The sequence below is a fragment of the Priestia aryabhattai B8W22 genome (genome assembly GCF_000956595.1).
Lineage (GTDB): Bacteria > Bacillota > Bacilli > Bacillales > Bacillaceae_H > Priestia > Priestia aryabhattai.
In genome coordinates, this window is sequence record NZ_JYOO01000015.1 from 1 (window position 1) to 115,343 (window position 115,343).

The following is a 115,343-nucleotide window of genomic DNA, read 5'->3' on the forward strand; positions in this document are numbered from 1 at the left end:
TACAATCTTACGCCGTGCAAAATAAAATTAGTTGATAACACGTCAAGCAGACAGCTGAAGTTGTACCCGTCATCATAAGCGCCAGTCTTTTAGATTTGATGTTCATTTCTGCTATGCCGTAAGCTAAATAAGCAAATACTAAAAACAAAATAATTTTAGATGTCAATTGATCACGTTTTGATAGCAATTCAACCAGTGAATAACCCATCCAAATAACAATGTGTAAGCTCCAAACGAAATATGTCTTCATAGCTCCTTCGCCGCCTTTTCATTCGTTATCCAAAGAAGCAATTTTTTATCTACCTATAAGGAAAGCACGTCCCACTTCATATGTATGCATCTAGAGCTCATTTAAGACTGCCTCAGCGCTTTTTACACGTTTCTTCTAAAGGAGATACTCATCAGCAATAAAAACTGTCTGACAAGCATCTGATACTTGATGAAAACCGTTTTCTTCAAAAAAAAAGCTGATGCATACGCATCAGCTTTTTAAAAACATTATTTTACAATGTGAATTGGGCTTCCAATAGCTACTTCAGCAGCTTCCATTGTGATTTCACCTAATGTTGGGTGAGCGTGAATTGTTAATGCGATATCTTCAGCTGTTACGCCAGCTTCGATAGCAAGACCAAGCTCAGCGATCATGTCAGATGCGCTAGGTCCAGCGATTTGAGCACCAACAACTACTCCGTCTTCTTTACGAGTGATAAGCTTCAAGAAGCCTTCTGCAGCGTTAAGTGCAAGCGCACGTCCGTTAGCAGCAAATGGGAATTTAGAAGCTTTAACAGCTAATCCTTCTTCTTTCGCTTGTGCTTCAGTATAACCTACAGATGCAAGCTCAGGCTCAGAGAATACAACTGCTGGAATTCCTAAGTAGTCAATTTCAGCAGGTTCGCCAGCGATTACTTCAGCTGCGATTTTACCTTCGTAAGAAGCTTTGTGTGCAAGTGGTGGTCCAGTTACGATATCACCAATTGCAAAGATGTTGCTTACAGATGTACGAGTTTGGTTATCGATTTCGATAAGACCACGGTCAGTCATTTTAACGCCAACTTGCTCAAGACCAAGCTCATCAGTGTTAGGACGACGACCTACAGTAACTAATACGTAGTCAGCATCGATTACTTTTGACTCTCCGCCTACTTCAAACGTAACTTGTACGCCGTCAGCAGTTTCTTCAACACCTTTAGCCATTGCTTTTGTATAGATTTCAACGTTTCCTTTTTTCTTAAGGTTACGTTTAACAAGTGAACTCATTTGTTTTTCAAAACCAGCTAAAATTTCATCAGCAGCTTCTACAAATGTAACTTCTGTACCGAAGTTAGCAAAAGCAGTACCAAGCTCAGTACCGATGTAACCTCCGCCGATTACAACTAATTTTTTAGGAACTTCTTTAAGTGCTAATGCACCTGTAGAGTTGATTACGCGCTCAGAGAATTTGAATCCAGGGATCTCGATTGGACGAGAACCAGTTGCAAGGATTGCATTTTTGAATTTGTACGTTTGTGCTGAATTTTCATCCATTACACGTACAGTTTCGCTGTCAACGAAGTAAGCTTCACCTTTTACGATGTCAACTTTGTTACCTTTAAGAAGGCCTTCAACACCGCCAGTAAGTTTGTTTACAACGCCGTTTTTGAATTCTTGAACTTTAGAGAAATCAACTGTTACGTTCTCAGCGATAATCCCCATGTCTTCAGAATGTTTAGCATGTTCAAAACGGTGACCTGCAGCGATTAATGCTTTTGAAGGAATACAACCAACGTTTAAGCATACGCCCCCAAGATTACCTTTTTCTACAATTGTAACTTTTTGACCTAATTGAGCTGCACGAATTGCTGCAACGTAGCCACCAGGGCCAGCACCAATGACAAGAGTATCAGTTTCGATTGGGAAATCTCCTACTACCATTTATTACGCCTCCATTAATAATAATTCTGGATCATTTAATAAACGCTTGATTTGGTTAAGAGCGTTTTGAGCTGTTGCGCCATCGATAATACGGTGGTCAAAGCTTAGTGATAATGCTAATACTGGAGCAATTACAATTTCACCGTCGCGTACAACTGGTTTTTCAGCGATACGTCCGATACCTAGAATTGCAACTTCCGGGTGGTTGATAACTGGAGTAAACCATTGTCCACCAGCAGAACCAATATTTGTGATTGTACAAGAAGCGCCTTTCATTTCAGCAGGAGCTAATTTACCATCACGTGCTTTTCCAGCAAGGTCGTTAATTTGATCAGAAATTTCGAATACAGATTTACGATCAGCATTTTTCACAACTGGTACTAAAAGACCTTTTTCAGTGTCAGCAGCGATACCGATGTTGTAGTAATGTTTTTGAATTACTTCATCTGTAGAATCATCGATTGAAGTGTTAAGAGCTGGGAACTTCTTAAGTGCTGAAGTTAACGCTTTTACCACGTAAGGTAAGAATGTTAATTTAATACCTTGATCTGCTGCAACTGTTTTGAATTTTTTACGATGAGCAACAAGAGCTGTTACATCGATTTCATCCATTAATGTTACGTGTGGAGCAGTGTGTTTAGAGTTAACCATAGCTTTTGCGATTGCACGACGGATACCGCTCATTTTCTCGCGAGTTTCTGGTAGATCGCCTTCAGGAATAGCTTGTGCTGCTGCTGCTTTTGGTTCAGCTGAAGCAGTTTCCTCTTTAGCTGGAGCTTCAGCAGTTGCTGTAGCTGTAGAGCCACCAGATAAGAAGCTATCGATGTCATCTTTAACAATACGTCCGTTTTTACCTGAACCAGGAACAGCTTTAATGTCTATACCTTTTTCACGAGCATATTTGCGCACTGAAGGCATAGCAATTACTTTACGGTTAGGATCAACATCAGCTTGTGCTGCAGGAGCTGTTGCTTCTTCAGTCACTTCTTCAGTTGAAGCTTCTTCTTTAGCTTCTTCTGCTGGTGCATCATCATGATCGTCACCTTTGAATTTTAAGTCTTCGTATCCAGGAGCATCAAAAGTAACGATAACTTGTCCTACAGTAGCTACTGTACCTTCGTCAACTTTTACTTCTAATACTTTACCTTTTACAGGAGATGGGATTTCAACAACAGCTTTGTCATTTTGTACTTCTGCTAGTACATCATCCTCATCAATTTCATCTCCAGCTTTTACGAACCATTTTACAATTTCACCTTCGTGGATACCTTCACCGATATCCGGCAGTTTAAATTCAAATGCCACGTGTCTTCACCCTCCTAGTTAGTTGCGTTCAATTTGTTAGTGTTTATTTTATCTAAGACAGAAATCAGCACAAAGCTGATTTCTGTCACAGTAAAATGCTAATTAAAATTCAAGTACTTTCTTAGCTGTTTCAACGATATCTTTGTGGTCTGGTAACCATACGCCCTCAGCTTGAGAGAATGGGAACACAGTATCCGGTGCTGTTACACGTAATACTGGTGCTTCTAAGCTTAAGATTGCACGATCGTTAATTTCAGCTACAACGTTAGCTGCAATACCAGCTTGTTTTTGAGCTTCTTGAACTACTACTACGCGACCAGTTTTTTCAACTGATGCAAGAATTGTATCGATATCTAAAGGTTGAACTGTACGTAAGTCTACTACTTCAGCAGAGATACCTTCTTTTTCTAGTTCTTCAGCTGCTTTTAATGATGAGTGTACCATTGCACCGTAAGCGATAAGCGTTACGTCTGTACCTTCACGTTTCACATCAGCTGTACCTAAGTCAATAGTGTATGATTCTTCAGGTACTTCTTGACGGAATGAACGGTAAAGCTTCATGTGCTCTAAGTATACAACCGGATCGTTATCACGGATTGATGAAATTAAAAGACCTTTTGCATCGTATGGAGTTGAAGGAATTACAACTTTTAGACCAGGTTGAGATGCTACGATACCTTCTAAGCTATCAGCGTGAAGTTCTGGTGTATGAACGCCTCCACCAAATGGTGAACGGAATGTGATTGGTGCATTCCAGCGACCGCCAGAACGGTAGCGCATACGTGCAGCTTGACCTGATACAGAATCAAGTACTTCGTATACGAAACCAAAGAATTGAATTTCAGGAACCGGACGGAAACCTTGAGTCGATAGACCCACAGCAAGACCACCGATACCAGATTCAGCTAATGGCGTATCGAATACGCGATCTTCGCCGAATTCTTGTTGAAGACCTTCAGTCGCACGGAATACTCCACCGTTTACGCCAACGTCTTCACCAAAAACTAATACGTTTTCGTCGTTTTTCATTTCTGTGCGTAACGCATCAGTAATCGCTTGAATCATTGTCATTTGCGCCATGGCTTACTTCGACTCCTTCTCTTTGTAGATTTCATATTGCTCTTGTAAGTTTGAAGGCATAGTTTCGTACATGATTTCCATTAGATCTGTAACTTTTTGTTTTGGATAATCGTCAGCCTTCTTAATAGCTTGTTTGATATCTTCTTTAGCTTGCTCGATTACTTTGTTTTCTTCTTCTTCATTCCAGATGCCTTTAGCTTCTAAGAATTTACGGAAGCGAACAAGTGGATCTTTCTTTTCCCACTCAGTGTCAAGCTCAGCTGTACGATAACGAGTTGGATCGTCACCAGCCATTGTATGTGGACCATAACGGTAAGTTAATGTTTCAATTAAAGTTGGACCTTCACCGTTTACTGCACGCTCACGAGCTTCGCTTACTGCAACGTATACTGCTAGTGCATCCATACCGTCTACTTGAACGCCTGGGATACCAACAGCCGCTGCTTTTTGAGCGATTGTACGTGCTGCAGATTGCTTTTCAACTGGTGTTGAAATTGCAAAGCGGTTGTTTTGTACAACAAAGATTGCTGGAGCTTTGAATGCACCTGCGAAGTTCATACCTTCGTAGAAGTCACCTTGTGAAGCTCCGCCGTCACCTGTATAAGTGATCGCTACTGCTTTTTTACCGCGCTTTTTAAGACCTAGTGCCACACCAGCAGTTTGCACGATTTGTGCACCGATGATGATTTGTGGAGAAAGTACATCTACACCTTCTGGCGCTTGGTTACCGTGGAAATGACCACGAGAGAATAAGAACGCTTGATATAATGGAAGACCATGCCAAATTAACTGAGGCACATCACGGTACCCAGGTAAAATGAAGTCTTCTTTTTCTAATGCGAAATGAGAAGCGATTTGAGAAGCTTCTTGCCCAGCAGTTGGTGCATAGAAACCTAAACGACCTTGACGGTTCAATGAAATTGAACGTTGATCAAGAATACGAGTGTATACCATGCGAGTCATTAACTCTTTTAATTTTTCGTCAGATAAATCTGGCAACGCTGATTTATTTACTACTTCGCCCTCTTCATTAAGAATTTGGAACGTTTGGTACTGCTCAGCGATTTTATCAAGTTGCTTTGATACATCAATAATAGCCTTTTTAGTTTTAGCAGCCATCTAAGTCACCTCTTCCTTTCATTTAAGCCGTATAAATTCATTTTACTAATCAAACAAACATACACGCTTTTAGAATGTCCCAAATGGACAAGTAAAAGTCATATTTTGTCGAGTAGCTTTTTGAACTCGCTAATCCTTAACATTTCTATGTATTCCCCAGCGAATTCTGTGCAAACATTTACGTAAAAGGAAAGTTTAAGCGAAACGAGCGTTTCGTTAAACTGTATTAATTATTTTGCAAAAATGATTAATACAACACTTACTACGCTACCTAGTTTACAATACACTAAAACAGTTCGTCAATGCATTTACATCAAGAAATTACGCTTTTTTAGTTTGTGAAATAAAACACATAAAAAAGACATGCTGTACTATTACACAGACACAAACTGTATTATATGTTTTATAATAACCTTCTCTTTTTTTACGTCTGCACATCTCCTATCTTGCCACAAATAAACGATTTTTTAAAACAATATCCTTTTGTAATTTTTACTTGAATCATGTCGAAACTCTTTCTTTATTTCAGAAAACCTTCCTTTTCAGCCAAAAAAAAAGACCTGTAAACTTCACAGGCCTTCTTATTTATCGTCGCTATTTTTCACCTTTAACTTTGTTTTGTTATAAAAATCCTCTTTGGCTTTATTATAGTCAGTTGTTAATGTGTTAAACGTTTCTTTTTTCTTTTCAACTTCTTTATAAGTAGTATTGATCGAAGCGATTTGCGTTTCAAGATTCTCTAATTTCACATTGTCTTTTTCAAAGAGCGTATATAGCTGACGATCTAATTCAATGGAATGAAGATAGGCATCGTGTAAGGACTGGTAGGCCTTATAACGCTTCTTCATTAACGAAGATAGTTCAAGCGCCTCTTCTTTGGCTTTGCCGTCCTCTAGTTTTTGGATCTTTGGCTCTGTCGCTTCAAATTGTTTTTGCGAAGCGCTGATGCTTTTTTCTTCTTTTTGTAATTTACTTTCACGCTCATCTAATAACTGCTGCGCTTTTTGTGCTTTATTTTTTATTTTCTTTTTATCTTTAATTCCTAGCTCAATAATTTGGTCGTATACCGCATTTTCTTGCTGTTCTAAATCAGCTAACGGTTTTTGCTGATCGGCAAATTGCTTTTCTTGTGCTACCACTTTTTCTAATCCATTATATACCTCAAGTTCAGGCGATGAGCCTTCTGCACAGCCCGCTAGTGACATAGCCGCAATGCCGATAATTATATATCTTCCGACGCATTTCATATCTGGTAAATCCTCCCTTATTCATGGGTCATTATACAATTTTTGTAGGGAATTAGCAATTTATCTACACCCTTTTTCCACCTTTTAATATATTATACTAACCCAATCGTGAAAAAAAGGGAGCTTATTACTTTTTACCTTGGGATTGATAACTACGGGAGGTTATATTATGTTGGGTTATGGTGGATATGGCTGCGGCGGTTCTAATAAAGGTTTTGTGTTATTAATTGTACTGTTCATTTTATTAGTTATTATCGGCTGCAGCTGTGGCGGCTGGTAATTATACAATAAAAGCGGCTAACGGTCGCTTTTATTTTTTCTTATGCATGTTTTTCCATATGTTTGATACATATAATTAGTAGAAACATTTATGTGGTCAAGGTCGAGGTAATGACTTTTTTATACGGATTTGGTACACTTTATACCTATAAAATAGCCTAGGGAGATGTGAAAGTTGATTACAATGAACGATATTATTCAAGACGGACACCCAACGCTGCGAGAAGTAGCAAAAGAAGTACCGTTACCTGCTTCTGAAGAAGACAAAAAGATTTTACATAGCTTATTAGAATATGTAAAAAACAGTCAAGATCCTGAAATTGCTGCTAAATATGGACTGCGATCTGGTATCGGGCTTGCCGCTCCTCAAGTTAATGTATCAAAACGAATGATTGGGGTACACGTTACGGATGAAAAAGGCAAGCTATACAGCTATGCATTATTTAACCCTAAGATCATTAGCCACTCAGTTGAAAAGACATATCTTACAGGCGGTGAAGGCTGCTTGTCTGTCGATCAAGATATCCCAGGATTTGTTCCTCGATATGCACGCATCACAGTAAAAGGCACAACACTTGAAGGCGAAGAAGTAAAAATTCGTTTAAAAGGCCTTCCTGCTGTCGTATTTCAGCACGAAATTGATCATTTAGACGGAATTATGTTTTATGATTACATTAATAAAGAAAATCCATTTCAAGAACCTGAGAATGCTTTTCCATATGAACGCTAAAAAACGCGAGCTAGAGCTCGCGTTTTTTCTTATTTTAATAATCCTACTAGCTCTAATCCGTGGAGAATACCATCTTCTGCTACATCTTTTGTAACAAGATTAGCCACTTCTTTCACGACTTCTTCCGCATTTCCCATCGCTACGCCATTTCCGACAAATTCAAGCATTTCGATATCGTTCAAGCCGTCTCCGAATGCATATACATCTTTTCTGTCAAAGCCAAGCTTTTCAATCATGGTCTCAATTCCTCGCGCTTTTGATCCACCTTTTGGCAGAACATCAGTTGAAAATTCATGCCAGCGAATAAAGTCAAATTTCTTAAAATTTTCTTCATAAGGAGCTTCTTCTCCCGCTGTACAGAATAAGAGGGATTGATAAATTTCACGCCCTTTGAAATAAGCAGGATCGTGGTGAGGGTGGGTAAATCCAATTTTCAGCGTGCTGATGCTGGATTCGATATAGTCATGAAATTCAATGTTTGATTTCATATCTTCATGATCCATGTATACGACAGGGTGATCATGCTCAACAGCAAAAGCTGTTAAACCTTGAAGCTCTTCTTTATTTAACGGGTTTTTGTAAAGAACTTCTCCATTTAAGACAATGTACTGACCATTAAAGCTAATATATGTTTGAATATCCAACTCTTCACGCAGATCTTTAAACATAAAAGGAGCCCTTCCAGTTGCAATTGCCACTTCATGCCCCTGCTCTTTTAACAGCTGGACAGCTTTTTTTGTAGAAGCAGGCAGTTTTTTATCATGATCCAATAACGTTCCATCAATATCAAAAAAAATAATCTTTCGTTCCACGTTTATCACCTTATTTTTTATAATTTTTTATCTCTTTGTTAAGCCTTTCCAATTATATCAAACAAGCGCTGGTTTCTCTATAAATGGACGGTCCCACTTACAATTTTTCCATATTTAACCACGAGAAACCTCTTCCTTTTCATCATATAATAAGAGTACAGAGAGAGACAGGCAGGTATCGCAAAAAAACAAAGGAGCTGAAAAATCATGTTAAAAGATTTTCGAAAAAGGCTGCTAAAACGCTGGAATGAATTATTGCGTAAAAAAACGATGGCATAATCGATTTTTTTAGGGCTTTCTGTTGTAAAATTTGCAGAGTGTGTGTCTGCATCGTACAATGGAATAGCCCTTATTTTTTATACGCACGGAAAATATAGTCTTGTATCCGTTTCCTATTAATATTATTCTATAATTAATTGACTTGTTATATTTAGATGACTAAAATGTAGTGAAAGCAAGTTTCTTTAGAAAATACATGAAATACATACACATTTTATAATATAATAAAATAAGTTATTTGAATTTCGGAATTAAGGAGAGATTTTTGTTATGATTTTTAAAGTTTATTTTCAAGAAAAAATGAGTGAAGTAGCTGTACGTGAAAATACAAAAACAGTGTATGTGAACGCAGATTCTGAGCGTGACGTTCGTAAAAAGTTAAAAGCGCGTTCAATTAATATTGAGTTTGTTCAAGCAGTGACTGGAGACTATCTAGAATATGAACAACAGCATGAAGATTTTAAAGTATTGGAGATATGATGAAAATGAAATTTGTAAAAAATAATCAAACGGCAGTTTTCGCCCTGGGTGGACTAGGCGAAATCGGTAAAAATACGTATGCCGTACAGTTTCAAGATGAAATTATTCTTATTGATGCAGGAATTAAATTCCCTGAAGATGAGCTTTTAGGAATTGACTACGTTATTCCTGACTACAGTTATTTGGTAAAAAATGCAGATAAAATCCGTGGCCTTTTCGTTACACATGGTCATGAAGATCACATCGGCGGAATTCCTTACTTATTAAGAGAATTAAACATTCCTATTTATGCAGGGAAATTAGCCCTTGGGCTTCTTCGCAACAAATTAGACGAGCATGGATTGCTTCGTACAGCTCAGCTTCATGAAATTACTGAAGATGACGTAATTAAATTCCGTAAAACATCGGTGACGTTCTTCCGCACAACTCACAGTATTCCTGATTCTTACGGAATTGTGGTAAAAACACCAAACGGACAAATCGTACATACAGGAGATTTCAAGTTTGATTTTACACCAGTGGGCGAACCGGCTAACTTAACAAAAATGGCTGAAATCGGTAAAGAAGGCGTTCTATGCTTGCTTTCAGACAGTACAAACAGTGAAATTCCTAACTTTACGATGTCTGAGCGCCGCGTAGGTGACAGCATTCATGACATTTTCCGTAAAGTAGACGGCCGTATTATTTTTGCAACGTTTGCTTCAAATATTCACCGCTTACAGCAAGTAGTAGAAGCAGCCGTATTGCATAATCGTAAAGTTGCTGTATTCGGACGCAGTATGGAAGCAGCTATTGAGATTGGCCAACAGCTTGGATATATTTCATGTCCAAAAGATACGTTCATTGAGCCTTCTCAAATTAACCGAATTCCAGCTAACCGCGTGACTATTTTATGTACAGGCAGCCAAGGTGAACCGATGGCAGCGCTATCTAGAATTGCAAACGGTACTCACCGCCAAATTCAAATTATCCCTGGAGATACGGTTGTATTCTCATCTTCACCTATTCCGGGAAATACAGTAAGTGTTAGCAAAACAATTGATATGCTATTCCGTGCAGGAGCAGAGGTTATTCACGGTGCTCTAAACGATATCCACACTTCTGGACACGGTGGACAAGAAGAGCAAAAATTAATGCTTCGTTTGATGAAACCAAAATATTTTATGCCAATTCACGGTGAGTATCGCATGCAGAAAATGCACATCAAACTTGCAACAGACTGTGGAGTTCCTGAAGAAAACTGCTTCATTATGGATAATGGAGAAGTGCTAGCTTTAAGCGACAGCGAAGCTTCAGTAGCCGGCAAAATCCCTTCAGGCTCTGTATATATTGACGGAAGCGGAATTGGTGACATTGGAAATATCGTACTTCGTGACCGCCGCATTTTATCTGAAGAAGGCCTTGTGATTGTGGTTGTAAGCATCAATATGAAAGACTTCAAGATCGCTGCTGGTCCAGACATTATCTCTCGTGGTTTTGTTTATATGCGCGAATCTGGCGACTTAATTAATGATGCACAGTCCCTTATTACAAAACACTTGAACAAAGTAATGGAACGTCGTACGTCACAATGGTCTGAGATTAAAAATGAAATCACAGACACATTGGCTCCATTCCTTTATGAAAAAACAAAGCGCCGTCCAATGATTTTACCAATCATTATGGAGGTTTAATAAAAGAAAAAGAGCGGATGCAATTGCATCCGCTCTTTTTTTATTAGGCACTGGCAAATTTATTTTCGAAGCGGTTGATATCTGCGTCTGCTCCAATAACAATCAACACGTCCCCTTCTTGAATCGTTTCGGATGCCTGAGGAGAAACAATGATGTCTCGATCACGCTTAATGGCTACAATGTTAATGCCATATTTCGCACGAATGTCTAACTCAATCAGCGTATTGCCAGCCATTCTTTTGCTCGCTACTAATTCGACAATGCTGTGTTCTTCAGATAGCTCTAAATAATCCAGCACGCTGTTTGAAATCATGTTATTGGCAATTCTTCTTCCCATATCTCGTTCGGGATGCACGATAAAATTGGCGCCAATTTTTGATAATACTTTGGCATGATAATCATTTTGCGCTTTTACCGTTATTTTTTCAACGCCCAGCTCTTTTAGTATAAGGGTCGTCAAAATACTCGCCTGAATATTGTCACCAATAGCTACGATAACATGATCAAAATTACGAATTCCTAAACTTTTTAAAACCCCTTCATCCATTGAATCGCCTACTACTGCGTGGGAAGCAACGTTAGCATACTCATTTACCTTTTCTTCATCAATATCAATCGCCAGAACTTCCATTCCTTGATCGCTTAATGTTTTACAAATACTTCCACCAAATCTACCTAATCCGATGACTGCAAATTCTTTTTTCATTTGAATTCCTCCATTATGTACAGGAAAAAATCTGAACTACCGTTATTTTACCACAATTCTTTTGTATCAACCTCATTTTCCCGTTAACAACGCTTATATGTCTTTACTATTTCTCATAGAAAAACAGAAGGATCAGCTCCCTCTGTTTTTTAAGCTGTAGCATGGGTTTGAACAAGGTAATAATATACGCCTTTTTGCTGCATAAGTTCCCCGTGATTCCCTGTTTCAATAATGCTTCCGTGATCTAATACAATGATGTTATCTGCTTCTCGTATAGTAGATAGCCGATGAGCAATCATGATGGCCGTTCTGTTTTTTAACAGCGTTTTAAGCGCTTGTTGAATCTTTACTTCTGTTTCTGTATCGATGCTTGCTGTCGCTTCATCTAAAATGATAATACGAGGATCAGCTAACAGCGTTCGAGCAAATGAGATCAATTGACGCTCTCCCACCGATAAGACGTTTCCCCGCTCTTCTACTTCCGTATCATAGCCTTTTTTCAGACGCTTTATAAAATCTGCAGCCCCTACCGCTTCTGCAGCCTTAATCACTTCCTCATCGGTAGCATCCGGTTTTCCAAACCGAATATTCTCCGTAATGGTTCCTGAAAAAATAAAGGTTTCTTGCAGCACAATACTAATTTGCGCTCGTAAACTCGCTAACGTAATATCTTGAATAGGCATATTATCAATTAAGATTTGCCCTTCGTTCACATCATAAAAACGCGTGATTAAATTAGCAATGGACGTTTTTCCAGATCCAGTATGCCCCACTAAAGCAACCGTCTGTCCTTCTTTTATTTCAATTGATACGTTGTTTAGAGCTTTCCGCTTCCCATCATAAGAAAATGAGACGTGCTTGAACTCAACTTTCCCCTTCATATCCTCTAAAGACGTAGCGGTTTCCAAATCTGCGACGAGAGGTTTTTCATCTAGAAATTCAAAAATACGCTCGGATGAAGCCATTCCCATTAATAATTGATTGTACACTTGCCCTAAACGGGAAATCGGTTCCCAAAACATCCCAAGATAAAAAGCAAATGATACAAAAATACCAATTGTTAGCCGTTCATCTTGAATAAGTACGGCACCGAACCAAATTAAAATAGCCGTTCCGACAGCATTTGTGAGTTCTACAAACGGTCGAAACATGGCATTTTTTCGAGTAGCTTGCCTCCAGCTCTCGTAATTTTCACTGTTTATGCGATCAAAAAACAGCATATTTTCTTGTTCTTGAGCAAATGATTGAGTGACGCGAATGCCTTGAATACTCTCATTTAAATGTGAATTTAATACTGACTGCTTCATACGAACAACTTGCCATGACCGGCGAATTCTTCTTCTCAGCTTTGTGGAAATCAAGAACATAATCGGTAAAATGACTAAAACAGCACATGTCAAAGTAGGACTGAGAGAAAATAATATAACTACAATCCCAACTAACAATAAGAGGTCCATAAACAGATTAACTACCCCGTTGGTAAATAAATCTTGAAGAGAGTTAATATCATTCATAATCCTTACAAGAATAGAGCCTCCTGAACGCGTATCAAAAAACCGGTGCGACAGCCCTTGAACATGGGTAAATAAATGTTTCCTTAAATCATATATAACGTGTTGCCCGAGTTGGTTCATCCATTTAATTCGAAAGACGTTCGCAATATAAGATAGAATATACAAGCTAAAGATTATGAAAACTAACTGCATGAGCAGCGTGCTATTCTTGTCTTTTACAGCATGATCAAGTGTATATACACCTATCAAAATAGGAATAGCGAGTCTAATGACCGTCGTGATAATGACCATAAGAAACGAGAAAGGAAGCAAGTTTTTTCGATATGGATGAAGATAACGAAACAAGCGGGCCATTTGCTTCCAGTTAAACATCTTATCAATGATTTGATCTGTTTGATAATAAAAGCGCTCTCGCACAACTTTATTTTTTTCGACTTCCATTCTATTCCTCCCTTGTTATACGTTCATCACCGACGTACTGCTTTCATATTGAATCTCGTAAATGTTTTTATAAATCCCTTGCTTTTGAATGAGCGTTTCATGGCTTCCTCTCTCTTTTATGTGACCTTCATGTAAGACCAAGATTTCATCGGCATGTCGCAAAGAAGAAAGGCGGTGTGCGATAATAAACGTCGTACGATTTTTCATCACTTCTTTTAAAGCCAATTGAATTTCTCTTTCTGTTTTCATATCAACGGCACTGGTGGCATCATCTAATACTAGAATACTAGGATTTAAGATAAGCGCTCGTGCAATCGCAATACGCTGCTTTTGCCCGCCTGATAACCCTAGTCCTCTCTCTCCTAGCATCGTGTCATATCCATCTGGAAGCTCCATAATAAAATCATGCGCCTGCGCTCGTTTTGCAGCATCAATAATGTCTTCTCTAGAAATACCCGGCACACCATAGGAGATGTTGGTTCCTATGCTGCTTGAGAACAAAAACGTTTCTTGAAGTACAAAGCCAATTTCTTTCCGAAGAACAGAGAGCGGATACTCTTTAATCGGACGATGGTTAACTAAGATCTGTCCTGAAGTCGGTTCGTAAAACCTCGTTAGCAGCTGTGTTAAGCTTGTTTTGCCGGCTCCAGTTGCTCCGATTAAACCTACGACTTTTCCTTTAGAAGCAGAAAACGATATGTTCTCAAGCGATTTTTTATCCTCGTTTGGATAGGATAAGCTAACATGCTGAAACTCGACCGTTCCATTAATAGAGAAGCTTCCCGCATGCTCATGGACTTTTTCTTCTTCTTCTAAAATTTCTAGCAGCCTTTCACCTGAAGCTTTAGACTGTGAAAACATATTGATAACAAACCCTAGATTCATAATAGGCCACATCAAATAAGAGGTTAAGCTAAAGAAAGCAACAAGCTCTCCAGGACGTACGCTTCCGTTCATAACAAGCGCTCCTCCGTACGCAAGGAGACCAACAATAGATAAATTTCCTATAAACTCCATTAAGGGAAAATATGTTGCCCACACATTCGCTGTTTCAATGTTTCGATTTTTATAAACTCCGTTGGAATCGTTAAATTTAGAGGTTTGAAATTTTTCTCTTGATAATGATTTGACCGTCTGTATGCCGCTTATATTTTCTTGAACATTTGTATTAAGTTCCCCAAACGATTGGCGAATTAAGCGAAACGCTGGATGAACGCGTTTATCAAAACGATAAACAGCTACCCCCAAAAAAGGCAGCAGGCAGATTGTGACCAGAGTGAGTGAAATAGAGTAATAGAACATAACGGAAAAGCTGGCAGTAAGTAAAATAACGAAGCGAATTAATTCTGAGAAGCCAAAAGATAGAAAAAAACGAAATCCTTCTACATCAGCTGTCAACCTGGACATCAAGTCCCCTGTTTTAGCATTGTCATAGTAAGAAAACGGTAAATACTGAAGTTTGCGGTAAAGTTTATTGCGAAGAGTATACACGGACTTAATTCCAAATAAGTCGCTGTAATATTGCTGAATATATGTAAAGATTCCTTTGACAATCATCAGTCCAATAAAAATAAATGCTACATTATCGACTAGCTGATATTGTTTTCCCAACACGATATGATCTATCGTATATTGCAACACAATAGGGTAAATCACAGTGATGGAGGTTACAAATAACAAACAAATAGCAGAATAAAAAAAGTACATTCGGTACGGCAAATAAAAATCTTTTAGTTTTTTAAACGTTCCCATATACCCCGTCCTTTCCTTTAGCTAAAATGTGCCACACATATTTAAATATATCGGTTCCCGAAATAAATTACCATAATTTTTAGATATTTTATCAAAAAAAGGTAAATAGTCATAAAAAAGAAATTGGAATATAGCTAAATGAATCCAACCTAAAGAAGAACAAATGGAATACATTAGTTGAACTGCTTGTGATACCTCAGTTGATTTCCGTGCAAGACTTCGCTTTCCGCGGGCGGGCGCTGAGCCTCCTCGTCGCTTGCGCTCCTGCGGGGTCTCATCTGTTCCGCTTTTCCCGCAGGAGTCTTCGTCTTGCCCTCCCATCAACTTCTAGAAAGATCTAAATAGACGAAACCTATTCACCATAACAAAAAAACGAACCACCAATCAAATATGTTGATTAGTGGTTCGTTTTTCACTTGGACTAAAATACTTTTGTCCAAGCCTCTTTTTTTATTGTTTTTCTACTGCATGTCCACCGAACTCATTGCGAAGAGCGGCTACTACTTTACCTGTAAACGTATCATCTTCAAGTGAGCGATAGCGCATCATTAAGGATAGAGCAATAACTGGCGTTGGCACTTGTAAATCTAGAGCGGATTCAACCGTCCACTTTCCTTCTCCAGAAGAGTTCATTACTCCTCGAATCCCCTCAAGTTTTGCATCTTTTGAAAATGCACGTTCCATTAATTCGATTAACCATGAGCGAATAACAGATCCGTTATTCCATACGCGGGCTACAGCTTCGTAGTCATAGTCAAATTCACTTTTCTCTAGCACATCAAAGCCTTCAGCAATTGCTTGCATCATGCCGTACTCAATTCCGTTATGAACCATTTTCAAGAAGTGACCGCTTCCTGCTGCACCGGAATAGAGATAGCCGTTTTCTACGTTGATGTCGCGGAAAATAGGTTCGATTGTAGCAAATGCATCTTTATCTCCCCCAATCATCATACAAGCGCCGTTTCGGGCACCTTCCATTCCGCCGCTTGTTCCAACATCAAAGTAGTGAATTCCTTTTTCAGCAGAAGCTGCAGCACGTCGTACAGAATCTTTATACTTAGAATTACCGCCTTCAATAATCATATCTCCTTCTTCAAGTAGTTCTTGAAGCTCAGAAATTACTTTTTCCGTGAGCTCCCCAGCCGGAACCATTACCCAAGCAATGCGTGGTTTTTCTAATTTGCTCACTAATTCTTGAATCGAAGAAGCTCCTTCTGCTCCCTTTTCTGATACTTTCTGTACTGCTTCGTTGTTCACATCGAATGCTACCACAGAATGGTTATGATCTAGTAAATTCAATACTAAGTTTGCTCCCATTTTTCCTAAGCCAATCATACCTAATTTCATATGTAAATTACCTCCAATAGTAAGTTTCGTATCATGTTGTTAGTGTTAGTATGGTGTAAACTCACAAGAAAAAATCCACATTTTTATATTTCCTTTATCAGTTACTTCCTACACACAAAAAAAGAAAAACATTCGATGCAAGTTCTACTAAGCATCGAATGCTTTTTACCTGTTACAACTGCCTGTATTTATTCGTTCTCGCCTAATACACGATTCACGCGCTTTTCAAGCATTTTCATACCGCTTCCGCCAGCTTGGAAGTGGCGTAGCTGACCTGTTTTGTCAAATACATAATATGCAGGTACATATTGATTTTCAAATGCATCCGTTAATTTATGTTCACTGTCTACAAAAATTGGCTGCGTAATATCATGTTCTGCTGCTACTTCTTTAATTTTTGTTAAGTCTAAATCATCTTCAGAGCGCGGCATATGAACGGCTACTACGTTTAATTGATCTTTGTATTGGTCGCGAAATTCATTTACTTGAGGCATTGCTTCTTTACATAAATGACAGCTTACTGACCAAAAATGAATAAGCGTTGGCTTTTCGCCAATTAGCTGCTCTTTTGTAACCTCTCCGTTTAACCATTCTGTAGCGCCCGTTAACTCAGGCATTGGCTGACGTAATTTCATGAATAAAAGCCTCCCTTATTTTCACTATTATTAACTAAATGTTCTTTATTATCCGATGAAAAAAAGGCCTAACGTGGACGTTAGACCTTTTAAACGTTGTGCTTACGCGTTTAAAGTAGCTTGACCTGGTTTCCAGTTAGCTGGGCAAAGTCCGCCAGTTTGTAACGCTTGAAGAACACGTAAAGTTTCATCAACGTCACGGCCAATATTGTTGTGGTTTACAACTGAATATTGTAATTCGCCTTCTGGGCTGATGATGAATAAACCGCGAAGTGCTACACCTTCTTCTTCAATTAAAACGCCGTACTCACGAGAAACAACGTGATTTGTATCAGCTGCTAATGGATATTTAAGATCACCTAAACCATTATCTTTACGATCAGTGTTGATCCAAGCTAAGTGTGTATGGATTGTGTCTGTAGAAACACCGATTACTTCTGCGTCAAGATCTTCAAACTCATCATAACGGTCAGAAAGTGCAGTGATTTCTGTTGGACATACAAATGTAAAGTCCATTGGATAGAAGAATAATACTGTCCATTTGTCATTTTTAATATTTTCTTCTAAGCTAACTTTACCGAATTCTTTGTTTGATAATACAGCTTCCATTTCAAAGCGTGGAGCTTGTTTACCTACCATACGTTCTGGCATACATGATCCCTCCAAATAATTATTAAATGAGAAAATGTATAAAACATTCTCACTTATGTACTGTTATAACGGTTTTCATTATAATGGATATTGTTTTTTTAGTCAATATTAATTAAGAATGAATTTAAACAACACCTTATAATGGTAACATAGTTGTTATGCCCGCCTTGAGGGCAAATTAAACCCTGACTTTAGCAAAAAAATGCTATAAAAGGGTTGCATTTATTTACCTTCTCAGTTTAGCATGTCTAATATCGGGAATAAACAAATGTGCTCATACTCTTACAAAATCTTTTCCACAGAATAAATTCCCACTTAGTAATATTGAAACAGAACATAGGAAGGATGAACAACGAATGTTTAAGATGCAAGACATCAACTGGGAACAGCTTCTTACCAATACTGGAGTTATTGTGTTAAAACTAGTTGCCATTACCATTGTATTTTTACTTGTACGAGCAATTGGTAAAAAAGTTATTGAACGTTCCTTTGAAAGAATGAGTGAGCGCGAAAACGCTACGCGTGGACGTATGCTCACACTCAAAAGTTTAACCGTTAATGTGTTTTCATATGTACTTATTTTTATTTTTGTCGTCATGCTGCTTGAAGCGGTAAATATTCATGCGACAGCTTTATTAGCTGGTGCCGGAGTTGTGGGTCTAGCAATCGGGTTCGGTGCTCAAGGACTGGTTAGCGACGTTGTAACAGGTTTCTTTTTACTTCTTGAAAAACAGCTTGATGTTGACGACTATGTAACAACCGGAAGTTTTTCAGGAATTGTCGAATCAGTAGGTCTTCGTACTACTCAAATTCGCGGGTTTGATGGAACTTTACACTATGTGCCTAACCGTGAAATTACAAGCTTAAGCAATCATTCCCGAGGCAATATGCGCGCGTTGATTGATATTGGCATTTCGTATGATGATGATATTGACAAAGCAATTTCCGTACTAGAAAAAGTATGCGAGCGCGTTGCTGCAACAAATGAAAACATTGTAGAAGGACCAAGCGTGATAGGAGTTCAAGGTCTAGGCGCGTCGGACGTTGTGCTTCGTGTAGTTGGCAAAGCTAAAAACGGTGAGCAGTGGGGGGTTGAACGTCAGCTTCGCAAAGAGTTTAAAGAAGCATTTGACGCAAACGGTATTGATATTCCGTTCCCTCATCAAGTAAATATTGATAAAAAGCAGCCTGAAGATGCCAAGCAGCCTCAGCATGCATAAAAAATAGCCGAAGGATTTGTTCCTTCGGCTTTCTTTTATCCTTGTACCTTGTTGCCTACTTGCTGACAAATTTCTTCTGCCGTTAATCCGCTAGCTGTAATAACTGAGCCTTGCGTTACTGCATCAGAAATCCCCATTACGTTTGAATCCTGTCCTGTTACAACACAGCAATCGCACCCTTGTGCATCACTTTCGTTGCGTAATTGTACCACTTCATGTCCGAGCTGCTGAAGTGCAGCCTGTACATCTGTTAAACCGTATTCTACACCAATTCGTGCCATCGTTGCCCACCTCCTCATGGTATTAATTTAGCCATAAGGAAAAATGATTATACGATTTATTGATTGCCTTTATGTTCAAAATATTTTGTAATAAGAGAAATCGCAGTATCTATTGCGCCTTCATGAGGCTGCAGCTTTGCATGATGAAGCCCATATTCAGACTGAACGCCAAGCCAAAACATAAATCCAGGAATATCTTTTAGCATATAGCCAAAATCTTCTCCTGTCATTGCTTCTTTGCACTCAATAACATCCACGTCCGTTTGCGCTTTGGCAAACTCCATAAACTCTCGCGTGACTTCATGGTGATTATATACTTGATGATACATACAACCATAATCAATGGCTGTTTCACACTGATACCCTACTTCTACTCCTTTAACAATCGCTTCAATTCGTTCTTTAACACGCATCATTGATTCAGGAGATAGCGTGCGAATGGTTCCTTCTATGCGAGCTCGCTCCGCAATAATATTTTGAACCGTCCCGCCTTGAATTTTTCCTACTGTAATTACAGCGCTGTCTAGCGGATCAACGTTGCGAGCAACAATAGTTTGAAGCTGTGAAACGAGCTGACAAGCAGCAACTACCATATCATTTGTTGTATGTGGATAAGCAGCATGCCCGCCTTTTCCTTTTAAATCAATAAATAGCTCAGACGTGTTAGCAAATAGTAACCCTTCCTTCAGTGCAATCGACCCAACCGGATATTCAGGCGCTACGTGAAGGGCGAAGATGAAATCTGGAAGCCATTCTTTCATGATATCGCTTTGGAGCATTGGCTGTGCTCCTCCTGGACCTTCTTCTGCAGGTTGAAAGATGAACAGTACATTATCTTTGATTTCATGCTGAGCAAAGTAAGTCAGTACGCCTAGCCCGATGGCCATATGCATATCATGTCCGCAGGCATGCATTAGTCCTTCATGCTGTGATTGAAAAGAATAATTCGTTTCTTCCGTGATAGGAAGACCGTCAATATCTGCTCGGTAGCCTATTGTTTTAGTTGGGTTTGTACCATGTACTTTAACAAAGAGTCCTGTTTTCCACGTCTTTACTTCTAAGCGTTCTTGCGGAAGAGTGTTAATATAATCAAGCAAAAAACGCTGTGTTTTCACCTCTTGAAACCCTAATTCAGGAATTTTATGTAGCTCTCTTCTTATTTTCACAAATTCATTTTCAGCCATGTGTATGTCCTCCTCACGAAATAAAGAAGAAAGCGTGGTTGCCCACGCTTCCAACTTGTCCATATGATACGTTTAAGGATTCAGTATCCCAATCGCTAAAACCGACTAATTCAGCAAAGAAAAAGCGCAAACTGATCGTTTTTCTTATTCTTCGTTTAATTGACGCAATTCTTGCTTGATTTCTGTTTTAGACTTTGTTTTTTCGTCAATTTCTTTAATAACGCGAGCCGGCGTACCTGCTACTACTGTGTAAGGAGCTACATCTTCTACCACGATTGCACCTGCAGCAACTACGGCACCTTTACCTACTGTTACACCTTCAAGAACAACAGCATTAGCACCGATTACTACGTCATCTTCTACTACAACTGGTTTTGCAGAAGGTGGCTCAATAACACCAGCTAATACAGAACCTGCGCCGATATGACAGTTTTTACCTACTGTTGCACGACCACCAAGTACTACGTTCATGTCGATCATTGTTCCTTCACCGATTACAGAACCGATGTTAATAGATGCACCCATCATAATAACAGCGTTGTCGCCGATTTCAACTTGATCACGAATAATAGCGCCTGGCTCAATGCGAGCTTTAATTCCTTTCATATCTAATAAAGGAATCGCAGAGTTGCGGCGATCGTTTTCAATTACGTAGTCTTCAATTTTTCCTTCGTTTGCTTCAATAGCAGCTTTAATTTCTTTCCATTCACCGAACACTACACCTGTGTTGCCCGTTACGAATGTTTTAGAAGATGAACCAAAGTCAATTCCTTCTACTTCACCTTTTACGTAAACTTTTACCGGTGTTGATTTTGTGCTGTTTTGAATAAATGAGATAATCTCATTAGCATCCATCATTTTCATTATGTATTCCTCCTAAGTAAGCAATGTCTCATTTAATGTAACAAAATGCTTTCACAATGACAAGCATCATTATCGTTTTAATAAAAAGATAACGATTGCAAATAAAAAAAGCGAGCATGTAGGCTCGCTTTAGACCGTTTCTCTTACATATTCACGTACAATATCAACAAATGCTCGAACTTGCTTCAGTTTAAAAGCTGATTCATATCCAACTAAAGAAGTGTCTCGGGTAATTGGCTCTCCATTTGCTTTCAGAAGCGGCGTCCGGTGAATATGGCTTCCAGCTTCTTTAATAGCAATCGATGGTAAAATAGCGAAGCCAAGACCATTTAAAGCCATTTGCTTACACGTCTCAATCTGATCCACTACAATCGTACGTTTCGGTGTAGTATGAAACTCTCGATGCCACCATTCTAAAATTTCTTGATAATACGTTGAGTCACTTTTAAATTGAATAAATGGTCGATGAGTATTTACTACTTCCGCTGCCCTTTCAATTTCTGAATCAACTAGATAAAGAGGATCTGTAAACAAATGTTCTTTGACGCCTTTCCAATCCGGGTTTCCGCGTATGATTCCAATATGTACCTCATCTTCGTACAGGTAGCGAAGCATTTCACTGCTCCAACCGGTTACAAGAGAGATTTTAGCATGTGGGTAACGATCCATATAGCGTTTTAACACCGCCGGCAGCCAGTGCTGTCCAATAATCGACGCCACCGCTAATTTGAGTGTACCATATACTTCATTATCTAAATGATGCAAGTCCTCGCGAACCCGATCTTCTTTTTCTACCACTTCTTTTGCAAATTGAACAATCTTTTCTCCAGCAGGCGTTAATGACAGTCCTTTTTGCGAACGAATGAAGATTTGTGTATCCCATGCTTTTTCAATGGTTTGCAGCCTCTGTGATAAAGCTGGTTGCGATACAAATAATCTCTCTGCAGCTTTTCTCATATTTAATTCTTGAGCTAATACAACGAGCATTCGACATTCTATTAATTGCATTCAGTTATTCCTTTCAAGCCTCTTTTTACTTTCATTTTACCTTTATCATATAAGAAAAAAACGGAGAAAGATAGGCTGAAACACGATTTCCTAAAAAAATTATTGAAATGACTCCTTCGGGAGAATGATGGACTGCCTTCTTAATGACTTTAACAAATTTCTTCGTGTTAAAATCCCTTCAAAAATACCATCTTCATTCTCTACGCACAAAAAAGGATGGTTAATCATGGCATTTATGACTTTTAATACAGATTTTTTCATGGAGACACGAGGAACATTTTGATTCATAACTTCTTCTACTTTCATGGTTTCTAATCGTTCAAATTCAATGCGCTTTAATCCTAAAATCGAATCTAAAATAAGCGTCATGCTCACGAACCCCTGCAGCTGAAACCTTGGATTTAATACGGGAATGGACGTATAGCCAGTCTTTGTTAACACAAGCAAAGCATGTTCTAAATTATTTCCCACTTGAACATGAGCAACTTTATCAGAAGTGACAAGCAAATCTCGAAGTTCAATTTGATTTAACTGGTTGTGATCAATATCAATCATTTATACATTCTCCTTCCATTTCTCATAACTTCCACGTGTGTAAAGAGAAAAAGAACAAGCTACAAAATGAAAATAGCTTGCTTACGTAAATGCGAACCTTTAAGAGGGAATAGAAGCAGACACACCCGATGTTCTCCCTTATATGTTAAGTCTAGATTTTTTTAAAACAAGTGTCAACGAAAGTTCATAATTATCTGAATTTTTTATTTTGGTTTTTTTACAGCATTCGACCCGTTCCTTCCATTTATCAGAAAATCTGCTATCACTTTGTCGATATTTCTCGGGAAAATAGGGCAGAAGCCACCGCAAAAACTCCATAGGCAGTAACAAAAAAATACCGCAAAGTATAAAATCCTTTGCGGCATTCGTTTTGCTTTATCCCTTAATGAATAAGTTCAAAAATTTCAATTGCAATCATATCAACGTTATCAAATTGATAAACGGCTGGCTTTTCACCATCTTGATATACTTCAAGTTCGTATGTTTCAGTTTTTGCATGATATTTCACGCTGCAAATTCTTTTTCCCTCTACTTCGAAGAAGCGTTGTGGCGCTTCACTTCCACTTGCTTGTTCACGGAGATTCACAAGACGAGTTAAAATACCTTGTAATTGTGACATATAATCTCTCCTTTCACCTATTACATCATTACGCATTCGACTTTTCTACAATATCAATTCAAATAAATCCTTTATCTAAACTAATACTTAAAAGACACCATTTCACTATATGCCACATACTAAAAAAACACAAGTACTTTACGTGATTTTTCATAAGAAAATGCCTTATTATAGCGATATATGTCGTTTTTTATTATAATAACATAGCGATATACTATGTATCATACAAAACTTTATTCTACTTTAACATCATTCATTTTGATATAGGGAGGTGCTTTCATTGAGATCTATAGAGTTGTACACACAACCAGCTTGCCCACCTTGCGAAATTGTTAAACAGTTTTTACAGCATCATCACGTTTCCTATAAAGAATTTGACGTATCTAAAGATGCTTCTGCTCGAAAACGAATGACTACTGAGTTAGAGTCTTATTCCACTCCGACCATTCGTGTTGACCAGGAAATTATCAGAGGATTTGACCTTCAAGCGCTTGAGAAGCTTCTTAACATCGGGTAACAGTAACACTCAAAATAAGCTTTCCTCAGCTATTTTGAGTGTTACTTACTATATATAAGCTTTTGCACTTTCCATTTCCCCTGTTTTTTTACTAAAGTGATCATTTCATAATGATCTTGGTATTTTACCCGTTCATTATGCACAGCCGGAAAAAATTGATAGACATAAGCTTTGTTTTGGTCGGAATGAAGAGCTACCTTGGTCTGTTCATCGAAAGAAAAGAAAGGGATATAGTGTGTTAAATATTCAGGTCCCTCTCCGACATACCCTTGAGCTTTTTGCAAGAGAGCCTCATTAAAAAATACAGATGCATACTCATCATCTAAAAACAATTTCAGCTCACGAGCAGCATCTTGATTAGTATGGGCAGACGCAGCTCTTAGCTGAGCCTGATAAGCGTCCTGCAAATTTATAAAGATTTCATGCCTAATCTCTCCTGATACTTCTGCATGAACAGATTTTCCGGAGTACAAGACAATCAGCAAAAAGACAAATAAGCATATTTTCTTCAAATTAAATCAGCTCCTTAGCTTCTTTTTTATTAGAATTCCGAAAATTCCCCTGCCTATGCATATCTCTATAGCCGACTGTCGTTCTCCTCTAAAAAACATAAAAAACCGGCAACCACTTTTGCTAGCTGCCGGTTTAACTTCCACTTATTCATTCTCTATAAAACGTCTCTTTCGTATAAAAAAGAATATGAAATATCAAGGAATACATAGTGCATATTATCAATTGGATACGAAAAAGTTCGGATATTCTCGCCTGTTTCAATATCATTATACAAATCTGATAATATGCCTTTTTTTTCATAGCTCATTCGAATAATATTCTCAAGAAAATACGGGCGCCAGCTCCAATTTTTCTTTACATATTCAGGCTCAAGAATCCAATCCTCGTTTTTCTTTACATAGTTAGAAGACTTTTGAAATCCATTTTCATCGCAGATGTAAAGGCGAAAACACACGTTGGATAGTTCTTCTGCAATAACAGGCAGCATATCGTCATACGTTTCTAGCTTTCTGCACTTTGTCATTACCTGCTGCATTTTATCTTGAAAGCGTTCTGTCAGCTGGTAAACAGCAAGCAGCTTTTTCTTTTCGTGAGCGATATACATTTCAAAACGTTCCTTTAGTTTATCCTTTAAGATGTTCGGATCGACAAGTTCAGCAGCCGGCTTATGTAAATAATAACCTTGAAAATACCTGCCTCCGTTTCTCCATGCATATTGCAGCTGATAGGAGGCTTCTATATCTTCGTATAGAAGCGTAGCACCCATTTTCCTTGCTAACAGAGATAAAGAATACAATACGTCTTGATACGACTGCGCCATGTCTGTTTGTCTTAGAATATGTAAATCTACTTTTAAGATATCTGGTGAAAGCAACCCAATCCTGTCTAGATTACTACTTTCTTTTCCTATATTATCAATTGCAATCTTAATACCATATGTTTGATAATACTTTAGTAAGTGTTGAAGTGATTCCAAATCTCCACTAAAATTGTGTTCTGTAATTTCAAGAACAATTCGATCAAGCGACAATCCTTTATTTTCGAAAAGTTTCAATAATTCTAGCAAGGATTCTCCATGATCGTTCATTAATAAATTAGGGTTTTGATTAATAAAAATTAAAAATTGTTCTTCCTGGGTCAACATATGCTCGAGCGCTTGTGTTAAAACAGCATAATCAACTTCTATGCGATATTCATCCGGAATCGCATCATCATGAAAGAATGGGCCGAGACTTTCAATTTCCCCTTCATTTTGAAACCTCGCCAACACTTCATAGCCAATTACTCTATGTCCATCTGCACTAAAAATTGCTTGATAATACGGAAGAGTTTTCTCTATGTTTGTTAATACATCTAACGGGTCCACTCAACTCTCCCCTCTCCTTGTTCACTTTACGTTAGTATAATACGAATAGCATAATTTTGCTAGCCCTTCTCCGTTTGCTTTGTACTTTTTAGTGCGTATCCAAACTTAAAAAGGATGCTGATTTAGCCACTGTCCCCCGTCCATCGTGATGCATTCCCCATTGATATAAGACGCTTCATCGGAGAATAAGAAACTAGCTAATCCTGCTATTTCCTCAGGAGTTCCAAGGCGTCCTAATGGTACAGAATTTAATGTACGCGCTTTCATTTTTTCTGATTCAAATAATTTATCTGCTCCTCCTGTTCGCTCGATCGGCCCCGGCGCAATCGCATTCACCCGTATACCATATTTCTTTCCCCACTCTACTGCGAGCGTGCGCGTCATGGTTAAAACTCCTGACTTGGCACAAGCTGAATGAATAACACCTGCTCCTGCATTCCAGGCATATGTAGCCACAATATTTGTAATAGCTCCTTTTGTACCTTTATCGATCCAATACTTCCCTACTGCGGAACTGCAGTAAAATGTACCATTTAATACGATATTAATTACGCTGTTCCATCCGTTAATAGATAAGTCTTCAGCTGCACATATAAAATTGCCTGCAGCATTATTAACTAAAAAATCAATTTGTCCAAATGACTTGTCTGTTTCTTGAACCATTCGTTCCACATCTTCTGGATTGCGTACATCCATCACCAATGAAAGTACCTGTCCATCAAATGTTTTAATTTCATTTTCTGTTTCTTGTAATCGCTCGGCTGACCTGCCCGTGATTACCACATGAGCACCTTGTTCTGCAAATCGCTTCGCCATATGTTTTCCCATTCCACTTGAACCGCCAGTAACAATTACGACCTTGTTCTTCAATTTCTCATCCTCCCCAAAATATAAGTGTTTTACAACTTTCATTTTACTATTTTTTCTGAATAAAGTGAAACTTTTATCTATTTAACTTAAAAGCAGACTTCTCGTTGTGATGATAAAAAAAACAATGCTATAATGAAAACTTGAAAACTATAAGGAATAGGTTGATTTTGCATGAAAAAGACGTATACAAGACGATCTTTTTTGAAAGGACTAGCGTCCATTTCGTTAGGGTCTTTGCTCACCACGTCTTTTGGGTATACATATGCCAAATATATTGAGCCTAGACGTCTGCAAATTGTTCGTCATACAATTACTTCTAAAAACATTCCGAAAAGCTTTAACGGAATAAAAATTTTACAATTTAGTGATATTCACCTTGGACTCTCTTATGATTTATTACAACTAGAACAGCTTATGGTAACCATAAATAATTTGAAGCCTAATATTATATTATTTACCGGAGATTTAATGGATGTACCTAATGAATACCCGCATCCAGAAAGAATCCCCCCGATTTTACAAAGGCTTCAGGCTCCTCTTGGAAAATACGCAATATATGGAAACCATGATCATGGAGGGTATGGAACAAATATCTACAAACAAGCCATTGAAAACGCAGGATTTAGACTTCTAGTAAATGAAGTTGACACGGTGTCCATGCCTGATAAAAGCTACATTCATATTTGCGGACTTGATGATATTATGCTGGGGAATCCACAATATGAAGGAACGCTAGGTCAATTACAGCCGGATATCTTTTCTATTGCTATGATTCATGAACCTGACGTTGCTGTCAAAGCAGCTCCTTTTCCAGTGGATCTTCAGCTCTCCGGCCATAGTCACGGAGGCCAAATTCAAATTCCTTTTTACGGTCCTTTGATTACACCGCCCTTTGGGACAGTTTACCCTGAAGGAATGTACGAAGTTGGAGATTCTAAAATGAAGCTTTATGTGAATAGAGGCTTAGGAACCACGCGCATTCCTTTTCGTTTTTTAGCTACGCCTGAAATTACGCTTTTCACCTTGCAATCAATATAAAAATGCCCTTACAGGGCGTTTTTATGTTTTTTTGTCTTTTTTTAGCTGATCATGACCGCCTAATTCTAGTCTTAAAGAAATAAACCAGGCTCAAAAGCTTCCGTTCAGCCATACACTACAAAGACAACTGACAAGGAGGTTAAATTATGTACTATCAATATCCCTATACAGGATATCGTAATATTCCAAATGGTGACGAGCGCTTTTTTGGATTTCCCTTTGTTGCTGGCTTAGCTGGTGGGCTGCTTGGCGGACTAGCTGTTGGCGGTTTTGGAGGCAGACCTGGGTGCTGTCCACCACCTTATCCTTATCCTTATCCGGTTCCGTTTTACGGCGGTGGATTTCCTGGAGGAGGCTACCCTGGTGCCGGCTATGGAGGCGGTGCTCCTGTTTATAACACATACTACGGACCTGGATACGGTCCTGTTGGTCCCATTCCTAGATAATAACATGACTAAAAAGCCGAGCACTCGGCTTTTTTTATGTTATTCTTGCTCGTCGCAAAGAGCATATTGACAAAAGATCTCTTGACTATTAATAGAGAGCTCATGTTCTTTTTTTATGACGTAATGATAATTTCCTTCTTGATCTTGTTCTCGTGCTTTTACATTATCAGCAAGCATAACTTCAAGCCATTTCCACACTTTTTTTTTCAAATGTGTATCCAAGATAGGAAATAAAATTTCTACTCGTTTCACCATATTTCTTGTCATCATATCTGCAGATGAAAAGAAAAACCTTTCCTGTTTATTATGATGAAAATAATAAATTCGGCTATGTTCTAAAAATCGTCCGACAATGCTTCTTACTCTTATATTCTCGCTAACGCCTTGAACTTGAGGGCGCAAGCAGCACGCTCCTCTAACAATGAGTTCGATTGCCACACCAGCTATAGAAGCTTCATATAGCTTCATAATTAAAATTTTATCCGTCAATGAGTTCATTTTCCCAATGATTCTTCCATTGCCATACCGTTTATGATAATGGATTTCCTGATCAATGAGATGCAAAAAATCATTTCTTATATCAAATGGTGCAACGGATAAATGATGATATACTGGTTTTTGCGTATAGCCACTTAAGTAATTAAAAAAATTGGCCGCATCTATCCCGATGTTTCGGTTGACAGTAAAAAGACTTATATCCGTATAGATCTTTGCCGTCGCATCGTTGTAATTCCCAGTACCAAGATGAACAAATCGCTTAATATGCTCTCCTTCTCTTCTCACCACGAGCGTAATTTTACCATGCGTTTTTAAATGCGTCATTCCATATATCACGTGGCATCCTGCCCGCTCTAGCTCTTTAGCCCATTGCACATTATTCTCTTCATCAAACCTGGCTTTTAGTTCAACTAGTACCGTCACTTGTTTACCTTTTGCAGCCGCTCGTTTTAATGCTTTAATAACAGGAGAATCTCCGCTTACCCTGTATAACGTCTGCTTAATAGCTAGCACATTTTCATCGTCTGCTGCAAAGTTAACAAAATCAAGGACCGGCTTAAACGATTCATAAGGATGATGAAGCAAAATGTCTCTTTGAATCACTTGGTCGAAAACATTTTGATCCGGATGTAACCCTGTTGTAAGCTTAGGAATAAAGGCTTTTTCAGCCAACTCTTCATGCGTAGATTTAAGTAATCTATAAAACGAAAATAAACTGGTTAAATCCAGCTGTCCTTCGATCCCATACACATCTTCATCATCAATTTCAAGGACTGACTTTACATACGCTAGTACATCCAGATCATATGGACGCTTAATCTCAAGACGAACAGCCGCTCCCCATTTTCGCTTCTGCAACTCTTCTTCAATCTCTTTTAGTAAATCTTGAGCGTCTTCTTCGTGAATAGTCATATCTGCGTTGCGGGTAATTCGAAATTGAGAAACAGAAGAAACGCGGTATCCCTTAAACAATTTTTTAATAAAATAGGCAATCACATCTTCTAGCAATACAAATAGACGGGTAGAATCTGACGTAGCTATTTCAATATAGCGCGTTAGCATCGAAGGTACTTGGACAATAGCTAGTCTTCCTTTTATCTCAGCAATTTGCTGCTCATCATTTAACTGTTCTGAAAGGACGACTGCTAAGTTCAAGCTTTTATTCATCAACATAGGAAACGGCCGGTAGGTATCGATAGCCATAGGAGTTAATACGGGAAAGATTTGCTCATCAAAATACTGTTCAAGCTTATCTAGATTTGATTTCTCCAGCTGTTCAATCGTAATGATTTCCACACCGTATTTCTGTAATTCGGGAAGAAGTGTGTGAATATACGTATCATACTGCAGCTTGACAAGATTGTGGTTTTGTTTGGAGATAGAGAATAGCTGCTGTTTAGGAGTTAAGCCTGCTTTGTTTTCGGGTTTGGTAAATCCAGCCTTCACCTGATCTTTTAACCCCGCTACCCGAATCATAAAAAACTCATCCAGGTTCGAACTGAAAATCCCTAGAAATTTAAATCGCTCAAGCAAAGGGTTTTTCGTATCTACAGCTTCTTCCAGCACCCGCTTGTTAAAGGCCAGCCAGCTCAATTCACGATTATTGTAATAAGCTGAATCAGCCACTTGTATGGCTTGCTTATAAGTCCGATTACTTTCTAACATTAGCCTCACCTTCCAGGATAATGGATTTAATCTAGTTAGCTATACTGAATATTCTAACCGATCCAGCGTTATTCTAAAGCTTAGTAAATTCAAGAACAATATTTTTTTTGACTACTTTTTCTAGATGCTTTTTCTGTTTTTCAGCCTGATATTGTTCAGGAAGAAAGGCTTTTGTACATAATAGTTTAATCGTAACTGTGTTTTCATCGCTTTTCATATCAATATGTTGAACAACATTTCGCTTTGTTGCATGTAAGCCATCAGCTATTTTTAAAACCGCACCGAGCAGCTGGACTTTTTTTTGTTCTTCTTTTGTTAACCACTTTTTAAAAGGAGCAACATATTGCCTAAAAGAAAACTTCCCTTTATATGAAGAAACAAGTGCCAGCTTTAAACGTTCTCTATGTGAAATTCCATCTATTGTACGATTAGCAAGCACGTAAAACGTATGCTGGCTGCTTGATTCCGCATCAATATACTCTCCTATATCATACACTTGCGCAGCTTTTATAAGAAGCGCTAAGTCATCCTCTTTTAAATCAACCGGCCCCTGCTCTCTAAGATGCTGAAATATCATAATAGCTGTGCTCGTAAGCTGTTTGACGTACTCTTTACTTATTTCAAACTCTTCCATTATTTCTTGAAAACTTTGCTGTATGACATCGGGGTACATTGGCTGGATATTAGCATCAGATGCTTCTTTAAATAACACTCCTTCTCTCAAGCCTTTGCGGCTTAAGATGAAGCGAGTCGCGTTCACGGTTTCATATACTGATTGAAATACTTCAATCGCTGGCAAAATTGTATCGGCACGATCTTTTGACAAGCGGTCTAGCTTTTGAAGATTGTGATAAGACAATGAGCCTATAGCCGATTTCACATGCAATATATCAGCTAAATTCATTTCATATTGATGCAGCCCCGCGAGAGGATAGTGGATACAACCTTGATGCAGTTGCACCATACTTCTTGCACTTCCTCCCATTGCTACAATCGGAACATGGCGATTTAAAAGCCACGGAACGGTATGGAAATGCCGGAGCACAAAATCCCGGATTTTCACTTTTTCTTCTGCAGTGGGAATATTGCCTTTGACGAACTGCAGACGTAGAGATAAGGTACCGAATGGAAAGCTGTGGTACTGCACTAACTCTCGATTGCGAAAATACGTAACTTCCGTACTTCCCCCGCCAATGTCAATTGTAATGGCTTCTTCGATCGAAGTGGAATGAATAACTGCAACAAAGCCGTAATACGCTTCTTCATATTCAGACAATAGTTGAATAGAAAAGCCCGTTTCTTTTTTTACAACCGCTAGAACTTCTTTTGCATTAGTCGCTTGACGGATGGTAGCTGTGGCCACACAGGTAACGTGCGACAGCTGATGATGCTTGGTAATAACTCCAAACGTTTTAAGCGTATCAAGCAAGGTATATATTCCTTTAGCCGTTAACACTCCTTCTTTACTTAAATAATTTCGAAGCCGTGCAGCTACTTTCACGTTTTCAATTTGCTTAAACCCTCTGCCTTTGTTGTATTTATAAATAACAAGGCGTATCGTATTTGAACCTATATCAATCAGTCCATGGTTATACGTCAATGTAATTTCAACACCTTTTTCAAAATAACTTTATGCTCACAAAAGTCACTTTTACTTTTTTCAATCGTATACTGTTATAACATAGTCATATATCAAAGGAGCGAAGTTAATGAGATATACAGTAAAGCGGGGTGAAACCTGGCAAAGTGTTTCAGGTGACTACCGGATTCCGGTTGAAGACCTGTGGATGGCTAACCCTTTTGTAAGCCATCGTACGCTGAAGCCAGGGCAAGTAATCATCATTCCAAACCTTCCCGATAAAGAGCTCATTCCTTACACGATCCACGTGTTTATTGCTGAAAAACAGCTTGAATTACGAAGAAATAATGTCATACAAAAAGTCTATCCCATTGCAGCAGGAAAAATGCTGAGCGCAACCCCTACTGGAGACTTTGTTATCGTTAACCGGGAGCCAAAACCCGGGGGGCCTTTTGGTACAATGTGGCTAAGCTTGTCTAAAAAGTCCTATGGCATTCACGGAACAAATGATCCAAGTTCTATTGGAAAAGCCGTATCCAAAGGATGCATTCGCATGTATAATGCCCAAGTAAATGAGCTAGCTCAAATTGTGCCAAATGGTACTGGTGTTTATATTCGACCTTCTCGGCGAATGGCTCAATAGTTCAGGATTTACTAATTAATGATTGTGTAACTGTGTGAGCAGCATTTTAAAAAAAGAGAAAGTATGGCGTGCTGTTCCACTTTACTTGTATAAGGAAGCGCAACAAAACAAACCCTATACATAAGAAATTTCAGTAATTACCAAAATACTTCTTCGTGTAATTATTTTCAAATGGGACAAGACACGCTATAATGAACGTATCAGCTTTCACCTTATAGGTTGAACAGCTGATATGATAGAAAGGGAGTGAACGTATGTCTCAAGCAAATGGACAAGGCTCTTTGACCCCGTCTGTATCTGAGATTGCACAAGCTATTTTCACTGTAAATCGTCACGCAAAAGCTGCTCCTGATCCTAAGCAGTTATATACGTTAAAGAAAATTGCATTAGATCAACTAATTTTAGAAGGAAAAGCAAAAAAAGAAGGACTTCACTTTTCGCCAAACCCTGGTAAAAGTCAACAAAAATCAGATGTACTTGTATCAGTTGGAGACTACTTTTTCCATATGCCTCCAAAGAAAGAAGACTTCAAAGAGTTATCACACCTCGGCCATTTAAACCATCAGTATCGAAATCCCAAAACGACTATGTCATTATCTTATGCGAAGCGCTTATTATCTAAATATACGGGTCATCTCGTACAGCCGGCCAAAAGCCCTGTTTCGACTCCAAGAAAACGGCAAGCACCTGTGTTTAAACCGCTGGGTAAAAGTTATTTTTAAAGAAAGTGCCTGAAGTGGAGCAATCTGCTTTCAGGCACTATTTTGTCATCCTACAAAATATAGAGATCAATCAACTCAACAAGCTCTCCGATTTCCGGCTTACTTACTTGTCCTTCTGCTCCTACCATCTTTCCCTTGTGACGTAAATCTTCCGTGATAAGAGAAGAGAAAATAATGACTGGAAGGATAGAAAGCTGAGGATTTTCTTTCACTTTTTTAGTTAAATGATGTCCATCCATTTGCGGCATTTCTATATCTGTAATAAGCAGCTGAACTTGATCACTGATTTCCACTCCTTCATCGATCACCGAGCTTAGATAGTTCCATGCTTCCTCACCGTTCTCAAAAAATTCCGTGTTCTCATAACCTGCTTGTGCAAGAGTATCTTCAATCATTCGGCGCAGCAGCGGCGAGTCTTCAGCCACGACAATCTTTTTATTGGAGCGTTCCCTGGCCCCTAGCTTTTTTATTTTCGACTGATTAATACCCGCATCAGGGTTCACGTCAGAAATCAGCTTTTCAAAGTCTAAAAGCAGAATCATTTGTCCGTTTAATTTTACCACTCCAGTAATCTGCGTTTCCAAACCTTGATACAAATCTGAAGGCTTCTCAATTTCTTTCCAAGAAATACGGTGAATTTGCGTCACTGCATGGGTATGAAAGACAATTTTTTGCCGATTGAACTCTGTAACAATTAACTTATCTTTTTCCGGCGTATTTGAAGGTTCCATTTTTAACGCTTTGGCTATCTCAACAACAGGAAGAACTTCCCCTCTTAGCTCTATAATACCTTCTATGTAAGAATGCGCATTTGGAACAGGTGTAATAGATACGGGATTAATAATCTCTCTAACTTTTACTACATTGATGCCAAATAAAACATTTCCTATCTCGAATTCGACAATTTCCAGTTCGTTTGTACCACTTTCTAACAGTATTCCTTTATCTTGATTCATATCACTTGCCCCTCTCATCTCACCTGCTTATCTAATAGTCCATATTTCCTATTATAGTGACCGCCTCTTATATCCGTAAAGAAAAACTTTCTTATTTTGTTATCTTTTTCCCTGAAACATATACACAAAATATTGTTTTACGAATTAACAGAATATTATATACTATATAAAAACATGAGCGTCGATCCCTTTCGTCTCATCCTCTGCTCAGTTTTTTAATTGCTCTACTTTACTTCTCTATACTAGCTAATGAACTTGAGTCAAGCGACTACTCCTATTCAAACGAGGTGTAATTTATGAACAGAGGATTACAAAAAGAAGAAACAAAAAAACGCATACAAAAAGCAGCTATTTCTTTATTCCAACAGCAGGGATATCAAAAAACGACTGTGTCTCAAATTACGCATGAAGCGGGTGTAGCAAAGGGAACATTCTTTAATTACTTCAAAGCAAAAGAAGAAGTTCTTCACTACCTTGGAATTAATTTCACAAACCGTATCTCCTATAAATTAGAACAGCTCCTTCAAACAGAAGAATCAACTGCTGCCATTGTTAAACAACTGTTTTTATTACTAGCACAATCAAACGAAGAAGCGAACCCTCACCTAATCCGTTCTTGGTTTCATATTGCTATCACCAACAGTTCCTTTCAACAATCTGAAATTCTTCAAATTGAAAAAATGCGTGCTCATTTTACAAAAGTTTTTCAAACAGGACAAGACCGAGGTGAACTTATAGTCGATATCGCTGCCGAAGAAATGGCTTCTATTGCTATACTTAATTTTTTTGGCACACTTCTCTACTGGTGTACCAACCAACCCGGCTCTATTGCTCTTCAAGAAAGAATAGACAAGTCGGTTACTCTTCTATTTAGAGGCTTTCTTATTCATTCCTAAAAGCCCGTTCACAAATTTTTAACAAGAAATCGAAGATAGCTGTGGACTCTACAGCCAAAACGGTTTATACTACACAAAGTGAATGAATAATCTTAAAAGAAGGTGTTCGTAATATGAAAGGCTCCGTCATTCTTTTTAATGACGATAATGAAATGACCATTATTGAAAACGTAGAAGAAGCTGTATATCAAGATATTAAAGAACAAGAAGGCTCTGATCACTGCGTTGTAACATTGGACGATCATGAAGTTGATTTTGGCTACGTTTCCCCCGTTTATTGGCGTGAAGGCCAAATACACACTGACTAATATACAAGACCTGCATATATATGCAGGTCTTTTTATACGCTTATTTCTTTGAATCTAGAATCGAACGTGAAGCAAGGAACCTCTGATTTCCTAACACATACCTTAGCACATTCGCAGCTAAAAACAGGGTTAACAACTATATAGAAAGGGTACATTTCAAGTAATAGAAGCTGCGTTTTATTTTAAAAAAGGAGGTTTATGTTATGAGTTCTTATCGAAAAAATATGAATCACTACCCTCACTCATCTCAGTACACACCTTACCAACACTATTACGCGAAAGAAGCCAATCGTATTTTGACGACTATGAGTACAAACTTTAATAAACAGCATTTGAAATCTCTTATCGACGATGCGTTAGATAACAGAGACGAAGAACAATTTTATGAACTAACAACTGCTTTTAATAAGCTATATAACACCTAACTTAAAACCACTATTTGCAAAATGCGCAAATAGTGGTTTTTTACCTAATTTCATTGTGATAAAATGAGTTGAAAATACGCGGAAGGATTTGAACCCATGGAGCACTTAATCAATAAACGTGTCAAAGAAATTGAATTATCAGGAATACGTACATTTTATAATATGGTCTCACACTATCAAGATGTTTTATCTCTCACAATTGGACAACCTGACTTCTTAACACCACAACATGTAAAAGAAGCGGCAAAATCTGCAATTGATGATAATCAAACTTCTTATACCCACAATGCTGGAACAATAGAACTACGCGAGGCAGCAGCTCAATTTGTCAAAGAAAAATATGACTTGCACTATAACCCAGCTGATGAAGTTATTGTAACCATTGGAGCTAGTCAAGCAATTGATATTGCTCTTCGCACCATTTTAGAAGAAGATTCCGAAGTTATTTTACCTGGACCTGTTTACCCAGGATACGAACCGCTTATCCGGTTAAACGGCGCTAAACCTGTACATATTGATACAACCGAAACAGGATTTCGACTAACAGCGGATTTAATCCAGCAGCATTTGACATCAAAAACACGATGCGTCATCTTACCTTATCCCTCTAATCCTACAGGCGTGACGTTGTCACAGCAAGAATTAGAAGAAATTGCTGCTCTTTTAAGCGATAAAAATATTTTTGTGCTATCTGATGAAATATACAGCGAGCTCGTTTTTGATAAAAAACACCAGTCCATTGCCTCCATTTCATCTATGAGAGAGAAAACAATTGTTATTAATGGAGTATCAAAGTCTCATTCCATGACTGGCTGGCGAATTGGCCTTTTATTTGCTCCTTCTTATTTAGCCAAACATATTTTAAAAGTTCATCAATACAACGTGAGCTGTGCTTCTTCTGTCTCTCAAGCAGCTGCACTCGAGGCACTGACAGCAGGTAAAAACGATGCGGTAGATATGAAAAAAGAATACGAACAAAGACTGAATTATGTTTATGACCGACTAGTAAACATGGGATTTGACGTAGAAAAGCCGACTGGTGCTTTTTATATCTTCCCTTCTATTCAGAACTTCCACAGTAATTCATTTGATTTTGCCCTGGAGCTAGTCAAAGAAGCGGGTGTTGCACTAGTACCCGGCAGCGCTTTTTCTTCCCATGGTGAAGGATATGTACGCCTATCGTATGCGTATTCCATGAACACGCTGCGTGAAGCCTGTGATCGAATTGAAGCTTATCTTACATCTCGTCAATCACGTTAAACCGATGGTAAGAAGTGTATGCATTTCTTTGGCGAGTGACCGCACATAAGAGTGGGTATACTAAAAGCATATAAATTGACTTCAATAGTGTATCATTATAAAATGTGCATCGATTGACTAAAGAAATACATACTTTTAACGGAGGTTTTTATTATGACAAAAGATTTTTTTGATGTGGTAAATGAACGTACATCGATTCGAGAATATGACTCTTCAGCTAAATTAAGCAAAGAAGAATTAACGGAACTTTTAGAAGCAACAGTGAAGTCACCATCAGCTTGGAACTTACAGCACTGGCATTTCGTTGTTATTACAGACCAAGATGCGAAAGAACGTCTACTTCCAATTGCTTACAACCAAAAACAAATTACAGAAGCAGGCGCTGTAGTAGCTGTCTTAGGTGATTTAGAAGCCAATAAAAATGTAGATGACGTGTACAATCCGCTAGTTGAAGCAGGTCACATGACAGAAGACGTAAAAAATATTTTGTCGGGACAAATTAACGGCGCTTATAAAAACGGTGCTTTTGCCCGCGATGCAGCGTTTACGAATGCTTCACTTGCATCTATGACATTCATGCTTGCAGCAAAAGCAAAAGGATTAGACACTTGCTCAATGGGCGGATTTAACGCTCAAAAATTTGTAGAAGAATTTAAAATTGAGGATCGATACATTCCGGTTATGCTTATTTCAGTTGGAAAAGCGGCTAAAGAAGCACATGCTAGCGATCGTTTACCATTGGACCAAGTTACAACTTGGATTTAACAAAAAACCCTGCAGCTGCAGGGTTTTTCTATGTAACTAAATGGACTTTACCATGCCTCCGTCGATTAGAAATGACTGGCCTGTCATATATGAATTCGCTCCTGAGACCAAGAAAGCAACGGCTTTAGCAAACTCTTCAGGCTGACCGTAGCGCTTAAGAGGAATTTGGTTTCTCATCTCTTCTTCAATTTCTGAAACGTCTACTCCCAATTTTTCAGCACGAATGGTATCTAGCTCTTTCACTCGGTCTGTTGCAATTCTTCCTGGTGCAACCGTGTTAATTAAGATACCGTCTTCCGCTAGTTCTGAAGCAAGTGTTTTGGTAAGTCCCACGATTCCTGTACGGAAGGTATTTGACAGAATAAGTCCAGCAATTGGCTCTTTAATGGAAGAAGAAGCAATATTGACAATACGCCCTCCGCTCTTTTTCATAACGGGCACTACCTCACGAATAATACGAATATAGCTGAGGAGATTTAATTCAAATGCATGCTTCCAATCATCATCTGTTAACGAAAGGAAGTTCCCAGCTTTAGGACCTCCTGTATTATTAATTAAAATATCAATAGTTCCAAACGTATCTACTGTATATTGAATAACATCTTGAATGTCTTCAGTTTTTGTGACATCTGCCGTTTTATGTAACACTTGTCCGCTTCCAAGATATGAAATCTCTTCCGCTACTTGGGCTAGTTTCTCTTCTGAGCGACTTGCAATCATAACGTTTGCGCCTTCTTCTGCGAGCCTGGCAGCAATCGCTTTGCCAAGCCCTTGGCTGGCTGCAAATACAAGGGCTGTTTTTCCTTTTAATTCAACATCCATTTCTTTCACCTCGTCTAATAGTTCGAATCTTTTTAACTTTATCACGTTCTCGTCAAATTCTTCAATAAATATGAAATAATTTCTTTTCTCCATATGGTATACTTAATTATCTGAAAATTATTTCTTAAAGGAGGCAAAAAAGCAGTGTATAAAAAGCAATGCTTTGTCTTTCATCAAAATAAGCCTGTAATATGTACGGTACGATCATATACATCGAATGACTTCGATGAGTTGATTCGGATTCAAGAAGAAAGTTTTCCCCCTCCTTTCCCTTCGGAATTATTATGGAGCAAAGATCAGTTAAATAACCATGTTTCCCTTTTTCAGGATGGAGCGCTATGCGTGGAGATAGACGGGACAATATGCGGATCTATCACAAGCGCGATTGTTTCAGTGGAAGGAAATGCGGCTCACACCTGGGATGAAGTAACAGGAAGCGGATATATTCATACGCACGACCCTTCTGGTAATACGCTTTATGTAGTAGACGTGTGCGTCACTCCTTCGCATCGATCGATGGGGCTCGGGAAACTGCTTTTGCAGTCTTTATATGAAGTTGTGATTCATTACAAGTTAGAAAGGCTGCTCGGCGGGTGCCGCATCCCTGGATACGCACCAGTGTCTTCCTTGTACACGCCCGTTGAATACATGAACCTTGTATCAGCTGGAACTCTCTACGATCCCGTTATGACCTTTTTGATGCGCTGTGGCAGAACGCCTATTGGCCTTGCAGCAAATTATATTGAAGATGAAGATTCACACAACTACGCCGTACTAATGGAATGGAAAAATCCATTTTATAAGGCTATTCAAAAAGAGGCTGAGACAAAAGTATTTTAGCCCAGCCTCTTTTTAGATTATTGAACTTCTTCAATGCTCCACTCTAATTCTTTATGAGTCAGAACAAGATGCGCCTGCAATTTACTCATCTCTTTGTGCTCAAACCGATCATTATACATTTCATTCATATCGTCAAAATCACCGATTGTATACAAAGGAATTTTAATATCTTTACGGGATTGCACCATATGTTCGAAATCAATAAACAAACCGTCATTTGTTAAAGTAAGAAGAGTATTGGCCAAAACAAGCGGCAAAATCGGATATTCTAACTTCTTCCTTCTAAATACAAATCTTTTTTGCTTAATTTCTGACATTTTTAACGGAATGATTCGGCTTAAAATATGCTTCATATCATACACGTCTCGAAAATAGATTTTGTTATAAAATCCATCATCATGAGCTAAATAAACAAATTGATTACCCAGTTTATTATTAAATGGCGAATTGAGCGGTTTTTTTAAATGACCTAAATACAGCAGAGCTGCAATATCTTGAGGTTCTAACAAATCCAACGAAGATATATCCTCAAAATCAATCCAACAAAAATCGCCATAATTATAAACATCATCCTCTGCTAAAAGATGAATTTGTTCTTCTTCTACGTAGTCCATATGGGTTTGGTAATGGTAATCACTGTCTTCAAAACCGTGCTTTAACAATAATATATTTGCAAGCGGCGTAGGAAGGGAATGATAAAACTCTTTAAATTCAATTCCATATGTAATAAAGCATTTTTTATTTACATGGCCATTAATATAAACGATATCTCTTATTTCATCTGCTTTACTCAACCGTTCTAACCACCTTATTGATTGATTCTGTGATCGATATGTAACCGTTCTACTGATTTATATATTATACTTCTAAAATAAACAATGTGTAAATATATATTGTTGGCAATTTCTTTCGTATTCACTACCTCTTCTACTGATCATTTCAGTTGATATGAAAGAAAGGTATAGAGCTGTTTATGAATGTGGTAGAATGTGTGTATCTTATTAATTAGCATGTATGAACACGGAGGTATACAAAATGGATGTTCGCCATTTGCATTACTTAACAGAAGTGGCTAAACATAAAAATTTCACAAGAGCTTCTGAAGCGCTGCATATTTCTCAACCTTCCCTCAGTAAAATGGTTAAATCATTAGAAGAAGAGCTCGGCACACCTTTGTTTGATCGCGCTGGCAAACAAGTGCAGCTTACCGATGCAGGAATGATTGTGTACGAGCAAGCTGAAAGCATTTTATCTTCTCTCCGAGATTTATCGGATTCCCTCTATGATTTAATGCATTTAAAAAGAGGAACCATCAAAATAGGCATTCCCCCTATTATTGGTACATTGTTTTTTCCTACTATTATTAAAGCATTTCGAGAGCAATACCCTGAGATTGATATTCAATTAGTGGAATATGGCGCTAAACGAATGCAAAAATTTGTGGAACAAGGAGAAGTGGATGTGGGGGTAGTTTTACTTCCAGTTGATGAAAATATGTTTTTTACGACTCCTTTAGCCCGAGAAACGCTGCAGCTTGTTGTGCATAAATCTCATCCGTTGGCTCAGCATTCTACGATTTCATTAAAAGAGTTAAAAGACGAAACGCTTATTTCCTTTCATGAAGACTTCACCATGCATGAAATGGTCTATAACGAATGTTTAAAAAATGGATTTACGCCTAATATTGCTTTTAAAAGCTCTCAGTGGGACTTCATTGGAGAGCTGGTCGCTGCTAATCTCGGCATTGCTCTTTTCCCTTATTCATTATGTGAAAAGCTTGATTTGGAGCATATGAAAGTAATTAATCTCGAGAATGCTATTCCATGGGAAATTGCTTTAATCGTTAAAAAAGATCGCTATATCTCTTATGCTACACAGGCTTTTATTGATTATATTAAAAGTACAGTTTAACAAAGCTGAGACAAAAGTAGTTTTATTAAAAATCCGAACGAGTTTGATGGAGAATCAAACTCATTCGGATTTTTTCATGGCGGTGAACGTAGGTTTCATATATGTAGCAATGTAACAAGTCATTCACACTAAATCATTTATCCAATCGGTTCGTCTTTAGATTGAATGAATGCAGGCATGTCTCCATCTCTTTTTTTGATTGCCTTTTATTAAATAATTAGACCTTATATTTCACAAACTCTTTTTTGAAAAGGTTACCAACGCATTTGTAAAGAGATTTCTTACAACTATAACTAAAAAGAATAGTTATCATAGTTATTATATATTTCATATTATAGTCGTTTTTTTGTAAGATAAGTGTGTAGCATTCATTTACTTAAGTTGTATCCCCATTTGCAAAATCCAAATAGTTTCTCTTTTCCCATGATGGAGTCGTCTTTTCAGCATAGACGACTCCATTATTGTCTCAACAAACTAGGAATGAATGAATAAAAACATAAATAAAGGAGGCTAATCATGAAATTGATTATGGTGATTTTACAGATTTTATTACTAACGGCTCTGTTTTTAATAGGAGAAAGTATTTCACAGTGGTTTGACCTCCCAGTGCCAGGTAGTATCATCGGATTTTTCTTACTGTTTTTCTTACTGTATTTTAAAGTAATTAAATTAAGCTGGGTTGAACAAGGTGGAACACTGTTAGTGGGAGAACTATTATTATTTTTCATACCAGCCGTCGTTGGACTCATCAATTATGGAGATGTATTGATGCATTTTGGAATCCAGATTGTGATTATTATCACAATCAGTACGATTATTGTGATGTCTATAACAGGAATCATTGCAGAACATATTTCAAGAAGAAAGGAAGGTTCGCTAAAATGACATTACTCACATGGATTGCTCTTCCGCTTACACTGCTCGTTTATATCGGCACAAAAGTGCTCTATAAAAAATATAAGTCTATGCTAGTTTCCCCTATTTTACTAGCCCCCATTCTTTTAATTGGCATCTTATTAGTAACGAATGGCTCTTATGATCATTATAAGCAAGGTGCCAGTGCGATTAGCTTTATGCTTGGACCAGCAACCGTTGCTTTTGCTGTTCCTATGTTTAAATATTTTGATTTACTCAAAAAACATCGTGTTGAAATCAGCTTAAGCGTAGGGCTTGGAACGTTTGCTGCCATGATTTCTTCCATGCTATTAGCATTAGTGTTTCATTTACAATCAACGCTGGTTCATAGCTTGATCCCAAGATCGGTTACGATTCCTATTGCCGTTAATGTATCTCAGACGCTAGGAGGCGATCCGAATATTACCATCATGTTTGTGATTATAACCGGTGTAGTAGGATGTATGGTTGCGCCAAAACTAATTAAGCTCCTCGCACTGCACTCTTCTTTAGCAAGAGGTCTTCTTTTAGGAGTAGCTTCTCATGGGACAGGTACAGCAAGAGCTTTTGAATTTGGAAAAATTGAAGGTACTTTTTCTAGCCTTGGCATGATCGTAGCAGCACTTCTTACAATGCTGTTCGCAAATATGCTTCTGCCTACTATTTTCGCTTAAAAGATAAAAAAAGGTGTGATCATATATGATCACACCTTTTTATTATCCAATATGAAAAGTTGATTTTACGAACTCAATAACTTCTTCTGTAGAAGACATTGATAGAATTGTATCTAAATGAGGTTCGATATCAGCTTTTGATAATTGACGGATTTGAGAACGAGCTTTCAGGATAGATGTTGCACTCATTGAGAATTCATCTAAGCCTAAGCCTAAAAGAATTGGAATTGCAATCTCATCTCCTGCCATCTCTCCGCACATGCCTACCCACTTACCTTCTTTGTGAGCCGCTTTGATTACCATATTCACTAAGCGAAGAATCGCTGGGTTATACGGTTGATATAAATAAGACACGCGCTCATTCATGCGGTCAGCAGCAAGCGTGTATTGAATTAAATCGTTTGTTCCGATAGAGAAGAAATCTACTTCTTTAGCAAATAAATCTGCGATTACCGCTGAAGAAGGAATCTCTACCATCATCCCTACTTCGATGTCTTCCGAAACTTGTACGCCTTCTTGTTGAAGTTTTGCTTTTTCTTCTAAAAGAATAGCTTTTGCTTGACGGAACTCATCAACAGTAGCAATCATAGGAAACATAATTTTCAGATTACCGTATACGCTTGCACGCAGAAGCGCACGAAGCTGTGTACGGAACATGTCTTGCATCTCTAGACATAAGCGAATGGCACGGAATCCTAAGAATGGGTTCATTTCTTTTGGTAGATTTAAATAAGGAAGCTCTTTATCTCCACCAATGTCAAGAGTACGAACAACCACTGGTTTGCCTTCCATACGTTCAAGAACTGTTTTATAAGAAGTAAACTGCTCTTCTTCCGTCGGAAGCTCTTCGCGGCCCATATATAAGAATTCTGTACGATAAAGACCAACGCCTTCGCCGCCGTTTTCTAATACGCCTTTTACATCTTCCGGTGTACCAATGTTAGCTGCAAGTTCAACGTGATGATCATCAGCTGAAACCGTTTTTTCATTTACAAGCTTAGCCCATTCAGCTTTTTGTTCTGCATACTCAGCGGCTTTTTTCTCGTAAGCTTTTACTGTTTCTTCGCTTGGATCAACGATAACTTCGCCATCTAAACCATCAACAATTACTAATACGCCGTTTTGAATATCTTCCATAACTGTTTTTGTACCTACAACAGCTGGGATCTCCATTGAACGCGCCATAATTGCTGAGTGAGAAGTACGTCCGCCAATATCTGTTGTAAATCCTTTTACGAACTTACGATTTAACTGTGCTGTATCAGACGGCGTTAAATCTTCTGCGATAATGACAACTTCTTCTGAGATTAAGCTTGGATTTGAAACGTTTACACCTAAAAGATGAGCTAATACACGCTTTGTTACGTCGCGGATATCAGCAGCACGTTCTTTCATATATTCATTGTCCATTGACTCAAACATATTAATAAACATTGCCGCTACTTCATCAAGTGCATGTTCAGCGTTTACATTTTCATTTGTAATTTTATCTTTAATTGGATTAATAAGTTCAGGATCGCTTAGAACTAATAAGTGAGCTTCAAAGATTTCTGCTTTGTCATCTCCAAGTTCTTTACGAGCGTGCTCTCTAATAATTTCAAGTTCTGATTTTGATTTTTCTAGTGCAGCTTCTAGACGTGCTACTTCTGCTTCAACTTCGGTTACTGATTTTTTTTCAACGGTTAATTCTGGATTTTCTAGACGAAATGCTTTAGCAATAGCAATGCCGCTAGAAGCGGCAATGCCTTGAATTTCCTTTGTCATTATTCGCCTAATCCTTCTTTGCTCATTGTATCTTCAAGAGCAGCAAGTGCATCTGCTTCATCAGAACCTTCTGCAGAGATAGTGATTGTAGCGCCTTTTTGAATACCTAAAGACATAACGCCCATGATTGATTTTAAGTTTACAGTTTTACCGTTGAATTCTAAGTTGATATCAGAATCAAATTTGCTTGCTGCTTGTACTAAAGTTGTTGCTGGACGTGCGTGAATTCCTGAGTCTGCTGTTACTGTAAATGTTTTTTGTGCCATGTTAAATCAATCTCCTTTTTACTTTGAAATGTTAATAATATTTGCTTCTTGTTGAGAAACTTGGCCCTGCTTTAAGATATCAATTTTTTCATCAGCTTGTAAATTCGTGAAAATGATCGGCGTAATCGTCGATGGCGCATTTTCTTTTACAAAGTCTAAATCAATTTTCAATAGAGGCTGTCCTTTTTTCACTTCATCGCCTTGGGCAACTAAAGCTTCAAAACCTTCGCCTTTTAAATTAACTGTATCAATACCAACGTGAATTAAAATTTCACGTCCAGTCGTTGATTCAATACCTAAAGCATGTTTCGTCGGGAATAAGTTTACTATTTTTCCGTCCACTGGTGCAACTACTGTGCCTGTTTTCGGAATAATTGCAAAACCGTCACCCATTAATTTTTGTGAAAATACCTGATCTGGTACTTCCGATAAAGGTACCAATTCTCCCTCAATCGGTGAAACAATATCATTACCATTATCGCTTCCTACTTCAGATGTTGCAACAGGTTTTTCAATTGTTTTTGTCTCTTCTTTTGTGACAACCGGTGTTTTGCCATTCATAATGTCTTGAATTTGACCTTTTAACGTGTCAGATTTTGGACCGAAAATAGCTTGAATATTGTTACCAACTTCAAGAACACCAGCTGCTCCAAGTTTTTTCAAACGGTTTTTATCAACGTTACCTACATCATCTACTGATACACGCAAACGCGTAATACAAGCATCTAAATGTGTAATGTTTTCTCTACCGCCAAGTGCAGCTAAAATATTTGTCGGAAGCTCTGCTGCTTCTACTTTTACATCTTCTTCTCCTTCTTCTTTATCTTCACGACCCGGTGTTTTTAAGTTAAATTTACGGATTGCAAAGCGGAAACCGAAGTAGTAGATAACTGCTAGAACTAAACCTACTGGAATAACTAGCCACCATGCTGTACGATTTTGCATAACTCCAAATAGAACGTAATCGATAACCCCACCCGAGAATGTCATACCGATTTTAACATGTAATAACTGCATAACCATAAATGATAAACCAGCAAATACTGCGTGAATTGCAAATAATACTGGCGCTACGAATAAGAATGAGAACTCAAGCGGCTCTGTAATACCCGTTAAGAAAGATGTTAAAGCAGCTGAACCCATGATACCAGCCACATTATTTTTTGTTTTCAGGACGAGCTTCATGATAAATCGCAAGAGCGGCTGCTGGCAATCCGAACATCATGAACGGGAATTTACCAACTTGGAATGTTCCTGCTGTTAAAGGCACGCCATCTGCTAATTGAGCAAAGAAAATCTTTTGGTCACCGTGAATATGCTGACCTGCTTTATTAACGTAATCACCAAACTCAAACCAGAACGGAGAGTAGAAGATGTGATGAAGTCCAAATGGAATTAATGAACGTTCAATCAATCCAAATACAAACGCTGATAAAGTTGGGTTTGCATCAATCATGTTAGTAGAGAAAGCATTTAATCCACTTTGAATTGGCGGCCAAATGAAAATCATAATAACACCTAAAATAATTGAAAATACCCCAGTAATGATTGGTACAAATCGTTTTCCTGCAAAGAACCCTAAATAAGATGGTAATTCAATATTGAAATAACGATTATACATGGATGAAGCTAAAATACCTACTATGATACCCCCAAATACACCTGTAGCTAACGTAGGAATTCCTAAGATGCTAGTGTAAGCTGGATTGGCACCCATTTTGTCAGGATCTAGTTGTCCTGTAGCAACTAAGATTGTGCTCATCGTTTTGTTCATAATTAAGTAGCCTACGATTGCAGCAATACCTGCTACACCGTCACCACCGGCTAAACCAACGGCAACACCAACGGCAAACAATAGCGATAAGTTGTCAAATACAATTTGACCCGCTTGCGACAAAACATTTGAAACCAATTGAACCCAGTCTGCACCAAGTGCCGGTACTGCATCCAACAATGTAGGGTTTTGAAGCGCTGTCCCTACTCCAAGTAAAATCCCTGCTGCCGGTAAAATCGCAACCGGTAACATAAGCGCTTTTCCGACTTTTTGTAATACTCCAAAAAGTTTTTTAAACACGGCGCTTACCTCCTTTTATATATTTAGTGTGCAACAAGCTATTTATTTGATACGTGAATCATTAACGCGCTTTCATAAAACGCTTTCTTTAACTAGAAAACTCATTACATCTCCTGGTGTCCTGAGGCGAAGCTTTCAATGATTACGCTTTCTTATAACAAAAAAAGGCATGAGGAAAAAGAAACGATAAATGGATACACTCATCCAATTACACATCGCTTCATTTCTCACTCATGCCTGATCGTATCAGTAACACGTATTGAAATGATTTTATAAATCCGTTTTTGTTATAAGTCGCTGCAGATGCATCGTTAAGTAAACTGCTTCTGCTTCATACACAGGTAAATGTAACGCTTGCTGCATTACTTTTATCACTTTCCAAGACACATTGTAACACAGGGGATATTCTTCTTTCAATAGCAAAGCGATTTTTTTTGGCTCTTCTATTTTTTCTCCTGTTTTTACTCGATCAATAGCAAAATGCAAATGACGAATCAATCTCATATAGTGCACAGATTCTTTATCTACCTGCAGATGAAGCGATTCTTCAATCACATTAATAATTGTTTGAATAAGCTGCGAGTCTTGATTCACTTCCAGCAGGTTTTTTTCAGTCAGCGCACTATGGATATGAAGCGCAATAAATCCAATCTCTCCTACCGGAAGCTGAACGCCTATTTTGCGACTAATAATTTCTACTACTTCAGATGCGATCGTATATTCCTCTGGATATAAAGCTTTTGTTTCAAGTAAAAATGGATTTTTAAGTCCCATTCCCTGCTGAAAACGTTTTATCGCAAACGCAATATGATCCGTCAATGAAATGTGTATATGCTCATTCAAAGGAATATTAACGCGTTTTTGAATGTGCGTTACAATATCATTCATCATTTCAATTACATCTTCATCCACCTGAGCTAAAAGCTGCTTGTACTGTTCTTGCTCTTCTTCACTCTTTAACAAAAACATTTTCTCCACGGCTTTTGCATCGATTTCATCGCCTTTTTTCTTATTGAACCCTATTCCTTTCCCAATTAGCACAACTTCATCATAGGTAAGGTGTTTAGCAATTAATACGTTATTATTAAGTACCTTTTCTACAAAAAAGGACTCTTTCACGAATCCTTCACTCCCCTGTTTCGGCTTTCTATTATTTGCTTTCCTATCTTACAAATAATACGCATAACCGTCAATTCATTTTTCTTTGTTTCAAACATTATTGAACTAAACTATTTGAGTTACGTATTATCTTAGTAGTTCTTCGCTGGAAACGCAATGTCTTTTTTACTCGTGCCATAACAATTTTTCATAATAAAATGTTGAAGCATAACGCTCAGAATGAATATACCCGCTTGTAAAAGCGTAAAAAAAACAAGTGAAGTGGTAATAGATACCAGCAAAACCCCATAGTGAATCAGCAAAATATCTACTATACGCAGCCCTGCTATAATCATTCCAGCTCCAATAAAAAATTCGTTGACTACACTCCAAACAAGGAGAATTGTAACTATACAAACATAAATCATTGTTGCGTTTACGGAATCATGAGTAGCCGATGCAAACCATCCCGTATAAAACCAATTATTATGAAAATATGCTAACAGCATAAACATAATAGTAGAAGTAATGGCGAGCATTCCGAGAAAAAATGTAGCGTAATGCACAAATGTCATGTAACGTTCTGTTAGCCATACATACCAAATCTTTGAAATACTAAAGCCGATGGTCATTAAAACGCCTGTATAAATTGTTTTCCACCAGTGATGTGTATAAATATCCCAGTGTAAAAATAATTCTTCAATCCCCATAAACATAGCTGAAATGATTAAAATATAGCGAAATTTTAATTGATAAGCAGCTACCACCGTAGCCATGATTGGAAAAGCAAACGTTTGAGAAGTTAAGGACCCAAACAAATTATCAAAATATTCATTGGTCATAAAATCAGGATCGTACTCGTAACTTTCAAACAGCACAAATACAACATACTCTAGTACATAAGCCATTCCAATGATAAAAAAAAGCAAAACGACTAGCTTTTTATCCTTTTTACGTATGAATACTGCAAGCAAAACGGCTGTGCTAATAATAATCAATGCAAAAAAAGCAGTATAATGAGGCATAGACGTCTCCCTTTTACGACCTAATTATTACTTAGAGTAAGACGTTTTAGCCAAATTATACATGGCTAACTTCTATTCAAAAGAGATTGAGACATACTACATCAATCCAATCTAAAGACGAACAAACGGGAGACATGAGATAGTATGGATCGCTTGCTGCACTGCAGTTGATTTCTGCGCAAGTCTTCGCTTTCCGCAGGCGGACGCCGAGCCTCCTCGTCGCTTACGCTTCTGCGAGGTCACACTTCTTCCGCTTTTCCCTCAGGAGTCTTTGCCTTACCCTTTAATCTACAGTTAGAAGCCACTATATACATGAAACCTACGTTCACCCTACTAATGAAAAAATCCGAACGATTCATCGTTCGGATCTTCCAACTAACATACTTTTGTTTTAGCCTCTTTTAACTCTTCAACTCACAAAAAATGGAATGGTATCTATTATCCTTCAATCATTTTTGAAAGGTTAGCCATTTCGATAGCTGATGCTGCAGCTTCCCATCCTTTATTTCCTGCTTTTGTTCCTGCACGTTCAATTGCTTGCTCAATTGTTTCAGTTGTTAATACACCAAAGATAATTGGCACGCCTGTTTGTAAGCTTTGAGATGCAACGCCTTTTGCCACTTCATTACATACAAAATCGAAGTGTGGAGTAGCTCCTCGAATAACCGTTCCTAGCGTAATAACCGCATCATATTTTTTAGATTCAGCTAATTTTTTAGCGATTAATGGAATTTCATAAGCGCCCGGCACCCAAGCCACGTCTACATCTTCATCAGCTACACCGTGACGTTTGAGCGCATCTTCTGCTCCACTAAGTAAACGGCCTGTAATAAATTCATTAAAACGCCCTACCACGATTCCGATTTTTAATCCTGTGCCTACTAAATTTCCTTCATATAAATGATTCATCTCTTGTTCCTCCTGCTAGTAGTAATATATAGTTATTTACATTTCTTTTCATGAATTAGCTTCATTTGTTATAAAGAAAAAAAGTGTAAACTTATAAATGTAATAAATGACCTAGTTTTTTAGCTTTTGTATCTAAGTATTTTTTATTGGCATCCACTGCCGGCATTTGAAGAGGCACTCGCTCTACCACTTCAAGATCGTAGCCTTTTAGCCCAGTAATTTTACGAGGATTGTTCGTTAAAAGCTTCATTTGTTTGACTCCAAGGTCTTTTAAGATTTGAGCACCGATTCCATACTCTCGTAAATCCGCAGCAAACCCGAGCTTTTCATTCGCTTCTACGGTATCGTATCCTTCTTCCTGCAGCTTATAAGCTCTTAGCTTATTTAACAAGCCAATGCCTCTGCCCTCTTGACGCATATACAGCAGAATGCCGCGTCCTTCTTCTTCAATTTGCGTAAGAGCCGCGTGAAGCTGAGGACCGCAGTCACAGCGCTCAGAGCCAAACACATCTCCAGTCAAACACTCGGAGTGAACGCGAACGAGAACGGGGCTATTATGATCAATATCACCTTTGATAAGAGCCACATGTTCTTTATTATCAAGTTTATTTGTATATCCTACAGCCTTAAAATCACCAAATGCCGTAGGTAAGCTCACTTCTATTTCACGGCTAATCAGCTGGTCATGTTTGCGGCGGTAGGCAATCAAATCTTTTATTGTGATCATTTTTAAATCAAATTGCTCTGCAATCTTTGTTAAATCCGGTACGCGTGCCATTGTTCCATCTTCATTCATGATTTCACAAATAACACCCGCAGGTTTCCCTCCTGCTAACACTGCTAAATCAACAGCAGCCTCTGTATGACCCGCACGCTGCAGAACGCCCCCGTCTTTTGCAATCAATGGGAAAATATGTCCTGGGCGTTGAAAATCACTTGCTACCGTTGCTTCATTTACAAGAGCCATAACGGTAGCAGAGCGTTCGTATGCACTGATACCTGTTGTACTTGAAATATGATCAATACTTACTGTAAATGCTGTTCCATGTACATCCGTGTTGTTCGCTACCATCGGGTGAAGATTCAATTTATGCGCAATTTCTTCATTAACAGGTGTACAAATTAATCCTCTTCCATGAGTAGCCATAAAGTTAATAACCTCAGGCGTCGTTTTTTCGGCTAATGCAATAAAATCTCCTTCGTTTTCTCGATCTTCATCATCGCATACAATAACCACTTTTCCCTTTTTTAACTCTTCAATGGCTTCTTCTACTTTATGAAACATCTCTTTCACCTCACTGTTAATTTGTAAAACCATGCTGTTGCAATAAATCTTTCATATTACCTGAACGATTCGAGGCGCCGGGAGTTGACTTATTCGTCATCATCTGATGCATATATTTAGCTAGCATATCGCATTCAATATTCACCTTGTCTCCTCGCTGTTTGTCTCCTACTACCGTGTGAAGCACCGTATGAGGAATAAGAGAAATAGTAAATGATTGGTTGCTGACATCAAAAATAGTAAGACTTGTTCCATCTACAGAAACAGATCCTTTTAACATCATAAATTCACGAAGTTCAGGGTCAACTTGAATTTCGTAATAAAAGGCATTTCCTTTACGTGTTTTGCTTACAATGGTTCCAATTCCATCAACGTGTCCGCTAACGAAATGCCCCCCAAACCGGCCATTTGCAGCCATCGCCCGTTCTAAGTTAACACGTGATCCAACGGTTAGAAGCTGAAGGGTACTTGCTTTAATCGTCTCCGGCATGACGTCGACCGTAAATTCATTTTCAGAGTAAGCCGTTACGGTTAAACAAACGCCGTTAACTGAAATACTGTCCCCTAAGTTCACATCTTCTAACACGGTCTTCGCATCAATCGTAAGAACGATTGCTTCTGTAGCCTTTTGAATACGTTTTATCTTCCCAATTTCTTCAATAATACCTGTGAACATTTTCTTCACCTGCTTTGGCGCTATTCCAACTTCTTATGCCGTTTTGAAATAGCAGCTGCTTTTTTTTCATATTTATCTTTCCCCCAACCACTGAAAATAAAAAAGCCCCTTGAACAAATGTCCAAGGGGTCGGCTGAGCTGAATCAGTTTTATCTATGCAAAATTCCGCTAATTGTATACGAAATAAACAGTTATGTTTTGTGTATGAAAACAAGGGTAGCTTTAAAAAAGGCAAACCTGTCCCTTATTAATACAACACAAAAAAACAACTGTGCTTCCTGATCCTTCTCCCATCCAGACTTTTACTGTCGGCTCTAGATTTTAACTAGATCCACCGCTAACATACATCGTATGAAAACGGGTCACGGGCTTAAAAGCATACGCTTTATCACCGCCGGTTGGGACTTACACCCGACCCCGAAGGATAATATATTCGACTGCTATAGTCTTATTTGTTTTACATTATAGCAAAGTAAAATCGACTTGTCACATCATTTAACTTCGTTTTTTCACATCTGTTCTTTAAAATCCAGCTTTTAGCTTATTTTTTCTTTTTTAATACATAGCATCCATACAAAAGCTAGTCCAATATAGCCAAATATTGGATACAGAAGCCCAAGAAGCTGGGCATATCCGAATTGTCCAATAATAAAGCAAGCCAAGATAATAAACGCAAAAGCTTGTTTATCATTCAAGGGAAGAAAGGACTGAAGCTGCTTAGCGATTCCAAATACATTTCCAATCAATGTAGTAAAAATCTCGCCTAACACAACTACCGTAAATAAAACATTCACCCACGCTGAGATATTTTTAACAACGGCACTCATCGGAATATCAAGTTGAAATGAATAAGGCAAATTGGAAAGGGCAAGATGAGTAGAAACAAGCATAAACGTAAGTACGCATCCTCCTATTACGGCCCCTTTTTTAATCACGCTCCTATCTTTCACGGAACTTCCTAATGGAACCAAAACGGCCTGAGCCAAAGCTAGATTTAGGGAAATGTATAAAAAGGGACTAACCGCCCACTTCCACTGTGTGACGAGCGTTAAATCCGGCTTCGTTTGAATCAGTGAGAAATAGCTGATATTTGGCACAAAAATGATAAAAGCAAATGAAAGCATCATCGGGACAACAAGAGAATTAACCATTAAAATACCGTTAATTCCCCTTGCGATAAATATATAAGTTAAAACAATTGTAAAAATCATCCCAACAGGAGGCCACAGCCCGAACTGTTCCTTTCCTATTGCCCCCGTACTCGCTAGCATGACTGAGGTTACTCCAAATAAAATGACAATCATTACACCGTTTACAACTTTTCCAAGCACATCACCAAATAAATATGTATTAAGCTGCTGATAAGAAGAAGCCCCAATTGCATGTGAAAGCAGCATCATTTTCGAACCTAGCCAAATAAAAAACAAACCGCTGACCAAAATTCCAACCATTCCAAGTTCCCCGTACTGTGTAAAAAATTGAACGATTTCCTTGCCTGTTGCAAAACCGGCTCCTACAACGGTGCCTACATACGTAGCAGCAACCTGCAGCGTGAGTTTCCACCTTTTCATGCCCATCACCCTTCTACCCTTCATAGTTCACTATATGTAGAAGCGATAAAAAAAAGACGAGCCTTTTTACGTGTAAATCGACGCATCTCCCAGCGCTGGTGCCTTTTCGTTTATTTTTATTTTTCATTTTCTTTTTGTATTTCTCACAAAAAACTCCTTAACCCCTAACATAACAGTCATTTTCAAACAAAATATACGGATATTTTCCCTTTAGCTTTTAAATTTTCCTCAATATTTGCTGGAAATTCACAATTTACTGTTGTATAATTTCTAAAAATCAGATAAATTATTAAATAAGTATTCTTTCTATTTAAAAAAATATGTTTCAATTATATACAATTGATTCTTATCATGAGAGGTGGAGGGACTGGCCCTTTGAAACCTCAGCAACCAGTCGTTAGAGACATGGTGCTAAATCCAGCAAGCAATTTATTGCTTGGAAGATAAGAAGGCGAAAAAAGTCTTCTTCTTAAGAAGACTTTTTCTATTTTATCGGCATATTGCATAAAACGAATCACTCGTGAAATAGAAGCGGAACAATTTAAGGAGGTTTTGACATGGGGTTACTTGAAGATTTAAAGTCTAAAATTTTAATTGGGGATGGTGCCACTGGTACCCTCCTTTACTCACACGGTATTGACAGCTGCTTTGAAGAACTAAACATCACCAAACCAGAAGAGGTTTCTCGTATTCACAGAGCCTATGTAGAAGCTGGTGCAAACGTTATTCAAACAAATACGTACGCTGCTAATTATCAAAAACTTGCCCGTTATGGATTAGAAGATTCAGTCAAAGATATCAATGTTGCTGGTGTAAAATTAGCGAAACAAGCTGCAAAAGATCAGGCTTACGTAGTTGGTACACTCGGCGGAATTCGTTCTTTCCAAAAAAACGCTATTAGTTTAGAAGAGGTTAAGCGAAGCATTCGTGAACAAATGTTTTGGCTTTTAAATGAAGGCGTGGATGGCCTTTTATTTGAAACATACTATGATTTTGAAGAATTAAAGACCGTTCTTACCCTGGCGAGAAAAGAAACGGATAAGCCTATTATTACCCACGTTTCCCTGCATGATATCGGCGTACTGCAAGATGGCCGTCCTTTAGCAGATGCATTAAAAGAATTAGAAGAGTTAGGAGCAGATGTTGTCGGACTTAACTGCCGTTTAGGTCCTTATCATATGATTCAGTCTCTTGAAGAAGTACCGCTTCCCGATCGTGCTTTCTTATCTGCTTACCCTAACGCCAGCCTTCCGGCGTATGTGGAAGGAAAGCTGGAATATGAAACGAATGAAGACTACTTTGTAGAAAGCGCGCGTTTATTCCGCGAACAAGGGGTTCGCTTAATTGGAGGATGCTGCGGTACAACACCAGCTCACGTACGCGCAATGTCGTCTGCTTTAAAAGACCTGCCTCCGATTACAAGCAAAGTCGTTAAAATGAGACCAGCCGTTACGGTTCAAGAGCGTGAGCAGCAGGATAAACCTCATATGCACGAAATTGTGAAGAAACGCCGCTCGGTTATCGTTGAGCTAGATCCTCCTAAACAGCTTGGTCCGACGAAATTTTTAGAAGGCGCAAAAGCACTTGATAAAGTCGGAGTAGATGCTATTACATTAGCTGATAATTCTCTAGCCTCACCTCGCATCAGCAACTTAGCAATGGCAACACTGATGCAGCAAGAAACAAAAGCACGACCGCTTATTCATATTACCTGTCGCGACCGAAATTTAATTGGACTTCAGTCTCATTTAATGGGACTTCATACGTTAGGAATGAATCAAGTGCTTGCAATTACCGGTGATCCGTCAAAAGTTGGCGATTTCCCTGGCGCCACTTCGGTCTACGATTTATCTTCATTTGACTTGATTAGTTTAATTGCTCAGTTTAATGAAGGACTATCTTATTCCGGCAAACCGCTTGGTCAAAAAACCAATTTTTCCATTGCAGCTGCCTTTAACCCAAACGTGCGTCACTTAGACCGAGCCGTTCAGCGTTTGGAAAAGAAAATCGACTGCGGGGCTCACTATTTCATTACTCAACCTCTCTATTCAACTAAGCAAATTGAAGAGGTATATGAAGCAACCAAACATTTAACAACACCGGTATACATCGGGATCATGCCGTTAACAAGCGCAAGAAATGCTCGATTTATTCACCATGAAGTACCTGGAATTAAATTATCAGAAGATATTCTAGAACGCATGGACGCAACGGGAAATGACCGGATTCGCGGCGAAGTCGAAGGCCTTGCGATTGCAAAAAACTTAATTGATACAGCATATGAGTTATTTGACGGTATTTACTTAATTACGCCGTTTATGCGCTATGAAATGACCGAAATTCTAACACGCTATATTCATGACAAGCAACTCGTTACATCAGAAAGGAAGATATAAATGAGCTCACTTATCGAACAACAACTAAAGAAGCGAATACTCGTCATCGATGGAGCAATGGGAACGATGATTCAAGATGCTGATTTAACCGCTGAAGATTTTGGCGGCGAAGAATATGAAGGCTGTAACGAATATTTGACCCGTACAGCGCCTCATGTGATTCAGCGCATTCATGAAGAGTACTTTGCAGCAGGTGCTGACATCATTGAAACCAATACGTTTGGCTCAACATCTACCGTACTTGATGAATACGATTTAGGCCACTTGGCGTATGAATTGAATATCGAAGCTGTGAAGCTTGCTTGTGCAGCCCGCGATAAATATTCAACTCCCCAATGGCCTAGGTTCGTAGCTGGAGCTATCGGTCCTACCACTAAAACTCTCTCTGTTACCGGAGGTATTACATTCCCTGAGCTAGTAGAATCGTACGAAGAGCAAGTTCGGGGTTTGTTAGACGGCGGCGTTGACTTACTTCTAGTCGAAACCTGCCAAGACATGCTGAACGTAAAAGCCGCATTTTTAGGTATTACAGCGGCGTTTGAAAAACTAAAAATAGAAGTTCCAATTATGATTTCAGGAACAATTGAGCCTATGGGAACAACTCTCGCTGGTCAAGATATCGAATCTTTTTACTTATCACTGGAACACATGAAGCCTCTTTCAGTCGGACTTAACTGCGCGACAGGCCCTGAATTTATGACAGATCATATTCGCTCTCTTTCAAACCTAGCTACTTCAGCAGTTAGCTGTTATCCAAACGCTGGACTTCCGGATGAAGAAGGCAATTATCATGAATCCCCTGAGCTGCTTGCTCAAAAAATTAAAGGGTTTGCTGATAAAGGCTGGCTGAACTTTGTAGGCGGATGCTGTGGTACAACGCCTGCTCATATTAAAGCACTGGCTGAAGCGGTAAAAGAGGTTGCGCCTCGTTCGCTTGATCGCTCCGAGCATAACCATGCTGTCACCGGTATTGAACCACTTGTATATGACGATTCTATGCGCCCTCTTTTTGTGGGAGAACGTACGAATGTAATCGGTTCTCGCAAGTTCAAGCGTCTGATTGCGGAAGGAAAAATTGAAGAAGCATCTGAAATTGCGCGTGCTCAAGTTAAAAATGGTGCTCACGTTATCGATATTTGCTTAGCAGATCCAGACCGTGAAGAAATGGAAGACATGGAGGAATTTATTCAAGAAGTTGTAAAAAAAGTGAAGGTTCCTCTTGTAATCGATTCAACCGACGAGAAAGTTATTGAAAAAGCTTTAACGTACTCACAAGGTAAGGTTATTATTAACTCCATTAACCTAGAAGATGGTGAAGAGCGTTTTGATGCAATCTTACCGCTAGTAAAAAAATTCGGTGCAGCTCTGGTTGTCGGTACAATCGATGAAACAGGCATGGCCGTTACTGCAGAACGAAAAGTAGAGATTGCTAAACGCTCACATGATTTGCTTGTTGAAAAACATGGCTTTAATCCAAAAGATATTATTTTTGACCCTCTTGTGTTTCCTGTAGGGACCGGTGATGAACAATATATTGGTTCTGCTGAAGAAACAGTTAAGGGAATTAAAATGATTAAAGAAGCCCTGCCTGATTGCCTGACCATTCTTGGCGTAAGTAATGTGTCATTCGGTCTTCCTCCAGTCGGACGTGAAGTACTGAATGCCGTTTACCTTTATCACTGTACGCAGGCTGGACTCGATTATGCCATTGTTAATACCGAAAAATTAGAGCGCTATGCTTCTATTCCAGAAGCTGAAATTGAGCTTGCTAATGCGTTATTATTTAACACAACTGATGAAACGCTAAGCACGTTTACCGACTTTTATCGTGATAAAAAGAAAGAAGCAAAAGTAGAAATTTCTACGTTAACACTCGAAGAACGATTGGCAATGTATATTGTCGAAGGTACAAAAGAAGGATTGCTTCCTGATTTAGAACAGGCTTTAGCTCAATATGATGATCCGTTAGATATTATTAACGGACCGCTTATGGAGGGAATGGCGGAAGTCGGACGTTTGTTTAATGACAACCAGTTGATTGTAGCAGAAGTGCTTCAAAGTGCGGAAGTTATGAAAGCATCCGTTGCCTTTTTAGAACCTCATATGGAAGCAACTGAAAATGATTCTGGAAAAGGCAAAGTGATTCTTGCAACGGTTAAAGGCGACGTGCATGATATCGGTAAAAACTTAGTAGACATCATTTTAAGCAACAATGGTTTTAAAGTAATTGATTTAGGGATTAAAGTAACGCCGCAGCAGCTGATTGAAGCAGTAAAAGACGAAAAGCCAGACATCATTGGCCTGTCAGGTCTTCTAGTAAAATCAGCTCAGCAAATGGTTTTGACTGCACAAGACTTAACACAATCAAGCATTGATGTTCCAATTATGGTAGGAGGCGCTGCCCTTTCCCGTAAATTTACTGACTTTAAAATTGCCCCGGAATATGAAGGTGCGGTCCTCTACGCCAAAGATGCGATGGACGGATTAGCGTTAGCAAATAAACTGCAGAACAAAGAGGAAGTTATTCAGCTTTTAGCGGATTTAAAAACGCGGCAAGAAAAGAAAGTAACGGTTCGAGAACGCCAGCCTCAAACCGCTCAAGCAGCTACGGCTGTTTTAGAAAGATCCGCTATTTCAACGGACGCTCCTGTTTTTGTACCGGCTGATTTAAAGCGGCACGTTGTCAAACACTACGATTTGGCACAGGTTCTTCCGTATATTAACTGGCAGATGCTTTTAGGCCATCACTTAGGACTAAAAGGAAAAGTGAATAAGCTGCTTGCTGAAAAAGACGAGCGTGCTGTTCAATTAAAAGAAACCGTTGATGACCTGCTCGAACTGGCACTAAAAGAAAACTTAATTAAACCAGCGGTTATTTATCAGTTCTTCCCTGCTCAAGCAGACGGAAATGATTTAATTATTTATGATCCTGCTGATGAAAAAACAGAAATTGAACGTTTTACCTTCCCACGACAAGCAAAAGGACAGTTCCTGTGCTTATCTGATTTTGCAAAGCCTAAAGAAAACGAGATGGACTATGTATGTTTCTTCTCTGTAACAGCAGGAACGGGCATTCGCGAACGCGCGGCGAAATTTAAAGAAAACGGCGAGTTTTTAAAGAGTCACGTGTTCCAAGCTCTTGCGCTTGAACTAGCTGAAGGATTAGCAGAACGTGTTCATCAGCAAATTCGTGACCGCTGGGGATTCCCCGATTCGCCTGATTTTACAATGGCGGAGCGTTTTTCAGCCAAATACCAAGGTCAGCGTTTTTCATTCGGATATCCTGCATGTCCAGACCTTGAAGACCAAGCAAAACTGTTTAAATTAATTAAACCTGAAGACATCGGCATTCAGTTAACAGACGGTTTCATGATGGAACCCGAAGCTTCTGTTACAGCCCTTGTTTTTGCACATCCTGAAGCGAAGTATTTTAACGTATTGTAAAACATGGCCGCGGTCTTTTAGACCGCGGCTGTTTTTTAACAGTGAACAAACCCAAAAAAGCGCCTGCGACAAATATATTTTAGTTGAAGAAAGATCCGAACGGTAAATCCAGATTCTTGATTGAGAATCCACTCCGTTCGGATTTTTTCATTGTGATGGTGAACTAGATTTCATGTAGCTGTTTCTAGCTGTTGATTGGAGGGCAAAGCGAAGACTCCTGCGGGAAAAATTGATGTAGTTATGCTTTAATCTCTTTGAATTCACCGCCGGTTTGAGCTTTTTTTATGAGTTTCTTGGGAAACACTGATAGAATAAGGAATGTAATAAATTGTAACACTCTTATCACGGAAAATTTTTCAGGGAAAGGAATTTTCAAGAAATGATTAAATTATTTGTAAGCGACTTAGATGGCACTCTGTTACACGAAGAAAAATACGTAGAACAGCATAATGCAGACGCACTTAGTGAACTTCAGCGCCAAGGAGTAGAGGTTTGTCTTGCTTCTGGACGAATGGATACGGAAATTTTAAAAATTTCTACCGATATTAATAATACATTCCATCGCATTAGCCAAAACGGAGGATTTGTGTGGACCAAAGAAAATCAAGAACTTCATAGAAAAGTGTTTGAAGATGATTTAGCGGTTCAACTTTATAAAAAAACGATAGATCCTAACCGTATTACGCTTGTCTGTTCAAACGACACCAATTATGTAGAACAGCGAAATGAAATTATTGAAGCAATTGAAACTCACATGTTTTTCCCTATCGAAGAACAAATTGAAATGACGGATTCATTTGGTCACGCTCTTTCTCCATCTAAAATCACGGTTCTTGGAGATCATGATGAAATGGTAGCTCTGCAAAAAGAAGTGAACGAAGAGTTTGGTGATTATATTGATACATATATTTCTGCCAAGCAGTGTTTGGATATTATGCCTAAACATATCAGCAAAGGAAATGCCATTGAAATTTTATTAAGTCATCTTCAGCTAAAACCAGAGGAAATTGCCTGTGTGGGGGATTCATTTAATGATATTCCTATGTTTCAATTAACGCCGAACAGTTTCGCTATGGCTACAGCTCCTGAAGCTGTTCAGCGCCACGCCTCTGCTGTTGTGTCATCGGTTAGTGAAGCAGCGCGTATTGTTTTAGAAAAAAATAAGCAACCAACCTAAAAAAAGCGGTCAACGTTTAAATTGACCGCTTTTATCTATTTAATAAGAAAACGGTAGTTATTTTTTTCGCAAAGAACGAAAAAATTCACCTAAGCTTTTTTGCTTCCCATCTGCATGCTCTCCGTGATTAACCAAGCTGCTGATTCTTTCTCGTCGAACAACAACCATAATAAGAGTGGCAAAAAAGATAATGGAAACGGCAATGACAACCAGTGCAAGAACGGATGCTACAATAGCTTCAGAAGTCGTTAGTGACGATAGCATCTGCCTCGTACACCTCCATTTCGTTTGTGGCGAAAAGGAGCCTAGCAGTTAGAAATGCAAATAATCTTTTTTCTCAGTTTGATGCATGTTATTATACACCATTTTCATTTTAGAAGCTGTAGCTTTTAAAGACGTAGACGAATCCACATCTTCGGCTAACATAATGTTTACTAAGTCAACCACAGAACGAGACAACAACTCTACATTATTTTGCAACTCTAATTCGTCATAAGTCGTACGGTCTTGAAGACGAAGTCGAATAATTTCATTTGCTAGCTCCCTAACACGCACTAATTGTTGATGTTCTCCCATAGTATCTCCGCCGCAAGAAACTTATAATCAGCCCTTTTATTGGCTTTTATAAGAGCTAGAAATCCCTGCAGCTTACCCCTCCTTATAAAGATGCCTAGCACACCTTTATGTAAATCACACTTTCACTTTGTTTACATGTATATTCGCTATAGCTGGTTCTTTTTCCTTTTGAAATTAGCAACCATCGTTAACGACTTTCTTCGTTTATCGTTCAGATTTCAGATTTTTAAGGATGTGATATACGAAAATTAAAACGCCAATAGCCGTAAGTGTTGCTCCTACTGCCACTACGGGGGTAAAAGCTTGATTTTCTAGTACGATCATGAAAAATAGACCAATCATCATGACCGGTAATCCTATATTATGCAGCCATACGTGCAGTTTGGCTAATTTACTTTCGCTAAACGCAGGAAACAAATAATAAATAAGTCCGGCTAACGTAAGCGACGTCCATCCTAATAAATTGATGTGCACGTGAACAGGTGTCAAAGCGTAGCTGTGAACAATCGACATATAATACCCCAATATGATGCCAATTCCAAAATAAACGGCTGATATTTTAATTAATTTAATTCCCATCGTTTTCTCCCCTTATATCCCCTCCGACTTCTGTACTACTTTACGCAGGAAACGTCATTTTAGAAGCGGAAGTTAGCCAAAGGACACGAAATACGGAGTATGATATCTAAAAAGAGGATTCTTTACCGCAAACACAAAAAACAGCTGAGCAAAAATACTCAGCTGTCTATTTTAAGCAATATAATGCAGCACAAAATTCAAGAAAAACAACAGCGCGCTTACATACATAAACATCGATACTTCACGCATTTTACCAAGGAATAATTTAAGCAGTGGATACGCAATGAACCCAAATGCAATTCCATCAGCAATGCTGTACGTAAGAGGAATAAGCGCAATAATTAAAAATGCAGGGAAACCTTCTGTTAAGTCCTGTAAATTGATGTTTTTGATATTTTGAATCATCAATGCTCCAATAACAATGAGAATAGGTGCAATAGCACTATCTGGAACCAGCTTGATAAATGGAATAAACAGAAGTGAACTTAAAAATAAAACTCCTGTAATAAGCGATGTTAAACCCGTTCGCCCTCCAGCTGCAATACCAGATGCTCCTTCTACAGAAGACACCGTTGGACTTGTTCCAAACACGCCGCTTAGCAACGCTGAGGCGGCTGTTGCTTGAAAGGCCCGCGGAAATTTGCTATCTTGATTCATCATACCTAGCTGACCGTGCAGCAAACCGATATTTTCAAAAATCAATACCATTGTTAATGAAAAGACAGCTGCCCAAAATGCAACGTCTCCAATAGCCCCAAAAGACAATGTGCCAAAGCTGCTAAAAAAGTCGTTCACGCTCGCAGCGGACTGTCCTTTTTCTGCACCGCTTCTTACACCAAGTAAGAAGGCAAGGACTGATCCAGCAATCATGCTTAACAAAAAGTTACCTTTCACATTTCGGATAAACAGTACGATTGTGATGATTAACGTCAGCAGCGTACTGATAACAAACGGATCTGACAAGTCTCCAAGTGCTACAAAAGTGGTTTCGCTTGGAACTACAAGCTTTCCTTTTTGCAAACCGATAAACGTTAAAAATAAGCCGACACCGACTGTTATCGCTTCTTTTAGCGAATGCGGAATCGAAGAGACAATTTTGGCAGACAGTCGTGAAAAAGCTAATGCTGTAAAAAGAAAGCCGGATATCACTACTGCTAATAACCCTTCTTGCCAAGATAACCCCATTGATTGAACCATCGTATACGTAAACAATGCATTAATCCCCATACCTGGCACCAGAATAAGAGGCGCATTTGCCCAAAAAGCCATAATAACACAGCCTACAAAAGCCGAAGCTACTGTTGCGAATATTCCTGCTTCAAGCGGAATACCGGCATCAGACAAAATGGTTGAATTAACAGCAATAATATACACGATGGAAAGAAATGAAATGACCCCAGCTAAGCTTTCTTTTCCGACAGTTGTTTGGTGGTCGTTTAAACGAAACAACTTTTCAAATAATGCGTTCAATCTAATTTCCTTCTTTTCATCTATCCCTCGCCCACCCAGTGACCAAAAATGCCACCGAAGTTATTATAGCAAAATCAACAATTGTTGCAAGGAAAACTTGTCTCCTTTAGCTTAAGCGTTCATTCCTTATTTAAAACTGTTATCATTTTCTAAACGCAGCGTCTTCCATTCATTCTATATATACCTTGGACTGGACATAATAAAAGAGCGCTTTATCAGCGCTCATTGTTTTAATAATAATAAGGGTAATATGGTGGGTACGGCGGATAATAATATGGTGGTGGATAACCGTAATAACCTGGACCTGCTAATGCACTTCCAAGAACTAATCCTCCAAGAAATGGAGCTCCAAAGCCAAAGCCGAACCCCGGACGGCCGAAGCCAAAACCAGGACGGCCGAAACCAAAACCTGGGCGACCGAAACCGAATCCTGGACGACCGAAACCGAATCCTGGACGACCAAAGCCTCCAAAGCCTCCAAAACCACCGAATGGTCTTCTTATGTCATTAATATCAAATTCTTGCATGATAAATGCCTCCTCAAATTATATTTCATTCTCTTTATTACATATGTTATTCACCTACTTCTTGCATAGGCAATCGCCTCTTTTTTTGTGATTTCTTAAAAAATATTCCTTTTCTACTACCTCGTTAGGATTAAACAAGCGTACAAACATATATTTTTTAAGGCCTTGAAACATACTACATGTAACTTATGTAAAATAAGAGAGATGAAACGAGGAATGCACCTTTATAATTTGCAGCAGCTGCTGCAATGAGAAATAAACATAATAGGAACGCATAAAAAGAACGCTCAACAAAAATGTTGACCGTTCTTCTTATGAAAATACATAGCGATTTTTTATTAATTTATCTGACCCTTTGCTTGACCGTATATGCCCTAAAGCTATATAATCCCCTTTTTATACAATGCGCTTTGAACATAAAATCATAGGAGCGTCTCCCCAAACGCTGCTATGTATGTATATCTGTAATCGCTTACAAACCTTTAATAAAAAACCGATATGATTTTCTATCTATTTACATTAAACAATATTTCAGGCTAAATTTCAACACATTTTTTGTTTTTCTTTGTACTCAGCAAAAAAACAGGTGATATAGCACAGTGATTTTCCTTTTTTCCTGTCCCTTTTACTTATAGTCATAATCGTTTATAGTTTATAACGAAAGGAAGTGGCGTAATGTCTGATCAACTAGAAGAATACTTAGAACGAGGAATGTACGGAGCAAAGGAAACAAAAAGAGACGAAAGAAGATATTTCTTAACTGCTTTACGTGAGAATATTGAACTTGCACTAAAAAAAGGGCAAGTCATGAAAAAGGATACGGCAAAAATAAAGACTCTTTTAAAAAAAGTGAAAGACGGTCATTTGTTTTTAAATGGCTCCTTGTCTTATTCATACCTCTCCCCTTATATTCAAGCGGCTAACCAACATAAAGTGCCTTTTACCATCGTTCAGAACCTAGAAGCTGATACCGACATTGGTCTAGTTTTAACAGGCTCTGAAGGCAGTCTGGAACGCGATATCTTTTTAGACTAAAAAAAAGAGCCAGAACGGCTCTTTTTTATTTGGCAAATACATGATGATCAATTGTTTTAATTACCGCACGTGAACGAATCCAGTTATCGGTAGCTGTTTTTGGATTATAAAAGTAAATAGAATCGTCTAAACGATCTTTTCTAGTCAACGCTTGTTCTACTGCTTTTTTCGAATCTTCTGAAGCAGGTTTGTTAATTGATCCATTTTGGACCGGTGAAAAAGCGTATGCTTTTCCGACAACCTGTTTAATCACTCCTGTTACCGTATCTGGAAACTTCGGAGAATCTACACGGTTTAACACCACTGTTGCTACTCCTACTTTTCCTTCATACGATTCGCCTTTTGCTTCAGCTTCTACTAAGCGAGCTAATAAATCTTTTTCACTTGCTGAAATCGAAACTGCAGGGGTTTCCTGGTCTGCAGGTTTGGCTTCTGGTTTTGGTTCTGGCTTAGCCGTATTAGCAGGTTCTGCCGTTGAAGGTTCCGTTGTTTCAGCAGCCAGCACTTTTGTCTTACTCGGAATAGCTAATGTTTCACCAATATAAATCATATCTCCTTGACGATTATTTAATTTTTTAATATCGTCAATTGTTACACTATATCTTTTACCTAACTTCCAAAGACTATCGCCTTTGACTACTTTATAATTAGTTGCAGCCGTAGCTGTTGCATTAAAACCTATAAATGAAAGAGTAGCTAAACAAGCTACTACCATTGATTTCATATAACTATGTTTCATAGGTAATACCTCCTGAAATTTCGTATGGTATTACTCTATCATAGATATATAGGGGTTTCACCGAACGATTCAATTACATTTCTTTAAGTTTGATGAACAAAATTACGTTCGCAACACAAATATGACATTGTACCTTATTTTTTGTCATAATCACGGTAATTTTTCTAAAATGCAGGTATATTTTCCCGCTTTATTTCAGTTTAATCAGAAATTTCTTCATTCGTTTTTCCCTTATAGTTCTTATGATAAACATTTAATTTTATCTACTTTTACACAAAAGAGCTGAATGTTGTAATCAACATTCAGCTCTTTTTAATCTTCGATCTCAATTTCTACAACATCATAGAAATCAATCACTAGCTTAGCACCCGTATCATCCATAAACGTAAAGACGTCTTGATCATCTGATAAATGTATCACGTATCCGGTCAACTGCTGTTCACTGTTGTCGTAAACAGTAGTAATTAGAATTTTTTTATGATCTACATATGCTTCTTCTAATAACGAATGGAGGTCATAGTCCCCGTCATCTTCGGGCCGGTTCGTTAACAGCATCCCATAAGTCGTCATTCCATTTTTATCTTTCCATATATGATCTGCAAAATAAAAAGGTGCTGTACTTTTTCGAAACTCATCCATAATATCCCTCCTATAACTAAACACGTTTATTTGCTCTTACCGTACGTTGCTAAATAAACGCACAAGCACTTGTAACAGTATATTCTCTACTGTACAGGCTCATACATCCATTATATAAGGCATAATCAAATAATGCCATCATTTCGTTTAGCTCCTAGGAATTTCTAGATACGTATAGGTGAAATCGCCACCGCGTCCGGCTATTCCACGAAAATGTTTGAAATCAGGGCGATTTACTAAAAAAGGGCGAAAAGCAAGAAAGTCTTCTTTTTTAACTTTAATTTCGGTTACTTTTCCTTCACTTAACTCATTCAACATATTTATTGCTGTTTGTTCATCCATTCAGTTTCACCTCGTTTTTAACTGCTCAGCCAATTTTGGAGAGATACAAATTGAGCTTCAGCTTCTTTATATCCTTGGTTGTAAAGAGCGTCGAGACGCTCACGATTCTTCTCAATTCGCCCTACTACAAGAGGGGTTTGCGGACGAATCACAAAGATATTCCCCTGTCTTTCCTGCTCTTCAATATATGACAATGTTTCATTATACAATTTATAGCGGTTCTCAAGCGCACGAGTCAGCCCATCATAATGACGATATTTGCGCTTCAATAACCAAAGCATATTTGATTTCTTTTTTCGATATCCTTCGTTTCGCGTTAGCACAACAATATTTTTTCTATATCCATCTTGCACTGCTTTTTTAATTGGAATCGGATCACTGATTCCTCCGTCTAACAGCTCTTTTCCTTTATATGTAACGACAGGTGCTAAAAATGGAAGGGAACTAGAAGCGCGAACCGCTGTCAAAATGTCCCGGTCATACTCATCAAAATAAACGGGTTCTCCTGTTACGCAGTCCGTTGCTCCTACTACAAGCTTCTCTGTACGCTCAGCAAATGCCTCAAAGTCAAATGGAAGAAGCTGATTAGGAATTTCATCAAAAACGAAATCCATGCCAAATATCTCTTTTGTTTTAAAATAATTTTTCCACGACAAGTAGCGAGGATCCTCTAAAAAATCTAAATTAGCTTTGCGACTTCTTCCTATTTGTCTAGATAAATAAGAAGTGGCATGACAAGCGCCGGCTGAAACGCCAATTACATACGGAAGGTATAGATTTCTTTCCATAAAGTAATCTAAAACTCCAGTTGTATAAAGGCCTCTCATACCGCCTCCTTCGAGCACGAGTCCAGTATCTTTCAATTTCTACACCTTCTAATTCTTATAATTTATGACAAGATTATACCTCGTTTATTATAACGAAAGATGAACAAAGATGGAACTGTCCTGCTTCTCTCTTTCGTTAAAGCAACCAATTCCTTTTATTTCAAAGCACATTTTACTTATTTTTTCAATTTTATTTTATGTTTTTTCAAAAAACTCTTTACTAATTCCCAGTTTTAAGGCAAAATTGTAAAAAAGAAAACGCTAACTAGTTTTACTATTTTTAAAATTAAAACTATTTTAAAAATTAATAATGAACTAATTTAAAACAAAGGAGCGATGAATCATGAAAATAGCAGAGGTAGGAAACTTGATAGAATTTAAAAATGGCTTACAGGGCATTGTCGAAAAAGTAAATGAAAACTCGGTGATTGTTGATTTGACTTACATGACAAACTACCGCGATTTAGACTTAGAACAGCGAACTGTTGTTAATCACAAAAACTACACCATTATTAATCCAGCTATGTAAAGGGAAAAAGCAACCGGAACGCAAAAACGGTTGCTTTTTTATTGGTTTTGAAAGAATTGATTCTTTTGTTCTTCTGTAATAATTCCCAGCTTATACATGAGGTAAATATACTGTTGAACCTTAACATCCTTCGAACTTTTTTTCACTGTATTCCCTCTTTTCTGAAATGTTTCTTCATACAATAATATATGGCTAAGATAAAAAAAGTTTCCTTAAAGAAACAAAAACAGGCCCCATTTTTTCTTGAAAGGGTCTTATTTTCGTGTGACAATAAGAACAAGCTACTACTACCTACTTACCGAAAGGAATTATTAGCATGTTTGATACTGTATTGTTTATCGTTGCACTTATTGTCATTCTTTTTTTCATCGTGCAGTTCGTTTTTAAACGCAAGCAAACTTCAAATAAAAAAACATCCGTTGAACCCATGAATTATGCCGAAGAAGATTCTAACTCCTACACAAGCTGGAGTGAATCTGCTGCTAATCACGATCACGATGGTGATGGGGATGGCGATGGGAACGCGGATGCTGACGGAAGATAGAAAAAAGCCTCTTCATATGAAGAGGCTTTTCTTTATTTTGATAACACGCGCTTGCCGTTGGTAAACGAATAATAGCATTCACCTGTATAGATATCTTGGCTTTCATGTACATGAACACCGCATTTATCTTCAAGTGCAGCTTTCATCATGGATTTGGCTACGTTATACGCTTTAATTGGACGATACTTTCTCCACTTTCCTACAAGGCAAAATGAACACGACTTTAACGTGTATCCCCCAAGCTTTTCAAATAGGCGAAACTCTTGGCGCTTACCTAATAATAACGATGGGCGGAAAAAGTGAGTAGAACGGATATATAAGCTTGCGATATCTTCTTCTACTTGCCCCTTTACTTTACTGTAAAAGAATGGCGAACGAAGATCAGCACCAATTGCTGTAATCGTTAAAAAGTTTTTGCAGCGATATTTTTCTGCACATTTAGCCGCTTTTAAAGGAAATTCGTAGTCAACTTTAATGAATTTCGCTTTTGTTTTTGCTTTTTTCATTGTCGTGCCTAAACAGCAATATACATCATCAACTGCAAAGCATTCTTCGTGCTTATCAAGCTCTGAAAAATCAATTTCGAGCTGACGTAGCTTTGTGTGTTCGATTGGTAGCTTTTTTCGAACAAACACTGTCACATCGTTATATAAGCTGTTGCTTAATAACATTTTTAAAAGTTCTTGACCAACAAGTCCGCTTGCACCTAATACTAATGCTGATCTCTGTGACATTCTTTCACCTTCTCATCTGTTGTTTTTGCAATGGAAAACAGGTTGCATACACAACCTGTTTGTTCGAATTAACGATTATCAATTGTTTCTGGGTATAAATCATGATTCATTAGGCGATAATTAGCCATTTCTTCATATTTCGTACCAGGGCGGCCATAGTTTGTATATGGATCAATTGAAATTCCGCCGCGTGGTGTGAATTTTCCCCATACTTCAATATACCTTGGATTCATCAGTTTAATTAAGTCATTCATAATAATATTCATACAGTCTTCATGGAAATCTCCATGGTTACGGAAGCTGAACAAATAAAGCTTTAACGACTTGCTTTCCACCATTTTTTCATCTGGAATGTAACTAATATAAATGGTTGCGAAATCCGGCTGACCCGTTTTTGGACATAAGCTCGTAAATTCCGGACAGTTGAATTTCACAAAATAATCACGATTTGGATGTTTGTTATCAAATGCTTCTAGAATCTCTGGTGAATATTCAAACAAATAGTTTGTTCCTTGATTTCCAAGGAGTGATACACCTTCTAATTCTTCATCTTTTCGACCGCTCATTTGCATTTCCTCTCTTTCTACGATTGTCATTCTAACAGCGTTTTTTTATTTTGTATATATCTGTTTTTATTTTTCTTTGTAAATTTTTTGCTATGCGCTTACACGCCTCGTTTATTTCCCCAAACCAGGGCGTGAACCTGCGGCAGAACTCTTACATCGTTCATGTTTTTAGCTGCCACTGCCTTGTCGATTAACCACTCATACTTTTTAAGCAATTCTTGTGTTAACGACGCATTATCGATTGTCGTTAAGTCCTCGTTGCCTACTTGAACAAAAAATGGAACCTCAGGATAACGTTCATGAACAGATGCTGCATACTCAAAGTCCTCATCATTAAATATAACGACTTTTATGCTTATGTGCCCCATGCGTTTTTCCTTTATTAATGTCTCTATAATATCGTCTAATACGGAGAAATTTGTTTTCATTAATGAGCTTGGAGGCTTAGGAGAAATCGTTAAATCATCGATCTTTAGGAACCAATCCTGATAACGGCTTCCCTGAGTTTCAAGTGCTGCTTTTACCCCATGACTGTGCAAAAGCTCTACAAGTGAACCAATTGCCTTGATAAGCGCAGGGTTTCCCCCAGAAATGGTGACGTGATCAAAGCACTCTCCTCCAATTTCTTTTAGCTCCATCCAAATTTGTTCTGCTGTTAGCTGACGAATATCGTTTTTAGCTGATCCATCCCATGTAAAAGCTGAATCACACCAGCTGCAGGAATAATCACAGCCTGCGGTACGAACAAACATCGTCTTACGTCCTACAACCATTCCTTCCCCTTGAATCGTTGGTCCGAATATTTCAAGTACTGGAATTGTATTAGCCACGTTTTTTCACCTTCTTTGGGCGGTAAACTACGTAACTTGTCGGCGTTTCCCGCACGAATACTTGTACGCAAGAAGGCTTATTTGGTAGTGTGTCTAGATATTCTTGAACCAACTCATAAATTTTACGAGCAACAACTTCAGTTGTAGGAAAATCATTTGGATTTTCTTCGTTAAAGATAGAATGATCGTTCAATAATGTATGATCAAATTGACCAGAAACAATTTTTTTCAATAGCGCAAAGTTTACTAAAAAACCCGCTTCGTCTAATGTATCTCCGGCAACAGTTAGATTTACAAAATACGTATGTCCATGGACTTGACGGCATTTTCCTGCTTCTGGGTGAGGAACAAAATGTGCCGCAGCAAACTGCATATCTTTGTTCAGTTCATATTCATAGTCATGAAATACTTGAGGATACATTTGTTGCAGCATTATTTCTCTCCTCCTTCTTTTGTTTGCAAGTATTGATCTAACCCGCGTTTTCGCAATTGACATGCGGGACATTCGCCGCATCCATCAGCAACAATACCGTTGTAGCACGTTAACGTTTTTTCGCGCACATACTCAAGCGCCCCTAACTCATCAGCTAAAGCCCACGTTTCTGCTTTATCAATCCACATGAGCGGTGTATGAATTACAAACTCAAAGTCCATTGATAAGTTAAGCGTAACGTTTAACGATTTCACAAATACATCTCGGCAGTCTGGATATCCTGAAAAATCAGTTTCACAAACGCCTGTTACGATATGGCGGCCTCCGCTGTTCTTAGCCAGTACGGCTGCAAATGACAAAAATAACAGATTGCGGCCATCCACAAACGTGGTAGGCAATTCTCCTTCTTTTTGCTCGATAGCAATATCATCTCGCGTTAATGCATTTGGTGCTAATTGATTTAAAAGTGACATATCTAATACGGTATGCTTCACACCCAAATCAGCTGCAATAGCCTTTGCTACCTCTATTTCTTGACTATGACGCTGACCGTATTGAAAAGTAACCGTTTCTACTTCTTTAAAGTTTTTTAAAGCCCAAAATAAACATGTTGTACTATCTTGACCCCCGCTAAATACAACAATAGCTTTTTCATTTTTCATCATCATTGTTCGTCTCCTTTTTGATTGAAATCAAAAGAAGAAGAAACTTTATTGAACCGTTCGTTCCCTTTGTGACTAATTTATAACACAAAAAAGAGACTGCTCTTTTCCAGCAATCTCCCTAAAAAGCAACTAAGATACACGTCCTCGCCAGCATACACGTCAAAAAGACGTATTTGTAGAAAAGCACGCGAAAGAAGACACGCTAAAACCGTGTCTTTTGTCATCAACGATGATCTTAGTTTTTTATAGAGGGAGTTTTCGAACCTCTCCCGTACATATACAATCGTGTACGGCGTTTCTTCTTGAATTGTCATCGTATACTATACCACATGCGTATAAATAATGCTATGTTTGTTGGTTTTTATCGCCTTTGGCTGCCTTATTTTTCTTTATATAAGAAAGAGCAATAAATAATAAGGGAAAACAGAGGCTTAGTACGAATAAATAAAACGGCCAGTAATATTTTTCAAAATAATTAAAGTATGCTGTATTCGGAATAATATAATACGCTACGCCTGTAATAATTAGGCCTAAAGGAAAGCTTAAAAAATTACGCACTCGTAAATTACACAATTGGACGATACTTAACTGAATAGCATAGAACACAATGACAACTTTAAAAAAGATAGATAACATCCAAATAATAGCTACTAATACTTCAACATGCTGAATTGTGGCACCTAACGAAATCATTTTTCCTAATAAATAAACTGGGTAGCTGTGCATCGATGCAATATTCGCGCCAAGCGCTAATATACAAGCCGCAACTGCAATTATAATCGTCAAGCCTGATGCGACAGTGCCCATTACAAACATTCTTTTCACCTTTTTCTCATCTTTTATATGAGGCGTAATCATTAGAACGAAAACTAACTCCATAAATGGATTTCCTAAAAAATAAGTGGTTCCTAACACTAAATCAGCCATGCGGAATTCAAACAAAGGATAAAGACGATCTATTTTCATCTGAGGAATATTTAAAACAATTAACAATAAAAACGGCACAATAATCCACGGCAAAAAGATTTCCGCCGTTCTCGCTATCACTTCAATACCTAGATAGCCTCCGTATATGACAGCTAATAGAACAAGAGCGTGAATCCACGTAGGAAGCGTTTCAGGAACAATTTGAGTCGTCATAAACGTACTGATATCTCGAAGCGAGAATGTAGATTGGATGAACATAAAGAAAATGTAGATAAGAGAAATACAAGTTCCGGCATAAGGACCTAGCGCCTTTTTAGCTATTTGAATGAATGTTTGCTGAGGGTAACGCTGAATCAGCCATAAAAGCACCGCAACAATTAAAAGTGCAAAGCCCATAGTAAGCACACCGCAAAACCACGCATTTTGTCTATTGGTTTCTAATAACGTAGCAGGAACTGCCAAAATAGCGCTTCCGATACAAAAAACATAAATTAGAAAAAGAAATTGTTTTGGACTAATAAATTCTTTTATTTGCATCATACGCACCTTCTCTCTTACATGCTTGCTCACGGGAAAAACAGATGATGAACAGTTTTAGTAAGAGGCTTAATTAAGGCCTCTAAAAAGTACAGAGGCGTAGGAACTTCTTTACGAAGGGTAATCGCTCCCCAAAAGAATAGACCCAAGCCTATGAGGCAAAAATAGACGACTATTTCACGGTAATACTTTTTCTTTCGGAAATTGATGATGATTTTTTTAGTCAAATAAGCAAGCAGTACAAGTAAGGCGATAAATCCCTCCATTTTCTTTCTCCTTAATGCTTCATTTGCTTCATATATGAGTTATTTAACGTGCCTAAGCGGCGGATTTGAACTTTTGCATCTAAATCGACGGTTAAATCTTCTGCATAAATTCTGTTCCAGTCTCTTTTCATTTTGTACCATCTCTTTACATCCTGTCTGTAAAATGCTTCGCCAAAACCAAAGATATCGCTTTTGTAGGTTTTTTGAGCTTTTTCCACCGCATCATTCATTTTTTCTTTTACGTCTGCTGCTGTTTTTCGTTCCAGCATATTGATTACAGCCGGGTCCTGTAAATTCACTTGACACTCTACATCAGCTACGTTCGCTTCACCTTTTAAATTAACGTGAATATGAGGTTTATGGTTTTTCATAGTAGCTGTCACCTTCACATTCGTTCGGAGCATCTCTACTCCGACGATATCGTGCTGTTTTTCTTTCTTTTCACATGGAATAACAATTAATGTACTTTTTACATTTCCTGTAATATAGTTATATCCTTTACTTTCATCTTCATTGAACCAGCCGAGAAGCTTATCATTTTGAAAGACACCTAACCCTTTGAAATTGAGCAAGGTGGAAAGATTAGTGCGGGAAATGTTGGACATATCTCCTGCCTTTTTCACGTCGCCTTTCACCAATACTCCTGATAACACCGCCTGCTTTCCTTCACTCGTTAAGTTACTGATTAGTTCATTTAACTTCACTCCTCTAGTAGGTGCCCAAATACGCTGTGACACATCTAATGAGGCAAACATATGATTAGCCGGTATTTTTTCGATTGTTGTCAATACGTTTAGCACGCTCGATGCTTTCGTGTTTTTAGCAACAACAACAAAATAATCGGTACGCACTTCATGATCCCGAGCAAAGAAATCAAGAACTTCGGCGATACCGTCTTTCGCCATGCTTTCGCTAATGACTAGCATTCGTAAATGAGAAAGATAAATTTTCCGCGGGGATTTTGTCGTTATTTTTCTTAACCCTTCCATTACAGACGAAGCCTTAATAGAGAATGTGGTAACAGAAGGCCCGTTTGTAGGAGTTTTGGCTTGAATATCACCAGGGTTAATCAGCTGAACTGTAACAATAATGCCATCTTCTGCTTTATCAATTCCGACAGCAACCGTAATGGCTAGCTCATTCAACTCTCGACTGCTCCAGCAGCCGCTTAACAGCAATGAACAGATACATAACATCAGAAATGCTTTCATAGTAACCGGCCGCCTTTGCACAGTTTAGTTTTTTTGCGTCTTTTGACGTGAAATATTCTTCTCGTTAATAAGCTTTGGCCTTGTTTTCATTTTTTTGATCGAACGTCTAATTAGAACATCCTTTTGGTCACGCTTCACAAAGGGAGCCATAGGTGTCATATAAGGGACTCCAAATGACCTTAAGCTGCATAAATGTAAAATCATTAAAATTAGCCCCAGGATAATACCGAACAAGCCAAAAGTAGCTGCTAAAACCATTAAAATAAAGCGCAGCATCCTTACTGCAATGGCCATATCATACACCGGTGAAACAAAGTTACTAATAGCGGTGATGGATACAACGATAACCATTGCAGGCGATACTAATCCCGCTTGTACGGCGGCTTCTCCTAAAACGAGTGCTCCGACAATCGAAATAGCTGAACCTACTGCTCGGGGCAATCGGACTCCCGCTTCTCGCAAAATTTCAAACGTGATTTCCATAATAAACGCTTCAATAATAGCAGGAAAAGGGACACCTTCCCTTTGAGCTGCAATACTAATTAACAAAGCAAAAGGAAGCATCTCTTGATGAAAAGTAGTTAAAGCAATATAAGCAGAAGGTGTTAAAAGGGCTAAGAAAAATGCCATGTAGCGCATTAAGCGAATCAATGTACTAATATCTGCGCGCTGGTAATAATCTTCGGCCGCTTGAAAAAATTGAATAAATAGGGCAGGAACCATTAATACAAAAGGTGTACCGTCTACTAAAATGGCTATTCGCCCCTCTAAAAGACCTGCTGCCACGGAGTCTGGACGTTCCGTGTTATGCATAGTAGGAAAAGGTGTATAATCTTCATCTTGAATCAACTCTTCGATGTATCCGCTCTCTAAAATACCGTCTATATCAATTTTAGAAAGACGCGCCTTTACCTCTTGAATGACCTGTTCATCCGCAATGCCGTCTATGTAAACGAGCGCAATATCCGTTTTTGTAAACTCTCCTATTTGCTGAGATTCAATCCAAAGTTTTGGAGATTTTATTCGGCGCCGAATCAATGCAGTATTCGTTCGCAGTGTTTCTGTGAAACTGTCTCGAGGTCCTCTTACAACGGTCTGAGATTGTGGTTCAGAAACAGCCCTGTCTCTCCACCCTCTTGTACTTGCTACAATACACGTTTGATACCCTTCTAAAAACAGCACCGTATCTCCTGATAAAACACGAAGAAGAGCATCATCCAATGTCTTTGCTTCCATGATTTCACCTGCTGCCAAACTATAGCTTTTAATCAATTCGTACATATTAACGATGCCATCATCATGTGTTAAATGTTCATCTTGATAGTGCATAATGGAGTCCAGCGCATAGTGTTCAACTTCGTCTTTATTTACTAATCCGTCGATGTAAGCAACACCTAAAGTGAATTTTTCTTCAATCGAAATTCGAAACTCTCGTACCACTAAGTCCGTACTCTGTCCCAGTGCTTTTTTCATGCTGGATAAATTATCTCCCACCCTCTCCGATAATTTCTGCTCTTCATGTGTAGAAGAAGCACTAGTTTTCTTAGAGTCCTTCGATTCATCAGCTTTTTCTTTCCGCTGTTTGGATTTATTCGTTAACTCAGATAGTTTTTTTATACGCATTGCTCATCCTCCACTACATTGAACGAAAAGAAACGGAATTTCTTCTTTTTAGTCTATATAGTTTTTGTATGAAAAGGAAATTTATACTTGAAGCCATTTTGATAATCTTTATTTTTGACATCATTTGTGCATTTCTATAGGATAGTAATGGATAATTCTTTGTTATTATGAAGAATGTTTATGCGGAACATTGAAAGGAGTCTATATATGGCACAATCACTTAAAGGCAAAGTAGCTCTTATTACAGGAGCAGGAAAAGGCATCGGTCGTTCAACTGCGATTGAATTAGCAAAAGAAGGCGTAAATATCGGTTTAATTGCTCGAACAGAGGCGGATTTAAAGGCTGTTGCTTCTGAACTAGAAGCATTTGATGTACAAGTTGCTTACGCAACAGCAGACGTTTCTTCTATGGAAGAAGTAAACGCAGCAGTTGAGCATCTACATACAAAATTAGGGGCAACGGATATCTTAATCAACAACGCGGGAATCGGTAAATTCGGAAGCTTTTTAGAGCTAGACCCAGCTGAGTGGAAACAAATCATTGATGTGAATTTAATGGGCGTTTACTACGTAACGCGCGCCGTTCTACCTCAATTAATCGAAAAGAATGGTGGAGACATCATCAATATCTCATCCACTGCTGGTCAAAAAGGCGCTCCCGTTACAAGCGCTTACAGCGCTTCAAAATTTGGCGTGCTCGGCTTAACTGAATCTCTAGCGCTAGAGGTGCGCAAACACAATATTCGTGTAACAGCCCTAACACCAAGTACAGTAGCAACGGAATTAGCATATAAAGAAAACTTAACAGATGGCAATCCTGATAAAGTGATGCAGCCTGAAGACCTAGCAGAAATTATGGTAGCACAATTAAAACTGCATCCGCGTATTTTTATCAAATCTGCGGGCATGTGGTCTACAAATCCGTAAACAAACATAGAAAAAGGAGAGCTTCAGCTCTCCTTTTTTGTGTCTTCCTTTATATTATATGGTGGTTACCTTATTTGCGCTTAGGTGTGATTTCTTCTGATAGTTCTTCAAAAGATTTTACTTTTCCATGCGATGGGTTTTGTGATTGTTTTCGCACGTTCCACTGACGCTCTTTTTGACTTTTAGACTGAGTCATTTTGCTTCATCCCCTTTTTATATGCTTACATCTAGTAGGATAAAACAAGCTGCTCTTTTCCATTCATCAAAACTGCTTCCAATTTCTTTACTGCTTAGCTAAATGTATTTTAAACCATTTATCAATTTCCTCGTTATATTGATCATAATAAGCAGTTAGCGGATGGTCGCCGTTTTTGTACAGTACATATTTGTATTCTTTCCCCTGCTCATCTAGCTGTTTCACAAGCTTTTCAGCCTGAGTGTGGTGAACTTTACGATCATGATCGCCTTGCAAAATTAACAGTGGTGAATTTACTTTATCACTCCAATAGACAACAGAACGACTTTTATACCTCTCTGGATATTGCGCCGGATCTCCTACAATTGTCCGCAGCACTTGTTTCATTTCAGGCCCTCTTTGATCGTAGAATTGAAACATGTCTGTAATACCTGATTGTACGACAACTGCATCAAATTTAACGCCGTTTTTCATCGTTAAATACGTCATCATACCGCCGCGTGAATAGCCTAGCGCTACCTTTTGCTGATGATTTACATAAGGAAGCTGTTCTCCCCACTTAATAAGATTTAATACGTCGTCAATATCTTTACCGCCGTAGGTCTCAGTTCCTTCACTTCCACCATTTCCCCTGTATTGAGTCGCTACAACGACGTAGCCTTTACTTGCCCAATATGATAAGTACTGAAGTGTTTTTGCGCGAATCATACCGTGTTCGCGATTTCCTCCGCGATTATATACTAAAAGCGGGTAATGTTTGTCTGCAATGTCTTTAGGCTGTACTAAAAACCCTTTTATCTTTAAATTATCACTAGGATACGTAATGCTATATACATCTACTTTATTTGAATAAGGCGATAATAAATTCAATTTTTCTTTATTTACATCATCACTTTCAGCTCGGTTAAAAACCGCTGTCACACCGAGCACAGCTACAGTGATTAATGCAATGATGCCCCATTTTTTCAACAGAAACCCTCTCCTCAATAAATATCTTTTCTCTTTTATAATGAGTGTTTTCATTTGGCTTTACCCTTCTTAAATGTTTGCTAAAAAGGGCATTCATCCCATCGCCAATACAGCTTATTTATCATACCGCAAAACTCAAATTTCTTCATCTGTAAAGAAATAAGAATTCATACAAATACATGAACAAGAAAGACGTATAGTAAATTGTATTATTAAATTATAGATTTGAAAAGTGGAATGATACTTTTTTTGTCGTTTTTTACCTGTCCTTTTTCAAAAAAAAAGCTCAGTTAAGACTGAGCTTTTTTCTTGGCAATACCAATGCCTGTATATGCTAAAATAATTGAAAAGATCGGACAGAGAATGCTAAAGAATGTAAATGGAATATAGTCAGCTGCTGGAATGTTTAATGCTGTTGAAATAAAAGCACCACTGACACCCCATGGGATAATAGCATTAATAACCGTCCCTCCGTCTTCTAGCGTTCGTGATAAGTTTTTCAGATCTAAGTTCCACTTTTCATACAGTGGCTTAAACGTCTGCCCAGGCAGAAGAATCGATAAATACTGTTCTCCTGTGATGACATTCACCCCAATTGAAGATAGAAGCGTAGCAAAAATAACGTCTCCGCTGCGGCGGATTTGTTTTGCTAATCCTTTTAATAAAGCATCGATAATTCCAACCGCTCTCATCAAGCCACCTAGCGACAAGGCAATCATGATAAGAGAAATAGAAAACATCATGGACTGTAATCCGCCTTTATTTACAATGGCATCGACTACTTTATTTCCTGACTCTACTGCCGGTCCGCTTTGAAGAACGCCTAGCAATTGACTCAGCGTAAATTCATGCTGTGTAATCATTCCTGTAATAATGGCCGTTACAATCCCTAAAACTAACGTTGGCAATACATCGACTCTTCTCATCGAAAAAATAAGAACTAAAAGTGGAGAAAGCAACGTCAACACGTGTAAATTAAACGTATGCTTTAATGCCTCTTGAATTCCTTGAATTTCTCCGTAATTGACGCTTTCCTGGTTTCCGTTCATCCCAATGACCAATGCAATGATTGCGGTAATGACAATACTTGGAACCGTCGTCCACGTAATGTGCTGAATATGTTTAGGAAGCGGCACTTCAACGATACCAGAAGCAAAATTTGTAGTATCAGATAAGGGAGACATCTTATCTCCAAATACGGCTCCTGAAACAATCATCCCCGCTGCTAGACCTGGATGTACACCAATAGCAGTTCCTACGCCAAATAAAGCGACCCCTACCGTACTGACAGTTGTTAATGAACTTCCCGTGAATGTTGAAACTAATACGGTAATAACCAAAGCACTAATTAAAAAGTACTGCGGTGAAATCCAGTGGAAGCCGTAGGATAAAATCGTCGGTATCGTTCCGCCTACCATCCAAATCGCAATGAGCATCCCGATCAGCATTAAAATCAGGATAGGCTTAATACCAAGTCTAACACCGTCTAAAATTCCTTTCTCCATTTCTGTCCACTTATATTTCAACAAAAAGCCAATCACACTAATAAATGCTACACCAAATATTAGCGGAATATGAGGCGGCAGCTTTAACATAAATAATGAAACAAAAATAATAGCTAATAGCACCAAAACCGCCGCTATTGATTGTATAAATGAAATTTCTTTTTTCATGAGGTATTCCCTTTCTATCTTTCTTTTTCACTTAAACGCTTTTATGCTTTTACGCAGTTAAGTGCAAACCTTCTTGAGTATAATTTTTATCTTTCTTGCTGTCAATGACTTATTTTATCCAACGGTAAGCTTTGCACTCATTTTTCCCCTTTTCTTCTTATTAATATTAATTCCCTCTTCAAGCAGATCATTGTACAAAATGCCTCTTATGTTTTTACATGTATAGAACGGGTACACATAAAACACATCTTTTTTTAATGTACTACCTTTTGTACATAAGCGAGAAACTTCCCTTAAAATTTTTTTAAGCAAAAGACTTGAAAGTCAAAAAAGGTCAAAGTATAATAAAATTACGAAAGGTCAAGAAAGGTCAAACACCTGCTGATCTTCGATTAAAATCATTTAGGGAGGCTAATTAAATGATTTGTCAAAACTGTAATAAACGTGAAGCATCTATTCAATTAAATGTACAAACAAATAACCAAAAATCTCAATATCGTTTATGTCATACATGTTATCAAGCACTAATGAAAGAACATAAAATCCCATCAGGCTTTGGAGGTGGCGGCTTTATGAACATCGATGATTTATTCAAGCAAATGTCACAAGAACAAGCTGCACCGGAACAGCCACAGCAAGGAAATGGCGGCAGCGGATTTTTAGACCAGTTCGGTCGAAACTTAACTCAAATTGCGAAAACGGGATTAATTGACCCTGTTATTGGCCGCGAAGAAGAAGTAGAGCGTGTCATTGAAATTTTAAATAGAAGAAACAAAAACAACCCGGTGCTAATTGGAGAGCCTGGCGTTGGTAAAACAGCTGTTGTTGAAGGGTTAGCTTTAAAAATCGCGGAAGGGAAAGTTCCTGCCAAGCTGTTAAATAAAGATGTATATCTGTTAGATGTAGCATCTCTCGTAGCTAATACGGGCGTACGTGGTCAATTTGAAGAGCGTATGAAACAATTAATTTCTGAGCTTCAACAGCGAAAAAACGTGATTTTATTTATCGATGAAATTCACCTTCTTGTAGGAGCTGGTTCAGCGGAAGGTTCAATGGACGCAAGCAATATTTTAAAACCTGCTCTTGCACGAGGTGAACTTCAAGTAGTCGGAGCTACAACTTTAAAAGAGTACCGTTCGATTGAAAAAGATGCGGCTCTTGAACGACGCTTCCAGCCGGTTATGGTTCACGAACCGTCTGTAGAAGAAGCCGTTAAAATTCTAAAAGGAATTCAAAGTAAATATGAAGATTATCACGGCGTTAACTATACAGATGAAGCGATCCGCGCTTGTGTAAATTTATCACACCGCTACATTCAAGATCGCTTCTTGCCTGATAAAGCAATTGACTTGCTAGATGAAGCAGGCTCAAAAATGAATTTACAGGCAGGCATTACAAATAAAGACGACGCGGCCGCTCGCTTAAAAGAAATTACAAAAGAAAAAGAAGCAGGCGCTAAAGGATGAAAAATATGAAGTAGCAGCAAAACTTCGCGATGAAGAAGCTGCTCTTGAAAAACAATTGAACGAAGAACAGCAAAAAATGAATGTGGATATTGCTGACATTCAAGCAATTATTGAAAAGAAAACGGGTATCCCTGTTGGTAAACTTCAAGAAAATGAATCAGCAAAAATGAAGCATTTAGCAGAGCACTTAGCTCAAAAAGTAATTGGACAGCAGGAAGCTGTAGAAAAAGTAGCAAAAGCGATTCGACGTTCTCGCGCTGGATTAAAAGCGAAGCATCGTCCAATTGGTTCATTCTTATTTGTCGGTCCAACAGGTGTCGGTAAAACAGAGTTAACCAAAACATTAGCTGAAGAACTATTCGGCTCAAAAGATGCAATGGTTCGTCTAGATATGAGTGAATACATGGAAAAACACGCCGTGTCTAAATTAATTGGCTCACCCCCTGGCTACGTAGGTCATGAAGAGGCAGGGCAATTAACAGAGAAAGTACGCCGTAATCCTTATTCTATCATCTTACTAGATGAAATTGAAAAAGCTCATCCAGACGTTCAGCATATGTTTCTGCAAATTTTAGAAGATGGACGTCTAACAGATAGTCAAGGTCGTACAGTAAGCTTTAAAGACACAGTTATCATTATGACAAGTAACGCTGGTGTAGGTGAAAAGAAAATTACGGTTGGGTTCGATGCAGAAAATGACGCACTTAAGCAGGCATCGGTTTTAGATTCACTTTCATCTTATTTCAAACCAGAATTTTTAAATCGATTTGATACAATCATTGAATTTAATCACCTTGAAAAAGATAACTTAATTAAAATCGTTGACCTTATGCTTGCTGAATTGAAAGAAACATTACAAGAGCAAAACATCACGCTCCACGTAGCAGCTGAAGTAAAAGAAAAACTGGCTGAACTTGGCTATCACCCTGCATTCGGTGCTAGACCACTCCGCCGAGCAATTCAAGAACAGCTTGAAGATCGAATTACAGATTTACTGTTAGATGATGCGGACGTATCAACAGTGAACGTAACGTTAAATGAAGCAAGCGAAATTACCGTACAAAACTAATAGAAAAAGCGACTCTACTTGAGTCGCTTTTTTTTATAGAAATATTTCCGTTTATTTACTTTCATCTGTTTTTTCGTCTGTTTTTTCATCCGCACTATCCGTTGATTCTTCTTGATCATCAGTTGCTTCATCCCCAGATGAGTCATCTGCTTCGTCTTGCTTCATTGTTTCCTGTGAATCATCTGTAGTTGTATCCTCCGCTTGAGTATCATCCGACTGTTCTGTTTGCTGTTCTGTTGCATCTTTTTCATCTGTTTGTGAGTTGCATGCTGTGATTAACATAATTGCTAGAAGTGATCCAAATAACTTGACTAATAAACTTTTGTTCATTTTACCGTCTCCTTTCGAATCATCTGAGCCTCTATGTAGTCACCATTCATATGGCTCTACTGGCAGTATAGCCTATCCAATTGGAAAAAAGTTCACTTTTACAAGGTTATCACAAAAGCTTTACATCTCCTTCATTTTGTTCATATTCCGCTTATATTTCCTTAAGGTTTTATAACCTGCTTCATTCTAGATCTATCTTCCTTGGTCTAAGTACTCAATTCGTCTATTCATACAGTTGTAACTATGCTAATATGAGTGATATATTACTATACCGTGCGACTAGATGACTATAAAGTTATTCTCCTATAAAATTATTCACCATTTAAGAAAGGGATTTTTTATGGAATCACACAACCTCATAAAAAAACGGAATTTTATTCTTTTACTTATTTTTTGGCTGCTATATGTTGTTCACATTGTTTTATATCACTTTATTGCAGCTGCCCCTCAAATGATTGTTTTTATAAGCGGAGGGGTTTTATTACTGTTAGTGACGGCTATGTATCACTTTCGTTTTCATCCTGCTATCATTATGTATTCTTTTTTCATATGCTATTATGCCTATATTGCGTACATGACATCTATTGAACCTGCTGTTATTAATTATTTGTTTTTGTTTCTTGGAATTATTGTTAGTTTTATTTATTATAGTTATATCGCTATTGTAATTTCCACATTAATGTCCATAATAATTGTTTTGTACTTTTATGTAAGCAACACTCTTTTTACATCTGTGACCTTCGTGAAATTAGATATCGTTTATTTCATTTTATTTACGCTGATCACAATGATTATTTTGTTGTACTGTGCTCATTTCTCTAAAAAACTAATTGCTATTACCACGGTCAAAATGAATAAAACCGAAGATGAACTCTATTCAGCACAAGAGTATTTACAATCTTTTTTTACATATAACCGCGACGCCATTTCCGTGTTCAGCCTAGACGGTAAAGTGATTAAAGTAAACGATGCTTTTGAGCAAATATATGGATGGACAGCGGAGGAAATTGTCGGAAAAACCATTCCTTTTATTCCTGCTGGCTTAAAAGGCGACGCTGAAAGCCGATTCGAAAGGGTTAAGAAAGGAGAAAAGCTGGTTGCCTTTGAAACTCAAGATAAGCGAAAAGACGGAAAAATAATTGATGTAGAAATCACTGTTTCACCTATTTTTAATCGTGATAAACAGGTCGTTGCGCTTTTTGGTATTTCACGTGACCTTACCGAAGAGAAGGAAACAGAAAAATTTCTTCGCCAAACCGATAAATTGTCTTTAGCCGGCGAAATGGCAGCGGGAATCGCTCATGAAATTCGAAATCCGCTTACTTCTCTGAATGGATTTATTCAGCTTATTCATGAAGACAGCAGCCGCTATCATTCTTATACAACCATCATGCTGAGTGAATTGAATCGGATTAACTCAATCGTTGGAGAATTCTTATTGCTTGCTAAACCTCATGATACGGTTATGGAAAAGCATGCTTTTTCTACTATTTTAAATGACGTTATTCTTTTGTTTGAATCAGAATGTGTATTAAAAAATGTCGTCATTAAAACGCAGGTGGAAGCCCCGCATACATACATCTGCTGTGATGCCAATCAAATTAAGCAAGTACTCATTAATTTATTAAAAAATGCGCTCGAAGCTATGCCTAGCGGAGGAGAAATTCATTTAAACGTTGCTCAGCATACTAAAGATCTTACTATATTCATTAAAGATACAGGAGTCGGCATTCCCTCAAATTTGCTTACGCATATTCAAAAGCCCTTTTTTACCACGAAGCCCTCAGGCACCGGTCTTGGACTTGTTGTGATTAAAAACATTTTGTATCAGCATAAAGGAACATTTGAGATTAAAAGTACTGTTGGCGAAGGAACGAGCGTTACCCTTACGATTCCTCTATGGGAACAAGGAGTGAACCATTAAAAAAAGAGGCTAGAACAAAAGTATGTTAGTTGAAGGAAGATCCGAACGAGTTTATTTTTTAATTAAGAATCAAACTCATTCGGATTTTTTTATTATGAGGGTGAGCGTAGGTTTAATCTAGGTGGTTCTAGCTGTTGATTGGAGGGCAAGGCGAAGACTCCTGCGGGAAAAGCGGAATAGGTGAGACCCCGCAGGAGCATAAGCGCCGAGGAGGCTCACCGGCCGCCCGCGGAAAGCGAAGCCTTGCACGGAAATCAACGGCGGTGTAACAAGCGATTCATACTAGATTGTTTATCACATTTGTTCGTCTTTAGATTCGATTGATTTTGTTATGTCTCAAGCCCTGTTTTTATAGCTTTTTATCATCAATACTGTTTAAATAGTTTTCAATTTCATCTACTACAGACTGCACGCAGCCTTCTTCAAATGGAGAAATCAGATTCGCTTCCTCCACTAATTCTAAAAATGGCTTACTTCCGCCAAGCTTACATAAATGGACATAATCTTGCCATGCTTGTTCATGATTTTCTCGATCTTTTTTCCAAAATTGAAATGCACAAATTTGAGCGAGCGTATAATCAATATAATAAAACGGAGACGTATAAATATGAAGCTGGCGCTGCCAGAAGCCTCCGCTTTCTAGATAATGATGGCCATCATAGTTTTTAGAAGGCATATATTTTTTTTCAATTTCTCGCCACGTTCTTTTTCGTTCCGAAGGTTTCATCTCAGGGCGTTCATATACAGCATGTTGAAATTCATCTACGGCTACCCCGTAAGGCAAGAAAGTTAAGCCTGAGCTTAAATGCGAAAACTGGTATTTATCTTTGTCTTCTTTAAAGAACAATTCCATCCAAGGCCATGTAAAATACTCCATGCTCATTGAATGAATTTCAGCTCCTTCATGCGTAGGCCAGTGATACTCATTAGTTTCCATATCTCGGCTTGAGTACACTTGAAAAGCATGCCCTGCTTCATGCGTTAACACATCAATATCGCCTGATGTTCCGTTAAAATTTGAAAAAATAAACGGCGCTTTGTATTCTTCAATAAACGTACAGTAGCCTCCGCCTGCTTTGCCCTTTTTAGCGACTAAATCCATCAAATTATTTTCAAGCATAAACGAAAAAAATTCGTCCGTCTCTTTAGAAAGCTCCTTATACATAACCCGTCCATTTTCAATAATCCACTTTTCATCACCTTTTGGTACTGCATTTCCTGTTTCAAACTGAAACGGTTCATCATAATAAGTTAAGCTCTCTACATGAATTCTTTCCTGCTGACGCTTTTTTAATTTTTCAGTAAGGGGAACGATATACTCTTTTACTTGTTTGCGAAAAGCAGCAACCATTTCAGCATCATAGCCTATTCTGGACATACGAGCATAGCCTACTTCTACGAAATTTTTATAGCCTAATTTTTGGGCAAGCTTGGTCCGCACTTTTACAAGTTTGTCGTAAATATCATCAAATTCCTCTTCATGATCGGTAAAAAATTGAAACTTCGCTTCTGCTGCTTTTTTTCTCATTTCTCGATCAGGTGACTCCATGAACGGATCGAGCTGAGCTAACGTTCTTTCTTCGCCTTCAAATACAATTTTAGCTGACGCCACTAGTTTCGTATATTGAGACGATAGCTTATTTTCTTCCTGGAGCTCTTTTACTATTTCCGGCGAAAATGTTTTTAACTGCATTTCAGCAAGAGAAAACAGCTGCTTGCCCCATTTTTCTTCTAGTTCCTGTTTAAAAGGCGATGAAATTAATGCTTTGTAAAATTTCTCTACATATCCTTCTAAAAGCGGCTGCGTTTCATCAAAATAGTCTTGTTCTTCTTTATAAACTTCATTCGCAGTGTCTATAGAATGACGAATATAGCAGATGTTCCCCATTGTACTGTACTGGGAGTACGCATTATTTGCTAGACGAATTGCCTCGTTTTGCTGACTGACTGACGCTGCTTCCGTAAAATGTGTAATAGCCTTTTCAAACTGCTTTTCAATTTCATTCATATCAGGTCGCGTATATGTATAATTCTCAAATTTCATCATTTGTTCCCCTTCCTCTATAGTCTATATGTAACCTAATTCGTTTTTATCCAGCTGTATTCCTGTCAATTTCAATTTTTTGTCACTTTTTATTTTTTATGTCGATTGGTCATGAAAGAAGTCATAGAAAAAACTCGTTTGTTCAACAGAAACAAACGAGCTTTCTTTAATTAATTAGTCGATTCCGGCAAAAATTCATCTGCATAGTGCCCTAATTTCTTAAGCATCGAAATAGCAGCTTCCTTTTCTTCACTAGACAAAACGGATAAAATATCATGAATTCTTTTTTCATGACTCGGAAACATGCTTTCAATCATTTCCTTGCCTTGCTTAGTGATCGCTGCATAGGTTACACGGCGATCGTTCGGACAGGCAACGCGCTCTAAGAAACCTTTTTTCTCAAGCTTGTCTACTACATACGTAATACTGCCGCTTGCGAGTAGAATTTTTCCGCCAATTTGCTGAAGAGGCTGCTGACCTTTGTGGTACAATAACTCTAGGACAGCAAATTCGGTTGGATTCATTCCATGCTGTTGAATAAATTTATGCACATGATCATTAATTGAACGATTGGCGCGAGATAGTACAATAAATAATTTAAGAGATTGGTCTAACTCTTCTCTAGTTACATCATTCGTCATTTTAATCAGTTCCTTTAATATTATCTTGATATCAAGATAATACTAAAATTTCCCTTCAAAGTCAATCAAAGCAGACTTATTTCATCGGTTATCCTCTCTGCTTGTACAATTTTTTTGATAAAAAATGTATATAAGTGGATTTATACATATGCTTTTAATACAATAAACATATGACCATTACATAAAAAGGTGAATGATTATGAAACCAACCCATTTATTATTTAATTCCGCGATTGGTTCACAAAAGCCTGAAACAATCGTTAATCGGCAAAATCCCTGTCCATTTTGTGATGTTGAATCTCTTACAGGTATCATTGAAAAACAAGGACCTATCATTTGGCTAAAAAATAAATTTCCGGTTCTACAAGATGCTTATCAGACGGTTATTATTGAGACGGATGAATGCTCTTCGGAACTATCTGTTTATCCAAAGGAACATCTGTACACCTTGCTGAGTTTCGCTACTGAACGATGGATATCGATGATGAACAGCGGGGAATATGCTTCTGTTCTTTTCTTTAAAAACCATGGCCCTATGTCTGGAGGATCGTTACGGCATCCTCATATGCAAATTATTGGTTTAAATGAGATGGATGTAAATGAAAATGTGAAGCCAGAGCAGTTTGAAGGAGTTACAATTGCCCAAAGCGAACACGTCACATTTAATTTATCTGTAAAACCTCGAATGGGCTTTTTTGAATTTAACGTGATCACAGATCAGATTGACAAAGAGCTGCACGCTTTTGCAGATTATCTTCAAACGGCCGCTCACTATTTATTAAACCATTTTCATCGTAGCTGCACGAGCTACAACTTATTTTTTTATAATCTCCAAAACGGCAAAATTGCAGCGAAAATCATTCCTCGCTTTGCCACATCTCCTTTGTACGTAGGGTATGGCATTCCTCAAGTTTCCAATAAGCTTGAGCACATTGCTAACCAAGTTCAGGAGCTGTATTTCACATAAAAAGTTGAACCTTCATTGGTTCAACTTTTTTACGTTTTTTCATAATGAGATTCAATTTTAAAATAGTCATGCTCATAAAAAACAAAAAACATACACTAAAAGAACGATGTGAATTGAGGATAAAAAGAAGAATACGTAAAAGGAGACGGTTTATGACTGAAGTACTAATTGGAAGCATTCTTTCTGCTCTATCGACTGGAGTAGGTGCTTTGCCTATTCTGTTTTTGAATCAAGAATTCACTCATCGCTGGAAAGATGTGCTTCTTGCGCTCACTGCAGGTATTATGACGGCTGCTTCTACTATGAGCTTAATTCCAGAATCTCTTCAAAGCGGCGGGTTTTTTTCCTTAGCCATTGGCTTACTGCTTGGAGTTGTAACATTAACACTCTTGGAGCAGAATATTCCTCACATTGATCTTGAGCATTCTAAAACCGGCATTCAGTTTGATGAAAAAGCCCTTTTAATTGTGTCCGCTATTACGTTGCACAACCTTCCTGAAGGACTGTCTGTTGGTGTTAGCTATGCTTCAAATGTTGAAAATACAGGGAACTTAATTGCACTTGCAATCGGTCTTCAAAATGCACCTGAAGGACTGTTGGTCGCGCTATTTTTGGCTCAGCAAAATATCAGTAAAATAAAAGCATTTTTAATTGCTACCCTTACAGGCTCCGTTGAGATTGTAACGTCTTTACTTGGGTTTTATTTAACTAATTTTGTTGATTCTCTCGTTTCATATGGATTAGCTTTTGCTGCTGGAGCCATGCTTTTTATTATTTATAAAGAGTTGATTCCGGAAAGTCACGGCGATGGAAACGAAAGATTTGCTACTTATTCGTTTATTTTTGGTATTTTGTTTATGATTTTTTTAATTAACATTTTTTAAAGCTGAAGAGAGGCCACGGGCAGCGTAATTGTTTCACTGCCCGATCCCGAATGCTTGTCTTGCATTACACATTACAGCTTTGAAAAAGATAAAAAGCGGCTAATCAATGTTGCAAATGACGTTTTTTCTTCCTCTTCTTTTAAACGCTGCTTTTGATAAACGAGTAAGAGCTGATCAAGCTCTTGACTACAGGTAACGGTTTCTTCATTAGTCAGACCTTTTTCTTCTCCGAGCTGCACCATCTTTTGTCTTTTTTGGACGATTTCCACTAATAATCTCTCTGATTTCGTTCTATTTCTCACTCCAAACACAAAATCCTCTCCTATGACAAAGAAATTAGCTTATAACGCATTATTACAAATTCTACTAAATATGTAAATAGAGTCGCAATAATAGACATTTTTTTTGCGAAAAAATTATTTTGTCGGATTTTACAAGCGCTTACATTACTATAGGAATACTATTTATCTTTTTTTTACAATTTGTTATTCGACAAAAGATGCTGCTTGTCGAATAGAAAAAAGAGATTGAGACATAACGAAATTAATCCAATCCAAAGACGAACAAATGGGATAAATGAGCTCATATGAATCACTTAGTCCACTACTGTTGATTTCCGTGCAAAGCTTCGCTTTACCTTCCAATCAACGGCTAGGAGCAACTACATACATGAACCTTATATTTACCATCACAATGAAAAAATCCGAACGATTTACCGTTCGGATTTTCTTTTAACTAATATACTTTGGTTTTATCCTCTTTTTCTATTCGGCCTTTTGAGCAGCGATCTGTACGGCATCCCATACCGTAGCGTAAGGAGGAGCGTACGAAAGATCTAGCATGGTTATTTCATCTGTTGTGAGGCGGCAAGTAATAGCTGTCGCAAATACATCGATTCGTTTTGCTACTCCTTCTTTACCAATCATTTGAACCCCCAAAATCTCTTTTGTTTCAGGATGATAAACAAGTTTTATCACAATCTTTTCAGCTCCTGGATAGTAAGAAGCATGACTCGGAGCCTCCGCTGTGATGGCTTTGTATAAAAGAGAATTTTCTCTTGCTTCTCTTTCTGAAATGCCGGTTTTTCCAATTTCATAGTCCATTACTTTGACAATACTTGTACCTACAACACCCGGAAATTCTCTATTTTCTCCCCCTAATCGATAACCAAGAACCCTTCCCTGCTTATTGGCAATGGTTCCAAGAGCAATGTGAACATCTTTTTTTAATACGCGGTGATAGCTCGTTGCACAATCTCCTGCTGCGTAGATATGAGGCACGTTGGTTTCCAGCTTCTCGTTTACTAAAATCGCTCCATTTTCAAGCATTCTTAGTCCGTTTCTCTCTAAGAATTGCGTATTCGGACGAACTCCTACATTTACAATCACTAAATCTGTTTGATATGTTTGACGGTTTGTTTGAACGTGAGTGACAGAACCATCTGAATGCAGCAATGCTTCTACTTCTTCTTCGAAATGAAATAAAATATCGTCATCTAGCTGCTTTTGTAAATGCTCTGCCATTTCTTGATCTAAAATAGATAAAATCTGCTTTCCCTGTTCAATGACGCGTACTTCTTTTCCCACAGCCTTCATTGCTTCAGCTACTTCCATTCCGACATATCCTCCGCCGATAATGGTGACTTTCTCTACGGCGTGAGCCTGTAGATATGTATAGATTCTTTCACTGTCTTCTAATGATTTTAATGTGCATACATTCGGCATGTTATCACGCATAAAATTGGGTTTAACAGCCGATGTACCAGTTGCAATGATGAGTTCATCATATGTTATCTCTTTTTCTGTTTGCGTCTTTACATCTTGCGCTACTATGTACTTTTTTGTATGATTTACTTCTTTAACTTCGTGAAAAAGGTGGACGGAGATGTTTCGCTCTTCAAATTCTTGTTTCGTCCGAGCAATCAAATCGTCTTTTTCTTTTACAACACCTGACAGATAGTAAGGCATGCCACATGCGCTGTAAGAGATATCTCCACCTTTTTCAAACACAAGGATTTCCACTTCTTCTTTTTCTTTCATCCGGCGAAGCTGTGAAGCTGCGCTCATTCCAGCGGCTACTCCTCCTATAACGACGACACGTTTCATCTATACTCCCTCTTTCTACATAAATAATAGGCTATACCATTGTTTTTCCTTATTCTTCCCGATTTCAAACGAAAAAAAACGGCTGTTTACACAGCCGTAGATGTTTGTTTCGAGCGGTAATATGTTAAAGCCAAGGCTCCTGCTAATACAGCTCCTTTAATAATGTCTTGCATATAATACGGAACATTTAGCATCGTTAATCCGTTTAGCAGCACACCAATTAAAATAGAGCCAATCAGCGTCCCGAATACATTCGGTTTCCCTGCTCCAAATACGGAAAAGCCAATGTATGTAGCAGCTACGGCATCCATTAAAAATGGTGAGCCTGCGTTCACTTCTCCTACTCCAATACGAGCAGCTAAAACGACTCCTCCAATTCCAGCAAGCAAACCTGAAAACATATAGGCATACATACGGTAACGATTAACCGGTACACCCGAAAGCCTTGCTGCTTCTATGTTCCCTCCTGTTACATAGAAAAAACGCCCAAACTTCGTATAGGAAAAAACGATATGAACAAGCAGCACAGTCAGCAGCATAATGATAACAGGAACAGGAATACCTAGAAAGTGACCTTGCCCCAGCGCAAGGAAAGAAGGAATAAAAATTCCCGGAGCTCTTTCTCCGCTTGGTAAAGGCATATTGGTATAAATAGCTGAGCCTTTTGTATATGTTAATAAAATCCCTTGGACGATGAACATCATTGAAAGAGTGGCTAAAATATCAGGAATCTTTACTTTCACTACTAAAAAAGCATTCACTAACCCGATGAGAAGCGATGCAATAATCGGAATAATGATAGCAACTGCAATTTCTTGTCTGTGTAAAACAAGCATAGAGGCTGATAAAATAGTGGCTAACCCAGCCGTAGACCCTACAGATAAATCGAGTCCGTTGACGGTTAACGATATCGTTACACCAAGCGCTATTAAGGTAACAATGGAAATAGAGCGCAGGATATCACTAATGTTTTCTCCTGTTAAAAAGTTAGGTGTGGCAATGGAAAAAATAATCATAATAACGAAAATCATTAAGACTGTCCCATATTTATAAAAAAAGTCGAAAACGCTTATTTTTCTCTTTGGTTTCGCTACAGGTTCTGTTACATACTCCGCACTCATCCTTTTACTCCTCCTGCTGTATAATAAAATAATTTTTCACTAGTTGCTTCTTCTTTGGATAATTCTTTCACGATTTTTCCGTTGTACATGACATAAATTCGATCCGCTACCCCTAGCAGCTCCTCGAATTCACAGGTTGCATAAACAACTCCTTTTTTCTGTGACACAAGACCTGTAATTAAGTCGAATATCTCTCGCTTAGAGCCGACATCGACTCCTTTAGTTGGTTCATCAAACAACAGCACGCTAGAGTCCGTAACAAGCCATTTTCCGATTGCTACTTTCTGCTGATTTCCACCGCTTAACGTTCCAACTGACTGCTCGATAGAATGAGACTTTACGCCAACTTGCCCAGTCGTTTTCTGCGCTTTTTCTTTGATCTTTCCTCGCTTTAGAAACGAATAGTTTGTAAAGCGGGACAGACTTGGCAAAACTAAGTTATCGGCAATCGATTCATGAACAAAAATTCCTTCTTTTCTTCGTTCTTCAGGAACAAGAGAAAGACCTTGTGCAATATAATAATAAGGCTGCTTATTCAACTTTAGCTTCTTGCCTTTTAACCGAACGCTACCGCTGACATATTGCTCTAATCCAAATAGACTTCGGCAAAGCTCCGTTTTCCCTGCTCCTACAAGCCCTGCAATACCGACTACTTCTCCTTCTTTTACATGAAAAGAAATATTAGAAAGCCTCTCTGGAAGAGATAATGCTTCTACATGTAAAAGTTCGTTTCCGATTTCTACTGATTTTTTGATCCACTGTTTCACAGAAGACGTTCCTAACATGAGCGTAATCACGTCTTCAACCGAAGTGTGTGACGTTGCTTTTGTAGCTACATAGCGTCCGTCTTTTAAAACAGTTAAACAATCGCAAATATCGACCACTTCTTGAAGACGATGTGAAATGTAAATAATACCTACTCCATTTTTCTTCAGCTCTCTCATCACAGAAAACAATTGTTTCGTCTCTTCCACGCTAAGAGGTGCGGTTGGTTCATCCAAAATTAAATAGTCAACATTCTGTACAATTGCACGTGCAATAAGCACCTGCTGTTTTTCTGATAGAGTTAGATCAACAACATTTTTTTTAACGGATAAAGAAGAACCAAGTAAAGAAAGGGCTTCTTCCGCTTTCTTATAAATAGATTTCCAGTTTACAAATGTCTTGCTTTTCTTAGAAGTCTGTACGTCTAATACAATGTTTTCAGCTACTGACAGCGAAGGAATCAGCGCTACATCGACTTCTTGGTGTACAATGCCGATGCCGTGGCTCTTCGCTTCTTTAGGAGAAGAAATAGAGATTTCTCCTCCGTCTTTGTAGATTTTTCCTTCGTACTCGTCGTAAGCTCCGCACAATATTTTCATCAGAGTACTTTTACCGGCACCATTGGCTCCCAATAAAGCATGGATTTCCCCTTTTTGAACAGTAAAATCAACTTTGTTCAGCGCTTGAAAAGAACCAAAGTTTTTTGTAATGTTCTTCATTGAAAGCTCGTTCTTCATATCTGTCCCTCCACTTCTACTCTTTTTTACCCCATTCTTCTACGTACTGACTAAGCTGATCCATATTAATCGTTTGATTAGGCAAATCTGTTTGTTTGACTAAAACCGGATCAAAGGAATAATAACGAGGGATCTCTTGACCGGAAATCTTTTTAAGAAGCAAATCAACCTGCTTTTCTCCTACTGAAGCTGGGTTTACAGCAGCTGACGCTTTCCACGGGCTGTTTTTTGCCTGCATCATTTGCAGATCTTCATCAGATAAGTCCACTCCGTATACTTTAATCTCGTCTCGTCCTGCTTCTTTAATCGCTCTTGTGACTCCTTTGGCAAATTCGTCCCAAGGTGCCCAAACAGCTGCAATGTCTCCTTTATTTGGATACTGCTTCAACACGGCTGCCATTTTATTTTGGGTGTCTAGAGAGGTGTTGTCTGTTGCGCTTCCGAACGTAGCAATTTGTTTTACATCTGGATAGCGATTCATCATAATTTTATAAATGCTGTCGCGTTTTTCCATCGGCGCAAATCCTCCAACAAACGCATATACAATGTTTCCTTTTCCATTAATGTCCTGCATCATTTGTTTCAGGCCCTGCAGTGCAAGCATATAATCGTCTTGATCGATGGTTGTAACGCCTTCTACTTTTAATTCTACGTCTGTTGCAATAACGGGAATTCCTTTTGCAATCGCGCGCTTCACGCCAGGTTCAAGAGTTTCAGCCCGGCCGTGGTCAATCATAATACCGGCAACATTTTGGTTAATAGCCGTGTCTAAATACGCAGCCATTTTAGATTGATCATTGTTTGAATCAGAAACGGATAGCTGTACTCCGGCTTTTTTAGCCGCTTTTGTCACACCTGTTATGTACTGAGCAGCGTGAGTGCCTGACGTAAATTCAGAAATAAGAGCAATTTTTGTATCTTTCGTAATCTTTTTTCCTTCTTGCTGTAAAGGCTTAGCAGAAACCGCTTGCTGCGCTGGAGCTGCCTGTGCTTTCTCGTTTAGATTTGGCTGTTCTTTCGTGCAGGCAGCCAGCGCAAAAACTAGAAGCACGAGCAAAGTAAGTGGCCACAGCATTTTTTTACTCTTTTTCATGGTGTTCCTCCTATTAAACTTATTATTCACATAAAAATAGTTAGTTTTATAATAATCCAAAGAATACCCCGCTTTTAGATGTAAAAGCGGGGTGATCATGACCTATGCTTTACAAGTAGTTGTTATGCGTAAATAGGTACCCATCCTTCAGTTGTCACGAAAATTCGGACAGCGACTACTTTACGATCTTCCATTAGTGTAAAGTAGTGAAGAATGTTTTCTGGTACTGAAATTAAATCGCCCGGCTCTAATTCAACATCAAAAAATTCGCCGTCTTTTCCTTGAATAACAAAGATTCCATGACCGCTTACGATAAAGCGAACTTCGTCATCTGTATGAATATGCTTGCGCTGAAAGTTTTTTAACAATTCATCAATATTTGGTGTAGATTCCGATAACGAGATAACATCTTGAGCTTTATAGCCGCGGCGTTCCGAAATATCTTTAATATCCTCATCAAAAGCGTTTAGAATTTCTGTTTTTTCTTCATCAGTTAAATCATACTTTTCACGAAGATTTTCTGGAAGTTTTGTAATATCCCAGTTTTCATAAATAACTTCATTGTTTGCTAGAAAAGCTGATACTTCCTCTTGAGTTTCAATTCTTTTATTATTTGCATGTAAGCGAATTTGCGCCATTGTTGTTTCCTCCTTTTATAAATGCACCTTTGGCTTAATGCCTTTAAGTGATAGTAATTTCACATGGTAGCTAAATAGAAATTCATAGGCTTCTAGCGCTTTTTTTGTTTCAAACGCATTTTCCCCCCATACCGTAATCCCATGGTTACGAATTAAAATCGCGCCTTGATCGCCTTTTATATGGTGAGAAAATTCTTCTGCTAATGTCGGAATATCAGCGTAATTCGGAATAATCGGAACAGTAATTTCCGCATCTTCTTCCCAAATACCCAGCGCCTTAATAATTTCTTGACCCTTAAATGAAATAAGTCCTTCATCTCCGTACAGTTCAGAGATCACGTTGTTGTCAATTGTATGTACATGAAGACTGCACCCAGCATTCGTTAACTCGTAAATCTTAACGTGTAAAAGCGTTTCAGCAGAAGGCTTTAAATGCGTTTCTTCTGCAGGTCTTCCATGTTGATCAACTAATAAAAAATCTTCATTTGTACGTTTTCTTTTGTCTTTTCCACTTGCTGATACAAAGAAAGTTGTCGGATTTTGGTCCACTTTAATCGCTAAGTTTCCGCTTGTGCCTAAGAACCAATCGCGCTCTGCCAACTCATCTTTTATATCCGCAAGCTCGTGTAATCTTTGCTGAGCCATGATACTCATGCTTTCACCTCTTCTGTTAATTCTTGTAAATGGTGAATCACATCATAAAAAGTAGAAAAAGGTCGATACGGTAGAGATAGCTCTTCACATTTTTCAATTAAAAAGTCACGTGCAATGACCGTATCAGCTAATTTGGCAGCCTGCAAATCCGTAATTGAATCGCCAATAACAACCGTATGATCTCTTTCATCTGCAAGACGGCGAATAATCGTTGGCTTACAGCAGCCGCAGTCATTTGTACACTGTTTATCACATGTATGAGGCCACGTAATGGAAATATGCTCACCGGAAAAATCAGATCCGTTGCAGTAGAGCATTTCCTCTGCAACTCGATTTCCCAAAAGTGGTTTTACAAAAAAGTCAATTCCTCCGCTTACAATATAAAGCGGAATATGGTGCTCTTTTGTATAAGCAATAAAATCAGCAAATCCATCTCGAATAGCAGACGTCTCTAAAATATAAGAAATAATATCTTCCTTTAATTCTACGGGGAGCAAGGCAAACATTCGCCCTACTCCTTCTTGAATGGAGACGTGCTGTGCCAGTACGTCGTCTTTAATACTTTCCCACTCCGGAGGAGCAAATTTTTTCATAATAGCAATAATGTTATCGCTATTTGTGATTGTTCCATCAAAGTCACAAAAGATTTTTAACGATGTCATGCTTTCACCTCTACTGTTCCCCATAGTTGCAAAGCTTTTTGCAACTCTTTTGATTCTTCCGCTTTTTCGGCTAGTGTTTGATGAGAGAGTACGGCATCTATCGCCGCACGGAATGCTTTTCCTCCTCCGATAGCGCCGTCTGGATGACCGTGAACTCCGCCTCCTGCATTAATAATGCTGTCGATTCCAAAGTCTTTCACAAGCTGCGGTACCATTCCAGGATGAATTCCTGCTGAAGGAACCGGGAAAGACTGCTTATATTTGTATACAGGGCGAGTTAATTCGTAGGCAATGCCTGTCGTATCTTCAAGAGAAAGCGCTACGCTTCCGTATGGTGATGGAAACAGTGAGAAATCTGCTCCAGCTAAGCGCAATAGCTTTCCAAGCAGTAATGAATTTGAAAAACCGTAAAACTCTGATGGCGTAAGCGCTCCGCTAACAGCTGGGTGTGCCATAATCGGCAAGTTAATTTCGTCATCTTCTCGAAGTGCCTGCAGTACGTCTAACCCGTAAGCAAATACGTTGAATAAAAGAGCATCGGCTCCTAGCTCAGCTGCTTTTCTCGCTTTTTCTTTTAATTCGAACGTTCGACCCGTTAAATTAACAGCATACAGCGTGCGGTGTCCCGTTTTTTCGTATACTTCATTCAGTACTTTTTTTCCTTCTGTAACGCGAGCTTCAAAAGGTGTTCGTTCACTATCAAACAAAATCTCGTCGTCTTTAACCAAATCCACTCCGCCAAGCGCTTGCTCACGCAGCTGAGTTGTTAAGTACGTCATGTCTCTTCCAATCACGCCTTTAAAAATACTCATCACAAGCGGACGGTCATAAACGCCTAGTTTCTCTCGTATACCTTCTATTCCAAAGCGCGGTCCTGGGAATTCAGCTAATAATGCATCAGGAAAATCCAAGTCTAATAATTTCACTTTTCCATCAAGTGATAGTTTTCCGAAAACCGTAACTAAAATAGCCGGTAAATCTCTTGAAAAGTTGGCAGTTGGATAAGCAATTTTGACAATAGCCTGCTTAATTTCTCCGCCTAAATATCCGTTTACACGTTCGCAATCTTGAAGCTCAGTTACGGACATGACGCGCCCTTTATGCTTTTGAAGCTGCTGTTGATCTAAAAGCGGCAGATCTGTCCATGAGCCGACGGTTAGTCCTAAAGCGATTCCTTCCGCTTTTTTATGAAAATTCCCTTTATTGTCATGTAGTAAGTAGCTTGCAACGATTTCGCTCATTATGCTAAAAACTCCCTTGCTGTTTAATATCGTTAATAAAAAAACCTCTTCTGTGATTAAGAAGAGGCTTTCGTTGCTCTTCTTATCTCTCAGCTGCTGCTGCAAGAATTAGCACCGTGCTTAACATGCGTTAAGTCGGTTGCCGGGCTTCATCGGGCTAGTCCCTCCACCTACTCTTAATAAGAAAGTTGCTATTTATTTAAATTGAATTCGTAGATTATATACTAAATAAAAAATACCGCTAGGATTTATCGGTTATTAATCTCGTTAACTTCTTACATATTAAGCCAACTCAAAAAGGATTGTCAATGCGTTTTTAAAATAAATTTAATTTTTTTATTCGAGATACAGCTTCTCTCATACGCTCTTCATTCGTCAGCAGTCCTACGCGCACATAGCCTTCACCATATGTTCCAAAGCCTACTCCAGGCGCCACTACAACGTGGGCTTTTTCAAGAAGTAAATCTGAAAACTGTTCAGAAGTATATCCTTCAGGAACTTTTAACCATGCAAAAAAGGAGCCCGCTGGAGATGTAACATCCCAACCAATTTCTCGAAGTCCTTGAATAAAGGTATTGCGTCTAGATTCATAGCGCTTAACTAAATCATTCACACATTGTTGAGATTCTAACAGAGCTGCGGCCGCGGCCTCTTGAACCGCTCCAAAGAGACTGACATACATGTGATCTTGAAGAAGATTAATAGCTTCTACTACACTTTCATTTCCTACAGCAAATCCAACTCGCCATCCCGCCATGTTATACGTTTTAGAAAGAGTATAAATTTCAATTCCCGTCTCTTTTGCACCAGGAGTCTGTAAAAAGCTGATTGGCTTTTTACCATCAAATCCAATTGCTCCGTAGGCAAAGTCGTGTACCACACAAATATCGTGCTTGGCAGCAAACGCCACGGTGTCTTCAAAAAACTCTGCTGTTGCCACTGCACCAGTAGGATTGTTCGGATAGTTTAAAAACATGAGCTTTGCCTGTTCTTTGGCACTTTCACTTATCTCTTCGTATACGGGTAGAAAATGATTTCCAGCCGTGAGCGGCATCACTTCCATCTTTGCTTTTGCAAGCTCTACTCCAGACCAGTAATCAGGGTATCCAGGATCCGGAACCAGCACCGTGTCTCCAGGGTTTAATAAGCACTGCGGGATTTCAACAAGTCCACCCTTCCCGCCAAACAAAATAGCTACTTCTCTTTCAGGATCTACATCAACGCCATATTCTCGCTTATAAAAAGTCGCAACGGCCTCTTTCAAAAACTGGTGCCCCCGAAACGGAGAATATTTATGATGCATAGGATTAGCACTTGCTTTTTGCAGTGTTTCTACAATATGTGAAGGAGTAGGCTGATCAGGATTTCCCTGCCCTAAGTTAATAACGTCATGCCCTTGGGCCATTACTTTTCCTACCTTGCCTACAAGTGATGCAAAAAATTGTTTTGGTAAACTTTTTAATAGTTCCGATTGCTCAAATTGTTTCATCATCGCACACCTTCTCAAAAAATTCTTGAAATTCTAGTCACAAATAATATATTGTAATACTCAACTTGTAAAGTCATTTTTTTCAACTACTAAAAAAAGGACGGATGATAAAGTGAGTGTAAAAATCACGTGTTTGCAGCTTGATATTGCGTTTGGAAACCCAACTAAAAACCGAAAATATATTCAACAAAAAATGACGGAAGCCATGAAAGAAAATCCTGATATCCTTGTGCTTCCTGAGCTATGGGATACAGCTTATGATTTGACGCGGCTAGACGAAATTGCAGATGAGGAAGGACAGCAGGCCAAGCAATTAATCTCTCAGTTTGCTAAAACGAACGAAGTAAATATTGTGGCGGGTTCGATCGCGAAAAAAACAGAGCAAGGCGTCACGAATACGATGTATATTTTTGACCGAAAAGGTCGTGAAGTATCACAATACAGTAAACTGCACTTATTTAAATTAATGGATGAACACCTCTATTTAGAAGCAGGAACAACAAAAAATCTTTTTACACTTGAACAGTCTTTATGCGCAGGAGTTATCTGTTACGATATTCGTTTTCCAGAATGGATTCGGGTTCATACTAGCAGCGGAGCAGAAGTCTTGTTTGTTGTCGCTCAGTGGCCGGCTCCAAGACTTGCCCACTGGAAAGCACTGCTCATTAGCCGTGCAATCGAAAATCAATGCTATGTAATCGCGTGTAACCGTGTAGGCCAAGATCCTAATAACACATTTGCCGGACATTCCTTAGTCATCGATCCGTGGGGAGAAATAATCGCTGAAGCTGGCGATAGCGAAGAACTTTTAAGTGCTGACGTTAACCTGGAACTTGTAAAAGAAATTCGCAAACAAATTCCTGTCTTTACAGATCGCCGCACAGAATTTTATTAATTATGTATTGACAGCGTTTTTTTTGCATGATACGATTTTCACCAGATAACATAAAATATTCAAACAAATCAAAATTGAATAAGTAATCGTACTCTTATCAAGAGTTGGCTGAGGGATTTGGCCCTGTGAAGCCCAGCAACCGACCGTCATTCCATCCTAAGGTGGATCACACCCGTAAAACATGTTTTACAAAGGCACGGTGCTAATTCCAACAGAAAGTAATTCTTTCTGGCAGATAAGAGGTTTGAACACTACAATCAAGCCTCTTTCCAACGAAAGAGGCTTTTATATTTTCTAAAATTATAAAAGCCTCCATAAATTCTTAAACCTATTAACTTAGTAAACAAATCAGTTTAATAAACTATGGAGGGATTCCGATGTCAACAACAAAAACAGAGAAGTATCAGCCTTTAACAGAAATTTCAGCAATCAAACTTGTGAAAAAGCTAGGTCTCTTTGATGCCACAGAAGCACTGACTGCCCGTGAAATCGGTGACGGCAACTTAAATCTCGTCTTTCACATCATAAATGATCAAACGAATAAATCCATTATCGTCAAACAAGCACTTCCCTATGCAAAAGTTGTAGGCGAAAGCTGGCCTCTATCCTTGAACCGTGCCACAATTGAAAGCAATGCGCTCAAGCAATTCGGTGCATTTACGCCAGAACTTGTACCCGCTGTTTATTACCATGATGAAACGCTTGCTGTTACGGTTATGGAAGATCTGTCTCATTTAACGATTTCTCGTGCCGGACTTATTCAAGGTGAAAGTTATCCTCTGCTCTCACAACATATCGGTTCTTTTCTAGGACATATTGCCTTCAAAACGTCTGATTTCGCCTTAAAGCCTCAGGATAAAAAAGAAGAAGTTGTCAAATACAGCAACCCGGACTTATGCAATATTACGGAAGATTTAGTTTTTACAGATCCTTTTTTTGATATTGATACAAATGAATTTGAAAAAGCGCTGCGTCCTGATGTAGAAGAATTGTGGAATGACGGTGATGTAAAGCTGCAAGCAGCAAAATTAAAATATAAATTTTTAACAAATGCGCAAACGCTAATCCACGGTGATTTACATACAGGCAGCATCTTTGCTAGCAGTCAAGAAACGAAAGTGATTGATCCAGAGTTCGCTTTTTACGGTCCGTTTGGATTTGATTTAGGGCAATTTGTTGCGAATTTATTTTTAAATGCTCTTTCTCGAGAAACAAATCGCGAACCGTTATTTGCACACATTACGAACACATGGAACGTATTCAAAGATACCTTTACTGCCCTTTGGCACTCTGAAAACACTGAACCTTTCGCTAAAGATGAGCGCTTATTACATGAAATTTTAACGCAAACGTGGCAAGATGCTATTGGATATGCAGGATGTGAAATCATTCGACGTACGATTGGCTTAGCTCACGTGGCGGACTTAGACGAAATTTCTTCAGAGGAAAGAAAAATTAACGCTAAACGTACTGCGTTAAAAATTGGACGCTATTTGCTTCTGCACCAACAAGACGTTTCACCAAATGAATTTGAACATTTACTTCGATAACGAATAATGTATACAATGAAAGGATCGGTATCAGCATGACAAATACACTATCACTTCCGCGCTCAGTGGAATGGAATGAATCATATATTACTTTATTAGATCAGCAGCAGCTTCCTGGCAAAGTTGAATATATTAAGCTGCAAACCATTAAAGACGTATGGGATGCTATCACTACCTTGAAAGTACGCGGAGCTCCTGCAATTGGCATTACGGCAGCTTTTGGTCTTGCTCTTTCTGCGCTTAGCTATGACACAGATTCAGTCAAAGAATTTAACAAAAAGCTAGCTCTTGATCAACAGTATTTAGCTAGTTCACGCCCTACTGCCGTCAATTTATTTTGGGCACTGGAACGCGTAGCGAAAAGCGCTGAATCCGCTTCGTCCGTTAATGAAGCTAAAACAAAAGTTGTTCATGAAGCTATTCAAATTCAAGTAGAAGATGAAGAAACGTGCTACCGAATTGGAGATCATGCTCTTTCTTTATTTAAAAAGAAAGATAAAATCATGACAATATGTAATGCGGGTTCAATTGCTACAGCTTATTATGGAACAGCATTAGCACCTTTTCATTTATCTAAGCAGCGCGATATTCCGCTTGAAGTATTTGCTTGTGAAACAAGACCCGTTCTTCAAGGTTCTCGCTTAACAGCATGGGAACTTCAGCAGTCGGGAGTAGACGTTACGCTGATTACGGATAATATGGCCGCTCATACAATTAAAACAAAAGGAATTAATGGGATTATTGTAGGTGCTGACCGCATTGCAGCAAATGGCGATACGGCTAACAAAATTGGAACATATGGACTTGCTCTTTTAGCGAAAGCATTCGGTATTCCATTTTACGTAGCAGCACCGCAGTCCACATTTGATTTATCTATTCAAGACGGAAGCAGCATCCCTATTGAAGAACGTTCACCTAAAGAAGTAACGCACATTGGAGATACGCAAATTGCTCCAGACGGAATCTCCGTGTACAATCCAGCTTTTGATATGACGCCAAGCGAATTGATTACGGCCATTATTACAGAGCATGGAATTATCCATTCCCCGTCTTTTGAATCCATTCAAAACGTTTTGCTGCAATCTGCTCAATAAAAAAAGCCGCTGTTATGCGGCTTTTTTTATTGAGCAGTGGTTTCCAACTGCATTTGTAACACAATTGTAACAGTACTCTCTTCTTTTTCTACATATATTATAGGAGATTTCTTTTAAATAAAGGAGGAGTAACTATGAGTTCAGAGCAAAAAACAGATAAAAACAAAGCGCTGAATCGTAAGCAGCAATATCAGCTATTCGATTTATCTCAAGATGAAGAACTAAATTCCCTCCCTTCTCCTCAGCAAATTGACGGTGTTTTTGTGCAAGGAGAAGGCTGGAAATTAGACGGTGAATAGCTATTTAAACTATAGAGCGCCTTTTGCTACATTTCTTTCAAGCATTAATAGTTTCTCTTTTATATGAGTTTGGGAACCTGCATAACCTGTTAAAGCTCCGTTTTTACCGATCACACGGTGACAAGGTAAAATAATAGGCAGTGGATTTCGACGATTCGCTTGTCCCACAGCTCTTACGGCTTTAGAGCGATTAACAGACTCCGCTACATCACTATAAGACCACGTTTGTCCATAAGGTATACCTTTAAGCGTTAACCACACTTCTTTTTGGAAGTCTGTTCCTTTTATATCCAAAGGCACATCAAATGTTAGCGTGCGCCCTTCAGCATAATCCTGCAACTGTCGCTTCGCTTCTTTCACAAGATGAAAATTCTCGTCATGGACAAGTTCTTTAAGCTGCTCATTATGATCATCGCTATCAAACAAAATATGTTGAACCCCTTTTTCCGAGGCTACAATATAAATTTTCAAATCAGAAAATAAATTCATTTCTCCATAGTACATACTTGCTTATCCTTTCTATTTAGGCTGGAAGAATAACATGAAAAGCTGTTCCTTCTCCTATTTTGCTTTCCACTTCAATTCGCCCTTTATGTTCTTCGATAATTTTATATGAGACCATCAAACCGAGTCCCGTTCCTTTTTCTTTTGTCGTATAAAATGGTTCTCCTAAGCGCTTGATGCGCTCTTCTGGCATTCCGTCTCCTTGATCTCGAATGGAGACCGTCACGTAGTGCGGCTCTGTAGAGTAGACTTCAACAAAAATCCTTCCCCCGTTTGACGTGACTTCGATTGCATTTTTAATTACATTTATTAATACTTGCTTAATTTGGTTCGGCTCGCAGTACACCATTGGCAGCTGAGGGGACACACTTAGTTCAAACTGAATATTTTCTAAAAGCGCTTGAGCATTTAATAAATCAATCGTTTCTTTAACAACCGCAGCTAAATTTTTCTTTTCAAACTTTACGGCCTGTGGCTTAGCGAGTACTAGAAACTCTGTAATAATGGTTTCGATTCTTTTTAATTCGGATTTAATAATATCAAAATAAAGAGAGTGATCTTCTTGAATGCTGCTTTCTAATAGCTGAACAAACCCTTTTAAAGCCGTCATCGGGTTGCGGATTTCATGCGCAATCCCAGCTGCTAACTGTCCGACTACTTGAAGCGTATCCGATTTCCGAATCTGCTCCTGCATTTGATTTCGTTCCGTTACGTCTCTTAAAAGCGTCATATATAGACCTGGCAAGATATCTTTTTTCGTAGAGAATTCGATATTTTTAACTTTTTCGTTCCCCGTAACGTACGTAATCTCTCCTTCAGCTTCCCCTTTTTGCTCAATCGTTTCTTTATGCTCAATGACCGCATCTAAATTCGCTGAAGAAATAAAATCCTCCATGGAGTGCGCACAAATCTCCTCTTTGCTGAGTTCTAGAATATCACAAAGAGAAGAATTCACATCAATAATATTTCGCTTGCCGTCCCATAAAACTAACCCGTCAATTGAGCCATTAAAGATTTGCCTGAATTTCTCTTCGTTATTCCGAAGCTCCTGTTCGATTTTTGTACGTTCACTGATGTTTCGAAAAATGGTTAAATGGTCTCCTTCTATAATGCCTTTTTTCCCTGTGAATTCCAACTGTTTGATTTCTCCATTTGGCATGTAAAAAGGAAGCTGATTGCGAATTTCTCCTTTTGTTTGAAACGTTTGAAGCACCTTTAACGCACTAAAGCTTTTTGTATCGATAAACGTATACAAATTGCTTCCAATTAATTTGTTTAACGGGAGCTCAAATGTACGTGAAGAAGCAAGATTAGCGTTCAAGATTTCACCATCTTCTCTCCAAATCAAGATCGCTTCAATCGCATTTTCAAAAATAGCCCTGAAATTTTTTTCGCTTCTCAACAGCTGCTGTTCCATCAGCCGTTTTTCCGTCACGTCTCTCATAATGGACATATAGTATTGACTGTATATATTAGCCGTTGTGGTAAATTCAAAAAAAGTAACGTCCCCATTTTCGAGCCTGATCGGCAGCTCGCCGCTTGTCTTTCCTTCTTGATGCAGAGTTCTCCATAGTTTTTTTACCTTATAATGATAAGTAGGTTCTACAAGCTCCTCTAACGTTTTGGTTAGAAGCTGTGCTCTTGTATAATTTAATCGCTCGCAAAATGAAGGGTTCGCGTCGATAAGCTGACCGGTTCGATCAAAAATGACAATTCCATCTACCGCTTCATTAAATACATCCATAAACATATGATGACTAATAAACCGTTCATTTTCCATCATCTTGTGTTGCGTAATATCTCGAAATGTACACACAATAATGCCCGACATGTGACTATGTTTGTGTGAAGTAAATTCAACATGTTTCATCATGCCGCTTCGAAGCGTCATCGCGCCTTCATATTTGAAATAGCTTTCTTCTAAAAGCGCTGGATAATACGCTTCAATCATGTCATACGGAAAATACATCAGAAAATCTTTCATTTGATACGTTAATAGCTCATCCTTTGTTTTTTCAAACAGCCCGCAGGCTGATTCATTTGCATTTATAACTTGAAAATACTCATCAAATACGACAATGGCATCTAATACGTCATTAAAAATAGCTCGTAGCTGCTGTAATTCACCTCGCTGATTTTGCTCAGCTTCAGATGTTAATTCTCTTTGTGATGACATGCTCATTGCTCCTTTCTTTTGCACTTCCCATTTCCCCACCTTTTATCTATAGACTTAATATTCTACAAGATTTGCTTTTTACCTTTTTAAAATTAGCCACGTTTATTCAAAATGCGACATTTCTTCGCATTCTCCCGCTATTTAAAAATGAAGCATGAATAAAAGAGGCTGGGACATAATAAAATGAATTCCATCTAAAGGCGACCAAATGAGATGCATGAGCTAGCTGAACCGCTTGTGACACCGCAGTTGATTTCCGTGCAAGACTTCGCTTTCCGCGGGCGGAACAGATAAAACCTATGCTCAACATAACAAAGAAAACGAACCGTGAATCAAACATGTTGATTCACGGTTCGTTTTTCACTTCGGCTAAAATACTTTTGTCCCAGCCTCATCGATCATTCACTACAATATAAGTCGCTTGAATAGGTCCATGCACGCCAACTACTAAATTCATTTCAATATCAGCTGAATTGCTCGGTCCCGTAATAAAGTTAATGCAAGAAGCAATCGTTTCTCCCCGCTCTATTTTTTCATGAATCATTTCAGCGGCTTGTGTCATGCGAGGGACAATTGAGCTTTTAGGTATGATCGCAATATAAGTGGCTGGCAGCAAACTTACCGCTCGTCCTTTTGCAGCACTGCTAAACAAAACAACCGTTCCAGATTCCGCTAGCGTCAAATCACTGAACGTGATGCCGACATTTGCTTGTTCAGCTAGTTTAATATTCTCATCGCCTTTTACCGAATTCCATACGTGAAGGCTACGGTTTGTTTCCCATTTCTCCATCAGCGGATTCAATCCATATTCGGAAAACCTAGGATCATTCCACGTGCAGACAAGACCATTTCCATAGTTCGCTACGGCTTCCTCAAGCGCAGCTGGTAAGTGTTTCGATGATGTTTCTACATAGCGAGTATGAATACGTTCGCAATGGTTTTCAAGCTCTTTCTTTAATTGATCCGGCGAATAGCTGCGGTAGACCTCATGCTGAGGAGCATGCTTCCATTGTGGCTTTACTACGCCGCTTGTTCGCCTGCTTCGCTTAAGATTAGCAGCAATATTGTCTAAAAAACTGTCTCTATTTTGAATGCTTCCGTTCATTATCATCACTCCTTTTATCAAACCAATCTCGCAAGCGCTCTTTTGTAGGCGCCGGAAACTCTCTGCTTTCTGTCCACGCTTTTAATGGTCCAGGTCCTTTTGAAATACTGCTTCCTGACATAAAAGGAGTAAGAGCCGCCGGTGCTACTTTAGCGCCCACTGTATATAGAGAAGAAGAAGCGGCTCCCAAGCCAAATGCTTTCATCGCCAGCTTTTCTGAAATAGGTGCTTTTCCTTCTTTTTCGACAATTCGCTGCCGGTGCTTGTGTAATAGCTCATGCAGCGGAATTTTGACTGGACAGGCATCTGTACAGGCTGCGCATAAAGTTGAAGCATATGGAAGCTCTTTGTAATCTTCATAGCCTCCAAGCAAAGGAGATAATACAGCTCCAATCGGACCTGAATAAATAGATCCATATGAATGTCCTCCAATATGGCGATACACGGGACATACATTCACACATGCCGCACAGCGAATACACTGTAAAACAGATTGAAACTCAGTTCCTAAAATCGCAGATCGTCCGTTATCCACAATCACTAGGTGAAACTCTTCAGGTCCGTCTACTTCTCCCGGAAGTCTAGGTCCTGTAAGCGCTGTTACGTAACTTGTAAGCCGCTGACCTACTGCACTTCTAGTTAACAGGCTTACCAACACTTCAAACTCTTCAAATGTTGGCACAATGCGTTCCATTCCCATAACCGTAATTTGCGTTTTAGGAAGGGCTGTTGTTAATCTTGCATTTCCTTCATTGGTTACAAGTGAAATAGATCCAGATTCTGCAATCGCAAAATTACACCCTGTGATGCCCATATCAGCTGATAAAAATTCTTTTCGCAGCATTTCCCGGGCGTGAAGAGCTAGTTCTTCAGGTTTTTCTGTTTTTTTGTAAGAAAGCTTTTCCTGAAATACATCTCTAATTTGTTCTTTGTTTTTATGAAGCGCAGGAGCTACGATATGAGAAGGCGGATCGTGATCATCGACTTGCAGGATGTATTCTCCTAAGTCCGTTTCAATAACTTCACAGCCTAGTTCTTCTAAAGCGGCGTTCATATGAATTTCTTCTGTAACCATTGACTTGGATTTAACAACTTTCTTTGCCTGCTTTTGCCTCGCTACATTTTTTATGTACTCATTCGCTTCTTCAGCTGTTTGAGCGAAAAAAACGTGGCCTCCGCGTTTAGCTACATTATCAGTGAGCTGCTCTAAATAGTAATCTAAATTTTCAAGCGTATGCTGACGAATTTCTTCGCCAAGCGCTCTCCATTCTTCCCAGTTCCCTAACTCTTCCGCCGCATCTAATCTACGGCTTCTTAAACGCTCTTGAGCACCTGAAACCGCAAAGCGCATAAACGCATTATTGACTCCGTCATCGACGCGTTTTTTAAACTGATCGTTTCCTATTTTCATAGACATTCGGTATTCTCCTTTCTTTACATTCTGCTATTTAACACTTCAGCGATATGCATCACTTTTACAGGCTGTCCTTTTCGTTCAATTCTTCCCCCAATATTCATCAGACACCCGCAGTCAGCTCCAATTAAGTACTCCGCGTTTGTCTTAGCTATACAGCCCACTTTTTCATCGACCATTTGTTCAGAGATTTGCCCCATCTTAACCGAAAACGTCCCGCCAAATCCGCAGCAGTTATGACTGTTTTCAAGGTTTTCCATTTCAAGACCCTTTACATTGTTTAATAGTATAAAAGGTTCTTTTTTTACGTTTAGCAAACGCGTCATATGACAGGAAGAATGATAAGTGGCTTTCCCATTTAAGCTGGCGCCTACATCTTCCACTTTTAAAACGTTTACAATAAAATCCGTTAGCTCATACGTTTTATCAGCAAGCTTCACGGCAGGTTCATACCATGCAGCATCACCTTTAAAAAGATGGGGATACTCTTTAAACATTGTCACACACGAGCCAGATGGAGATACAACATACTCTGCATGCTCAAATGCTTTTATCATATTTTTCATTGCTTCTTTTGATTCTTTTACGTAACCGCTGTTATACGCAGGCTGCCCGCAGCATACTTGACTCTTTGGAAAATCCACTTCGCATCCTAATCGTTCTAACAATTCTACCGTCGCTTTTCCTACATTTGTTTGAAACATATCAATCAAACATGTGGCAAATAAAGATACTTTCATCATTTGCTCCCTCCAAGCTGATCATTTTACTTCTTTTAGTTAACAGGTCATCAGATGACTTAATGCTATTATACTCCTATGTTTTTCTAATTTCACTAGTTTTTCAAAAATACCTTTCTTTGTTTGCTATCTTTTCTTCATAAAAAGTAAGAGATTGAGACATAACTAAATCCTTTTAATCTAAAGACGAACAAATTGGATAAATCATTTAATGTGGATTACTTGTGACACCGCAGTTGATTTCCGTGCAAGACTGCGCTTTCCGAGGGCGGCCGATGAGCCTCCTCGTCGCTTCCGCTTTTCCCGCAGGAGTCTTCATCTTGCCCTCCAATCAACCGCTAGAAGAAACAAAACACGTGAAACCTATGTTTGTCCTATCATTAAAAAAATCCGAACGGTTTTGATTCTCCATCAAGAATCAAAACCGTTCGGATCTTCCTTCAACTAAACTACTTTTGTCTCAGCTTCTTACTTATTTATTTCCAAAAATCATCAAATACTGTGATTGGCAATTGGCGTTTATGCTGTGTTTTTAAGAAGTGACCTTCAATGACGTTACTTGCATGTTCACCTACATCTTTTCCTTCTAAATAATCGTCGATTTGCTCATACGTTACGCCAAGGGCTTCTTCATCTGGAAGCTGTGGACGATCTTCTTCCAAATCAGCCGTTGGTTTTTTCATATATAGATGCTCTGGACAGCCCAATTCTTTTAGCATTTGTTTTCCTTGTCGCTTGTTCAGACGGAAGATAGGCACTAAGTCAGCTCCTCCGTCACCAAATTTTGTATAAAATCCTGTAACAGCTTCAGCAGAGTGATCCGTTCCAAGTACGACTCCACTGTACATGCCTGCTACCGTATATTGTGCAATCATTCGTTCACGTGCTTTTACATTTCCTTTGTTGAAGTCGGAAACTTTATCATCTGCCGCTTCTTCAACAGCAGAAAGCATCGCATCTACTGCTGGTTTTACGTTAATCGAAATAGATTTTGTTGGTTGAATAAAAGCAAGTGCATCTTGACAGTCTGCTTCATCTGCCTGCACGCCGTATGGAAGACGAACAGCAATAAACTGATAGCGCTCTTCTCCGGCTTCTTCATTCAACTCATTAACCGCTAGCTGCGCCAGCTTTCCAGTTAACGTAGAATCTTGGCCGCCGGAAATACCTAGTACAAATGAACGTAAAAAAGGATATTTGTTCATGTAGGATTTCAGAAAATCAACGCTGCGGCGAATTTCTTCCGCGGGATTAATTTCTTTTTGTACGTTCATTTCTTCAATAATTTGCTTTTGTAGCTCTTTCATAAAAAAACTCTCCTCTCATTACTAGCTGATGGGATCTACACAAGCACTGTATCAGATAGTAACTTGCTTCTAGTCTCTTCGATATTTTGCATTTTGTTATCCCAGCAGTTTGTACTCAAGTCTACTGGATACTCTGTAGGACGAAATACATCTTCGTTCGATTTTGTAATGACTTTGTAGTCATCCCATAGATGCTTTAAGTTTTGTAAGCAGTAGGCTCTCATTTCTTCAATGGTAGGCTGTTCATACACAAGCTTTCCCTGTGCAAAGATTGGCTGGTGAATTTTACGTGCGTTAAAGTTCGTGACAAACTTGCTGACGTGCGTATGAATAGGGTGAAACATTTTTAAATGCTGCTCTTCATTCGGCACTTCGTCCTGCATCGTAATATAATCGCCTTCCCATTTGTGATTCACTTGATTTACAATTCGATATACTTCTTTTAGACCAGGAGTTGAAATTTTCTCTGGATTTTCTGACAGCTTAATCGTATCCACCATGTTTCCATGATCATCTTCAATCGAAACCAGCTTGTACACCGCTCCTAGCGCCGGCTGATCAAAGGACGTCATGAGTTTTGTTCCAACTCCCCATCCATCAATTTTGGCACCTTGCGCTTTCAAATCTAGAATGCTGTACTCATCAAGGTCATTCGAAGCGAAAATTTTCACATCATGATAGCCAGCTTCATCAAGCATTTTTCTTGCCTCTTGAGAAAGATATGGAAGTCTTCCGCTGTCTAATCGAATACCGATAAAGTTAATTCGTTCTCCCATTTCTTTTGCTACTTTAATAGCATTTGGAATACCTGATTTTAACGTATTATATGTATCTACTAAAAAGATACAGTTACGGTGTGATTCCGCGTACTTTTTAAACGCACTATATTCGTCACGATAGACTTGAACAAGCGCGTGGGCGTGAGTGCCGGACACAGGAATTCCAAACACTTTTCCCGCTCTTACATTACTGGTGGCGTCAAAGCCTCCAATATAAGCAGCCCTCGCTCCGTAAAAAGCAGCGTCCAGCTCATGTGCTCTTCTTGAACCAAATTCCATAAGCTGATTTGTACCCGTATGCTCATATAAATTATCTTCTCCCGCCGCCAAGCGAATACGCGAGGCTTTTGTCGCAATCAGCGGATGGAAATTTAAAATATTTAAAAGCGGCGTTTCAATAAGCTGCGCTTCTGCTAAAGGAGCGTCAATTTGCAGCATCGGTTCATTAGCAAAAATCATTTCGCCTTCTACAACCGAACGAATATTGCCGTTAAACCGAACTTGTTTTAAATAGTCGATAAACTCTGCTTCATAATGTAATTCTTCATATAAATAATCTAAGTCCGTTTCGCTAAATCTGAAATTAGCAATAAAATCAATTACTCTTTCTAGCCCGGCAAACACCGCATAACCGCTTTCAAACGGCATCCGGCGAAAGTAAGCCTCAAATACAGAACGACGCTTATGAATGTGATCTTTAAAATACGTATGCGCCATATTCAGTTCGTATAGATCTGTATGCAAAGCTAAACTATCATCACTATATTGCTTTTTCATACTTTGTAACCCTCCATTTGACAATCCTAGTTTCTATTATGTAAATCTTTTCACAATAGAGCAAGCATAAATTATCGGAAGGTGCTTGAATTTTAGTTTTTCTGTTGTTTAGGGCGCACTTTTCTACCTGAAATGGCGTTATTTTTCTTCTGGTATGTATTTCATTAATACATGTTCAACATTATCAAGATGACTCATCATAAAATGCTGAGCATCTTCTGCATGCTGAGAGAGAATAGCTTCATAAATTTGCTGATGCTCTTTATAAATCCGTTCAGCCGTTTTCTCTTCTGCATAAAGCCAGATGCGTCTTGTCTCTTTCATCGTTTCAATCATCATTTCTGATACGTTATTCATAAGCTTTACTAAAAGCGGATTTTGTGAGGCTTTGGCAATGGCTAAATGAAAAGTGAAATCTGCTTTCTCTCCCAGTTCTTCATTGCCAAACGCTCCTTTCATTTGTTCCAGACTATTAGACAGCTGTTCGAGATCCGCATCTGTTCTCTTTTGAGCTGCCGCTCGAACAGCTCCAATTTCTAATACTTTTCTCACTTCAAGTAAATGCTCAATATCGTTTTTATTCATTAATACAGCGCTAGTTACAGGCAAGGACAGCATATCTGAGTTAAATTCGCGTACAAATGTGCCTTCTCCTTGCTTCATCTCCAGAAGCCCCATCGCCCGCAAAGCGCTAAGAGCTTCACGAATAGCTGAGCGTCCTACCTGGAAATTTTCCGCCAGCTGCTGCACTGAATCCAAACGGTCTCCAGGCTTCAAGCTGCCTTCTTTTATATTCTCAAGAAGCGTTTCGGCTACTTCTTCGTATATTTTTTTTGGCTTAATTCGCTTATATTCCACGTTTTCCACCTCATTTTTTTCGTTCACCAAGGTTCACATTAACCGAGACTCTTTCTTCTTTTACGTTTCTGTTACATTTTACCGAAATCTTTTCCCCGCCACAACAAAAGTGCAAAGGTATTTATACTTTATTTCTCAAATGTGCTAAAATAGTAAATTGATTTCATATTACGAGTTAAAAGGAGCTTTTTGAATGAACATTGTTGTCAGTACATTGAATGCGAAGTATATTCATACTTCTTTAGCCCTTCGATGTTTAAAAGCCTATGCCGAGCCTGACTATAAAGTGGATATGGCCGAATATACGATTAAAGATCCTGCTATGAACATTGTCACGGATTTATATAAACGCAACCCAGATATTATTGGTTTCAGCTGTTACATTTGGAATATTGAAGAAACGATTAAAGTCGCACAAATGCTTAAAAAAATTAATCCCGAGCTCATCATTATATTCGGTGGACCAGAAGTAACCTATGACGTAACTCACTGGCTAGAGCGTATTCCTGAAGCTGACTTTATCGCTATTGGTGAAGGAGAAGAAACATTCAAACAGCTGTTAGATGAACTTCACGGCGAGCGTCAGTTTGAAAACGTAAGCGGCGTGGCTTTCCGAAAAGAAGGAAAACCAGTTGTTAATCCACAGCGCAATAAAATTGATCTGCGCGAAATGCCTTCCCCTTTCCGTTTTGAAGAAGACCGCCAAGAACTTTCAAAACGCGTTGTGTATATTGAAACAAGCCGCGGCTGTCCGTTTAGCTGTCAGTTCTGTCTCTCTTCTATTGAAGTAGGCGTTCGTTATTTCGACCGAGAAAAAGTAAAAGAAGATATTCGCTATTTAATGGATAACGGAGCGCGCACGATTAAGTTCGTAGACCGCACGTTCAACATCAGCCGCAGCTACGCCATGGAAATGTTCCAATTTTTAATTGATGAACATCGTGAAGGTACCGTATTTCAGTTTGAAATTACTGCCGATATTATGCGCCCAGAAGTTATTCAGTTCTTAAACGATAACGCGCCAAAAGGATTATTCCGCTTTGAAATTGGCGTTCAATCTACCAATGATGCCGTTAATGAACTAGTCAAACGTAAACAAAACTTCAAGAAATTAACGCGCACCGTAACAATGGTAAAAGAAGGCGGAAAGATTGACCAGCATTTAGATTTAATCGCGGGTCTCCCAGACGAAGATTATAACTCATTTAAAAATACGTTTAATGATGTATTTGCACTTCGTCCCGAAGAGCTTCAGCTAGGCTTTTTAAAAATGCTTCGCGGCACCGGCTTACGCTTAAGCGCGCCTCGCTATAATTATCAATACATGGATCAGTCGCCTTATGAAATTTTAAGTAATAACGTTTTGCCATTTTCAGATGTCGTACGTATCAAACATGTAGAAGATATTTTAGAAAAGTTTTGGAATGATCATCGAATGGATGAAACAATCGAGTTTTTAGTAGAGCACTGCTATGATACGCCTTTTGATTTCTTCCAAAACTTTGGGACGTATTGGGATGAAATGGGCTGGGTTCGAATCGGTCATCAGCTTGAAGATTTATTCAGACGCCTTAGACAGTATATTCAAACAGAGAATTTTTCAAATGAAGAAATGATTGAAGGATTTATGAAAATTGATTATTTACAAAACCAAAAGCATAAGCCT

At 38.5% G+C, this 115,343-nt stretch carries 113 protein-coding genes, 2 pseudogenes and 5 riboswitches (1 of these 120 running past the window's edge); of the genes and pseudogenes, 36 read left to right on the top strand and 79 right to left on the bottom strand.

All coding sequences use genetic code 11. The annotated features are described in order from the left end of the window. Positions 1-7 precede the first annotated feature (7 nt). From N178_RS13065 to N178_RS13090, 6 genes are all read right to left on the bottom strand, one after another. On the bottom strand, positions 8-250 hold the full coding sequence (locus tag N178_RS13065; protein ID WP_045292711.1) for a hypothetical protein: 243 nt from the start codon (positions 248-250) through the stop codon (positions 8-10). 248 nt (positions 251-498) lie between these two features. Then, on the bottom strand, positions 499-1,911 hold the full coding sequence (gene lpdA / locus N178_RS13070; protein WP_013082295.1) for a dihydrolipoyl dehydrogenase: 1,413 nt from the start codon (positions 1,909-1,911) through the stop codon (positions 499-501). A 3-nt stretch (positions 1,912-1,914) separates the two neighbouring features. Beyond that, complete coding sequence (locus tag N178_RS13075; protein ID WP_028414110.1) at positions 1,915-3,216, bottom strand: dihydrolipoamide acetyltransferase family protein; 1,302 nt, start codon at positions 3,214-3,216, stop codon at positions 1,915-1,917. Positions 3,217-3,318: 102 nt separating this feature from the next. After that, complete coding sequence (locus N178_RS13080) at positions 3,319-4,296, bottom strand: alpha-ketoacid dehydrogenase subunit beta (protein WP_013056055.1); 978 nt, start codon at positions 4,294-4,296, stop codon at positions 3,319-3,321. Between the two features lie 3 nt (positions 4,297-4,299). Then, positions 4,300-5,415, bottom strand: a complete 1,116-nt coding sequence (gene pdhA, locus N178_RS13085) for a pyruvate dehydrogenase (acetyl-transferring) E1 component subunit alpha (protein ID WP_013056054.1) — start codon at positions 5,413-5,415, stop codon at positions 4,300-4,302. Positions 5,416-5,996: 581 nt separating this feature from the next. After that, positions 5,997-6,662 carry a YkyA family protein gene (locus N178_RS13090; protein WP_045292714.1) on the bottom strand — a complete coding sequence of 222 codons (666 nt, stop codon included), beginning with the start codon at positions 6,660-6,662 and terminating at the stop codon, positions 5,997-5,999. 169 nt (positions 6,663-6,831) lie between these two features. On the opposite strand from N178_RS13090, the gene N178_RS25990 reads away from it, so the two are divergent. Both N178_RS25990 and def read left to right on the top strand, forming a co-directional pair. Beyond that, entirely contained in the window at positions 6,832-6,942 is a 111-nt protein-coding gene (locus tag N178_RS25990) for a YjcZ family sporulation protein (protein WP_016763434.1), read from the top strand. A gap of 174 nt (positions 6,943-7,116) precedes the next feature. After that, positions 7,117-7,671 carry a peptide deformylase gene (gene def / locus N178_RS13095; RefSeq protein WP_045292716.1) on the top strand — a complete coding sequence of 185 codons (555 nt, stop codon included), beginning with the start codon at positions 7,117-7,119 and terminating at the stop codon, positions 7,669-7,671. Positions 7,672-7,700: 29 nt separating this feature from the next. Here the strand turns inward: def and N178_RS13100 are convergent, their stop codons facing one another. Then, positions 7,701-8,483: a Cof-type HAD-IIB family hydrolase gene (locus tag N178_RS13100; RefSeq protein ID WP_045292718.1), complete on the bottom strand. Its 783-nt coding sequence runs from the start codon at positions 8,481-8,483 to the stop codon at positions 7,701-7,703. A gap of 549 nt (positions 8,484-9,032) precedes the next feature. Here N178_RS13100 and N178_RS13105 point away from each other — a divergent pair. Beyond that, entirely contained in the window at positions 9,033-9,242 is a 210-nt protein-coding gene (locus N178_RS13105; protein WP_013056049.1) for a DNA-dependent RNA polymerase subunit epsilon, read from the top strand. Positions 9,243-9,247: 5 nt separating this feature from the next. Next, positions 9,248-10,915: a ribonuclease J1 gene (gene rnjA, locus N178_RS13110; RefSeq protein WP_013056048.1), complete on the top strand. Its 1,668-nt coding sequence runs from the start codon at positions 9,248-9,250 to the stop codon at positions 10,913-10,915. A gap of 43 nt (positions 10,916-10,958) precedes the next feature. On the opposite strand, the gene N178_RS13115 is transcribed toward rnjA, so the two are convergent. From N178_RS13115 to N178_RS13145, 7 genes are all read right to left on the bottom strand, one after another. Continuing rightward, positions 10,959-11,621 carry a potassium channel family protein gene (locus N178_RS13115; RefSeq protein WP_013056047.1) on the bottom strand — a complete coding sequence of 221 codons (663 nt, stop codon included), beginning with the start codon at positions 11,619-11,621 and terminating at the stop codon, positions 10,959-10,961. A 149-nt stretch (positions 11,622-11,770) separates the two neighbouring features. Then, positions 11,771-13,576, bottom strand: a complete 1,806-nt coding sequence (locus N178_RS13120; protein WP_045292720.1) for an ABC transporter ATP-binding protein — start codon at positions 13,574-13,576, stop codon at positions 11,771-11,773. A gap of 15 nt (positions 13,577-13,591) precedes the next feature. Continuing rightward, positions 13,592-15,328, bottom strand: a complete 1,737-nt coding sequence (locus tag N178_RS13125; protein ID WP_045292722.1) for an ABC transporter ATP-binding protein — start codon at positions 15,326-15,328, stop codon at positions 13,592-13,594. 21 nt (positions 15,329-15,349) lie between these two features. Next, complete coding sequence (locus N178_RS13130) at positions 15,350-15,649, bottom strand: hypothetical protein (protein WP_237758470.1); 300 nt, start codon at positions 15,647-15,649, stop codon at positions 15,350-15,352. 129 nt (positions 15,650-15,778) lie between these two features. Further along, entirely contained in the window at positions 15,779-16,675 is an 897-nt protein-coding gene (gene gnd / locus N178_RS13135; protein WP_045292725.1) for a phosphogluconate dehydrogenase (NAD(+)-dependent, decarboxylating), read from the bottom strand. Positions 16,676-16,863: 188 nt separating this feature from the next. Further along, positions 16,864-17,310 (bottom strand): TlpA family protein disulfide reductase, encoded by a 447-nt coding sequence (locus N178_RS13140; RefSeq protein ID WP_045292727.1) that lies wholly within the window; start codon positions 17,308-17,310, stop codon positions 16,864-16,866. 102 nt (positions 17,311-17,412) lie between these two features. Next, a complete protein-coding gene (locus N178_RS13145) occupies positions 17,413-17,961 on the bottom strand; it encodes a peroxiredoxin (protein ID WP_014461006.1) in 549 nt (182 codons plus the stop codon). 356 nt (positions 17,962-18,317) lie between these two features. Between N178_RS13145 and N178_RS13150 the strand changes: the two genes are divergently transcribed. Next, on the top strand, positions 18,318-19,181 hold the full coding sequence (locus tag N178_RS13150) for a mechanosensitive ion channel family protein (RefSeq protein ID WP_045292729.1): 864 nt from the start codon (positions 18,318-18,320) through the stop codon (positions 19,179-19,181). Between the two features lie 35 nt (positions 19,182-19,216). On the opposite strand, the gene N178_RS13155 is transcribed toward N178_RS13150, so the two are convergent. From N178_RS13155 to N178_RS13180, 6 genes are all read right to left on the bottom strand, one after another. Further along, complete coding sequence (locus tag N178_RS13155; protein ID WP_013056040.1) at positions 19,217-19,462, bottom strand: YkuS family protein; 246 nt, start codon at positions 19,460-19,462, stop codon at positions 19,217-19,219. 56 nt (positions 19,463-19,518) lie between these two features. Beyond that, complete coding sequence (locus N178_RS13160) at positions 19,519-20,646, bottom strand: N-acetyldiaminopimelate deacetylase (protein WP_045292731.1); 1,128 nt, start codon at positions 20,644-20,646, stop codon at positions 19,519-19,521. Between the two features lie 144 nt (positions 20,647-20,790). Beyond that, the gene (dapD, locus tag N178_RS13165; protein ID WP_013082280.1) at positions 20,791-21,510 is read right to left on the bottom strand and encodes a 2,3,4,5-tetrahydropyridine-2,6-dicarboxylate N-acetyltransferase; all 720 of its coding nucleotides are present in this window, start codon (positions 21,508-21,510) and stop codon (positions 20,791-20,793) included. A 129-nt stretch (positions 21,511-21,639) separates the two neighbouring features. After that, positions 21,640-22,518 carry a LysR family transcriptional regulator gene (locus N178_RS13170; RefSeq protein ID WP_013056037.1) on the bottom strand — a complete coding sequence of 293 codons (879 nt, stop codon included), beginning with the start codon at positions 22,516-22,518 and terminating at the stop codon, positions 21,640-21,642. A gap of 99 nt (positions 22,519-22,617) precedes the next feature. Beyond that, entirely contained in the window at positions 22,618-23,073 is a 456-nt protein-coding gene (gene cbpB / locus N178_RS13175) for a cyclic-di-AMP-binding protein CbpB (RefSeq protein WP_013056036.1), read from the bottom strand. A gap of 382 nt (positions 23,074-23,455) precedes the next feature. Further along, complete coding sequence (locus N178_RS13180) at positions 23,456-23,692, bottom strand: YkuJ family protein (protein ID WP_013056035.1); 237 nt, start codon at positions 23,690-23,692, stop codon at positions 23,456-23,458. 280 nt (positions 23,693-23,972) lie between these two features. On the opposite strand from N178_RS13180, the gene N178_RS13185 reads away from it, so the two are divergent. Next, positions 23,973-24,209, top strand: coding sequence for a glutaredoxin domain-containing protein (locus tag N178_RS13185; RefSeq protein ID WP_013056034.1), 237 nt, complete (start codon positions 23,973-23,975; stop codon positions 24,207-24,209). Positions 24,210-24,250: 41 nt separating this feature from the next. On the opposite strand, the gene N178_RS13190 is transcribed toward N178_RS13185, so the two are convergent. The 3 genes from N178_RS13190 to fadH form a co-directional block, all read right to left on the bottom strand. Then, on the bottom strand, positions 24,251-24,721 hold the full coding sequence (locus N178_RS13190) for a DUF3993 domain-containing protein (protein ID WP_045292733.1): 471 nt from the start codon (positions 24,719-24,721) through the stop codon (positions 24,251-24,253). 155 nt (positions 24,722-24,876) lie between these two features. Next, positions 24,877-26,088: an EAL domain-containing protein gene (locus N178_RS13195; RefSeq protein WP_045292735.1), complete on the bottom strand. Its 1,212-nt coding sequence runs from the start codon at positions 26,086-26,088 to the stop codon at positions 24,877-24,879. A gap of 105 nt (positions 26,089-26,193) precedes the next feature. Beyond that, entirely contained in the window at positions 26,194-26,958 is a 765-nt protein-coding gene (gene fadH / locus N178_RS13200) for a 2,4-dienoyl-CoA reductase (protein WP_045292737.1), read from the bottom strand. A 171-nt stretch (positions 26,959-27,129) separates the two neighbouring features. On the opposite strand from fadH, the gene N178_RS13205 reads away from it, so the two are divergent. Further along, on the top strand, positions 27,130-27,996 hold the full coding sequence (locus tag N178_RS13205) for a metallophosphoesterase (protein ID WP_045292738.1): 867 nt from the start codon (positions 27,130-27,132) through the stop codon (positions 27,994-27,996). A 146-nt stretch (positions 27,997-28,142) separates the two neighbouring features. Continuing rightward, positions 28,143-28,442, top strand: a complete 300-nt coding sequence (locus N178_RS13210) for a hypothetical protein (RefSeq protein ID WP_045292740.1) — start codon at positions 28,143-28,145, stop codon at positions 28,440-28,442. Positions 28,443-28,481: 39 nt separating this feature from the next. Here the strand turns inward: N178_RS13210 and N178_RS13215 are convergent, their stop codons facing one another. Together N178_RS13215 and N178_RS13220 are read right to left on the bottom strand one after the other, a co-directional pair. Beyond that, on the bottom strand, positions 28,482-30,605 hold the full coding sequence (locus N178_RS13215) for an RNA degradosome polyphosphate kinase (RefSeq protein WP_045292742.1): 2,124 nt from the start codon (positions 30,603-30,605) through the stop codon (positions 28,482-28,484). 73 nt (positions 30,606-30,678) lie between these two features. Beyond that, positions 30,679-32,205 (bottom strand): Ppx/GppA family phosphatase, encoded by a 1,527-nt coding sequence (locus N178_RS13220; RefSeq protein ID WP_045292744.1) that lies wholly within the window; start codon positions 32,203-32,205, stop codon positions 30,679-30,681. A 109-nt stretch (positions 32,206-32,314) separates the two neighbouring features. Here N178_RS13220 and N178_RS13225 point away from each other — a divergent pair, with 109 nt between their 5' ends. Together N178_RS13225 and N178_RS13230 are read left to right on the top strand one after the other, a co-directional pair. Next, on the top strand, positions 32,315-32,827 hold the full coding sequence (locus tag N178_RS13225; protein ID WP_045292745.1) for a L,D-transpeptidase family protein: 513 nt from the start codon (positions 32,315-32,317) through the stop codon (positions 32,825-32,827). Positions 32,828-33,081: 254 nt separating this feature from the next. Next, positions 33,082-33,549: a YkyB family protein gene (locus N178_RS13230; protein ID WP_013056025.1), complete on the top strand. Its 468-nt coding sequence runs from the start codon at positions 33,082-33,084 to the stop codon at positions 33,547-33,549. Positions 33,550-33,599: 50 nt separating this feature from the next. Here the strand turns inward: N178_RS13230 and N178_RS13235 are convergent, their stop codons facing one another. Beyond that, positions 33,600-34,505, bottom strand: coding sequence for a chemotaxis protein (locus tag N178_RS13235; protein WP_045292747.1), 906 nt, complete (start codon positions 34,503-34,505; stop codon positions 33,600-33,602). Positions 34,506-34,801: 296 nt separating this feature from the next. On the opposite strand from N178_RS13235, the gene N178_RS13240 reads away from it, so the two are divergent. The 5 genes from N178_RS13240 to N178_RS13260 all read left to right on the top strand — a co-directional run bounded on the left by N178_RS13240 (position 34,802) and on the right by N178_RS13260 (position 38,159). After that, positions 34,802-35,401: a TetR/AcrR family transcriptional regulator gene (locus tag N178_RS13240; protein ID WP_045292749.1), complete on the top strand. Its 600-nt coding sequence runs from the start codon at positions 34,802-34,804 to the stop codon at positions 35,399-35,401. 113 nt (positions 35,402-35,514) lie between these two features. After that, the gene (locus N178_RS13245) at positions 35,515-35,709 is read left to right on the top strand and encodes a hypothetical protein (RefSeq protein WP_013056022.1); all 195 of its coding nucleotides are present in this window, start codon (positions 35,515-35,517) and stop codon (positions 35,707-35,709) included. A 203-nt stretch (positions 35,710-35,912) separates the two neighbouring features. Then, a complete protein-coding gene (locus tag N178_RS13250; RefSeq protein ID WP_045292751.1) occupies positions 35,913-36,134 on the top strand; it encodes an IDEAL domain-containing protein in 222 nt (73 codons plus the stop codon). A gap of 96 nt (positions 36,135-36,230) precedes the next feature. Then, positions 36,231-37,394: an aminotransferase A gene (locus N178_RS13255; RefSeq protein WP_045292753.1), complete on the top strand. Its 1,164-nt coding sequence runs from the start codon at positions 36,231-36,233 to the stop codon at positions 37,392-37,394. A gap of 153 nt (positions 37,395-37,547) precedes the next feature. Next, complete coding sequence (locus N178_RS13260) at positions 37,548-38,159, top strand: nitroreductase family protein (protein WP_025749407.1); 612 nt, start codon at positions 37,548-37,550, stop codon at positions 38,157-38,159. Between the two features lie 36 nt (positions 38,160-38,195). Here N178_RS13260 and N178_RS13265 read toward each other — a convergent pair whose 3' ends face one another. Then, entirely contained in the window at positions 38,196-38,981 is a 786-nt protein-coding gene (locus tag N178_RS13265; RefSeq protein ID WP_045292755.1) for an SDR family oxidoreductase, read from the bottom strand. Between the two features lie 144 nt (positions 38,982-39,125). Between N178_RS13265 and N178_RS13270 the strand changes: the two genes are divergently transcribed. Next, a complete protein-coding gene (locus N178_RS13270; protein ID WP_045292757.1) occupies positions 39,126-39,821 on the top strand; it encodes a GNAT family N-acetyltransferase in 696 nt (231 codons plus the stop codon). Positions 39,822-39,838: 17 nt separating this feature from the next. On the opposite strand, the gene N178_RS13275 is transcribed toward N178_RS13270, so the two are convergent. Continuing rightward, a complete protein-coding gene (locus N178_RS13275; protein ID WP_045292759.1) occupies positions 39,839-40,615 on the bottom strand; it encodes a hypothetical protein in 777 nt (258 codons plus the stop codon). 241 nt (positions 40,616-40,856) lie between these two features. On the opposite strand from N178_RS13275, the gene N178_RS13280 reads away from it, so the two are divergent. The 3 genes from N178_RS13280 to N178_RS13290 all read left to right on the top strand — a co-directional run bounded on the left by N178_RS13280 (position 40,857) and on the right by N178_RS13290 (position 43,300). After that, a complete protein-coding gene (locus tag N178_RS13280) occupies positions 40,857-41,732 on the top strand; it encodes a LysR family transcriptional regulator (protein WP_045292761.1) in 876 nt (291 codons plus the stop codon). A gap of 516 nt (positions 41,733-42,248) precedes the next feature. Beyond that, complete coding sequence (locus N178_RS13285) at positions 42,249-42,617, top strand: CidA/LrgA family holin-like protein (RefSeq protein ID WP_013082263.1); 369 nt, start codon at positions 42,249-42,251, stop codon at positions 42,615-42,617. After that, positions 42,614-43,300 (top strand): LrgB family protein, encoded by a 687-nt coding sequence (locus tag N178_RS13290; protein ID WP_045292763.1) that lies wholly within the window; start codon positions 42,614-42,616, stop codon positions 43,298-43,300. Before N178_RS13285 ends, N178_RS13290 begins: the two co-directional genes overlap by 4 nt. Positions 43,301-43,342: 42 nt before the next feature. Here N178_RS13290 and ptsP read toward each other — a convergent pair whose 3' ends face one another. From ptsP to N178_RS13345, 9 genes and pseudogenes are all read right to left on the bottom strand, one after another. Continuing rightward, positions 43,343-45,064, bottom strand: a complete 1,722-nt coding sequence (gene ptsP, locus N178_RS13295; protein WP_045292764.1) for a phosphoenolpyruvate--protein phosphotransferase — start codon at positions 45,062-45,064, stop codon at positions 43,343-43,345. Next, complete coding sequence (locus N178_RS13300) at positions 45,064-45,330, bottom strand: phosphocarrier protein HPr (RefSeq protein ID WP_013056011.1); 267 nt, start codon at positions 45,328-45,330, stop codon at positions 45,064-45,066. The genes ptsP and N178_RS13300 overlap by 1 nt, the downstream gene beginning before the upstream one ends. An 18-nt stretch (positions 45,331-45,348) precedes the next feature. Next, positions 45,349-47,404: pseudogene (gene ptsG, locus N178_RS13305) on the bottom strand (glucose-specific PTS transporter subunit IIBC). A 270-nt stretch (positions 47,405-47,674) separates the two neighbouring features. Next, the gene (gene glcT, locus N178_RS13310; RefSeq protein WP_013056009.1) at positions 47,675-48,523 is read right to left on the bottom strand and encodes a glucose PTS transporter transcription antiterminator GlcT; all 849 of its coding nucleotides are present in this window, start codon (positions 48,521-48,523) and stop codon (positions 47,675-47,677) included. Between the two features lie 131 nt (positions 48,524-48,654). Beyond that, a complete protein-coding gene (locus N178_RS13315) occupies positions 48,655-49,527 on the bottom strand; it encodes a hypothetical protein (RefSeq protein WP_045292766.1) in 873 nt (290 codons plus the stop codon). Positions 49,528-49,965: 438 nt separating this feature from the next. Then, positions 49,966-50,436, bottom strand: a complete 471-nt coding sequence (ribH, locus tag N178_RS13325; protein ID WP_013056007.1) for a 6,7-dimethyl-8-ribityllumazine synthase — start codon at positions 50,434-50,436, stop codon at positions 49,966-49,968. 91 nt (positions 50,437-50,527) lie between these two features. Beyond that, entirely contained in the window at positions 50,528-51,721 is a 1,194-nt protein-coding gene (locus tag N178_RS13330; protein ID WP_045292767.1) for a bifunctional 3,4-dihydroxy-2-butanone-4-phosphate synthase/GTP cyclohydrolase II, read from the bottom strand. 16 nt (positions 51,722-51,737) lie between these two features. Next, positions 51,738-52,397, bottom strand: coding sequence for a riboflavin synthase (gene ribE, locus N178_RS13335; RefSeq protein ID WP_045292769.1), 660 nt, complete (start codon positions 52,395-52,397; stop codon positions 51,738-51,740). A 278-nt stretch (positions 52,398-52,675) separates the two neighbouring features. Continuing rightward, a riboswitch (FMN riboswitch) is annotated at positions 52,676-52,826 on the bottom strand. Positions 52,827-52,933: 107 nt separating this feature from the next. After that, complete coding sequence (locus N178_RS13345; protein WP_237758468.1) at positions 52,934-53,968, bottom strand: YkvI family membrane protein; 1,035 nt, start codon at positions 53,966-53,968, stop codon at positions 52,934-52,936. Positions 53,969-54,311: 343 nt separating this feature from the next. Beyond that, positions 54,312-54,418: riboswitch (SAM riboswitch) on the top strand. A 107-nt stretch (positions 54,419-54,525) separates the two neighbouring features. Between N178_RS13345 and N178_RS13350 the strand changes: the two genes are divergently transcribed. The 3 genes from N178_RS13350 (at position 54,526) to N178_RS13360 (ending at position 60,985) form a co-directional block, all read left to right on the top strand. Further along, on the top strand, positions 54,526-56,364 hold the full coding sequence (locus N178_RS13350; RefSeq protein WP_045292773.1) for a bifunctional homocysteine S-methyltransferase/methylenetetrahydrofolate reductase: 1,839 nt from the start codon (positions 54,526-54,528) through the stop codon (positions 56,362-56,364). Beyond that, positions 56,365-59,808 carry a methionine synthase gene (metH, locus tag N178_RS13355; RefSeq protein ID WP_045292774.1) on the top strand — a complete coding sequence of 1,148 codons (3,444 nt, stop codon included), beginning with the start codon at positions 56,365-56,367 and terminating at the stop codon, positions 59,806-59,808. A gap of 379 nt (positions 59,809-60,187) precedes the next feature. Further along, positions 60,188-60,985 carry a Cof-type HAD-IIB family hydrolase gene (locus tag N178_RS13360; RefSeq protein WP_045292776.1) on the top strand — a complete coding sequence of 266 codons (798 nt, stop codon included), beginning with the start codon at positions 60,188-60,190 and terminating at the stop codon, positions 60,983-60,985. Positions 60,986-61,042: 57 nt separating this feature from the next. On the opposite strand, the gene N178_RS13365 is transcribed toward N178_RS13360, so the two are convergent. The 5 genes from N178_RS13365 to N178_RS13385 form a co-directional block, all read right to left on the bottom strand. Beyond that, positions 61,043-61,249 carry a hypothetical protein gene (locus N178_RS13365; protein ID WP_013055999.1) on the bottom strand — a complete coding sequence of 69 codons (207 nt, stop codon included), beginning with the start codon at positions 61,247-61,249 and terminating at the stop codon, positions 61,043-61,045. Positions 61,250-61,297: 48 nt separating this feature from the next. Further along, positions 61,298-61,561 (bottom strand): hypothetical protein, encoded by a 264-nt coding sequence (locus tag N178_RS13370; protein ID WP_045292778.1) that lies wholly within the window; start codon positions 61,559-61,561, stop codon positions 61,298-61,300. Between the two features lie 204 nt (positions 61,562-61,765). Continuing rightward, positions 61,766-62,140, bottom strand: coding sequence for a cytochrome-c oxidase (locus N178_RS13375; RefSeq protein ID WP_045292779.1), 375 nt, complete (start codon positions 62,138-62,140; stop codon positions 61,766-61,768). A gap of 171 nt (positions 62,141-62,311) precedes the next feature. Then, the gene (locus N178_RS13380; RefSeq protein WP_045292780.1) at positions 62,312-63,610 is read right to left on the bottom strand and encodes an NCS2 family permease; all 1,299 of its coding nucleotides are present in this window, start codon (positions 63,608-63,610) and stop codon (positions 62,312-62,314) included. 230 nt (positions 63,611-63,840) lie between these two features. Beyond that, positions 63,841-64,137 carry a hypothetical protein gene (locus N178_RS13385; protein WP_045292782.1) on the bottom strand — a complete coding sequence of 99 codons (297 nt, stop codon included), beginning with the start codon at positions 64,135-64,137 and terminating at the stop codon, positions 63,841-63,843. A gap of 675 nt (positions 64,138-64,812) precedes the next feature. Here N178_RS13385 and N178_RS13390 point away from each other — a divergent pair. Further along, on the top strand, positions 64,813-65,172 hold the full coding sequence (locus N178_RS13390; RefSeq protein WP_045292784.1) for a YueI family protein: 360 nt from the start codon (positions 64,813-64,815) through the stop codon (positions 65,170-65,172). Positions 65,173-65,197: 25 nt separating this feature from the next. On the opposite strand, the gene N178_RS13395 is transcribed toward N178_RS13390, so the two are convergent. The 4 genes from N178_RS13395 to N178_RS13410 all read right to left on the bottom strand — a co-directional run bounded on the left by N178_RS13395 (position 65,198) and on the right by N178_RS13410 (position 67,755). Continuing rightward, positions 65,198-65,911, bottom strand: coding sequence for a cell wall hydrolase (locus tag N178_RS13395; protein ID WP_045292786.1), 714 nt, complete (start codon positions 65,909-65,911; stop codon positions 65,198-65,200). A 312-nt stretch (positions 65,912-66,223) separates the two neighbouring features. Beyond that, positions 66,224-66,550, bottom strand: a complete 327-nt coding sequence (locus N178_RS13400) for a hypothetical protein (protein WP_013082248.1) — start codon at positions 66,548-66,550, stop codon at positions 66,224-66,226. A gap of 147 nt (positions 66,551-66,697) precedes the next feature. After that, positions 66,698-66,892 (bottom strand): hypothetical protein, encoded by a 195-nt coding sequence (locus tag N178_RS13405; RefSeq protein WP_013055990.1) that lies wholly within the window; start codon positions 66,890-66,892, stop codon positions 66,698-66,700. 17 nt (positions 66,893-66,909) lie between these two features. Next, positions 66,910-67,755 carry a patatin-like phospholipase family protein gene (locus N178_RS13410; protein ID WP_045292788.1) on the bottom strand — a complete coding sequence of 282 codons (846 nt, stop codon included), beginning with the start codon at positions 67,753-67,755 and terminating at the stop codon, positions 66,910-66,912. Between the two features lie 307 nt (positions 67,756-68,062). Here N178_RS13410 and N178_RS13415 point away from each other — a divergent pair, with 307 nt between their 5' ends. Together N178_RS13415 and N178_RS13420 are read left to right on the top strand one after the other, a co-directional pair. Further along, positions 68,063-68,248 carry a YkvS family protein gene (locus tag N178_RS13415; protein ID WP_013055988.1) on the top strand — a complete coding sequence of 62 codons (186 nt, stop codon included), beginning with the start codon at positions 68,063-68,065 and terminating at the stop codon, positions 68,246-68,248. Between the two features lie 316 nt (positions 68,249-68,564). Continuing rightward, the gene (locus N178_RS13420; protein ID WP_045292790.1) at positions 68,565-68,792 is read left to right on the top strand and encodes a hypothetical protein; all 228 of its coding nucleotides are present in this window, start codon (positions 68,565-68,567) and stop codon (positions 68,790-68,792) included. 32 nt (positions 68,793-68,824) lie between these two features. Here the strand turns inward: N178_RS13420 and N178_RS13425 are convergent, their stop codons facing one another. The 9 genes from N178_RS13425 to N178_RS13465 all read right to left on the bottom strand — a co-directional run bounded on the left by N178_RS13425 (position 68,825) and on the right by N178_RS13465 (position 76,584). Then, the gene (locus N178_RS13425) at positions 68,825-69,526 is read right to left on the bottom strand and encodes an NAD(P)H-binding protein (protein ID WP_045292792.1); all 702 of its coding nucleotides are present in this window, start codon (positions 69,524-69,526) and stop codon (positions 68,825-68,827) included. 68 nt (positions 69,527-69,594) lie between these two features. Continuing rightward, complete coding sequence (queF, locus tag N178_RS13430; protein ID WP_013055985.1) at positions 69,595-70,092, bottom strand: preQ(1) synthase; 498 nt, start codon at positions 70,090-70,092, stop codon at positions 69,595-69,597. 98 nt (positions 70,093-70,190) lie between these two features. Beyond that, positions 70,191-70,922, bottom strand: coding sequence for a 7-carboxy-7-deazaguanine synthase QueE (queE, locus tag N178_RS13435; protein WP_080890186.1), 732 nt, complete (start codon positions 70,920-70,922; stop codon positions 70,191-70,193). Then, positions 70,915-71,355: a 6-carboxytetrahydropterin synthase QueD gene (queD, locus tag N178_RS13440; RefSeq protein WP_045292794.1), complete on the bottom strand. Its 441-nt coding sequence runs from the start codon at positions 71,353-71,355 to the stop codon at positions 70,915-70,917. Before queD ends, queE begins: the two co-directional genes overlap by 8 nt. Continuing rightward, entirely contained in the window at positions 71,355-72,020 is a 666-nt protein-coding gene (gene queC, locus N178_RS13445) for a 7-cyano-7-deazaguanine synthase QueC (RefSeq protein ID WP_045292848.1), read from the bottom strand. Before queC ends, queD begins: the two co-directional genes overlap by 1 nt. Positions 72,021-72,249: 229 nt before the next feature. Continuing rightward, positions 72,250-72,293, bottom strand: a riboswitch (PreQ1 riboswitch). A 72-nt stretch (positions 72,294-72,365) separates the two neighbouring features. Further along, positions 72,366-73,487, bottom strand: coding sequence for a GerAB/ArcD/ProY family transporter (locus tag N178_RS13450; RefSeq protein ID WP_045292796.1), 1,122 nt, complete (start codon positions 73,485-73,487; stop codon positions 72,366-72,368). Between the two features lie 26 nt (positions 73,488-73,513). Next, positions 73,514-73,750: a hypothetical protein gene (locus N178_RS13455; RefSeq protein WP_045292798.1), complete on the bottom strand. Its 237-nt coding sequence runs from the start codon at positions 73,748-73,750 to the stop codon at positions 73,514-73,516. Between the two features lie 11 nt (positions 73,751-73,761). Next, entirely contained in the window at positions 73,762-74,961 is a 1,200-nt protein-coding gene (locus tag N178_RS13460; RefSeq protein ID WP_045292800.1) for a Ger(x)C family spore germination protein, read from the bottom strand. Between the two features lie 24 nt (positions 74,962-74,985). Further along, positions 74,986-76,584 (bottom strand): spore germination protein, encoded by a 1,599-nt coding sequence (locus tag N178_RS13465; protein WP_045292801.1) that lies wholly within the window; start codon positions 76,582-76,584, stop codon positions 74,986-74,988. A gap of 207 nt (positions 76,585-76,791) precedes the next feature. Between N178_RS13465 and N178_RS13470 the strand changes: the two genes are divergently transcribed. Beyond that, positions 76,792-77,511: a 3-ketoacyl-ACP reductase gene (locus tag N178_RS13470; RefSeq protein WP_013082239.1), complete on the top strand. Its 720-nt coding sequence runs from the start codon at positions 76,792-76,794 to the stop codon at positions 77,509-77,511. 70 nt (positions 77,512-77,581) lie between these two features. On the opposite strand, the gene N178_RS27570 is transcribed toward N178_RS13470, so the two are convergent. The 3 genes from N178_RS27570 to nhaC form a co-directional block, all read right to left on the bottom strand. After that, a complete protein-coding gene (locus N178_RS27570; protein ID WP_013082238.1) occupies positions 77,582-77,707 on the bottom strand; it encodes a DUF6254 family protein in 126 nt (41 codons plus the stop codon). 87 nt (positions 77,708-77,794) lie between these two features. Beyond that, positions 77,795-78,676 carry an alpha/beta hydrolase family protein gene (locus N178_RS13475; protein ID WP_045292802.1) on the bottom strand — a complete coding sequence of 294 codons (882 nt, stop codon included), beginning with the start codon at positions 78,674-78,676 and terminating at the stop codon, positions 77,795-77,797. 290 nt (positions 78,677-78,966) lie between these two features. Then, positions 78,967-80,349 (bottom strand): Na+/H+ antiporter NhaC, encoded by a 1,383-nt coding sequence (nhaC, locus tag N178_RS13480; RefSeq protein ID WP_045292803.1) that lies wholly within the window; start codon positions 80,347-80,349, stop codon positions 78,967-78,969. Positions 80,350-80,768: 419 nt separating this feature from the next. Here nhaC and N178_RS13485 point away from each other — a divergent pair. Then, positions 80,769-82,884 (top strand): annotated as a pseudogene (locus N178_RS13485) (ATP-dependent Clp protease ATP-binding subunit). Between the two features lie 51 nt (positions 82,885-82,935). On the opposite strand, the gene N178_RS13490 reads toward N178_RS13485, so the two are convergent. Then, positions 82,936-83,214, bottom strand: a complete 279-nt coding sequence (locus N178_RS13490; RefSeq protein ID WP_045292804.1) for a hypothetical protein — start codon at positions 83,212-83,214, stop codon at positions 82,936-82,938. A 340-nt stretch (positions 83,215-83,554) separates the two neighbouring features. On the opposite strand from N178_RS13490, the gene N178_RS13495 reads away from it, so the two are divergent. Continuing rightward, entirely contained in the window at positions 83,555-85,138 is a 1,584-nt protein-coding gene (locus N178_RS13495; protein ID WP_045292806.1) for a PAS domain S-box protein, read from the top strand. 134 nt (positions 85,139-85,272) lie between these two features. Further along, positions 85,273-85,407: a hypothetical protein gene (locus N178_RS27820; RefSeq protein ID WP_014461068.1), complete on the top strand. Its 135-nt coding sequence runs from the start codon at positions 85,273-85,275 to the stop codon at positions 85,405-85,407. 80 nt (positions 85,408-85,487) lie between these two features. Here the strand turns inward: N178_RS27820 and N178_RS13500 are convergent, their stop codons facing one another. Together N178_RS13500 and N178_RS13505 are read right to left on the bottom strand one after the other, a co-directional pair. Beyond that, the gene (locus N178_RS13500) at positions 85,488-87,182 is read right to left on the bottom strand and encodes a M3 family oligoendopeptidase (RefSeq protein WP_045292808.1); all 1,695 of its coding nucleotides are present in this window, start codon (positions 87,180-87,182) and stop codon (positions 85,488-85,490) included. A gap of 170 nt (positions 87,183-87,352) precedes the next feature. Then, positions 87,353-87,823, bottom strand: a complete 471-nt coding sequence (locus tag N178_RS13505) for a MarR family winged helix-turn-helix transcriptional regulator (protein WP_045292810.1) — start codon at positions 87,821-87,823, stop codon at positions 87,353-87,355. A 199-nt stretch (positions 87,824-88,022) separates the two neighbouring features. On the opposite strand from N178_RS13505, the gene N178_RS13510 reads away from it, so the two are divergent. Together N178_RS13510 and N178_RS13515 are read left to right on the top strand one after the other, a co-directional pair. After that, entirely contained in the window at positions 88,023-88,790 is a 768-nt protein-coding gene (locus N178_RS13510) for a DUF4931 domain-containing protein (RefSeq protein WP_045292812.1), read from the top strand. A gap of 152 nt (positions 88,791-88,942) precedes the next feature. Further along, complete coding sequence (locus N178_RS13515) at positions 88,943-89,674, top strand: ZIP family metal transporter (RefSeq protein WP_045292814.1); 732 nt, start codon at positions 88,943-88,945, stop codon at positions 89,672-89,674. A 71-nt stretch (positions 89,675-89,745) separates the two neighbouring features. Here the strand turns inward: N178_RS13515 and N178_RS13520 are convergent, their stop codons facing one another. The 10 genes from N178_RS13520 to N178_RS13565 form a co-directional block, all read right to left on the bottom strand. Next, entirely contained in the window at positions 89,746-89,985 is a 240-nt protein-coding gene (locus tag N178_RS13520) for an aspartyl-phosphate phosphatase Spo0E family protein (protein WP_013082228.1), read from the bottom strand. Between the two features lie 453 nt (positions 89,986-90,438). Then, entirely contained in the window at positions 90,439-91,779 is a 1,341-nt protein-coding gene (locus N178_RS13525) for a CoA-disulfide reductase (RefSeq protein WP_045292815.1), read from the bottom strand. An 86-nt stretch (positions 91,780-91,865) separates the two neighbouring features. Beyond that, a complete protein-coding gene (locus tag N178_RS13530; protein ID WP_045292817.1) occupies positions 91,866-92,900 on the bottom strand; it encodes an ABC transporter permease in 1,035 nt (344 codons plus the stop codon). Continuing rightward, positions 92,897-94,402: a sugar ABC transporter ATP-binding protein gene (locus tag N178_RS13535; protein WP_045292819.1), complete on the bottom strand. Its 1,506-nt coding sequence runs from the start codon at positions 94,400-94,402 to the stop codon at positions 92,897-92,899. Before N178_RS13535 ends, N178_RS13530 begins: the two co-directional genes overlap by 4 nt. A 16-nt stretch (positions 94,403-94,418) precedes the next feature. Further along, complete coding sequence (locus N178_RS13540) at positions 94,419-95,495, bottom strand: sugar ABC transporter substrate-binding protein (protein WP_045292820.1); 1,077 nt, start codon at positions 95,493-95,495, stop codon at positions 94,419-94,421. Between the two features lie 122 nt (positions 95,496-95,617). After that, positions 95,618-96,133: a 1,2-dihydroxy-3-keto-5-methylthiopentene dioxygenase gene (locus N178_RS13545; RefSeq protein WP_045292822.1), complete on the bottom strand. Its 516-nt coding sequence runs from the start codon at positions 96,131-96,133 to the stop codon at positions 95,618-95,620. Between the two features lie 15 nt (positions 96,134-96,148). Next, on the bottom strand, positions 96,149-96,787 hold the full coding sequence (locus N178_RS13550) for a methylthioribulose 1-phosphate dehydratase (protein WP_045292823.1): 639 nt from the start codon (positions 96,785-96,787) through the stop codon (positions 96,149-96,151). Beyond that, positions 96,784-97,449, bottom strand: a complete 666-nt coding sequence (locus N178_RS13555) for a 2-hydroxy-3-keto-5-methylthiopentenyl-1-phosphate phosphatase (protein WP_045292824.1) — start codon at positions 97,447-97,449, stop codon at positions 96,784-96,786. Before N178_RS13555 ends, N178_RS13550 begins: the two co-directional genes overlap by 4 nt. Continuing rightward, on the bottom strand, positions 97,446-98,690 hold the full coding sequence (mtnW, locus tag N178_RS13560; RefSeq protein ID WP_045292825.1) for a 2,3-diketo-5-methylthiopentyl-1-phosphate enolase: 1,245 nt from the start codon (positions 98,688-98,690) through the stop codon (positions 97,446-97,448). The genes N178_RS13555 and mtnW overlap by 4 nt, the downstream gene beginning before the upstream one ends. A 79-nt stretch (positions 98,691-98,769) precedes the next feature. Then, positions 98,770-98,876, bottom strand: a riboswitch (SAM riboswitch). A gap of 130 nt (positions 98,877-99,006) precedes the next feature. Continuing rightward, the gene (locus N178_RS13565) at positions 99,007-100,179 is read right to left on the bottom strand and encodes a pyridoxal phosphate-dependent aminotransferase (RefSeq protein WP_045292826.1); all 1,173 of its coding nucleotides are present in this window, start codon (positions 100,177-100,179) and stop codon (positions 99,007-99,009) included. A gap of 112 nt (positions 100,180-100,291) precedes the next feature. Here N178_RS13565 and N178_RS13570 point away from each other — a divergent pair, with 112 nt between their 5' ends. The 4 genes from N178_RS13570 to N178_RS27030 all read left to right on the top strand — a co-directional run bounded on the left by N178_RS13570 (position 100,292) and on the right by N178_RS27030 (position 104,017). Next, on the top strand, positions 100,292-101,074 hold the full coding sequence (locus N178_RS13570; protein WP_045292827.1) for a carbon-nitrogen family hydrolase: 783 nt from the start codon (positions 100,292-100,294) through the stop codon (positions 101,072-101,074). A gap of 91 nt (positions 101,075-101,165) precedes the next feature. Then, positions 101,166-101,316, top strand: a riboswitch (SAM riboswitch). A gap of 135 nt (positions 101,317-101,451) precedes the next feature. After that, entirely contained in the window at positions 101,452-102,624 is a 1,173-nt protein-coding gene (gene mtnK / locus N178_RS13575; protein ID WP_045292828.1) for an S-methyl-5-thioribose kinase, read from the top strand. 35 nt (positions 102,625-102,659) lie between these two features. Then, positions 102,660-103,718, top strand: coding sequence for an S-methyl-5-thioribose-1-phosphate isomerase (mtnA, locus tag N178_RS13580; RefSeq protein ID WP_045292829.1), 1,059 nt, complete (start codon positions 102,660-102,662; stop codon positions 103,716-103,718). Between the two features lie 134 nt (positions 103,719-103,852). Next, the gene (locus N178_RS27030) at positions 103,853-104,017 is read left to right on the top strand and encodes a hypothetical protein (protein WP_169746666.1); all 165 of its coding nucleotides are present in this window, start codon (positions 103,853-103,855) and stop codon (positions 104,015-104,017) included. 9 nt (positions 104,018-104,026) lie between these two features. On the opposite strand, the gene N178_RS13585 is transcribed toward N178_RS27030, so the two are convergent. The 8 genes from N178_RS13585 to N178_RS13620 form a co-directional block, all read right to left on the bottom strand. Continuing rightward, positions 104,027-104,521, bottom strand: coding sequence for a methylated-DNA--[protein]-cysteine S-methyltransferase (locus tag N178_RS13585; RefSeq protein ID WP_045292830.1), 495 nt, complete (start codon positions 104,519-104,521; stop codon positions 104,027-104,029). A 19-nt stretch (positions 104,522-104,540) separates the two neighbouring features. Next, entirely contained in the window at positions 104,541-106,697 is a 2,157-nt protein-coding gene (locus tag N178_RS13590) for a PAS domain S-box protein (RefSeq protein ID WP_237758469.1), read from the bottom strand. A 391-nt stretch (positions 106,698-107,088) separates the two neighbouring features. Beyond that, complete coding sequence (locus N178_RS13595; protein WP_045292831.1) at positions 107,089-107,802, bottom strand: LutC/YkgG family protein; 714 nt, start codon at positions 107,800-107,802, stop codon at positions 107,089-107,091. Next, a complete protein-coding gene (locus tag N178_RS13600) occupies positions 107,780-109,219 on the bottom strand; it encodes a LutB/LldF family L-lactate oxidation iron-sulfur protein (protein ID WP_045292832.1) in 1,440 nt (479 codons plus the stop codon). Before N178_RS13600 ends, N178_RS13595 begins: the two co-directional genes overlap by 23 nt. Before the next feature lie 17 nt (positions 109,220-109,236). Continuing rightward, positions 109,237-109,956 carry a (Fe-S)-binding protein gene (locus tag N178_RS13605; RefSeq protein ID WP_045292852.1) on the bottom strand — a complete coding sequence of 240 codons (720 nt, stop codon included), beginning with the start codon at positions 109,954-109,956 and terminating at the stop codon, positions 109,237-109,239. Positions 109,957-110,432: 476 nt separating this feature from the next. Continuing rightward, a complete protein-coding gene (gene nadE, locus N178_RS13610; protein ID WP_045292833.1) occupies positions 110,433-111,263 on the bottom strand; it encodes an ammonia-dependent NAD(+) synthetase in 831 nt (276 codons plus the stop codon). Between the two features lie 35 nt (positions 111,264-111,298). After that, entirely contained in the window at positions 111,299-112,819 is a 1,521-nt protein-coding gene (locus N178_RS13615) for a nicotinate phosphoribosyltransferase (RefSeq protein ID WP_045292834.1), read from the bottom strand. Between the two features lie 138 nt (positions 112,820-112,957). Beyond that, the gene (locus tag N178_RS13620; RefSeq protein WP_045292836.1) at positions 112,958-113,677 is read right to left on the bottom strand and encodes a FadR/GntR family transcriptional regulator; all 720 of its coding nucleotides are present in this window, start codon (positions 113,675-113,677) and stop codon (positions 112,958-112,960) included. Between the two features lie 193 nt (positions 113,678-113,870). Here N178_RS13620 and N178_RS13625 point away from each other — a divergent pair, with 193 nt between their 5' ends. After that, a protein-coding gene (locus N178_RS13625; RefSeq protein WP_045292838.1) for a B12-binding domain-containing radical SAM protein crosses the window boundary here: on the top strand, positions 113,871-115,343 show its 5' portion. 297 nt of this gene lie beyond the right edge of the window; only the first 1,473 of its 1,770 coding nucleotides appear in the window; its start codon is at positions 113,871-113,873; its stop codon lies beyond the right edge, outside the window.

Excerpts from the sequence above, each read along its gene's own strand:
- N178_RS13065 (WP_045292711.1), bottom strand. The coding sequence starts at position 250 with ATGAAGACATATTTCGTTTGGAGCTTACACATTGTTATTTGGATGGGT.
- lpdA (WP_013082295.1), bottom strand. The coding sequence starts at position 1,911 with ATGGTAGTAGGAGATTTCCCAATCGAAACTGATACTCTTGTCATTGGT.
- N178_RS13080 (WP_013056055.1), bottom strand. The coding sequence starts at position 4,296 with ATGGCGCAAATGACAATGATTCAAGCGATTACTGATGCGTTACGCACA.
- pdhA (WP_013056054.1), bottom strand. The coding sequence starts at position 5,415 with ATGGCTGCTAAAACTAAAAAGGCTATTATTGATGTATCAAAGCAACTT.
- N178_RS13090 (WP_045292714.1), bottom strand. The coding sequence starts at position 6,662 with ATGAAATGCGTCGGAAGATATATAATTATCGGCATTGCGGCTATGTCA.
- N178_RS25990 (WP_016763434.1), top strand. The coding sequence starts at position 6,832 with ATGTTGGGTTATGGTGGATATGGCTGCGGCGGTTCTAATAAAGGTTTT.
- N178_RS13105 (WP_013056049.1), top strand. The coding sequence starts at position 9,033 with ATGATTTTTAAAGTTTATTTTCAAGAAAAAATGAGTGAAGTAGCTGTA.
- rnjA (WP_013056048.1), top strand. The coding sequence starts at position 9,248 with ATGAAATTTGTAAAAAATAATCAAACGGCAGTTTTCGCCCTGGGTGGA.
- N178_RS13115 (WP_013056047.1), bottom strand. The coding sequence starts at position 11,621 with ATGAAAAAAGAATTTGCAGTCATCGGATTAGGTAGATTTGGTGGAAGT.
- N178_RS13120 (WP_045292720.1), bottom strand. The coding sequence starts at position 13,576 with ATGGAAGTCGAAAAAAATAAAGTTGTGCGAGAGCGCTTTTATTATCAA.
- N178_RS13125 (WP_045292722.1), bottom strand. The coding sequence starts at position 15,328 with ATGGGAACGTTTAAAAAACTAAAAGATTTTTATTTGCCGTACCGAATG.
- N178_RS13130 (WP_237758470.1), bottom strand. The coding sequence starts at position 15,649 with ATGGGAGGGCAAGACGAAGACTCCTGCGGGAAAAGCGGAACAGATGAG.
- gnd (WP_045292725.1), bottom strand. The coding sequence starts at position 16,675 with ATGAAATTAGGTATGATTGGCTTAGGAAAAATGGGAGCAAACTTAGTA.
- N178_RS13140 (WP_045292727.1), bottom strand. The coding sequence starts at position 17,310 with ATGAAATTACGTCAGCCAATGCCTGAGTTAACGGGCGCTACAGAATGG.
- N178_RS13145 (WP_014461006.1), bottom strand. The coding sequence starts at position 17,961 with ATGCCAGAACGTATGGTAGGTAAACAAGCTCCACGCTTTGAAATGGAA.
- N178_RS13150 (WP_045292729.1), top strand. The coding sequence starts at position 18,318 with ATGTTTAAGATGCAAGACATCAACTGGGAACAGCTTCTTACCAATACT.
- N178_RS13155 (WP_013056040.1), bottom strand. The coding sequence starts at position 19,462 with ATGGCACGAATTGGTGTAGAATACGGTTTAACAGATGTACAGGCTGCA.
- N178_RS13160 (WP_045292731.1), bottom strand. The coding sequence starts at position 20,646 with ATGGCTGAAAATGAATTTGTGAAAATAAGAAGAGAGCTACATAAAATT.
- dapD (WP_013082280.1), bottom strand. The coding sequence starts at position 21,510 with ATGAAAATGATGGATGCTAATGAGATTATCTCATTTATTCAAAACAGC.
- N178_RS13170 (WP_013056037.1), bottom strand. The coding sequence starts at position 22,518 with ATGCAATTAATAGAATGTCGAATGCTCGTTGTATTAGCTCAAGAATTA.
- cbpB (WP_013056036.1), bottom strand. The coding sequence starts at position 23,073 with ATGATTGATATTGATCACAACCAGTTAAATCAAATTGAACTTCGAGAT.
- N178_RS13180 (WP_013056035.1), bottom strand. The coding sequence starts at position 23,692 with ATGTCACAATTACAAGGTATTTTAACTCGTCTTGTGAATCTCCGTGAA.
- N178_RS13205 (WP_045292738.1), top strand. The coding sequence starts at position 27,130 with ATGAAAAAGACGTATACAAGACGATCTTTTTTGAAAGGACTAGCGTCC.
- N178_RS13210 (WP_045292740.1), top strand. The coding sequence starts at position 28,143 with ATGTACTATCAATATCCCTATACAGGATATCGTAATATTCCAAATGGT.
- N178_RS13215 (WP_045292742.1), bottom strand. The coding sequence starts at position 30,605 with ATGTTAGAAAGTAATCGGACTTATAAGCAAGCCATACAAGTGGCTGAT.
- N178_RS13225 (WP_045292745.1), top strand. The coding sequence starts at position 32,315 with ATGAGATATACAGTAAAGCGGGGTGAAACCTGGCAAAGTGTTTCAGGT.
- N178_RS13230 (WP_013056025.1), top strand. The coding sequence starts at position 33,082 with ATGTCTCAAGCAAATGGACAAGGCTCTTTGACCCCGTCTGTATCTGAG.
- N178_RS13235 (WP_045292747.1), bottom strand. The coding sequence starts at position 34,505 with ATGAATCAAGATAAAGGAATACTGTTAGAAAGTGGTACAAACGAACTG.
- N178_RS13240 (WP_045292749.1), top strand. The coding sequence starts at position 34,802 with ATGAACAGAGGATTACAAAAAGAAGAAACAAAAAAACGCATACAAAAA.
- N178_RS13245 (WP_013056022.1), top strand. The coding sequence starts at position 35,515 with ATGAAAGGCTCCGTCATTCTTTTTAATGACGATAATGAAATGACCATT.
- N178_RS13250 (WP_045292751.1), top strand. The coding sequence starts at position 35,913 with ATGAGTTCTTATCGAAAAAATATGAATCACTACCCTCACTCATCTCAG.
- N178_RS13255 (WP_045292753.1), top strand. The coding sequence starts at position 36,231 with ATGGAGCACTTAATCAATAAACGTGTCAAAGAAATTGAATTATCAGGA.
- N178_RS13260 (WP_025749407.1), top strand. The coding sequence starts at position 37,548 with ATGACAAAAGATTTTTTTGATGTGGTAAATGAACGTACATCGATTCGA.
- N178_RS13265 (WP_045292755.1), bottom strand. The coding sequence starts at position 38,981 with ATGGATGTTGAATTAAAAGGAAAAACAGCCCTTGTATTTGCAGCCAGC.
- N178_RS13280 (WP_045292761.1), top strand. The coding sequence starts at position 40,857 with ATGGATGTTCGCCATTTGCATTACTTAACAGAAGTGGCTAAACATAAA.
- N178_RS13285 (WP_013082263.1), top strand. The coding sequence starts at position 42,249 with ATGAAATTGATTATGGTGATTTTACAGATTTTATTACTAACGGCTCTG.
- N178_RS13290 (WP_045292763.1), top strand. The coding sequence starts at position 42,614 with ATGACATTACTCACATGGATTGCTCTTCCGCTTACACTGCTCGTTTAT.
- ptsP (WP_045292764.1), bottom strand. The coding sequence starts at position 45,064 with ATGACAAAGGAAATTCAAGGCATTGCCGCTTCTAGCGGCATTGCTATT.
- N178_RS13300 (WP_013056011.1), bottom strand. The coding sequence starts at position 45,330 with ATGGCACAAAAAACATTTACAGTAACAGCAGACTCAGGAATTCACGCA.
- N178_RS13315 (WP_045292766.1), bottom strand. The coding sequence starts at position 49,527 with ATGCCTCATTATACTGCTTTTTTTGCATTGATTATTATTAGCACAGCC.
- ribH (WP_013056007.1), bottom strand. The coding sequence starts at position 50,436 with ATGAATCATTTATATGAAGGAAATTTAGTAGGCACAGGATTAAAAATC.
- N178_RS13330 (WP_045292767.1), bottom strand. The coding sequence starts at position 51,721 with ATGTTTCATAAAGTAGAAGAAGCCATTGAAGAGTTAAAAAAGGGAAAA.
- ribE (WP_045292769.1), bottom strand. The coding sequence starts at position 52,397 with ATGTTCACAGGTATTATTGAAGAAATTGGGAAGATAAAACGTATTCAA.
- N178_RS13345 (WP_237758468.1), bottom strand. The coding sequence starts at position 53,968 with ATGAAAAGGTGGAAACTCACGCTGCAGGTTGCTGCTACGTATGTAGGC.
- N178_RS13350 (WP_045292773.1), top strand. The coding sequence starts at position 54,526 with ATGGGGTTACTTGAAGATTTAAAGTCTAAAATTTTAATTGGGGATGGT.
- metH (WP_045292774.1), top strand. The coding sequence starts at position 56,365 with ATGAGCTCACTTATCGAACAACAACTAAAGAAGCGAATACTCGTCATC.
- N178_RS13360 (WP_045292776.1), top strand. The coding sequence starts at position 60,188 with ATGATTAAATTATTTGTAAGCGACTTAGATGGCACTCTGTTACACGAA.
- N178_RS13365 (WP_013055999.1), bottom strand. The coding sequence starts at position 61,249 with ATGCTATCGTCACTAACGACTTCTGAAGCTATTGTAGCATCCGTTCTT.
- N178_RS13370 (WP_045292778.1), bottom strand. The coding sequence starts at position 61,561 with ATGGGAGAACATCAACAATTAGTGCGTGTTAGGGAGCTAGCAAATGAA.
- N178_RS13375 (WP_045292779.1), bottom strand. The coding sequence starts at position 62,140 with ATGGGAATTAAATTAATTAAAATATCAGCCGTTTATTTTGGAATTGGC.
- N178_RS13385 (WP_045292782.1), bottom strand. The coding sequence starts at position 64,137 with ATGCAAGAATTTGATATTAATGACATAAGAAGACCATTCGGTGGTTTT.
- N178_RS13390 (WP_045292784.1), top strand. The coding sequence starts at position 64,813 with ATGTCTGATCAACTAGAAGAATACTTAGAACGAGGAATGTACGGAGCA.
- N178_RS13395 (WP_045292786.1), bottom strand. The coding sequence starts at position 65,911 with ATGAAACATAGTTATATGAAATCAATGGTAGTAGCTTGTTTAGCTACT.
- N178_RS13400 (WP_013082248.1), bottom strand. The coding sequence starts at position 66,550 with ATGGATGAGTTTCGAAAAAGTACAGCACCTTTTTATTTTGCAGATCAT.
- N178_RS13405 (WP_013055990.1), bottom strand. The coding sequence starts at position 66,892 with ATGGATGAACAAACAGCAATAAATATGTTGAATGAGTTAAGTGAAGGA.
- N178_RS13415 (WP_013055988.1), top strand. The coding sequence starts at position 68,063 with ATGAAAATAGCAGAGGTAGGAAACTTGATAGAATTTAAAAATGGCTTA.
- N178_RS13420 (WP_045292790.1), top strand. The coding sequence starts at position 68,565 with ATGTTTGATACTGTATTGTTTATCGTTGCACTTATTGTCATTCTTTTT.
- N178_RS13425 (WP_045292792.1), bottom strand. The coding sequence starts at position 69,526 with ATGTCACAGAGATCAGCATTAGTATTAGGTGCAAGCGGACTTGTTGGT.
- queF (WP_013055985.1), bottom strand. The coding sequence starts at position 70,092 with ATGAGCGGTCGAAAAGATGAAGAATTAGAAGGTGTATCACTCCTTGGA.
- queD (WP_045292794.1), bottom strand. The coding sequence starts at position 71,355 with ATGCTGCAACAAATGTATCCTCAAGTATTTCATGACTATGAATATGAA.
- queC (WP_045292848.1), bottom strand. The coding sequence starts at position 72,020 with ATGATGAAAAATGAAAAAGCTATTGTTGTATTTAGCGGGGGTCAAGAT.
- N178_RS13450 (WP_045292796.1), bottom strand. The coding sequence starts at position 73,487 with ATGATGCAAATAAAAGAATTTATTAGTCCAAAACAATTTCTTTTTCTA.
- N178_RS13455 (WP_045292798.1), bottom strand. The coding sequence starts at position 73,750 with ATGGAGGGATTTATCGCCTTACTTGTACTGCTTGCTTATTTGACTAAA.
- N178_RS13460 (WP_045292800.1), bottom strand. The coding sequence starts at position 74,961 with ATGAAAGCATTTCTGATGTTATGTATCTGTTCATTGCTGTTAAGCGGC.
- N178_RS13465 (WP_045292801.1), bottom strand. The coding sequence starts at position 76,584 with ATGCGTATAAAAAAACTATCTGAGTTAACGAATAAATCCAAACAGCGG.
- N178_RS13470 (WP_013082239.1), top strand. The coding sequence starts at position 76,792 with ATGGCACAATCACTTAAAGGCAAAGTAGCTCTTATTACAGGAGCAGGA.
- N178_RS27570 (WP_013082238.1), bottom strand. The coding sequence starts at position 77,707 with ATGACTCAGTCTAAAAGTCAAAAAGAGCGTCAGTGGAACGTGCGAAAA.
- nhaC (WP_045292803.1), bottom strand. The coding sequence starts at position 80,349 with ATGAAAAAAGAAATTTCATTTATACAATCAATAGCGGCGGTTTTGGTG.
- N178_RS13490 (WP_045292804.1), bottom strand. The coding sequence starts at position 83,214 with ATGAACAAAAGTTTATTAGTCAAGTTATTTGGATCACTTCTAGCAATT.
- N178_RS13495 (WP_045292806.1), top strand. The coding sequence starts at position 83,555 with ATGGAATCACACAACCTCATAAAAAAACGGAATTTTATTCTTTTACTT.
- N178_RS13500 (WP_045292808.1), bottom strand. The coding sequence starts at position 87,182 with ATGAAATTTGAGAATTATACATATACGCGACCTGATATGAATGAAATT.
- N178_RS13505 (WP_045292810.1), bottom strand. The coding sequence starts at position 87,823 with ATGACGAATGATGTAACTAGAGAAGAGTTAGACCAATCTCTTAAATTA.
- N178_RS13510 (WP_045292812.1), top strand. The coding sequence starts at position 88,023 with ATGAAACCAACCCATTTATTATTTAATTCCGCGATTGGTTCACAAAAG.
- N178_RS13515 (WP_045292814.1), top strand. The coding sequence starts at position 88,943 with ATGACTGAAGTACTAATTGGAAGCATTCTTTCTGCTCTATCGACTGGA.
- N178_RS13525 (WP_045292815.1), bottom strand. The coding sequence starts at position 91,779 with ATGAAACGTGTCGTCGTTATAGGAGGAGTAGCCGCTGGAATGAGCGCA.
- N178_RS13530 (WP_045292817.1), bottom strand. The coding sequence starts at position 92,900 with ATGAGTGCGGAGTATGTAACAGAACCTGTAGCGAAACCAAAGAGAAAA.
- N178_RS13535 (WP_045292819.1), bottom strand. The coding sequence starts at position 94,402 with ATGAAGAACGAGCTTTCAATGAAGAACATTACAAAAAACTTTGGTTCT.
- N178_RS13540 (WP_045292820.1), bottom strand. The coding sequence starts at position 95,495 with ATGAAAAAGAGTAAAAAAATGCTGTGGCCACTTACTTTGCTCGTGCTT.
- N178_RS13545 (WP_045292822.1), bottom strand. The coding sequence starts at position 96,133 with ATGGCGCAAATTCGCTTACATGCAAATAATAAAAGAATTGAAACTCAA.
- N178_RS13550 (WP_045292823.1), bottom strand. The coding sequence starts at position 96,787 with ATGAGTATCATGGCTCAGCAAAGATTACACGAGCTTGCGGATATAAAA.
- N178_RS13555 (WP_045292824.1), bottom strand. The coding sequence starts at position 97,449 with ATGACATCGTTAAAAATCTTTTGTGACTTTGATGGAACAATCACAAAT.
- mtnW (WP_045292825.1), bottom strand. The coding sequence starts at position 98,690 with ATGAGCGAAATCGTTGCAAGCTACTTACTACATGACAATAAAGGGAAT.
- N178_RS13565 (WP_045292826.1), bottom strand. The coding sequence starts at position 100,179 with ATGAAACAATTTGAGCAATCGGAACTATTAAAAAGTTTACCAAAACAA.
- mtnK (WP_045292828.1), top strand. The coding sequence starts at position 101,452 with ATGTCAACAACAAAAACAGAGAAGTATCAGCCTTTAACAGAAATTTCA.
- mtnA (WP_045292829.1), top strand. The coding sequence starts at position 102,660 with ATGACAAATACACTATCACTTCCGCGCTCAGTGGAATGGAATGAATCA.
- N178_RS27030 (WP_169746666.1), top strand. The coding sequence starts at position 103,853 with ATGAGTTCAGAGCAAAAAACAGATAAAAACAAAGCGCTGAATCGTAAG.
- N178_RS13585 (WP_045292830.1), bottom strand. The coding sequence starts at position 104,521 with ATGTACTATGGAGAAATGAATTTATTTTCTGATTTGAAAATTTATATT.
- N178_RS13590 (WP_237758469.1), bottom strand. The coding sequence starts at position 106,697 with ATGTCATCACAAAGAGAATTAACATCTGAAGCTGAGCAAAATCAGCGA.
- N178_RS13595 (WP_045292831.1), bottom strand. The coding sequence starts at position 107,802 with ATGAACGGAAGCATTCAAAATAGAGACAGTTTTTTAGACAATATTGCT.
- N178_RS13600 (WP_045292832.1), bottom strand. The coding sequence starts at position 109,219 with ATGTCTATGAAAATAGGAAACGATCAGTTTAAAAAACGCGTCGATGAC.
- N178_RS13605 (WP_045292852.1), bottom strand. The coding sequence starts at position 109,956 with ATGAAAGTATCTTTATTTGCCACATGTTTGATTGATATGTTTCAAACA.
- nadE (WP_045292833.1), bottom strand. The coding sequence starts at position 111,263 with ATGAAAGAGCTACAAAAGCAAATTATTGAAGAAATGAACGTACAAAAA.
- N178_RS13615 (WP_045292834.1), bottom strand. The coding sequence starts at position 112,819 with ATGAAAAAGCAATATAGTGATGATAGTTTAGCTTTGCATACAGATCTA.